This window comes from Xenorhabdus sp. SGI240, from assembly GCF_040081915.1.
In the GTDB taxonomy this organism is placed as follows: domain Bacteria; phylum Pseudomonadota; class Gammaproteobacteria; order Enterobacterales; family Enterobacteriaceae; genus Xenorhabdus; species Xenorhabdus bakwenae.
Genome location: NZ_JBEBMB010000039.1, coordinates 1 through 105,162, shown reverse-complemented (window position 1 = coordinate 105,162; position 105,162 = coordinate 1). Strand labels below are relative to the sequence as shown.

At 43.1% G+C, this 105,162-nt stretch carries 91 protein-coding genes, 2 pseudogenes and 1 riboswitch; of the genes and pseudogenes, 41 read left to right on the top strand and 52 right to left on the bottom strand.

Annotated elements, in window-relative coordinates; translation table 11 throughout:
- Nucleotides 1-523 precede the first annotated feature (523 nt).
- The 5 genes from serS to lrp all read right to left on the bottom strand — a co-directional run bounded on the left by serS (nt 524) and on the right by lrp (nt 7,956).
- On the bottom strand, nt 524-1,813 hold the full coding sequence (gene serS, locus ABLA76_RS10085) for a serine--tRNA ligase (protein ID WP_348987820.1): 1,290 nt from the start codon (nt 1,811-1,813) through the stop codon (nt 524-526).
- Between the two features lie 120 nt (nt 1,814-1,933).
- Nucleotides 1,934-3,277, bottom strand: coding sequence for a replication-associated recombination protein A (locus ABLA76_RS10080; protein WP_348987819.1), 1,344 nt, complete (start codon nt 3,275-3,277; stop codon nt 1,934-1,936).
- Between the two features lie 7 nt (nt 3,278-3,284).
- Nucleotides 3,285-3,896, bottom strand: coding sequence for an outer membrane lipoprotein chaperone LolA (gene lolA / locus ABLA76_RS10075; RefSeq protein WP_348987818.1), 612 nt, complete (start codon nt 3,894-3,896; stop codon nt 3,285-3,287).
- Nucleotides 3,897-3,968: 72 nt separating this feature from the next.
- Nucleotides 3,969-7,328 (bottom strand): DNA translocase FtsK 4TM domain-containing protein, encoded by a 3,360-nt coding sequence (locus ABLA76_RS10070; RefSeq protein ID WP_348987817.1) that lies wholly within the window; start codon nt 7,326-7,328, stop codon nt 3,969-3,971.
- 133 nt (nt 7,329-7,461) lie between these two features.
- Nucleotides 7,462-7,956 carry a leucine-responsive transcriptional regulator Lrp gene (lrp, locus tag ABLA76_RS10065; protein ID WP_004256338.1) on the bottom strand — a complete coding sequence of 165 codons (495 nt, stop codon included), beginning with the start codon at nt 7,954-7,956 and terminating at the stop codon, nt 7,462-7,464.
- Nucleotides 7,957-8,806: 850 nt separating this feature from the next.
- Here lrp and trxB point away from each other — a divergent pair.
- From trxB to infA, 5 genes are all read left to right on the top strand, one after another.
- Complete coding sequence (gene trxB / locus ABLA76_RS10060) at nt 8,807-9,766, top strand: thioredoxin-disulfide reductase (protein ID WP_348987816.1); 960 nt, start codon at nt 8,807-8,809, stop codon at nt 9,764-9,766.
- Nucleotides 9,767-9,868: 102 nt separating this feature from the next.
- The gene (gene cydD / locus ABLA76_RS10055; RefSeq protein WP_348987815.1) at nt 9,869-11,638 is read left to right on the top strand and encodes a cysteine/glutathione ABC transporter permease/ATP-binding protein CydD; all 1,770 of its coding nucleotides are present in this window, start codon (nt 9,869-9,871) and stop codon (nt 11,636-11,638) included.
- 2 nt (nt 11,639-11,640) lie between these two features.
- On the top strand, nt 11,641-13,401 hold the full coding sequence (cydC, locus tag ABLA76_RS10050) for a cysteine/glutathione ABC transporter ATP-binding protein/permease CydC (protein WP_348987814.1): 1,761 nt from the start codon (nt 11,641-11,643) through the stop codon (nt 13,399-13,401).
- An 8-nt stretch (nt 13,402-13,409) separates the two neighbouring features.
- Nucleotides 13,410-14,099 (top strand): leucyl/phenylalanyl-tRNA--protein transferase, encoded by a 690-nt coding sequence (gene aat / locus ABLA76_RS10045; RefSeq protein WP_348987813.1) that lies wholly within the window; start codon nt 13,410-13,412, stop codon nt 14,097-14,099.
- 163 nt (nt 14,100-14,262) lie between these two features.
- Nucleotides 14,263-14,484, top strand: coding sequence for a translation initiation factor IF-1 (gene infA / locus ABLA76_RS10040; protein ID WP_047767507.1), 222 nt, complete (start codon nt 14,263-14,265; stop codon nt 14,482-14,484).
- 147 nt (nt 14,485-14,631) lie between these two features.
- Here infA and clpA read toward each other — a convergent pair whose 3' ends face one another.
- Both clpA and clpS read right to left on the bottom strand, forming a co-directional pair.
- Nucleotides 14,632-16,917, bottom strand: a complete 2,286-nt coding sequence (gene clpA / locus ABLA76_RS10035) for an ATP-dependent Clp protease ATP-binding subunit ClpA (RefSeq protein ID WP_348987812.1) — start codon at nt 16,915-16,917, stop codon at nt 14,632-14,634.
- A 32-nt stretch (nt 16,918-16,949) separates the two neighbouring features.
- The gene (gene clpS / locus ABLA76_RS10030; protein ID WP_047767503.1) at nt 16,950-17,270 is read right to left on the bottom strand and encodes an ATP-dependent Clp protease adapter ClpS; all 321 of its coding nucleotides are present in this window, start codon (nt 17,268-17,270) and stop codon (nt 16,950-16,952) included.
- Between the two features lie 325 nt (nt 17,271-17,595).
- Between clpS and cspD the strand changes: the two genes are divergently transcribed.
- Nucleotides 17,596-17,841, top strand: coding sequence for a cold shock-like protein CspD (gene cspD / locus ABLA76_RS10025; RefSeq protein WP_047767501.1), 246 nt, complete (start codon nt 17,596-17,598; stop codon nt 17,839-17,841).
- A gap of 46 nt (nt 17,842-17,887) precedes the next feature.
- Here the strand turns inward: cspD and macB are convergent, their stop codons facing one another.
- Nucleotides 17,888-19,843, bottom strand: coding sequence for a macrolide ABC transporter ATP-binding protein/permease MacB (gene macB / locus ABLA76_RS10020; protein WP_348987811.1), 1,956 nt, complete (start codon nt 19,841-19,843; stop codon nt 17,888-17,890).
- Between the two features lie 2 nt (nt 19,844-19,845).
- Nucleotides 19,846-20,991, bottom strand: a complete 1,146-nt coding sequence (gene macA / locus ABLA76_RS10015) for a macrolide transporter subunit MacA (protein WP_348987810.1) — start codon at nt 20,989-20,991, stop codon at nt 19,846-19,848.
- Between the two features lie 451 nt (nt 20,992-21,442).
- On the opposite strand from macA, the gene ABLA76_RS10010 reads away from it, so the two are divergent.
- The 5 genes from ABLA76_RS10010 to artM all read left to right on the top strand — a co-directional run bounded on the left by ABLA76_RS10010 (nt 21,443) and on the right by artM (nt 25,611).
- Nucleotides 21,443-22,345, top strand: coding sequence for a lysine exporter LysO family protein (locus tag ABLA76_RS10010; protein ID WP_348987809.1), 903 nt, complete (start codon nt 21,443-21,445; stop codon nt 22,343-22,345).
- Nucleotides 22,346-22,585: 240 nt separating this feature from the next.
- Nucleotides 22,586-23,314: an arginine ABC transporter ATP-binding protein ArtP gene (gene artP / locus ABLA76_RS10005; RefSeq protein ID WP_348987808.1), complete on the top strand. Its 729-nt coding sequence runs from the start codon at nt 22,586-22,588 to the stop codon at nt 23,312-23,314.
- Nucleotides 23,315-23,471: 157 nt separating this feature from the next.
- A complete protein-coding gene (artJ, locus tag ABLA76_RS10000) occupies nt 23,472-24,215 on the top strand; it encodes an arginine ABC transporter substrate-binding protein (RefSeq protein ID WP_348987807.1) in 744 nt (247 codons plus the stop codon).
- An 11-nt stretch (nt 24,216-24,226) separates the two neighbouring features.
- A complete protein-coding gene (artQ, locus tag ABLA76_RS09995) occupies nt 24,227-24,943 on the top strand; it encodes an arginine ABC transporter permease ArtQ (RefSeq protein ID WP_348987806.1) in 717 nt (238 codons plus the stop codon).
- Nucleotides 24,943-25,611, top strand: a complete 669-nt coding sequence (gene artM / locus ABLA76_RS09990) for an arginine ABC transporter permease ArtM (protein WP_285811687.1) — start codon at nt 24,943-24,945, stop codon at nt 25,609-25,611. Before artQ ends, artM begins: the two co-directional genes overlap by 1 nt.
- 188 nt (nt 25,612-25,799) lie before the next feature.
- Here the strand turns inward: artM and rlmC are convergent, their stop codons facing one another.
- From rlmC to ABLA76_RS09970, 4 genes are all read right to left on the bottom strand, one after another.
- Nucleotides 25,800-26,933 carry a 23S rRNA (uracil(747)-C(5))-methyltransferase RlmC gene (gene rlmC / locus ABLA76_RS09985; protein WP_348987805.1) on the bottom strand — a complete coding sequence of 378 codons (1,134 nt, stop codon included), beginning with the start codon at nt 26,931-26,933 and terminating at the stop codon, nt 25,800-25,802.
- Between the two features lie 25 nt (nt 26,934-26,958).
- Nucleotides 26,959-27,480 (bottom strand): YbjN domain-containing protein, encoded by a 522-nt coding sequence (locus tag ABLA76_RS09980; protein WP_047767485.1) that lies wholly within the window; start codon nt 27,478-27,480, stop codon nt 26,959-26,961.
- Nucleotides 27,481-27,563: 83 nt separating this feature from the next.
- Nucleotides 27,564-27,875, bottom strand: coding sequence for a YbjC family protein (locus ABLA76_RS09975; RefSeq protein WP_348987804.1), 312 nt, complete (start codon nt 27,873-27,875; stop codon nt 27,564-27,566).
- Nucleotides 27,872-28,060, bottom strand: coding sequence for a hypothetical protein (locus ABLA76_RS09970; protein ID WP_285811201.1), 189 nt, complete (start codon nt 28,058-28,060; stop codon nt 27,872-27,874). The genes ABLA76_RS09975 and ABLA76_RS09970 overlap by 4 nt, the downstream gene beginning before the upstream one ends.
- Nucleotides 28,061-28,084: 24 nt before the next feature.
- Between ABLA76_RS09970 and ABLA76_RS09965 the strand changes: the two genes are divergently transcribed.
- The 6 genes from ABLA76_RS09965 to ABLA76_RS09940 all read left to right on the top strand — a co-directional run bounded on the left by ABLA76_RS09965 (nt 28,085) and on the right by ABLA76_RS09940 (nt 31,426).
- Nucleotides 28,085-28,348 carry a GrxA family glutaredoxin gene (locus ABLA76_RS09965; protein ID WP_047767481.1) on the top strand — a complete coding sequence of 88 codons (264 nt, stop codon included), beginning with the start codon at nt 28,085-28,087 and terminating at the stop codon, nt 28,346-28,348.
- Nucleotides 28,349-28,823: 475 nt separating this feature from the next.
- Nucleotides 28,824-29,432, top strand: a complete 609-nt coding sequence (ybjG, locus tag ABLA76_RS09960) for an undecaprenyl-diphosphate phosphatase (protein WP_047767596.1) — start codon at nt 28,824-28,826, stop codon at nt 29,430-29,432.
- 154 nt (nt 29,433-29,586) lie between these two features.
- Nucleotides 29,587-29,868 carry a transposase family protein gene (locus tag ABLA76_RS09955; RefSeq protein ID WP_348987823.1) on the top strand — a complete coding sequence of 94 codons (282 nt, stop codon included), beginning with the start codon at nt 29,587-29,589 and terminating at the stop codon, nt 29,866-29,868.
- The gene (locus ABLA76_RS09950; protein WP_348987803.1) at nt 29,844-30,074 is read left to right on the top strand and encodes a hypothetical protein; all 231 of its coding nucleotides are present in this window, start codon (nt 29,844-29,846) and stop codon (nt 30,072-30,074) included. The genes ABLA76_RS09955 and ABLA76_RS09950 overlap by 25 nt, the downstream gene beginning before the upstream one ends.
- 321 nt (nt 30,075-30,395) lie before the next feature.
- On the top strand, nt 30,396-30,971 hold the full coding sequence (locus ABLA76_RS09945; RefSeq protein WP_348987802.1) for a hypothetical protein: 576 nt from the start codon (nt 30,396-30,398) through the stop codon (nt 30,969-30,971).
- Between the two features lie 2 nt (nt 30,972-30,973).
- Complete coding sequence (locus ABLA76_RS09940) at nt 30,974-31,426, top strand: tail fiber assembly protein (protein WP_348987801.1); 453 nt, start codon at nt 30,974-30,976, stop codon at nt 31,424-31,426.
- A gap of 26 nt (nt 31,427-31,452) precedes the next feature.
- Here ABLA76_RS09940 and ABLA76_RS09935 read toward each other — a convergent pair.
- Both ABLA76_RS09935 and ABLA76_RS09930 read right to left on the bottom strand, forming a co-directional pair.
- Nucleotides 31,453-31,519: pseudogene (locus ABLA76_RS09935) on the bottom strand (tail fiber assembly protein); the annotation flags it as partial.
- A 180-nt stretch (nt 31,520-31,699) separates the two neighbouring features.
- Nucleotides 31,700-32,086, bottom strand: a complete 387-nt coding sequence (locus ABLA76_RS09930) for a LecA/PA-IL family lectin (protein WP_047767473.1) — start codon at nt 32,084-32,086, stop codon at nt 31,700-31,702.
- Between the two features lie 690 nt (nt 32,087-32,776).
- Here ABLA76_RS09930 and ABLA76_RS09925 point away from each other — a divergent pair.
- Nucleotides 32,777-32,887: pseudogene (locus ABLA76_RS09925) on the top strand (hypothetical protein); the annotation flags it as partial.
- Between the two features lie 414 nt (nt 32,888-33,301).
- Here the strand turns inward: ABLA76_RS09925 and ABLA76_RS09920 are convergent.
- On the bottom strand, nt 33,302-33,673 hold the full coding sequence (locus ABLA76_RS09920; RefSeq protein WP_348987800.1) for a hypothetical protein: 372 nt from the start codon (nt 33,671-33,673) through the stop codon (nt 33,302-33,304).
- A 396-nt stretch (nt 33,674-34,069) separates the two neighbouring features.
- On the opposite strand from ABLA76_RS09920, the gene ABLA76_RS09915 reads away from it, so the two are divergent.
- Both ABLA76_RS09915 and arsC read left to right on the top strand, forming a co-directional pair.
- Nucleotides 34,070-35,533 carry a M48 family metallopeptidase gene (locus ABLA76_RS09915; protein WP_348987799.1) on the top strand — a complete coding sequence of 488 codons (1,464 nt, stop codon included), beginning with the start codon at nt 34,070-34,072 and terminating at the stop codon, nt 35,531-35,533.
- Between the two features lie 10 nt (nt 35,534-35,543).
- Entirely contained in the window at nt 35,544-35,915 is a 372-nt protein-coding gene (gene arsC, locus ABLA76_RS09910; RefSeq protein WP_285810304.1) for an arsenate reductase (glutaredoxin), read from the top strand.
- 82 nt (nt 35,916-35,997) lie between these two features.
- Here the strand turns inward: arsC and hda are convergent, their stop codons facing one another.
- The 3 genes from hda to upp all read right to left on the bottom strand — a co-directional run bounded on the left by hda (nt 35,998) and on the right by upp (nt 39,346).
- Nucleotides 35,998-36,705, bottom strand: a complete 708-nt coding sequence (gene hda, locus ABLA76_RS09905; RefSeq protein WP_047767461.1) for a DnaA inactivator Hda — start codon at nt 36,703-36,705, stop codon at nt 35,998-36,000.
- A 628-nt stretch (nt 36,706-37,333) separates the two neighbouring features.
- Nucleotides 37,334-38,644: a uracil permease gene (uraA, locus tag ABLA76_RS09900; RefSeq protein ID WP_348987798.1), complete on the bottom strand. Its 1,311-nt coding sequence runs from the start codon at nt 38,642-38,644 to the stop codon at nt 37,334-37,336.
- A gap of 75 nt (nt 38,645-38,719) precedes the next feature.
- Nucleotides 38,720-39,346, bottom strand: a complete 627-nt coding sequence (upp, locus tag ABLA76_RS09895; RefSeq protein ID WP_047767457.1) for a uracil phosphoribosyltransferase — start codon at nt 39,344-39,346, stop codon at nt 38,720-38,722.
- A gap of 224 nt (nt 39,347-39,570) precedes the next feature.
- On the opposite strand from upp, the gene purM reads away from it, so the two are divergent.
- From purM to baeR, 12 genes are all read left to right on the top strand, one after another.
- Nucleotides 39,571-40,614, top strand: a complete 1,044-nt coding sequence (gene purM / locus ABLA76_RS09890) for a phosphoribosylformylglycinamidine cyclo-ligase (RefSeq protein ID WP_348987797.1) — start codon at nt 39,571-39,573, stop codon at nt 40,612-40,614.
- Between the two features lie 114 nt (nt 40,615-40,728).
- The gene (gene purN, locus ABLA76_RS09885) at nt 40,729-41,367 is read left to right on the top strand and encodes a phosphoribosylglycinamide formyltransferase (RefSeq protein ID WP_348987796.1); all 639 of its coding nucleotides are present in this window, start codon (nt 40,729-40,731) and stop codon (nt 41,365-41,367) included.
- A gap of 189 nt (nt 41,368-41,556) precedes the next feature.
- Nucleotides 41,557-42,135 (top strand): spermidine N1-acetyltransferase, encoded by a 579-nt coding sequence (gene speG, locus ABLA76_RS09880; RefSeq protein WP_348987795.1) that lies wholly within the window; start codon nt 41,557-41,559, stop codon nt 42,133-42,135.
- Between the two features lie 38 nt (nt 42,136-42,173).
- Nucleotides 42,174-44,243, top strand: a complete 2,070-nt coding sequence (gene ppk1, locus ABLA76_RS09875; RefSeq protein ID WP_047767449.1) for a polyphosphate kinase 1 — start codon at nt 42,174-42,176, stop codon at nt 44,241-44,243.
- Nucleotides 44,244-44,246: 3 nt separating this feature from the next.
- Nucleotides 44,247-45,779 carry an exopolyphosphatase gene (ppx, locus tag ABLA76_RS09870; RefSeq protein WP_348987794.1) on the top strand — a complete coding sequence of 511 codons (1,533 nt, stop codon included), beginning with the start codon at nt 44,247-44,249 and terminating at the stop codon, nt 45,777-45,779.
- Between the two features lie 12 nt (nt 45,780-45,791).
- The gene (locus ABLA76_RS09865; RefSeq protein WP_348987793.1) at nt 45,792-45,962 is read left to right on the top strand and encodes a YfgG family protein; all 171 of its coding nucleotides are present in this window, start codon (nt 45,792-45,794) and stop codon (nt 45,960-45,962) included.
- 70 nt (nt 45,963-46,032) lie between these two features.
- The gene (gene mgtE / locus ABLA76_RS09860; protein ID WP_348987792.1) at nt 46,033-47,496 is read left to right on the top strand and encodes a magnesium transporter; all 1,464 of its coding nucleotides are present in this window, start codon (nt 46,033-46,035) and stop codon (nt 47,494-47,496) included.
- A gap of 340 nt (nt 47,497-47,836) precedes the next feature.
- Complete coding sequence (locus tag ABLA76_RS09855) at nt 47,837-49,066, top strand: MdtA/MuxA family multidrug efflux RND transporter periplasmic adaptor subunit (RefSeq protein WP_348987791.1); 1,230 nt, start codon at nt 47,837-47,839, stop codon at nt 49,064-49,066.
- Complete coding sequence (locus tag ABLA76_RS09850; RefSeq protein WP_348987790.1) at nt 49,066-52,227, top strand: MdtB/MuxB family multidrug efflux RND transporter permease subunit; 3,162 nt, start codon at nt 49,066-49,068, stop codon at nt 52,225-52,227. The genes ABLA76_RS09855 and ABLA76_RS09850 overlap by 1 nt, the downstream gene beginning before the upstream one ends.
- Complete coding sequence (gene mdtC / locus ABLA76_RS09845) at nt 52,224-55,322, top strand: multidrug efflux RND transporter permease subunit MdtC (RefSeq protein ID WP_348987789.1); 3,099 nt, start codon at nt 52,224-52,226, stop codon at nt 55,320-55,322. Before ABLA76_RS09850 ends, mdtC begins: the two co-directional genes overlap by 4 nt.
- An 18-nt stretch (nt 55,323-55,340) precedes the next feature.
- The gene (gene baeS / locus ABLA76_RS09840; RefSeq protein WP_348987822.1) at nt 55,341-56,729 is read left to right on the top strand and encodes a two-component system sensor histidine kinase BaeS; all 1,389 of its coding nucleotides are present in this window, start codon (nt 55,341-55,343) and stop codon (nt 56,727-56,729) included.
- Nucleotides 56,726-57,436, top strand: coding sequence for a two-component system response regulator BaeR (gene baeR / locus ABLA76_RS09835; protein WP_047767436.1), 711 nt, complete (start codon nt 56,726-56,728; stop codon nt 57,434-57,436). The genes baeS and baeR overlap by 4 nt, the downstream gene beginning before the upstream one ends.
- 55 nt (nt 57,437-57,491) lie before the next feature.
- On the opposite strand, the gene ABLA76_RS09830 is transcribed toward baeR, so the two are convergent.
- Complete coding sequence (locus tag ABLA76_RS09830; RefSeq protein WP_348987788.1) at nt 57,492-58,670, bottom strand: MFS transporter; 1,179 nt, start codon at nt 58,668-58,670, stop codon at nt 57,492-57,494.
- 243 nt (nt 58,671-58,913) lie between these two features.
- Here ABLA76_RS09830 and ABLA76_RS09825 point away from each other — a divergent pair, with 243 nt between their 5' ends.
- The 3 genes from ABLA76_RS09825 (at nt 58,914) to fbaB (ending at nt 62,378) form a co-directional block, all read left to right on the top strand.
- Entirely contained in the window at nt 58,914-59,258 is a 345-nt protein-coding gene (locus tag ABLA76_RS09825) for a YegP family protein (RefSeq protein WP_047767431.1), read from the top strand.
- A gap of 177 nt (nt 59,259-59,435) precedes the next feature.
- The gene (yegQ, locus tag ABLA76_RS09820) at nt 59,436-60,800 is read left to right on the top strand and encodes a tRNA 5-hydroxyuridine modification protein YegQ (protein ID WP_348987787.1); all 1,365 of its coding nucleotides are present in this window, start codon (nt 59,436-59,438) and stop codon (nt 60,798-60,800) included.
- Nucleotides 60,801-61,328: 528 nt separating this feature from the next.
- Nucleotides 61,329-62,378, top strand: coding sequence for a class I fructose-bisphosphate aldolase (fbaB, locus tag ABLA76_RS09815; protein WP_348987786.1), 1,050 nt, complete (start codon nt 61,329-61,331; stop codon nt 62,376-62,378).
- Nucleotides 62,379-62,435: 57 nt separating this feature from the next.
- On the opposite strand, the gene thiD is transcribed toward fbaB, so the two are convergent.
- The 4 genes from thiD to ABLA76_RS09795 form a co-directional block, all read right to left on the bottom strand.
- A complete protein-coding gene (gene thiD / locus ABLA76_RS09810; protein ID WP_348987785.1) occupies nt 62,436-63,233 on the bottom strand; it encodes a bifunctional hydroxymethylpyrimidine kinase/phosphomethylpyrimidine kinase in 798 nt (265 codons plus the stop codon).
- Between the two features lie 44 nt (nt 63,234-63,277).
- Nucleotides 63,278-63,370, bottom strand: a riboswitch (TPP riboswitch).
- A 122-nt stretch (nt 63,371-63,492) separates the two neighbouring features.
- A complete protein-coding gene (locus ABLA76_RS09805; protein WP_047767423.1) occupies nt 63,493-63,702 on the bottom strand; it encodes a cold-shock protein in 210 nt (69 codons plus the stop codon).
- 793 nt (nt 63,703-64,495) lie between these two features.
- On the bottom strand, nt 64,496-65,860 hold the full coding sequence (locus tag ABLA76_RS09800; RefSeq protein ID WP_047767421.1) for an amino acid permease: 1,365 nt from the start codon (nt 65,858-65,860) through the stop codon (nt 64,496-64,498).
- Nucleotides 65,861-66,177: 317 nt separating this feature from the next.
- The gene (locus ABLA76_RS09795) at nt 66,178-66,333 is read right to left on the bottom strand and encodes a PhoP/PhoQ regulator MgrB (protein ID WP_348987784.1); all 156 of its coding nucleotides are present in this window, start codon (nt 66,331-66,333) and stop codon (nt 66,178-66,180) included.
- Nucleotides 66,334-66,517: 184 nt separating this feature from the next.
- Between ABLA76_RS09795 and ABLA76_RS09790 the strand changes: the two genes are divergently transcribed.
- Complete coding sequence (locus ABLA76_RS09790; RefSeq protein ID WP_047767592.1) at nt 66,518-66,904, top strand: helix-turn-helix domain-containing protein; 387 nt, start codon at nt 66,518-66,520, stop codon at nt 66,902-66,904.
- A 216-nt stretch (nt 66,905-67,120) separates the two neighbouring features.
- On the opposite strand, the gene ABLA76_RS09785 is transcribed toward ABLA76_RS09790, so the two are convergent.
- Both ABLA76_RS09785 and ABLA76_RS09780 read right to left on the bottom strand, forming a co-directional pair.
- A complete protein-coding gene (locus tag ABLA76_RS09785) occupies nt 67,121-67,951 on the bottom strand; it encodes an N-acetylmuramoyl-L-alanine amidase (protein WP_348987821.1) in 831 nt (276 codons plus the stop codon).
- 211 nt (nt 67,952-68,162) lie between these two features.
- A complete protein-coding gene (locus ABLA76_RS09780; RefSeq protein WP_285810291.1) occupies nt 68,163-69,617 on the bottom strand; it encodes a sodium:alanine symporter family protein in 1,455 nt (484 codons plus the stop codon).
- A 1,295-nt stretch (nt 69,618-70,912) separates the two neighbouring features.
- Between ABLA76_RS09780 and ABLA76_RS09775 the strand changes: the two genes are divergently transcribed.
- Nucleotides 70,913-72,034: a cupin domain-containing protein gene (locus ABLA76_RS09775; RefSeq protein ID WP_348987783.1), complete on the top strand. Its 1,122-nt coding sequence runs from the start codon at nt 70,913-70,915 to the stop codon at nt 72,032-72,034.
- 54 nt (nt 72,035-72,088) lie between these two features.
- On the opposite strand, the gene pepT is transcribed toward ABLA76_RS09775, so the two are convergent.
- The 5 genes from pepT to lolC form a co-directional block, all read right to left on the bottom strand.
- Entirely contained in the window at nt 72,089-73,327 is a 1,239-nt protein-coding gene (gene pepT / locus ABLA76_RS09770) for a peptidase T (RefSeq protein ID WP_348987782.1), read from the bottom strand.
- A gap of 65 nt (nt 73,328-73,392) precedes the next feature.
- The gene (gene cobB, locus ABLA76_RS09765; RefSeq protein WP_348987781.1) at nt 73,393-74,223 is read right to left on the bottom strand and encodes a Sir2 family NAD+-dependent deacetylase; all 831 of its coding nucleotides are present in this window, start codon (nt 74,221-74,223) and stop codon (nt 73,393-73,395) included.
- A gap of 106 nt (nt 74,224-74,329) precedes the next feature.
- Nucleotides 74,330-75,577: a lipoprotein-releasing ABC transporter permease subunit LolE gene (lolE, locus tag ABLA76_RS09760; protein ID WP_348987780.1), complete on the bottom strand. Its 1,248-nt coding sequence runs from the start codon at nt 75,575-75,577 to the stop codon at nt 74,330-74,332.
- The gene (gene lolD, locus ABLA76_RS09755) at nt 75,571-76,281 is read right to left on the bottom strand and encodes a lipoprotein-releasing ABC transporter ATP-binding protein LolD (protein WP_348987779.1); all 711 of its coding nucleotides are present in this window, start codon (nt 76,279-76,281) and stop codon (nt 75,571-75,573) included. Before lolD ends, lolE begins: the two co-directional genes overlap by 7 nt.
- A complete protein-coding gene (gene lolC / locus ABLA76_RS09750) occupies nt 76,274-77,476 on the bottom strand; it encodes a lipoprotein-releasing ABC transporter permease subunit LolC (RefSeq protein ID WP_348987778.1) in 1,203 nt (400 codons plus the stop codon). The genes lolD and lolC overlap by 8 nt, the downstream gene beginning before the upstream one ends.
- Nucleotides 77,477-77,673: 197 nt before the next feature.
- Here lolC and mfd point away from each other — a divergent pair, with 197 nt between their 5' ends.
- Entirely contained in the window at nt 77,674-81,120 is a 3,447-nt protein-coding gene (gene mfd / locus ABLA76_RS09745) for a transcription-repair coupling factor (RefSeq protein WP_348987777.1), read from the top strand.
- Nucleotides 81,121-81,256: 136 nt separating this feature from the next.
- Here the strand turns inward: mfd and umoD are convergent, their stop codons facing one another.
- From umoD to yceD, 19 genes are all read right to left on the bottom strand, one after another.
- On the bottom strand, nt 81,257-81,739 hold the full coding sequence (gene umoD / locus ABLA76_RS09740) for a UmoD family flagellar biogenesis regulator (RefSeq protein ID WP_348987776.1): 483 nt from the start codon (nt 81,737-81,739) through the stop codon (nt 81,257-81,259).
- 813 nt (nt 81,740-82,552) lie between these two features.
- Nucleotides 82,553-83,857, bottom strand: coding sequence for an NAD(P)/FAD-dependent oxidoreductase (locus tag ABLA76_RS09735; RefSeq protein WP_348987775.1), 1,305 nt, complete (start codon nt 83,855-83,857; stop codon nt 82,553-82,555).
- 201 nt (nt 83,858-84,058) lie between these two features.
- A complete protein-coding gene (nagZ, locus tag ABLA76_RS09730; protein WP_348987774.1) occupies nt 84,059-85,069 on the bottom strand; it encodes a beta-N-acetylhexosaminidase in 1,011 nt (336 codons plus the stop codon).
- 39 nt (nt 85,070-85,108) lie between these two features.
- Nucleotides 85,109-85,981: a phosphotransferase gene (locus ABLA76_RS09725; protein WP_348987773.1), complete on the bottom strand. Its 873-nt coding sequence runs from the start codon at nt 85,979-85,981 to the stop codon at nt 85,109-85,111.
- A complete protein-coding gene (gene lpoB / locus ABLA76_RS09720) occupies nt 85,968-86,537 on the bottom strand; it encodes a penicillin-binding protein activator LpoB (protein ID WP_348987772.1) in 570 nt (189 codons plus the stop codon). Before lpoB ends, ABLA76_RS09725 begins: the two co-directional genes overlap by 14 nt.
- Nucleotides 86,538-86,693: 156 nt before the next feature.
- On the bottom strand, nt 86,694-87,044 hold the full coding sequence (hinT, locus tag ABLA76_RS09715; protein WP_348987771.1) for a purine nucleoside phosphoramidase: 351 nt from the start codon (nt 87,042-87,044) through the stop codon (nt 86,694-86,696).
- 52 nt (nt 87,045-87,096) lie between these two features.
- Nucleotides 87,097-87,882: a metal-dependent hydrolase gene (locus ABLA76_RS09710; protein WP_348987770.1), complete on the bottom strand. Its 786-nt coding sequence runs from the start codon at nt 87,880-87,882 to the stop codon at nt 87,097-87,099.
- 22 nt (nt 87,883-87,904) lie between these two features.
- Entirely contained in the window at nt 87,905-88,921 is a 1,017-nt protein-coding gene (gene holB / locus ABLA76_RS09705; RefSeq protein WP_348987769.1) for a DNA polymerase III subunit delta', read from the bottom strand.
- Entirely contained in the window at nt 88,914-89,546 is a 633-nt protein-coding gene (gene tmk / locus ABLA76_RS09700; protein WP_047767380.1) for a dTMP kinase, read from the bottom strand. The genes holB and tmk overlap by 8 nt, the downstream gene beginning before the upstream one ends.
- On the bottom strand, nt 89,543-90,568 hold the full coding sequence (mltG, locus tag ABLA76_RS09695) for an endolytic transglycosylase MltG (protein ID WP_348987768.1): 1,026 nt from the start codon (nt 90,566-90,568) through the stop codon (nt 89,543-89,545). Before mltG ends, tmk begins: the two co-directional genes overlap by 4 nt.
- A 39-nt stretch (nt 90,569-90,607) precedes the next feature.
- Nucleotides 90,608-91,435 (bottom strand): aminodeoxychorismate lyase, encoded by an 828-nt coding sequence (gene pabC, locus ABLA76_RS09690; RefSeq protein WP_348987767.1) that lies wholly within the window; start codon nt 91,433-91,435, stop codon nt 90,608-90,610.
- 68 nt (nt 91,436-91,503) lie between these two features.
- Complete coding sequence (gene fabF, locus ABLA76_RS09685; RefSeq protein ID WP_348987766.1) at nt 91,504-92,745, bottom strand: beta-ketoacyl-ACP synthase II; 1,242 nt, start codon at nt 92,743-92,745, stop codon at nt 91,504-91,506.
- 74 nt (nt 92,746-92,819) lie between these two features.
- Nucleotides 92,820-93,056, bottom strand: a complete 237-nt coding sequence (gene acpP / locus ABLA76_RS09680; protein ID WP_012989255.1) for an acyl carrier protein — start codon at nt 93,054-93,056, stop codon at nt 92,820-92,822.
- Between the two features lie 151 nt (nt 93,057-93,207).
- Nucleotides 93,208-93,942: a 3-oxoacyl-ACP reductase FabG gene (gene fabG, locus ABLA76_RS09675; RefSeq protein WP_047767589.1), complete on the bottom strand. Its 735-nt coding sequence runs from the start codon at nt 93,940-93,942 to the stop codon at nt 93,208-93,210.
- An 11-nt stretch (nt 93,943-93,953) separates the two neighbouring features.
- Complete coding sequence (fabD, locus tag ABLA76_RS09670; protein ID WP_348987765.1) at nt 93,954-94,883, bottom strand: ACP S-malonyltransferase; 930 nt, start codon at nt 94,881-94,883, stop codon at nt 93,954-93,956.
- Between the two features lie 18 nt (nt 94,884-94,901).
- Nucleotides 94,902-95,855, bottom strand: coding sequence for a beta-ketoacyl-ACP synthase III (locus ABLA76_RS09665; protein WP_348987764.1), 954 nt, complete (start codon nt 95,853-95,855; stop codon nt 94,902-94,904).
- Nucleotides 95,856-95,862: 7 nt separating this feature from the next.
- Nucleotides 95,863-96,915 carry a phosphate acyltransferase PlsX gene (gene plsX / locus ABLA76_RS09660; protein ID WP_348987763.1) on the bottom strand — a complete coding sequence of 351 codons (1,053 nt, stop codon included), beginning with the start codon at nt 96,913-96,915 and terminating at the stop codon, nt 95,863-95,865.
- A gap of 29 nt (nt 96,916-96,944) precedes the next feature.
- Nucleotides 96,945-97,115 (bottom strand): 50S ribosomal protein L32, encoded by a 171-nt coding sequence (gene rpmF / locus ABLA76_RS09655; RefSeq protein WP_004240653.1) that lies wholly within the window; start codon nt 97,113-97,115, stop codon nt 96,945-96,947.
- A gap of 12 nt (nt 97,116-97,127) precedes the next feature.
- The gene (yceD, locus tag ABLA76_RS09650; protein ID WP_348987762.1) at nt 97,128-97,652 is read right to left on the bottom strand and encodes a 23S rRNA accumulation protein YceD; all 525 of its coding nucleotides are present in this window, start codon (nt 97,650-97,652) and stop codon (nt 97,128-97,130) included.
- Between the two features lie 145 nt (nt 97,653-97,797).
- Here yceD and ABLA76_RS09645 point away from each other — a divergent pair, with 145 nt between their 5' ends.
- Complete coding sequence (locus ABLA76_RS09645; protein ID WP_348987761.1) at nt 97,798-98,391, top strand: nucleoside triphosphate pyrophosphatase; 594 nt, start codon at nt 97,798-97,800, stop codon at nt 98,389-98,391.
- Here ABLA76_RS09645 and rluC read toward each other — a convergent pair.
- Nucleotides 98,385-99,341: a 23S rRNA pseudouridine(955/2504/2580) synthase RluC gene (rluC, locus tag ABLA76_RS09640; protein WP_285810245.1), complete on the bottom strand. Its 957-nt coding sequence runs from the start codon at nt 99,339-99,341 to the stop codon at nt 98,385-98,387. The genes ABLA76_RS09645 and rluC overlap by 7 nt on opposite strands.
- Before the next feature lie 555 nt (nt 99,342-99,896).
- Between rluC and rne the strand changes: the two genes are divergently transcribed.
- On the top strand, nt 99,897-103,142 hold the full coding sequence (gene rne / locus ABLA76_RS09635) for a ribonuclease E (RefSeq protein WP_348987760.1): 3,246 nt from the start codon (nt 99,897-99,899) through the stop codon (nt 103,140-103,142).
- A gap of 168 nt (nt 103,143-103,310) precedes the next feature.
- The gene (locus ABLA76_RS09630; protein ID WP_348987759.1) at nt 103,311-103,943 is read left to right on the top strand and encodes an SDR family oxidoreductase; all 633 of its coding nucleotides are present in this window, start codon (nt 103,311-103,313) and stop codon (nt 103,941-103,943) included.
- Between the two features lie 64 nt (nt 103,944-104,007).
- Here ABLA76_RS09630 and tmaR read toward each other — a convergent pair whose 3' ends face one another.
- A complete protein-coding gene (gene tmaR, locus ABLA76_RS09625; protein WP_074018717.1) occupies nt 104,008-104,328 on the bottom strand; it encodes a PTS system regulator TmaR in 321 nt (106 codons plus the stop codon).
- Nucleotides 104,329-105,162 lie beyond the last annotated feature (834 nt).

Below are 105,162 nucleotides of genomic sequence, written 5' to 3'. Positions count from 1 at the left end.
TTAGGTGGACTGATTGCTTACTGCCTTAAATTGAAGAAACCATCACTGAAAGTTTTCTACTTAGAAGAAGATGTTCCAATGATGGCTTAAGCAGAATTCGGGTTAATTTAAGTCTTTTCATTCCTGATTTTGGTTTTCTCCTGTTTAATTTATTGGATCCGTTATTCTCTGCTGGAATTATTGCCATTTGTGAAACGCAAAGAATGACTGGTAAATTTAAGTCCGGGAGGTTATTCATTGCCTTCACGATAAATGTAGTGCTTTATTGGCAATCGGTATCATTGTTTGTGGAATAAAAATATTAGGAATATCTTATTTCTGTTCTGATAATTTTTACGCTCCCTCTGTTCTTAAGAATCCTATTCACAGTTCCATTGAGCCTGGCAACATCTTATATCTCCTGTCTCAGTGTTTTTTATAAAAAAGAAACTCAGAAAGATGATGTAACTGTGACAAGTTAGCTTATGATAGTACTCGTAAAAAAGCGCCATATTCGGCGCTTTTTTATTAAGAATAGATGATATTAACCAATATATTCCAATCCATTCATATAAGGACGCAATACTTCTGGGATTTCAATGCGGCCATCTGCTTGCTGATAGTTTTCCATCACAGCAACCAGGGTACGTCCTACCGCAAGACCAGAACCATTCAATGTATGTACCAACTGAGTTTTCTTGTCATCTTTACCACGGAAACGCGCTTGCATACGGCGAGCCTGAAAATCCCACATATTAGAACAAGAGGAAATTTCACGGTAAGTATTTTGCGCTGGTAGCCAAACTTCCAAATCGTAAGTTTTTCTTGCGCTTGCCCCCATGTCACCCGTGCACAGCAACATTTTACGGTAAGGAAGATTCAGTAACTGTAATACTTTCTCAGCGTGCCCTGTTAATTCTTCCAGGGCTTCCATGGATTTTTCTGGATGAACAATTTGAACCAACTCAACTTTATCAAACTGGTGCATACGAATAAGGCCACGGGTATCACGGCCATAAGAACCGGCTTCAGAACGGAAGCAAGGTGTATGCGCCGTCATCTTCAATGGCAATACGCTTTCATCCAAAATTTCATCACGAACTAAGTTAGTGACCGGGACTTCCGCTGTTGGAATCAAAGCATAATGACTGCCAGATTCTTCTTCCAATGGTCTGGTATGGAACAGATCTTCACCAAATTTAGGTAACTGACCTGTACCATATAAAGAATCATGGTTAACCAGATAAGGAACGTAAGTTTCCAGATAACCATGCTGCTCTGTATGCAGATCCAGCATGAACTGGGCGATGGCACGGTGCAGACGAGCGATCTGCCCTTTCATTACAACGAAACGTGAACCCGTCAATTTAACCGCAGCCGCAAAATCAAGGCCGCCAGTCAGTTCACCCAATGAAACATGGTCTTTGATTTCAAAGTCATATTGGCGTGCTTCACCCCAACGGTTAATTTCCAGGTTATCACTGTCATCTTTTCCGTCAGGAGAAGAATCATCAGGAATATTCGGCATGCTTAATGCGATATTACGGATTTCAGCCTGCAACGTTTCCAGTTCAGCTTTTGCTGAATCCAATTTTTCTCCCAATTGATTCACTTCGTGACGCAGTGGTTCAATATCTTCACCACGGGCTTTAGCTGCACCAATAGCCTTCGATCGGGAATTACGTTCTGCTTGCAGGGTTTCAGTTTCAACTTGTAAAACTTTGCGGCGCTCTTCTAGTTTGCGCAGCATCTCCACATCAAGGGTATATCCCCTGCGAGCCAGTTTTTCGGCGACTGCGTCTAGCTCATTACGCAGTATATTTGGATCGAGCATGCTAGTCCTGTGCTTGTTGTTATTGAAAAATGGTTATTGAAGAATCGTCAAAAATCAAAAACTACAGCTTTTCGCTGTAATTTGGCATTGTTGGATATAAACCTTACCGTAACAGGAAAATTAACGATAGCGTTTTATTGGGCTATTTTGATCCTGTTCCATTAACCAGTTTAACTTTTCACCTATCTTACCCTCCAGCCCTCTGGCAGTCGGATAATAATAACGTGTTTGTGGCATTTCTGGCGGAAAATAGACTTCACCGGCGGCATACGCATTCGCTTCATCATGGGCGTAGCGATACTCTTCACCAAATCCAATTTCCTTCATCAGCTTAGTCGGGGCATTACGTAAATGGGCAGGAACGTCATAATCCGGTTTGTTTTGCGCATCCGCCATAGCTGCCTTGAATGCGGTATAAACAGCATTACTTTTCGGTGCACAAGCAAGATAAACAATTGCCTGTGCGATTGCCCTTTCTCCTTCAGCCGCTCCTACACGCGTAAAACAATCCCATGCAGCAATAGCGATCTGCATTCCGCGTGGATCAGCATTACCCACATCTTCAGAAGCAATTGCCAGTAACCGACGGGCAACATAAAGGGGATCACCGCCTGCGGTAATAATTCGGGCGTACCAGTAAAGCGCGGCATCAGGTGCTGAACCACGGATTGATTTATGCAAAGCAGAAATTAAATCGTAATATCGATCACCTTTATTATCAAACCTGGCACTTCTTTCCCCGCTCACTTCTTTCAGTAATTCCGGCGTCAAAACCCGTTGCGCTTGCGCATTGCTTTCTGCCATGTCTGACATCATTTCCAGCAAATTCAGTGAGCGGCGTGCATCTCCTGCCACAAGCTCTGCTATCATCTGGCGAGTATTATCTGGTAATACGATATTTTGCCCGCCAATGCCATGCTCTGTATCATTAATGGCCTGAATAAGTACCTGTTCAATTTCTGCCTTCGAAAGTGATTTCAGTAAATAGACACGGGTCCGTGACAACAAAGCTGAATTTAATTCGAAGGAGGGATTTTCGGTAGTTGCACCAATAAATGTGATTGTACCGTCTTCAATATGTGGTAAAAACGCATCCTGCTGACTTTTATTAAATCGATGAACTTCATCAACAAATAAGATGGTTCTACGCCCTGAATTACGATTTTGTCGTGCTCTTTCTATGGCTTCACGAATTTCTTTTATGCCAGAAGTGACTGCTGAAATACGCTCAATATCAGCTTGCGCGTAATATCCAATAATTTCAGCCAGTGTTGTTTTTCCTGTTCCGGGCGGTCCCCATAAAATCATGGAATGAAGATGACCGGCTCGGATTGCTCGCGGCAAAGGTTTTCCTTCCGCCAGTAAGTGTTGCTGACCGATATATTGATCTAATGTGACTGGCCGCATTCTTGCGGCCAGTGGCTGAAATTCATTTTGTGAAAAATCGAGAGAAAGATTGTCCACTTAAACCTCACTGGCGTTGATCATCCAGCGTGACACCTTCCGGTACGGTAAATTTGAATTTCTCCGTATCCACGTTTACATTTTGCTGCCCTTTCAACTGGTAAGCACTCTTTTGCCCATCCTGTTCAACAGCAGTAAATTTTCGGATTGTTCCTTCTGGTGTCACAGTAATTGAAAAATGTTTTAAATTGCCATTGGCACGATGAGGCGTCAGCTCAAAGCTATTACCGTTTTGCATAACCTTGTACTGTTTCCAGTCGGCAGGATCATTGCGGGCAATCAGCATAAATGGCGTGTTTCCCGTTACTTCTTTTAACCAATTCGCCGTCACCTGTTCAACAAAAGGATTATAAAACCACAGCGTCTTACCATCAGAAACCAAAACACTCTCATCAGGTGATGTCATATGCCAGTTAAACAAATTAGGGCGTTTGATCCAAAGTTCTCCCTCTCCTTTTTGGACCGTTGAACCATCATTGCTAGTCACTGTTTGAGTAAAACTGGCATGAAAACTATTCACCTTTCCCAAACGCCCTTGCAAATTCTGTGTCGCATCAGCCCAAGCAGAACCTATGCTCACCCCCATCATCAGGCAACCAATCAACATCAGTTTTTTCATGTGTGAGATACCTTCAATTCGTTTTATTATCAGCTATCAATTGCCGATACTGTTTACATTTCACAGCGATAATTAATGTTCATGGGGCGGAGGTGCCAAAACTTCACGATTGCCATTATGCCCAGGTGCACTCACTATCTGTTGTGCTTCCATTTGTTCGACAATCCGGGCTGCCCGGTTATATCCAATCCGGAATTGACGTTGCACGCCCGAAATAGAGACACGACGTTTTTCGACCACAAATTCAACCGCTTGATCAAACAGGGGATCTAGCTCTTCATCGCTATCAAATCCCATACTGCCTTCACCATCTTCTCCCCCTTTGACAATACTGTCTATATATTGAGGGCGGCCACGAGCTTTCCAGTCATTCACAACTTCATGCACTTCTTGATCGCGCACGAATGCACCATGAACACGTACAGGAATGGAAGAGTTTGGTGCCAAATAAAGCATATCCCCCATACCAAGCAATGATTCTGCACCACCTTGATCAAGAATGGTACGGGAATCTATTTTACTGGATACTGTAAATGCAATACGTGTCGGAATATTTGCCTTAATCAGTCCGGTGATAATATCAACAGAAGGGCGCTGAGTTGCCAATACTAAGTGGATACCTGCTGCCCGTGCTTTCTGAGCCAAGCGTGCAATTAATTCTTCCACCTTTTTCCCGACTGTCATCATTAAGTCGGCAAATTCATCAACCATAACAACAATATAAGGCTCTTTTTTCAGCATAGGATGCGTTGTATCCATACTGTCACCGGGTTTCCAGAACGGATCAGGGATCGGTCGCCCCATATTTTCGGCTTGCTTGATCTTGTCGTTATAGCCCGCAATATTGCGCACCCCCAAAGCTGACATCAGCTTATAACGTCGCTCCATTTCATTTACACACCAACGCAATGCATTGGCTGCATCTTTCATATCGGTGACAACTTCAGTCAATAAATGTGGAATGCCCTCGTAAACCGATAACTCAAGCATTTTCGGGTCAATCATAATAAAGCGAACATCCTCTGGTTTCGCTTTATACAGAATGCTGAGGATCATCGCATTGACCCCTACCGATTTCCCCGAACCCGTCGTTCCTGCTACCAATAAGTGAGGCATCTTACCCAAGTCAGCCACAACCGGCTGCCCTGCAATGTCTTTTCCTAAGACGATGGTTAACGGTGAAGGGTTATCACGGAATTTCTCACAGTCCAAAACTTCCCGCAGATAAACTGTTTGGCGTTTTTTATTGGGTAATTCCAAACCAACATAAGGTCGTCCCGGAATAACTTCCACGATACGGACGGCTACCGCTGAAAGCGAACGCGCGAGGTCGCGTGATAAGTTAGAAATACGCGAAGCTTTCACCCCAGGAGCTAAATCCAATTCAAATCGTGTGATAACAGGCCCTGGAGAGAATCCAACAACATCCGCTTTAACGCGATAATCATTCAAACGCGCTTCAATTAAACGAGAGGTTTGCTCAAGCGCAAACATATCAACCGGTTCTTCTTCCGCTGGCGGTTCTGCCAAAAGATCCAAAGAAGGCATCGGCGTCGTTGGCTTTGGTAATGGCTGATCATTGCGCATCAAAAATGGATGGAACAGGCTATCTTGCTGCGGTTGCTGCGGTTGCTGCGGTTGCTGCGGTTGCTGCGGTTGCTGCGGTTGCTGCGGTTGCTGCGGTTGCTGCGGTTGCTGCGGTTGCTGCGGTTGCTGCGGTTGCTGCGGTTGCTGCGGTTGCTGCGCAAAAATATGCTGATTTCTCGATTCGTGAGAATCAAGCGCCGTCGCTATATTTTTTTCCTGAACTTGTTGATTCAGTGGCTCTGTTGGCATAAGTACAGATTCAGTAGGCGCAGGTTGATTTACTTGGTAACGTTCACGTTGCTGTTGCTTAAATGCTATCCGCAACGCTTCTTCCTGTGCTTTTTGTACGTCTATCGGCTGTTCGTTTACTATTTGTTCGCCTATGATCTGGCTATTTGCGCTATTTTTCGTACACTCATCAGCTGCCGTTGGTTGCTTATGTATCAGCGTACTTGCTTCACGAGACGCTGACTCTCTGTTTCCTTCCTCAAAATCAACACCATAGCGCTCACGTTGCTGATAGAGGAATTGCTGACGCAACATGTCTTGCTGTTGGGCATCCATTCGCTGTTCATTAGCTTCTGCAACCAACTCATTCAGCCTCTCCTCTTCTTTCCGTTGCATGTGTTCTGCCAAGCGGTGAGAAGGCACTTTTATACCATACAATTCGCGACGGGTTGGGATCCTAACAGGATTAGGGCGTGGCATTTCAGGCCCAATACCTTGTTTAATCTGTGGATTCTTTACCACAACAGCAGAACTCGCAATATCCGCTGCCGTATTTTTCAAATGAACATGATCATTTGCAGGAAGAGTAAATGTCTCTGTTACATCATCTTGTGAATGCGTATTTGTGTCAGCAGAACTGTTTGTGGATAGATTTGAAATCGCCTGAGACGAGTCATCGGATTGTGAATTGGTATCTGATTGGTCATCATCCGGTAATTCAAAAGAATAGCGAACAGGTTCCTGTTCCTGAAATTGATCCAATGCTGGAGAGGTTGGAGAAGCGGCTGCAGGCTGTAACGCTGAATCTGTATTAGCTAATTCGGTTAATGTTGGAGCTGTCAATAATACATCATCTTCATCTGCGTCTGGCATTTCAGTAGCAACCGCAGATTTAACTATTTCTGGTTTATCTGCATGCTCTGCGGGTTTTTGTTCACTGGCTGAAAGTTCAGAACCTAACGTATTCTCTAAATTGTTTTCGTCATATTCAACATTATTGCGGCCACGATTGACGACAAAACTCAGTGAATCCAGAATAACTGCACCAATTTTTTCTGCAATCGTGAGCCATGACCACCCTGTAAACAATGTGAATCCAACGATCCAAATACCAAGCAGGGCCAATGTTGCCCCCAGGGTGCTAAACCAAGGCAGAATCGCATTGCTGAATAAATTACCAATGACTCCGCCAGCAGCAAAGTCATTTAAATCATCAATATTGAGGGCAGCCAAACCACATGACGTCAGTATCAGGGCTAAAGCACCAATAACGCGTAATGCAAGTGTGAAGAAATCAATGTACTCTTGCCTATCTTTCTGACGGAAAGCATTCCAGCAACCTAACAACATAAAGGGCGGGACTGCATAGGCAAGAATACCAAATGCCGAGAATAGCGTGTCAGATAACCAGGCACCAACACTGCCTCCCCAATTGTGGACGGGTTCATGCCATGACGTCTGTGACCAACTGGGATCAGATGGATTGAAGCTGATAAGCGCTACCATCAAGTACACAGCACAGATAGCAATAACCAACAAAACGGCTTCCAGAAGCCGGCGGCCACTACTTATCTTCTTTAATTTAACACGTTTGTCTTCTGTATATTCCTGGTTCAAGAAAGGCTCTCCAGGTTTTTTCTGTTGATTAAACGGAACAACGCTGAGGGTAGCTCAGCGTTGAAACTGTATGCATAAACAGGAGTGTACCTAAATTTTTCCTGTTTTGCATCTGTACATTTTAGATGAAAGTTTAACGAGTCTTAATCACTAAACGATTACTCTGCTTCACCTCTTCCATTACAACATAAGTACGGGTGTCATTAACACCAGGAAGACGTAACAGAGTTTCTCCGAGCAATTTACGATATGCAGACATATCTGGCACGCGTGTTTTCAGCAAATAGTCAAAATCACCAGAAACTAAATGACATTCTTGGATTTCTTCTAGTTTCTGAACAGCGGTATTAAATTGTTCAAATACATCTGCTGCACCCCGGTTCAGCGTAATTTCAACAAATACCAGCAATGATGCATCCAAATAATGAGGATTCAGCAAAGCCGTATAGCCAGAGATAAAGCCCTGACGCTCTAAACGACGCACACGTTCCAAGCAAGGTGTGGGTGACAAACCAACTCTCTTGGATAACTCCACGTTAGAAATACGACCATCTTTTTGCAACTCGTTAAGGATATTACGATCTATACGATCAAGATCTTTTCCTGGACGCTTCTTATTATCTATCATCTTATTGCTCTCTCTTTAATATTCCTACACCTAAAACATTTTCCCTATCTCTTTCAATCGGTTGAGCTGGAAAAGATGTCTTCAAAGGTTAACGCTCAATCTGCAACCAAGGTTTAAGAACTACTACAACTCTAGAAACAATCTCCCAGAATACGATTCCCCAGACCATAATCTCCCAGAATTCGATTAATTATCCCTTTTGCCTTCCAAGTTGCTGCTATGTTAGCTGTGCTCACTCACCCCAATCACTCAGTTACTCATATATCAGCCACTCATCACTCATATTAGTTTCTATGCGCTTGAGGGTTTGTTCCCTTGCCGCCGCACGACAACTTGGATCCATTAGGAATACGACACGATTTACCAGAACATTGCCTCTCAGAAACATCATTTCCCAGAACACTATTTCTTAAGATACCAGCTCCCAAAACACTAAGTTTTTCAGAAACAACTTAACGGCAATTTTTATATTCTATGAGAAAATCACCCATCCTAGTTTGTCTATTTTATAGAAACAATTGATTAGCAGGAGAGATAATTATCTCTTACACAGATGTTTTCGCAAATGCACAGCCGATTGTCAAAGTAAATGAACAAAAATCAGAACAACCTGCCAAATAAATTTTCAGTAAATCGTTTCGATAGCTTGTTTTATGTCTCATATGTATAAATGACGTTCAATTCAGAAAGTTAAACAATCGTCTCTTACAATACGATTACATCATAGTTACTATCTATCGGTAAAATCGTTAATAACATGAATATTTTATCTGATAATTGCTTTTTTTAACTTATTATTTCTCCTACAATCCCCAAATCTGCAATATGCGATAATGGAAATGAGGTATTCATGAGCACAGCCAAACACAGTAAACTTATCATTCTTGGCTCAGGTCCTGCTGGCTATACCGCTGCTGTGTATGCAGCCCGCGCTAATCTAAATCCCGTCCTCATTACCGGGGTTGAAAAGGGCGGCCAATTGACCACCACGACTGAGGTTGAGAACTGGCCCGGAGATCCTGAAGGGCTGACTGGCCCTGGCTTGATGGAGCGCATGTTCCAACACGCCGAAAAATTTCAAACAGAAATCATTTCTGACCATATTCAGAAAGTTGATTTCTCAAACAGACCATTCCGCTTATTTGGTGATGATCAGGAATATACCTGTGATGCTTTAATCATCGCTACAGGAGCATCAGCCCGTTATCTCGGATTGCCTTCCGAGGAGGCTTTCAAAGGTCGTGGTGTATCTGCCTGTGCAACATGTGATGGATTTTTCTATCGCAAACAAAAGGTTGCTGTAGTCGGTGGAGGCAATACTGCCGTTGAAGAAGCACTGTATTTGGCAAACATTGCCTCTGAAGTACATTTGATTCACCGTCGTGATACTTTCCGTTCAGAGAAAATCCTGATTGACCGTATGATGGAAAAAGTGAAGAACGGCAACATTATTCTGCATACTGATCGTGCGTTGGATGAAGTTCTGGGTGACGATATGGGGGTTACTGGCATCCGTATCCGCGACACGAAAAGTGATAATACCGAAGAACTGGATGTTACCGGCGTTTTCATCGCCATCGGCCATAGTCCAAACACGGGCATCTTTGATGGCCAGCTGGAACTGGAAAACGGCTATATCAAAGTCCAATCTGGCTTGCATGGTAATGCCACCCAGACTTCTATTCCTGGTATCTTTGCCGCTGGAGATGTGATGGATCATGTGTATCGCCAAGCTATCACCTCAGCAGGCACGGGCTGTATGGCTGCACTGGATGCTGAACGTTTCCTTGACGGGCTGGCAACTAAATAATCTATCTTTCCCAAAGCGCTATTCCGGTAGCGCTTTTTAACAGGTAACATACAGCTTGTTTTGATATTCCGTATCATCACCCGCTAATCAGAAATTTTTCTTATGGACAAAACAAGACAATCTGAACTGGTTCGATGGCTGAAACAGCAAACTGCGCCTGCCCGTCGGTGGCTTCGTTTATCAATGTTCCTTGGCTTAATCAATGGATTGCTGATTATTTCCCAGGCCTGGCTCTTAGCGACAATCCTGCAAGCCCTGATTATGGATAATGTTCCCCGTGAAAACCTTATCGACCAATTCCTAATGTTGGCTGCTACTTTTGCATTACGAGCGATTGTCAACGCTGTTCGGGAGCGTGTCGGATTTATTTGTGGCAAAGTTGTACGCCAACAAATTCGCAATATGGTACTGGATAAACTTGAACAACTAGGTCCAATGTGGGTTAAGGGGAAACCCGCCGGAAGTTGGGCAACCATTATCCTGGAACAGATAGAAGACATGCAGGATTTCTACTCTCGCTATCTGCCTCAAATTGCTCTTGCTACGATGATCCCTATCTTAATCCTGATTACTGTATTTCCAATTAATTGGGCCGCAGGATTAATTTTATTTGTAACCGCGCCATTGATTCCGCTATTTATGGCATTGGTGGGTTTAGGCGCCGCAGATGCTAATCGGCGCAATTTTGTTGCTCTCAGCCGATTAAGCGGTAATTTTCTCGATCGTTTACGGGGTTTGGAAACGTTGCGCCTGTTCCATCGAGGGGCAGCGGAAGTTGAACAAATCACGGAATCAACAGAAAGTTTTCGCCGCAGAACGATGGAAGTTCTGCGCATGGCATTTTTATCTTCCGCGGTTTTAGAATTTTTTGCCGCAATTTCTATTGCCGTTGTTGCTGTTTATTTTGGTTTTTCCTATTTGGGGGAATTGCACTTTGGTAGCTATGGCATAGGTGTTACGTTGTTTGCAGGTTTCCTCGCGTTAATCCTCGCACCCGAGTTTTTTCAACCACTGCGCGATTTAGGTACGTTTTATCACGCCAAAGCCCAGGCAATAGGGGCGGCAGAATCTCTCTTCACCTTACTTAGCAGCGATGGAGAACAGGTCGCAAGTAGTGGCGAGCAAACACTATCAGATAAAGAACCCGTTACCATTGAGGCCTGCGGACTGGAAATTATGTCCCACGATGGACATTGTCTTGCTGGTCCTTTGAATTTTACCATTGATAAGCGCCAACGGATTGCTCTGGTTGGAAAAAGTGGTGCGGGAAAAAGTTCATTAATCAATGTATTGCTGGGATTTTTACCTTATCATGGTTCCTTGAAAATCAATGGCATTGAGTTGCGTGAACTCAGCCTCACCAAATGGCGTGAACGCTTAAGTTGGGTTGGGCAAAACCCACACCTGCCAGAACAGACACTGCTCGATAATATTCGCCTTAGTCAATATGACGCAACACAAGAGCAAATCAATAATGTGATGGAACAGGCTTATGTCAATGAGTTTATTAACGACCTTCCAGATGGTATTAATACGGTAATAGGTGACAATGCTGCTCGTCTGTCTGTCGGACAAGCCCAGCGTATTGCGCTAGCGCGAGCGTTGTTAAATCCTTGCCAATTATTGCTATTGGATGAACCCGCCGCCAGCCTTGATGCCCATAGCGAACAGCGTGTGATGATGGCCTTAAATCAGGCCTCGCATCAACAAACCACATTACTGGTTACTCACTTGCTAGAAGAAACGCGGGCATATGACCAGATTTGGGTAATGGAAAATGGATTGCTTATAGAACAAGGTGATTATCAAACTTTAAGCCGGTCTCAGGGTGTATTTTCTCGTTTGTTATCTCACCGTAGTGTGGAGCTTTAATCATGCGTGTATTACTTCCATTTCTCGCGCTCTATCGCCGCCATTGGTTTCTCATCAGTTTAGGTATGCTATTGGCGATTGTGACGCTGCTAGCCAGTATTGGATTGCTAACACTCTCGGGCTGGTTCCTTGCCGGCACAGCCCTGGCTGGGTTCGCTGGGTTATATACGTTTAACTATATGCTGCCTGCCGCCGGTGTTCGCGGTGCTGCCATTTTTCGTACTGCGGGTCGTTATGGTGAGCGGCTTGTCAGCCATGATGTAACATTCCGGGTATTAGCTCATTTACGTGTTTTCGCGTTTCAAAAAATACTGCCTCTTTCTCCTGGAGGCATTGCTCGTTTTCGTCAAGGTGAATTGCTAAATAGGCTTGTTGCTGATGTCGAAACACTGGACCATTTGTATCTGCGGGTTATTTCCCCTGTTCTCGCTGCCTTCATCGTCATTCTCGTTCTGACATTCGGCCTGAGCTTCCTTGATTTCACCCTCGCCTATACTATTGGCGGTATTATGTTAGGGTTGCTGCTGGTATTACCTTACGTGTTTTACCATGCAGGAAAACCTTATGGCAGAAACATGACTCAACAACGCGGTCAATATCGTACATTACTGACCAGCGCTTTGCAGGGGCAAGCTGAATTAAGTGTGTTTGGTGCCCTCAAACGCTTTCGTCAATCCATGACAGAGATTGAAAATGATTGGTTGAAAAGCCAGCAAAAACAAGCCGGTTTGACCGGCCTTTCACAAGCTATCATGATTTTTTCCACCGGTATGACAGTGACGCTGATACTGTGGCTAGCGGCGGCAGGTGTGGGAGAAAATAGTCAGACGGGCGCATTAATCGCACTGTTTACATTTTGCACCCTTGCTGCGTTCGAAGCACTTGGCCCAGTCACCGTGGCATTCCAGCACATGGGGCAAGTCATTGCATCCGCGACTCGTGTTTCTCAGTTGATGAATCAAAAACCGGAAGTCACCTTTCCTTCTCATGGACCGCAAGCAAATAGCGATCTCAGCCTTGAAATAAAAAATGTTGATTTCACCTACCCGGGCCAGCCACAGTCAGTATTGAAAAATATCTCTCTATCCCTGACATCCGGCGAACATCTTGCTTTACTGGGAAAGACAGGGTGCGGAAAATCCACGCTTTTGCAATTATTGACGCGGGCCTGGGATGTCAATAGCGGTGAGATTCAACTCAATCTGCACCCGATCGCCCACTATGATGAGTCAACATTGCGTTCAATGATGTCTATCGTTCCCCAGCGGATACATGTTTTTAGCCATACTTTGCGTGAAAATCTCTTATTGGCAAAACCAGGTGCTGATGACGCTGAATTAACAACCGTACTGCAACAAGTAGGTTTAGGATACTTGTTAGACACTGATAAAAAGCTAAACTGTTGGATGGGAGAAGGTGGACGTCAGCTTTCCGGTGGAGAACAACGGCGCCTGGGTATTGCCAGAGCATTGTTGCACAATGCCCCTTTAATGCTGCTGGATGAGCCAACTGAAGGGCTTGATGCCGATACAGAACAGCAAATTCTGGCGCTGCTACACCGTAGTTGCCAGCACAAAACCTTGATTATCGTTACCCATCGACTCACAGGCTTACAATTCATGGATCGAATCTGCGTTATGGATGAAGGACGCATTATCGAGCAAGGTAAGCATAATGCGCTGCTGGCTCAACAAGGGCGTTACTATCAATTTTATCAGCGGCAACAATTTTATCAGCTACAGAGCTATCCTGAGCAAAGGTGATTCAACTGATGTCGATAGCTCAACTGGGTAACTCATATGAATTCCCCCATCCCACTAATGCGCTGGTTGAACCTAATGGTTTATTGGCATTTGGCGGAGATCTAAGTGCAGAACGTTTACGAGTAGCGTATCATGGGGGGATTTTTCCGTGGTATTCGCCTGATGAGCCGCCTTTATGGTGGTCTCCCGATCCCAGGGCCGTGTTAATTCCAGGAGAATTGCATACTGGCCGAACACTACGTCGATTTATTCACAAACATACTTACCAAATTACGGTAAACTATGCTTTTGATGAAGTGATATATCATTGCGCTCAACGACAAGAAGGCACCTGGATTGGGTCAGATGTTCAAAAAGGTTATCAAACCTTACATAAAGAAGGATTAGCTCATTCAATTGAAGTCTGGCATGACCATCAACTTGTGGGTGGTTTATACGGCGTTTGTGTCGGTACACTATTTTGTGGTGAATCGATGTTTAGTAAAATGGAGAATGCTTCCAAGTGTGCTTTTGTTGCATTCTATCACCATTTTTTACGTCATGGCGGCCAACTATTTGATTGTCAGGTGTTAAATCACCATACAGAATCATTGGGCGCTAAAAATATTCCGAGAGAAAAGTTTCTCCAGTATCTTTATCAATTAAGAAAGCAGTCATTGCAATCAGGCTGCTGGTCTGTACAAAAGCTGGATTTATAATCATCTCTTAGAAAGAGATGCTGTTCATGGTGGGAATGTCACTAGCCATCATAGTATCGTAGGTAAAATGATGGCTTAAAATACGACATTCCTTTACATAGTGATGGTTTTTCGGCATTATCTTGCCGGTTAAAAACTATGGTTGTTACATTTAGAGGATTAGATGGCCAAAGAAGACACTAATTTTGAAATGCAAGGTACTGTTTTAGAAACACTGCCAAATACTGTGTTTCGCGTTGAATTAGACAACGGACACATTGTCACTGCTCATATCTCAGGAAAAATGCGCAAGAACTATATCCGCATCCTGACAGGAGACAAGGTTACAGTTGAGCTAACTACATATGATCCGGAAAAAGGACGCATTACTTTCCGTAGCCGCTGATTAAGATATCCTAGCACCACAGGTGATCGTATTTTTCAAAATTCACCTGTGGTGTAGCTGCTAATTTTTACTTTTTATCACCAGTCAGTTACCCGTTTCTATCACTGATACTATTTGTGCTTATTCCGTTTATATCGATATAGCATGTTACAATACAGCATCTTCTGATCTCTTTTTATTCGATTTTTGGGCACGCTTAAAATCGTATACCAATATCTGTTTAGCTTTATCAAGTTTAATCTTGACTGAGCCGCCACGCACCAAAGAGCCAAATAGTAACTCATTCGCCAGTGGTTTTTTGAGATTGTCCTGAATGACACGGGCCATAGGTCGTGCTCCCATCGCCTTATCATAACCTTTGTCACATAACCATTGGCGGGCTGCTGCACTGACTTCCAAAGAGACGCCTTTTTCATCCAATTGGGCTTGTAACTCGACAATAAATTTATCAACAACTTGCTGAATAACTTCAGGAGAGAGCGCATCAAACCAAATGATGCTATCAAGACGATTGCGGAATTCAGGTGTGAAAATCCGTTTTATCTCTTCCATACCATCCGGGCTATTATCCTGTTCAGTGAATCCAATGGATTTACGCTGTATTTCACGTACCCCTGCATTGGTTGTCATCACCAAAATAACGTTGCGGAAATCCGCCTTGCGGCCATTATTGTCAGTCAATGTACCATTGTCCATCACCTGTAACAGCAGGTTAAAGACATCAGGGTGGGCTTTTTCAATCTCATCCAGTAACAAAACAGAATGAGGATGCTTGATGATTGCATCGGTCAATAATCCTCCCTGATCATAACCAACATAACCCGGAGGAGCACCGATTAAACGACTGACAGTATGACGTTCCATATACTCTGACATATCAAATCGCAATAACTTGACATTCAAAACCTTGGCAAGTTGAACTGTGACTTCTGTTTTCCCCACTCCTGTTGGCCCTGCAAACAAGAAAGATCCTACTGGCTTATGATCTTGCCCCAATCCAGCACGGCTCATCCTAATGGCTTCCGTCAAAGCAGTAATCGCTTTTTCTTGACCAAAGACCAACATTTTCAAACGCTCATCCAGTGTCTTCAATACATCTTTATCACTGGCTGACACCGTTTTTTCTGGAATACGGGCTATACGGGCAACAACAGTCTCAATATCGGCAACATTGATCGTCTTCTTACGGCGGCTAGCTGGCACTAATCTGGTCCTTGCACCAGCCTCATCAATAACATCAATGGCTTTATCCGGTAAATGACGATCGGTAATATACTTCACAGATAACTCGACTGCTGCCCGGATGGCCTTCGCTGTATAACGAACATCATGATGTACTTCATATTTAGCACGCAGCCCATTGATAATTTGTACCGTTTCTTCAGAAGAAGGTTCAAGAATGTCAATTTTTTGAAATCGTCGAGCCAAGGCCCGATCTTTTTCAAAAATATTGCTGAATTCGTGGTACGTCGTTGAACCAATTACCCGTATACGCCCACTGGACAACAGCGGTTTAATGAGATTAGCTGCGTCCACCTGCCCACCCGATGCGGCACCTGCGCCAATAATAGTATGGATTTCGTCGATAAAGAGAATGCTTTTACTGTCCTGTTCCAATGTTTTTAACAAAGACTTGAAGCGCTTCTCAAAATCACCGCGATACTTTGTTCCCGCCAACAATGAGCCAATATCAAGAGAATAGATGGTACAATCCAGCATCACTTCGGGAACATTCTTTTGCACAATACACCATGCAAGCCCCTCAGCAATGGCCGTCTTACCCACACCCGATTCGCCAACAAGCAGAGGATTATTTTTGCGGCGACGACAGAGTACCTGAATAGTTCTCTCCAATTCACTCTGACGGCCGACAAGCGGATCAATTTGTCCTTTCTGTGCCAATTGATTCAGATTAGTCGTGAAATTTTCCAACCTATCTTCACTAATTACCGGCTCTTCCTGAACTGGATTGATACTGTGGTGAACATCATTATCTGATTCATCTTTGCGCGTTCCATGAGAGATAAAGTTCACAATATCCAAACGACTGACGTCGTACTTACGTAGTAAATAAGCAGCCTGGGATTCCTGTTCACTAAAAATAGCAACTAAGACGTTCGCCCCAGAAACCTCCGAGCGCCCCGAAGATTGAACATGAAATACCGCACGTTGCAAAACACGCTGAAAACTTAATGTAGGTTGTGTATCCCTGTCATCGTTTTCAGATAACAAGGGGGTGGTTTGTGCAATAAAACTTTCTAATTCTTGGCGTAACATCGCCAAATCGACTTTACAAGCCTCCAGAGCTTCTCGCGCTGATGTGTTACTTAACAACGCCAGCAACAGGTGCTCTACAGTCATAAATTCATGTCTGTTATCCCTTGCTTTGGCAAAAGCAATATTGAGACTAAGCTCCAGTTCTTGATTGAGCATAAGCACCTCCTCCTAAATTTCAATAAGCCAGATCAGACCTTTTCCAGCGTGCAAAGTAATGGATGCTCGTGCTCCTTAGCATACATGTTCACTTGCGCAGCTTTAGTTTCTGCGACCTCTGCCGTATAAATTCCGCAAACTGCTTTCCCTTTGTAATGGACATCCAGCATTAGTTGCGTTGCTCGTTCAACATCATAAGAAAAGAACTTTTGCAATACGTCAACCACAAACTCCATAGGGGTATAATCGTCATTGTTAAGAATAACCTTATACATTGATGGTGGTTGTAGTTTTTGTTTTACATCATCCTCAATAAATTCTTCAACTTTCAAATCGTTATAAAACTCAGTCATTATTCTTCCGCTGGGTATTAACTGTCCGCTGGATTTTAGTACGAACTCATTCATTCTACTGCTATATATTTTATCACTTCATAAAGCACTCTGCTTACCCCTTCCTTGATTAGCAGAGCTAGATTTTGCCTAAAAATCGGATACCGTTATCTATATCAAACTTTAGCCATTTGAGACAACCTGACGTTGTTTATATGCTTGACGACGTAATGAATTTCACTACAGTATATTTTATGAACACCGCTTTCTGTCTGGGCGTTTGTTCATATTTTAAAATTTTTAGTGACTCCTAAATCCGAAATCGTGATACGAGGGATAGAGAAGTATGGAAACAGGTACTGTTAAATGGTTCAATAATGCAAAGGGCTTTGGATTTATTTGCCCGGCCAGCGGTGGCGAGGATATATTTGCCCACTATTCAACCATTCAGATGGATGGTTATAGGACGCTGAAAGCGGGGCAAAAAGTGAACTTTAGCGTTCATCAAGGCCCCAAAGGTAACCATGCCAGCCTTATTGTACCTCTGGAAAATGGTTCAAAATCAAAAAATAGTGACCCGATAAATTCGTAATTTCCACGCCACAAATAGACAATAAGCTTATTTGTGGCGTGCTATTTTATTCCCTTGCCAGTGCTTCTATAGGATCGAGGTGAGCTGCATTTTTTGCCGGCAGGAAACCAAAGATTATCCCTATTGCCGTTGAACAACCAAATGCAATGATAAATGCAGTGAAGTTATAAACGAAATCCCAGTTCGGTAACATCAATTGCACCATAAAAGAAATGCTGTATGACAGAATAATCCCCAGTATCCCCCCTATTAAACAAACCAAAACAGCTTCAATAAGGAATTGCTGCATAATGTCACTGGTTCTGGCCCCTACTGCCATACGAATACCAATTTCCCTTGTACGCTCGGTAACTGATACCAACATGATATTCATGACACCAATTCCCCCGACAACTAAGGATATTACCGCAACTAACGTTAAAAATATTTGCATCGTCCGTGTTGTTTGATCCATTATTTTAATGGTCTTATTCACGTTATAAGTGTGAAAGTCTTTTTTACCATGACGGAATATCAGCAATTGATTAATTTTTTCTTCTGCTTCATTGGACGCATAGCCATCTTTCAACCTGACAGCAATCGAATTCAAGTAATTTTGATTCATTAAACGGCTATTCATCGTACTGTAAGGCACCCAAACTTGTAATGTATTACTGCTATAAAGACTTTGCCCATTAGCAATGACACCAATCACTGTCAAGGGCATATTTATTAACAGTAACTCTTTGCCTACCACATTACCCTGGTAAGGAAAGAACTTCTTACGTGTATTATCATCAATGATAACCACTTGAGACTGACGCTCAATCATGTCTGAAGTAAAAGGAATGCCTTGAGAAAATTTCATTGCATATACCTGAAAAAAATCACTTCCTACCCCCGATATTTGTGCTTTAGCATCCATATTGCCTTGACGCAAACGCCCGCCATTCATAAATTCGGGAGAAACAGCCTGAACATAGGGCTGAGATTTTATTGCCGGAATATCAGTAAGTTTCAGTGCCTGCATATCCAAAGCGTTATCACTGCCAAAATCTTTTCCTGGATAAATTGATATAGAGTTAGTTGCAATAGATTTAATATGTGATAACACCATCGATTTTGCCGCATCACCAATCACTACGATCGTTACAACAGAGGCAATGCCTATTATGATCCCAAGCATTGTCAGCAGAGTCCGTAGCTTATTCACATTCATGGCACGCCATGCCATCAATAAAGCTTCATTAAAACGTCCCCAGATTTGTTGCACCGAAGAGGTTTTTACATTGACCGTTTTTGTCTCTACAGAAGAAGGGAGAGGTAATTTTGGGTGTTCAGAAGAGCGTACCTCACTCATGATACGCCCGTCTTTAATTTCAATCACCCTTTGTACCTGTGCAGCAATATTAGGATCGTGCGTAACAATAACAACCGTATGTCCTCGTTGACAGAGTTTCTTCAAGATATCCATCATTTCCTGGCCGGAAGTACTATCTAATGCTCCGGTCGGTTCGTCAGCAAGGATGACCTGACCGCCATTCATAAGTGCTCTGGCAATACTGACCCGTTGTTGCTGTCCACCTGAAAGCTGGCTTGGTCGATAATCAATCCGATTTTCCAATCCAAGGCTTTTTAGCAATTCAATAGCCCGCTCACGACGTTGTATTTTGGAAACACCGGAATAAATAGCCGGAATTTCAACATTTTGATCGGCGGTTAAATGAGCCAATAAATGGTAGCGTTGAAAAATGAACCCAAAATATTCCCTGCGTAACTCAGCCAATTGATCACTATCCAAATCAGCAATATTTCTTCCCGCGACCCAATATTCTCCACTGCTAGGTTTATCCAAGCAGCCAAGTATATTCATTAAAGTAGACTTACCTGAACCAGAAGCGCCGACAATAGCCACCATTTCTCCGGCCTGTATAGATAACGAAATATTATCCAGCACAGTGAGTTGCCCTTCTCCAGCGGGATAATTACGACTAACGCCTTTTAGTTCCAGTAATGTATCCATTATTACTCCTCTACACTACTATCACTGAGACTGGTGATCACACGTTCGTTTTCCTTCAAGCCAGAGAGCACCTGAACATTCACGTTATCAAAGGCTCCTATTGTGATTTTACGTTTTTCTGCTTTGCCATTATGCAAAACACTCACTTCATATTGCGTAGAAAGTACATGCTGAGTTGAGGACGTATATTGGTGAGAAGCTATTTCCAAAGCTGAAATTGGGATCATCAATACATTATGCAAAGTTTGAAGCGCTATTTTTACTTGCGCAGTCATCTGCAAACGCAGAATATGTTCCGGATTAGGTACTTCAAAGCGGGCATAGTAGAAAATAGCGTTATTCTCAACTCGTGGTGTTGGCAAGGTATCTTTCAGGACGCTGTGAAATAGCCTTCCTGGTGCCCCTAAGATGGTAAATGAGACTTTCTGTCCAGGCGCTAAATTGATGACATCAGCCTCCGATACTTCTGCATTAACAATCATAGTATCAAGATTTGCGAGGGTCAGGATGGTCGGTGCTTGCTGTGCAGCAATCACGGTTTGTCCCTGAAATGTTTTGATATCTGTCACAATGCCCGCGATTGGGGCAGTAATTCTGGTATATTGCAAATTCGTTTTTGCCGTATCAAGTTTGGCCTTATTTTGCTTAATTTGCGCCGCTAAGTCGTCAATTCTTGCGGCCTTAAACTGCATATCTGTTATGCTGGAGTCCAATTCTTGCCGGGAAATTAAATGTAATTTAAACAAATGATTCAGGCGATTTACTTTGAGTTGTGCAAGTTTTAGTTCAGCCTGTGCGCCACGGAGATTAGCCTCCAGTGATTTTGCTGTTTCCTGAATTTCAGCCACAGTGTTTTTTGCTGTTTGTGGATCAATCAATGCCAATAATTGGCCTTGCTTAACCTTATCTCCCAATTTCACATAAAGCTCTTTCAACTGGCCACTAACCTGAGCCCCTACGTCAACTTTACTGACCGCATCCAATTTACCCACCGCTAAGACACTTCTTTCGAAATCTCCCTTTATCACTGCACTCGTCTGATATGTAATAGGCTTCGGCGGATAGAAGAAATAGAACCACACAGAAGCAATAGCTATGAGAACAAACCCAGCTCTGACCCAGCGATATTTGGCAAAAAGAAGTTTCATCAATAAATACCTACCATTAAAAGTATGTCATCTCATTTAATGACTTCATTTGAACTTTACTGTATAAACCATAAACAAACCCTATCAACGGGATATTTCTGATAAGAAAAATTTCTAATATCTCTTCTTTAAAAAAACCAACGTCAATAGCCAAAATAACGTTCAATTGACTTTCCCTCTCACCAGCCAAACAACCCTGGAAAATATCTCCTTTAAAGGTAATGAAATAGTCTCAACACCCTGTTCTATTGCGTCATTCCATATCGGATTAACTTAGTTTTATTTATAACATCCATTCTGTCAGAGATTAAAAATGCATTGAATTTCAGTATGTTTCCCTTTATCCTAGTTGTTATTTTGGTGTGAATTTTTTGTTTCTGTCTGTCTGTTTTCTGGTTTTCGTGATTAAGATTAGGTAAAAGACGTTTTTTATTGGATAAGGATGAGGATCATGTATTCAGGATTAATAATTATTCTCCTGCCTTTGGCTCTGGGCTACCTTATTCATCTGAATGATAAATCGATGCTAACCTTCGTGCATAAGCTACTCAATGTCATGGTCTATATCATCCTCATTCTGATGGGTATCAGTCTTGCTATGCTGGAAAATCTGAGCAGTCATTTACTTTCTATTTTGCTGTATGCAACAACATTTTTTCTGTGCACCTTTATAATTAATATGCTGGCTCTCTTCCTCTTGGATAAACGAGATCCGTGGATTATTAATGCACATAAACAGGAAAAACCCCCTTCCAGATTACATATGGCGCTGGATTCCGTCAAATTATGTGGTGCATTAGTCTTGGGGTTTCTTATTGGATTAACAGACTGGTCAGGGTTTCATTTTTCTAGCCTAGCCAGCGAAATTGCCCTGATTTTTTTACTATTCCTAGTTGGAATTCAACTGCGCAATAACGGTATGAGCCTAAAGCACACCCTGCTGAATCGCCGTGGTACGATTATTGCCATCGTGGTTGCCATAAGTTCTCTGCTGGGTGGCGTATTGGCTGCATTTTTGTTGGAATTACCAACCAAAACCGGTCTTGCCATTGCATCAGGATACGGTTGGTATTCCCTTTCCGGCATTTTAATTTCCGACGCTTACGGGCCTGTGCTTGGTAGCACCGCATTTTTCAATGACTTAGCTCGTGAATTGGCGTCCATCATGCTTATTCCCATGTTAATAAATCGCTATCGTTCAACCGCATTAGGTTTAACCGGAGCAGCTTCAATTGACTTTACCTTACCAATCTTACAACGCTGTGGTGGTGTAAATATCGTGCCCGCCGCTATCGTTCATGGTTTTATATTGAGTCTACTGACGCCTTTGTTCATCGCATTGTTTACTCAATAAAGGGTTTACCCAATAAAAAACAATCTTGGCTTAGTGCGAAAACTGAATAAAAAAATTTTTGATATAAAAATCAGACTAATCAGCCAATAAAAAAAGCAAAAAAAGATCTAAAAAATGCAGGCAATTTGATTAGTTAACTTACTAATTCGATTAAAATAACAATTTTATGCCGATGTTATTGCATAGTTATGCTCGCGGTATTAATATCGCATCAATCAATTAACTATTCATATTTTTCGCATGAGCATTCAATTAAAAAACATCAATTGTTTCTATGGCTCACAGCAGGCTCTGTTCGATATCGATTTTGTATGTACATCGGGAGAAACTGTCGTGTTACTAGGCCCAAGTGGAGCTGGAAAGAGTTCTTTGCTGCGTGTCTTAAATTTACTGGAGCTGCCTCGTTCCGGATTACTCAATGTGGCAACGCACCAATTTGATTTCAAACAACAACCAAACCACAAAGAAATTCTCGCATTGCGCCAAAAAGTTGGCATGGTTTTCCAACAATACAATTTGTGGCCACACTTGACCGTGATGGATAATTTGATTGAAGCACCTTGCCGAGTATTGAAGCAATCTAAACAACATGTACGGGAAAAAGCGGCCAAACTCCTTTCCCGGCTTCGTTTGGGCGAATTCGCCAACCGTTTTCCACTGCACCTTTCCGGTGGGCAACAACAACGGGTTGCCATTGCACGTGCCTTAATGATGGAACCTCAGGTTCTATTGTTTGATGAACCCACTGCTGCACTCGATCCTGAAATCACGTCTCAAGTTATTGACATTATTAAAGAGCTGGCAGAAACCGGGATCACTCAGGTTATAGTGACTCATGAAGTGGAATTTGCTCGCAAAACAGCAAGCCAAGTTGTATATATGGAACAAGGACACATTCTCGAAAAAGGAGATGTCACTCATTTTATGCATCCTCAAACAGAAGCCTTTGCTCACTATTTATCACACTGAAATACCATACTGGATCTATAAACTCGATAGATTTCAAGCTACGGCTTCCCTGTAAGGTAGCAGATTGAAAGATGAAGTAGATATATCGATAATCGATTATAAAACAAACATCAAAGCAGTTATCAACCATTAAGTTCATAAACAACAGGATATTGCTATGAAGAAATTATTGTTTGCAGCCTTATTGAGTGTAGTGACCTTGTCAGCAACCGCAACCGCAACAGAAAAAGCAACACTCCGTTTTGCGACGGAAGCGACCTACCCTCCATTTGAATTTATTGATGCAAATAATCAGATTCAAGGATTCGACGTCGATTTGGCGAATGCCATATGTACAAAGCTCAACGCAGAATGTACATTCACCAATCAGGCTTTCGATAGTCTCATTCCCAGCTTAAAATTCCGCCGTGTTGATATTTTGATGGCGGGTATCGACATCACACCGGATCGGAAAAAACAAGTTGATTTCACCCAAACCTACTATGATAACTCTGCCATTTTCGTTGCTATCAAAGGGAAGTTTGCTCAAGTTGCCGATCTCAAAGGTAAACAAGTCGGTATCCAGAACGGGACTACACACCAGAAGTATTTGATGGAACAGCATAAGGAGCTGAAAACCGTACCTTATGACAGCTACCAAAATGCCATTCTTGATTTAAAAAATGGCCGTATTGATGCGTTATTTGGTGATACTGCTGTCGTCAATGAATGGCTAAAAAAGAATCAAGAATTAAGCACAGTTGGCGATAAGGTGACAGACAAAAACTACTTTGGTATCGGTTTAGGCATTGCAGTTCGCAAAGGTAATACTGAGTTGCTGGACAAACTGAACAAAGCATTAACGGAAGTTAAACAAGACGGTACTTACGATACCCTCTACAAAAAATGGTTTAAACAATAAACTCAATCCTAATGAATGAACTTCTCTCTTTAATCCAGGCCGCCGGTGTCACCGTCGGCCTTGCCATTTCCTCGCTTATCGTCGGTTTAGTTCTGGCAATGTTTTTTGCTGCATGGGAATCCATTCGCTGGAAATCTATTGCTTTTTTAGGCTCCTGCTGGGTTACCGTGATCAGGGGATTGCCTGAAATTTTAGTTGTTCTCTTCATCTATTTTGGCAGTTCTCAACTTCTCATTACGCTGTCGGACGGTTTTGATATCAATCTCATTGTTTGGCACTTTAGAATACAGATGGAAATTGACAACTTTGATGTCAGCCCTTTTCTGTGCGGTGTTATTGCCCTGTCTCTGCTCTATTCTGCTTATGCTTCACAAACACTGCGCGGAGCATTAAAAGCAGTTCCAATAGGGCAATGGGAAGCGGGCCAGGCTCTGGGATTAAGCCAAAGCCACATCTTTTTTCGCCTGATTATGCCTCAAATGTGGCGTCATGCCCTGCCAGGGCTTGGTAATCAATGGCTGGTTTTATTAAAAGATACGGCCCTGGTTTCATTAATCAGCGTTAATGATCTGATGTTACAAACAAAAAGCATCGCTACCCGAACTCAGGAGCCGTTCACATGGTATATGATTGTTGCTGTGATCTATCTGATAATCACCCTGATCAGCCAATTTATTCTCAAACAGCTTGAAATACGCGCCACCCATTTTGAACGGAGTGCTTCATGATGTTTGAATATATCAAGGAAATTTTACCCGGCTTGCAAACCAGCCTCAGTTTGACTTTCTCTGCATTGCTGGCTGCATTCATACTATCCATTGTCTTGACCATGATCCTGACAATGAAACTGCCTGTACTTTCTCAGTTGGTAAGAAGCTATATCACACTATTTACCGGAACCCCGCTCCTCGTTCAGTTCTTCTTAATTTACTATGGGCCAGGGCAATTTCCATCGCTCAAAGAATATCCGTGGTTCTGGCAACTTATGTCAGAGCCGTGGCTATGTGCAATGGTTACACTTACATTGAATAGTGCAGCTTACTCAACCCAGCTATTTTACGGAGCTGTCAAAGCAATTCCTGCCGGACAATGGCAATCTTGCCAGGCCCTCGGTATGTCCAAAGTGCATTCTATGCGCATCTTGTTGCCTTATGCTTTTAAGCGAGCACTTTCTTCCTATTCCAATGAAGTCGTGCTGATTTTCAAGAGCACTTCACTAGCCAGTACCATCACCTTATTAGACATCATGGGATATAGCCAGCTTCAATTTGGGCGTAGTTATGATGCAACAATATTTATTGCCGCAGGTATTATTTACCTCTGCATAAATGGTCTTCTGACACTGCTGATGCGTATAATTGAACAGCGAGCCTTATCATTCGAACATCGCAATTAATCAGCATTCATCCTTAATTATCTGATTTTCCCTTTCCTGCCGTGATAACTTATTATTATCACTGAGTAATCAAGATATACCAATCCAACTTCAAGATGCGTGTTATATTTCCCCGCGCAGCGGGGAAATATAAAGCCTCGCGTCGTCTTGCGGATTGCAACTTGAAGTTTATCGAGTATATAAGGTTGTTAGTTTACATTAAGAACTAACAGTGCCAATGCTTCATAATGTTCGGTATGAGGAAACATATCGAATAACTGTACTTTTTCTATTCGATATTGTTTAAGCAAAGTGATATCTTTTGCCATCGTCTGAGCATTACAGCTCGAATAGAGAACAAATTTAGGTGCCATCCGGCTAAGGTATTCGCATAGCTCTTTACCAATACCTCTTCTAGGAGGGTTTACCAGTACTAACTCAGGTATTTGTGATTTATCAAGGGCAAACTGAGTGGAATCCAATGCCTGAAAATCCACCTGCTCCAATCCCAGGCTTTTGGCAGAACTTTTCGCACAATTAATGGCTTCAGCACTGATCTCAATCCCTGTCAATCGGGTCTTTTTATCTGCACAATGCAGGCCAAAACCGCCAGCACCGCAAAACAGATCCCACATACTGTTGATGTTTAATTCCCTAACCCAACACCCCGCTGTTGCATACAGCTCTGAAGCAATATCTGGATTTGTCTGGAAAAAACTACGCGGGCGGATGTACAGCGGAATACCATTAAAAGTTTCCTGTAACATCTTACGTTCGGTAAAAATGATTTCCTTCTCACCTTCCAGAATTGCCATATGGGTTGGCTGAATATTAGCGGAAATCACAGTTGCTTGTGGCAATTGTTCCTTCAGCCAAGGCAAAGCCTGCTCTAATTGAGCCAGCTTTGTTTCCGAACGCAAGACAAAGCGCAGCATTATTTCGCCATTAGCACGACTTTCCGTCAGAAGAATATATTTTAATTCCCCTTTCCGGCGTTCAACGTTGTACGGAACCAAACCCGCTTTGGCGATAAATGTTTTTATGACTGCAAATACCGTCTGAAAGTATTTTGGATACAACGGACAGTCACAAAGATCCACCGTTCTGCCATCACGATGCAGCATACCAAGCAATGGACGCTCAACACTGCCACTGACTACCATCTTGGCTTTATTACGGAACTCACTTGTTTTGCTACTTACGGGTGGCAACCAATGTATTCCTGACCCTTCCTGTAAAAGTTGCTTTAAATGTTGTTGTTTATCAGATAATTGCTGTAAATAGGACTTATCGAGCCACTGGCAAGAGTGACAATGCCCCGCGGTATACTGCGCACATTGCATCGTAAAAAACCATATCAAAAAAATATTAGTGCAAAGTAAATGTTGATGTTTTCGTTGAAATTAAGGATTCTTCAGCTTCTTCAATTTCCTCAACTTCCATCTCACTTTCCATATCATTATTGACATAGAGAAGGTTATTGCTGTGAATTTCAAAAATCACATTCGCAATTTGTTCTTCACCCTGCTGCATAAAATTGGAGAATTGTCTGAAAGTCATTCCAGCAGCAATAGGGAAAGCCTGACACACAATCAACTTAGGCAAGTTTTCATCCTGAACATCGATAAATGCCTTCACAGTAAGAGAGCAAGCATTAATCTGACTCAAATTAGCAACCAATGGAATTATCGCAGTTGGCCTGACTTCGGCCAAAGCAGAAAGCAATACTACATCACCCAACAGATCGATCTTGGCATCAAACAAGCCGTCAATATTCTGCATATGAGGCAAATGCAAGACTGTGCCTGAATCATTCTCAAAATAAGAGATCTTGAGCTGTTCAAGCCACGTGCACAAAATTGACAAATCGGGAATAACCATAGAATCCATCGAATTAACCTCATATGACCGAGAAGTTACACATGCTACCTAAGGGAACGTCCCAGCAAGCAGCCGTATGTACAATAATTAATCTATTTTGTTTTTTCATCATCAGTGACAATCTGATGGTTTTTATCTGCTTTCTTATAATCAATTCCTAAAAAGGAAAGATTATAGACTGCACGCCAGATAATATGGATAGCTGCTGGTATCAAGCAACCGATACCCAATAAAATCATAGCAATGTGTGCTTCTGTCGTCATTAGTAAAGGTGATAAAAATATACTATCAGTTATTGACAAGTAAGCCAGAACCAACAGCCCCACGCCCAATATTTCCAATAAAATAACTAACTTAGGCATATCAGCCAATGAGCGCATCTCTTTTGATGGGTTCACTTTCATTCTTTAACCTGTTGCAGCCTAAAAATAGAATTTCTGTTACTTAATAAATCTCTGTCACCGGGTAAGTCTATCATACCTGAATCCCACTTATTGGCAGGACTAATTACAACAAAAGGCAATTCCTGCTTTTTTTTATTAATACATACAGGCATAGTAACTCTAGATGACATTCTATGAATGTTCATGATCATTACCACTAAGGAGTTTGTATGTACACTGTCATTTTTGGCCGCCCTGGTTGTCCTTACTGCGTTCGCGCCAAAGAACTCGCTGAAAAACTAAAAAAAGTGCGCGACGACTTTGATTATCGCTATGTCGATATCTGGGCTGAAAACATCACCAAAAACGACTTATCAAAAACGGTGGGCAAACCTGTTGAGACGGTTCCCCAGATCTTCATTGACGAGAAACACATCGGTGGCTGTACAGATTTTGAAGCTTATGCTAAAGACAATCTGGAACTGTACCAATAATCGAACCCAATAATTAGTTATAAAACCAGCCGTCAAAAAAAACCGCTATCCAGCCAGAAACCGTCCCTCTACTGGATAGCGGGTGCCTTAACCATATTGCCCTTCGAAAAAACTCCACCTTTTTGAAAAGATTTTGCGATTTTTTTCTCAAGGATGAGAACTTTCACATCATAATGCAGTCTTAATTATTGCCACTGCTTTTCTTTGATGTCCCCATATTGAGGAGCCCGATAGTCATCCACTTTGGTTAAAGACTATCGGGTTTTTTGTTAGTCACGAGTGACTTGCAAGATAGCGGTTATCTTCCATTATTATTACAATCCCTATATTATTTACTCATGCAACATCAACAAACATTAAATAAAATTACAAATCAATATAATTCGCTTTTTTATGTGAAATTATTATTGTTAACAATGAGTTAATAAAATAAAATCACTCTGTGTATGTAAATATCTCGCTTGTGAGGCTGACTTTGCTAGAACAACTTAACCACATTTTGTTTACTTTTATCAATGCAACCCCAGATTCACCACCAGCAATGATCTCGCTTGCTATCTTTATAGCGAAATATTGCGTATTTATTTACCCTATCACATTGGTCATTTGCTGGCTTTGGGGAAAAGAAAGCGCCATCACATCTCAACGCATCGTTGTCAGTAAATATTGCATTGCTTTTGCCTTTGGCATGGCAACCTCCTATATCATCGGGGTAACCGTTCCACATGCCCGGCCATTTGTCGAAGGTGTTGGCTATCATTTTCTCTACCATGCTCCGACAGAATCTTTTCCCAGTAACCACGGCATAGCAGTCTTTACTTTTGCTCTGGCATTTATATTTTGGCACCGCGTTTGGTCAGGTTTATCTCTGATGGTCATCGCCTGTGCCATTGCCTGGTCTCGTGTCTATGTGGGCGTTCACTGGCCAATCGATATGATTGGGGCATTTTTAGTCAGCCTGTTGGGGTGTGCTTTTGCCCAAATATTTTGGGGCCAATACGGAGCGCATTTACAAAGCAAACTTACCCGACTCTACCAATTTTGCTGCGCATTTTTTATCAAAAAAGGGTGGGTAAAAAATTAATCAAATGTAAATATGCACTGGTCATATATCCAGGGCAAACGGGTCTAAATTGACCAACGGGATTAACTGAGTGCATGCGGTACATAGAAATAGGATTGATAGCTGTTTGTGATTTATAATCAGCATCCTGTCAATGATAACCGTAGAAACTGCCATGCAAGCAACTACCCTCAGCAAGGCCTTTGGGCACCTCACTGATCCGCGTGTTAGCCGAACGAAACAGTATGCCCTCATCGATATTCTGACCATCTCGATTTGTGCCGTGATCTGTGGTTGTGAAGGCTTCAATGCGATTGAAGAGTACGGTAAATCCAAAGAAGATTGGTTTCGGATACTGGCACCGCCGACAGAGGATATCATAGAGGGTCTCTGGCGGTTAATGCAGTCCTGTTTGACAACCTCAATAAATCAATGGACACACCACAGGGCCAATTAGTTACTACTCTGACAGCCATCATCACCGATGAGCGAAACTTTTTTATCAACCTCCTGAACAGTTTCGATCCCCGGTACGCTGACGGCATGATGCAGGATGCATTAGGCTATATCTATTTTCTCCAGCGTCACCGGGCGACAAAATCTGTTACTGAGGTCACGATTAACGGACTGGCAAACACGGTTATTCCTGCCGGATTTCTGTAGCGCGGCGGCCAATTTTGCACTATTTAGCGGTATATTCTGCACTATTCTAAGTGAAAATTACCGCCCCATAATGCACAGTGCAGAATAAAACGCCTGATTAAAATTACGATGTTTTTATCAAAACACGCGGTATATTTAGATTGTTTTTTACCCATTAACGCCGATGTTCCTCCAAACTCACATTTTGCACATTTATTGAACTGAAAATTTGTTTAATTTCAACCCGTTCAATAGTCAATTACCCGTTTCTACTGCCCAAATCAACCCAGTGCGTAATTCTAGAAAACCTCGGTTTATCGGATACGGTGGATCTGGCGAAAAATGCCCTCAACAAAAACGATGGCGGTGAGTTGCTATCACCGGTTAAATTTTCAGGGTTCAGAAAAAATACGGGGTCAATCGTCATTTCGACACAATCGGATGGTAATGACATTGGCGATGCACAGACACAACTCGGTTACAACACTGGCAGTGATTCAGCACCCAGATTCAGTCATTATTTGCGTGGCAGCGGTGTTACGCACATTGATACCATCGGTGGATGCGATGTACGTGAGGGGTTACGCGACGGGAAATGTCCCCAGCATGGCGTATTTTCTGGCGAGTTTAGGCTATAACGGCTGCCAGCAATTCCCATCGCAGGATGGGGCGGGTAACCTGATTGTTCAATGGGGTGCGTTTGGGGAATTTAAATCTGGTGAGGGTGTGCAGGTACAATTTACCCGCCCATTCCCGCGGTATTGTGTATTTGCGGTACCGGTTGCCGTTGTACCGTATAGCACAAACACAACCACAGTTGAACCCGTCTACCTCGCGGAAAAAACGAATACACACGCCACGTTTAGGAAAGGCGGCACTGAGACACTGAATGGTATTTACATTGCGTTAGGATATTAATGATGAGCAAAACCTATATTTATTGCGCTAACAACGAAAAATGCGACCCTCCGTGTCCGGGGTTCTGGCCTGTGGATGAACGTCACCACTATCCCGACACGTTCCCGGATACTGGTGTAGAGGTTGACGAGGCGGTCAAACAACGATTTGAGGGGCAATGGCCCAGTGGAAAACGGCTGGGCTGCGATGAACACGGCTACCCTGCATGGATTGATATCCCACCGCCACCTCCTCCGACGCCAGAGGAATTGCAGCAGCAGGCTGAATCTCAAAAATCCTCATTGCGACAACAGGCAGATATCGCTATCGTCCCGCTCCAATACGCGGTCGATCTCCAGATGGAAACAGATAGCGAACGGGCGGCGCTGACAGAGTGGAAGCGATACTGTGTTTTATTGAACCGCGTCGACTGTTCGACAGCACCTGACATCGATTGGCCTAAAGCGCCAGAGTAACAATCAGGGGCACGCAGCCCCTATATTCATTTCGGCTGTTCCGGCCATTGGATATCGGGGACGGTAGCGCAATCTACCCGATTGAGCAGTACCCGATATTTGCGTCATGCGTCTAATGACCCTCCTGATGCCGAAAACCCTGCGACATTCCCGAAGGTTGTCGCTTAGATGTCCGCGTCCAGATGCCAGAGGATTCGGTGTGGAATGCGGGGCAGGGGAAAGTTGAAGCGTAAAATAAACCCGCAGAAATTGCGGGTTGAGTAATTTCGCTATCTATCTATTGATTTCTTCAAGGGAACTTAAAATCTCGGAAGATTCCACTATGATATCAACTGAAAATTCACCTGAATTATCACCATATGCATCCGAACTATCGTCAAATAGAAGTATCAATTCACCATCTATGGGGACTCTTCTGCGTAGTACGCCATTTCCTATTTTGTAGGTTTTGTTGGCGATTTTAGCAATTAAAGATAGGCTGGGTTTTGCAGGTTGGTAAACTGGCATGGTACCTTCAGGTGCTGCCCAGTTAATATTACCGTAGCCGTATTTTATCCAGCCTCTGGCAACAACAGATATTACATCTCCTGCTTTAAGCAAAAGCCCTGTAGGTTGACCTTGCTCAGCATTAGCAGGAACAACTCCAGACCAATCATACATAGTATTACCTCCAATTATGTTTTTATAACGTTATGAAGGCGGTGGGAGACTTCTCCGCCTGTGAACATCAATAAAATCGGTTCATTAATACTGGAGAGTGCGACTTGATTTAGGATGGCACGGAATGGCTGATAGGGAATTAATAAAATCTATTTCCCTATGGTTGATAAAGCTTGGTATGACAAAGTGAAATCAGAAAGTGACGTAAAGAGGATAATTATTCCCTTTTAACTCATTGATTATTGCATTCATCCTCAGTTTGGCCTGTCACTCAGCGAAACTTTCCGTTAATGGGATTTAAAAGCCCATTAAGGTGATAATTCATGGAGAGGTACCCTCAAAATAGCGATTTTAAACAAGGGATTAAGTCGTTTTGTCCAGCCCCTTGCGCACAAGTAACATTCTGAAAAAGAAGGAATATATCCTTTTTGTCCAGTGCCTTTATTAGAGGGCTTGGATTCAAGTCCTCCTGTGTGGTGATTCCCCGATTTTAAATCAGGAAATTTTAGCAATGTGTTTTTTGGGATTTTTAGCGATTTAATGTGGATTTGGTTAGATTTTTGTTTCTGCAAAACTTTTATTAATATTATATAAAACAATAAGTTATTTAAGTGATTTTATATATATAAAACCGATGTTGCAGACCTTAAATACTCAATATATACAGTTAGTTACGATATGCATCGTATCCTGTTGTTGCGCCACATGGGATGGTTCGAGGCTGCCGACTTAATCGTTAAAGGTGTTGAAGGTTCTATTGCTGCCAAGACCGTAACTTACGATTTTTAGCGTCTAATGTAAGGCGCTAACATGCTGAAATGTAGCGAATTATGCGATGAAATTATCTCACATATGTAATTAATTGCTTAACTGAATAGATGACGGGAGCTTAATGATTCCCGTTGTTTTTGACTATTAAATAATGAAAAGGGACAACGCAGTGATAGGCTATACTGATTTATAAATCATCTGATTATGGTGTGCTTATGTGGTTTAGTCCTTTTATTGTTTTTAATATTCGGTATAGCATTGCCATTAATAAGCTGAAATTAAATTCCTTTCGGATGATTTAATTTAAATAAATTCATCCCCGATAAAGAGTCATCCGTTGATGCTGTATTTTTTCACAGTCATGTTTCTATCCGGCCCGGCTCTATTGACAATAAGGCTAATAAAAAATAGAGCGACAACATAAGTAAATCGCTCTACAGGAGTCTATTTTGTACTGCCGGATAAAGCATGTTTTGTTTGTACTTTACATGCTTCAACAGATTTATCCAGTGATTCGTCAAAATGACGCGTGCTTGGAAAGGCTTGTTTATTTTTTCTGACTTCTGTGACCGTTTGTTTGATGGATGTCATAAATTCATCCTTGTTGCTCTGAATCTCTTTAAGATCAAATCCCTTGCTAGTTAATTCATTGAACGCCTTTTGCGCTATCGTGTCGGGTGAGTCATGGGTTTTAAATGCTTCGACAGAGGCTTTCCCGAACAAGTTACAATAAGTTTCTGCGGTCTTATCTACATTAGCATGTGCCGCATATGAGAAGAATGGGGTAAGGAAAATGGGCAATAAAAGACGTTTCATAATTTCCTCTTGATCGACTATACCACGATAGTAGTAATAACTTTAACAGGAACGACAACATTAACAATAGTACATAACTCAACGTTTGTGCCGGATCTCAGCGGATAAAACAGTTACTATTGCACCATTAACCAGTGAACGTTGAGGCAGGATGTCGCTTATATCCACGTCTAAGAGTACGCTTGACCCATTCACATAACCCTCTTTGTCATCCCACATCCAAGCTACCGCCAGCACTTTGCGTAGAGGAAGAGAGGGGCTTATTTCATTATTTTTCACTAAAATTTATTATAATTAATGGTTTTAAGGTACTCTTTTATCATAAAAGTATTCATGAAATTGATAGCTAAAACGGAGCACACTATTTTATGAGAATCACTTTATGAGAATCACTTTATGAGAAAAACATCCAGAAAATCTTTGATAACTCTTTTTATCAGCCTGTTGTTATCGGGGAATTCTCCTGTATTCTCTGCACCGGCTGAAGATTCACTACCTGATATCGGCACCACAGCAGGAGCCACCCTCAGCATTAATCAGGAAATGGCTATAGGGGATTTTTATATACGCTCGATAAGGGGCCAGGCCCCGCTGATTTATGATCCGTTGCTGACTCAATACATTAATCAATTAGGCCAAAGGCTAGCCAATCATGCCGATGCAGTCAAAACCCCTTTTCATTTCTATCTGTTAGATAACCCTAATATTAATGCCCTTGCACTTTTCGGTGGTAATGTTGTTCTTTATTCAGGCCTGTTTCGCTATAGCAACAATGAAAGTGAACTGGCATCTATCATGGCCCATGAGATTTCCCACATTACCCAACGACACTTAGCACGATCAATGGAAGAACAAAAACGTACCAGCCCTCTGGCATGGGCCGGCACATTGGGTTCTATCCTACTGATGATAGCCAACCCACAAGCAGGCATGGCTGCACTCAGCGGCACACTGGCAGGCGTCCAACAAGGCATGATCAGTTTTACCCAATCGAATGAGCAAGAAGCTGATCGTATCGGAATGCAAACGCTCAGTCGAACAGGATTTGATCCACACGGTATGCCTGATTTTATGCAAATACTGGTAGATCAGTCTCGCTATAGCTCCAGGCTACCTGAAATGCTCTATACTCACCCACTCCCTGCCAGCCGTTTGGCCGATGCCCGTAATCGGGCAAATCAATATCCAGCGAAAGCGGTGCCAGAATCTCAGGATTTTCTGCTCGCCCGTATCCGTATTTTAACCCTGTATTCAACTGATCAACGTCCCTATATTGATCAATGGCTAAAGAAATATCGTCAGGGAACGGACAAAGAACAGCTTGCGGCGGCCTATGGACAAGCTATTTTGCTTTCTGAAGATAAAAAGTATGCTGAAGCCAGAGTCATACTCTCTCCATTGCTAGATAAACAGCCAGATAACATTTGGTTTATTGATACAATGACGGATATTGACATCGGGCAAAAACAGTATGCTAATGCTATCAATCGCTTACAGGATGCACTTAAGAAACAGAAAAATCATCGGGTATTGCAAATTAACCTCGCCAATGCCTATTTGATGGATAAAAAGTATTTTCTGGCATCACAACTTCTGTTTCGTTATACCTTTAATTACCCTGACGACCTTAATGGCTGGATACTGTTAAGAAAGACAGCCGGAGAGCAAGGGAAAAACAATGATGAACTCGCCGCCTACGCGGAAGTTATGGCATTGCAAGGTAATTTTAGCGCCGCGATAGAACAATTAAGCAAAGCCAGTGCATTGGCAAAACTGGGCAGTTATGAACAAGAACGATATGATGCCCGTATTGATCAATTACGCCAACAACAACAAAGTTATGAACGATATAAAAAATGAAGGGTTTTATATGCAACATGTTGACGCACGAAAAGTCACTTTTTACCACAATCCCCGTTGCTCAAAGAGCCGTGAAACTCTTAAGCTGATTGAAGAGCGGGGTATTACGCCGGAAATCATTCACTATCTTGATACCCCTCCGACAGCAGGACAACTTGCCGTACTATTAAAACAATTGGGGTTCAAAGATGCCCGCCAATTGATGCGTACTAAGGAAGATCTCTACCAGGCATTAAACCTTGGCGATACTACCTTATCCCAAGACGTATTGCTTCAGGCGATGGCTGAAAACCCTAAACTGATTGAACGCCCGATTGTTGTTGTCGGTGATAACGCTCGTTTGGGGCGTCCCCCTGAACAAGTTAAAGAAATTCTATGGTAAATATTTTTCAGTAAAAAAGTGATAGAGAACCTATTTCTATCACTTTTTTATCTTGATCTCATTCCTTTACTGCTTTACTGACTCAAAGCTCAAGGATATCTTTTACAAACGGGATCGTTAGTTTACGTTGCGCCACAATGGAAGCACGGTCAAGTTCATCTAACGTCCTGAACAACGTTTGCATTTCCCTATCGAGTCGTTTCAACACAAAACGCCCTACATCTTCCGGCAATTCAAAACCCCGTAATTTGGCTCGTAATTGCAATGCCTGGATTTTCTCATCATCTGACAGAGGTTGTAATTTATAAATTTGCCCCCAATCGAGACGAGATGCCAAATCCGGTAGTGTCAGGTTAATTTGCCGAGGAGGACGATCACCGGTGATCAAAAGACAAGTCCGGCCAATTTCTACAATGCGGTTGTAAAGATTGAAAATCGCCATCTCCCATGCCTGATCACCAGCAATACACTCAATATTATCGATGCACACTAATGATAAATGTTCCATACCATCAAGGACTTCAGGGACAAAATAGGCGCGTTTATCCAATGGTACATACCCTACAGCTTCTCCCTGTTGGGACAATTCTGCACAGGCTGCGTGAAGCAAATGGCTCTTACCCCCGCCATCGCGGGACCAGAAATAGATATAACTACCGTGTGACTGACTAATGGCCAATTTTATTGCAGCTAATAAGGAAGTATTCTCACCTGCAAAGAAACTGGCAAAAGTTTCATCATCGGGCAAATATAATGGTAGTGAAAGCTGCGACGGTGTATTCAGAAGCACCTCAAACAGAATGGATAACGAACAGTGCTAAGTCTACCACAAAAAGTCTCTATAAATGAAACGAATGCTTTGGTGAAAGCAGGAGATTATCATCAAAGCACACGCCTCCATAAAATGAGCAAATTACGACCAGCAATAATCAATATTACCAATCGTAAAAATTAAAAGTAAAAATACGCTGTAATGCCAGAAAATTTAACTTATCCATCCTAAATTAAAGGGAAGTTAGATTTGATTTTAAATGCCCCTGAAAAATTGAAAATTTTGGGGTAATAAAAATGGTCTCTAAGAATATATACCGATCCAATTTCAGGATGTGTGTTATATTCCCCCTTTGGCATTCATGATCTTAGCGTTCTTTTCTTTAATGGCAGGTGAAGCAAATTTTAAGTTTTTTTATAGCGATAATAATTTTAATACCTCTTGCTATATTTATAACTTATTTTAAGTCAGCTTATGAGTCGTTTATATTTATAAAAAAATATAAACGACTCTAATAAATGTTTGCCCCAGATAGAGCATTCAAGACATCACCGTCAGCCCGGTTTTCTACTGGAAATTGCCGCCGATCTTATTGCTTATACATTCCAATCTAAAAAACCTTTCCAATTCCTTTCATTGACGTATTTTATTCTACTACTTCACTCTTCTTATCATTTCTGATTGATTCCACAGAAGAGTTAATATACGGCTCTTCTGGGCAGATAAAGTTGAGCAGTTTAAAAAACAGGCTTAAACCAATCCCCACAACCGTTGCAAGCGCCATACCTTTTAATTCTACCGCACCGATCTGAATTTTCGCTCCGCTGACACCAATAATCAAAATAATGGAAGTCAGGATCAGGTTTTGTGCCTTACTGTAATCCACCTTCGCATCAATCAAAACTCGAATACCTGATGCACCAATGACACCATACAATAACAGGGAAACACCGCCCATTACAGGAACTGGGATCATCTGGATCGCGGCCGACAATTTACCGACACAAGAAAGCAATATTGCCATTATCGCAGCACCACCAATCACCCATGTACTGTACACACGGGTCAGCGCCATAACACCAATATTTTCACCATAAGTCGTGTTAGGTGTTGAACCAAAGAAACCCGAAATTATCGTTGAAAAACCATTGGCAAACATTGAACGATGCAGACCGGGATTTTTAAATAAATCTTTCTGCACAATATTGGCTGTTACCACTAAATGCCCGACGTGCTCAGCAATAACCACCAGCGCCGCAGGTAAAATTGTCATCATGGCAAACCATTCAAAACGCGGCGTATAGAACGTCGGTAATGCAAACCACGGCGCTTCACGGACTGGCGTTAAATCTACAACGCCCATAAAAAATGACAGCGCATACCCGACTAAAACACCCGTCAGAATCGGAATAATCGCCATAAAACCACGGAATATCACCGATCCCAAGATGGTCACCCCCAACGTCACCATAGATATGGTCAGGTTGGTCAGATTCATTTCAGTGCCTGCCGCTGGACGCAATCCCGCCATATCAGCAGCAACACCTGCCAATTCCAGGCCGATCACGGCAACAATCGCTCCCATCGCGGCCGGTGGAAACATTGCATTGATCCATCCCCTTCCTACAACTTTGACAATCAGGGCCACCAGACAAAACAGCAAACCACAGACAATAAATCCCCCCAATGCCAATTCATATCCCAGAGGCAGTAATAACAATACAGGAGAAATAAAAGCAAAACTGGAACCTAGGTAAGCCGGAATTCTTCCTTTACAAATTAACAAATACAGCAATGTTCCAATGCCATTGAATAACAAAATTGTCGCGGGATTTACTTTAAACAAAATGGGAACCAAAACGGTTGCACCAAACATGGCAAACAGATGCTGCAAACTTAAAGGAATAGTCTGTGCCAAAGGCGGTCTTTCTTCTACGCCAATAGTCCGACGGGTCATTATTGATATCCTCTTATATCTTATATCACCTTGCCAGAAACCCAAAAAAGCCGACTTATTAGCCGGCTATCAATGTTATTTGGTGCCAAATATTTTATCCCCCGCATCCCCTAAACCCGGGACGATGTAGCCATCTTCATTGAGATAGTTATCAATTGAAGCGGTATACAGTTCAACATCAGGGTGAGCCTTCTCCAGTGCTGCAATCCCTTCCGGCGCAGCAACCAAAACTAATACCTTAATGGCAGAGCATCCCGCTTTTTTCAACAAATCAATGGTAGCGATCATGGAGCCACCGGTTGCCAACATCGGATCAACCACTAATGCCATGCGTTCATTAATATCGGAGACTAATTTCTGAAAATAAGGCACGGGTTCAAGGGTTTCTTCATCACGATATACACCAACAACACTGATTCGTGCACTAGGGATATTTTCCAGTACACCATCCATCATACCCAAGCCCGCACGCAGGATAGGGACTACCGTAATTTTTTTTCCTTTAATCTGATCTATCTCTACCGGACCACACCATCCGTCAATGGTCACTTTCTCGACTGCCAAATCAGCAGTTGCTTCATATGTCAGAAGACTCCCCACCTCTGAAGCCAATTCACGAAAGCGTTTGGTGCTGATATCATGATCTCGCATCAGGCCAAGTTTATGTTTAACTAGCGGGTGTTTAACCTCAACGATTTTCATGGGTTTCTCCTAATAGCCGGCAGATAAAAAAATCGCGGGATTATAACTCCTTTTCAGTATCAAACCACTACCAATCTATTAATTTTTATCACTAACGCGTTATTTTCTTCGGTCCCAATCTAACAGGAAACCGATATAAAGCTATCGCAAACGTTTGCTTAGGCTGTTAGAATTGTCGCCGTTCTGTTTTATTTATAAAAATGCAATCGCCTGGGAGCTACGCAGTGACCAACAAAACCTCTCTTAGCTATAAAGATGCTGGTGTCGATATTGATGCCGGTAATGTCTTAGTCAATCGTATCAAAGGTGTCGTAAAACAGACCCGTCGCCCCGAAGTGATGGGAGGATTAGGTGGTTTCGGTGCATTATGTGCCCTGCCACAGAAATATCGAGAACCGGTGTTAGTTTCCGGTACAGATGGCGTGGGGACTAAACTGCGTCTGGCCATGGACTTGAAACGCCATGACACAATCGGAATTGATTTGGTCGCTATGTGTGTCAATGATCTGGTTGTACAAGGTGCCGAACCTCTTTTCTTCCTTGATTATTATGCTACCGGCAAACTGAATGTCGATACAGCCGCCAGTGTCATCACGGGCATAGCAGAAGGCTGCAAACAAGCTGGCTGTGCATTGGTCGGTGGTGAAACGGCAGAAATGCCCGGCATGTATCACGGTGAAGATTATGATGTCGCGGGTTTTTGCGTTGGTGTTGTTGAAAAATCGGCAATTATTGACGGCAGTCAGGTTCAAACCGGTGATGCCCTGATTGCACTTGCATCCAGCGGGCCGCACTCCAATGGTTATTCTTTAATCCGTAAAATTCTCGAGGTAAGTCAGGCAGATCCAGAGGCTACCGAACTTGAAGGGAAACCACTCGCCGATCACTTACTTGCCCCAACCCAAATTTACGTCAAATCCATTCTGGCGCTGATTGAAAAAGTGGATGTTCATGCGATTGCACATCTGACCGGCGGCGGCTTCTGGGAAAATATTCCACGTGTTCTGCCAGAAAATAGGCAGGCCAGAATTAAAGCTGACAGTTGGCAATGGCCGGCGATTTTTACCTGGTTACAGCAAGCCGGTAATGTCAGCGAGCATGAAATGTACCGCACATTTAACTGCGGAGTCGGTATGATAATCGCACTTCCTCAGTCTCAGGCAGAACAAGCGATTTCGTATCTGACTGCGTCAGGCGAAAATGCATGGCAAATTGGAACAATTGCTGAAATTAATGCCGGTGAGCAACCTGTCGTTATTACAAAATAAGCTATTACAAAATAAATAGCTTGTCTGATTGATTTCAAGTTACAGCCAATAAAGCTGTAGCTTGAAAAAATGAAGCGCATATTAATCAATGAATTTCTTCAGTGAAAACCCGTTATGAAAAAAATTGTCGTTTTAGTCTCCGGCAATGGCAGCAATCTTCAATCCATCATTGACGCCTGCCGGCAAAACCGAATTAATGGATATATTGCTGCGGTTTTCAGTAATAATGCTGATGCCTATGGCCTGCAACGTGCTGAACAAGCAGATATCCCTGCCCACTTTATCAACCCGAAAACTTATGCGGATCGTACAAGTTATGATATCGCCCTACTCAGCGCTATTGATCAATACGCTCCCGATTTAGTGGTCTTAGCCGGTTATATGAAAATCTTATCGCCCGAATTTGTCCAGCACTACTATGGGCGTCTGCTCAATATTCATCCTTCCCTCTTGCCTAAATATCCCGGCCTGCATACCCATCGGAAGGCCATTGAAAATGGGGATAAAGAACATGGTACGTCCGTCCATTTTGTTACTGAAAAATTGGATGGTGGCCCTATTATTTTACAAGCTAAAGTACCGATTTTTGCGGGAGATAAAGAAGCCGAAATCATCGGCCGTGTACAAACTCAGGAACACCATATTTATCCTTTGGTCATCGGCTGGTTTTTAGAGCAACGTTTGGTTATGGAAGGCAATAACGCCATTATGGATGGCAAGATCCTGCCTCCACAGGGTTACGCATCAGAATAATTAACCTGCTGACTTCAACTTACGGCTCTGTGTTAGCGGATTTTGTTATAATATTTTTTAAGTGCTATATTCCAGTAAGACTTTGCTGTAAGTTGCTATTTTGGATTGATTTATCTGGCAATAATTATTTATTCAATATCAAATATATTTATACCCTATCGATTTCACTACAAAACACTGAGGTATCCAATGTCCAGTGGTTCGGAAAATCCATCGGTAAATTTACGTCCTCTTGAACGAGAAGATCTTCCTTTTGTTCATCAACTCGATAATAACGCCAGTATTATGCGCTACTGGTTTGAAGAGCCTTATGAAGCCTTTGTTGAATTATGCGACCTCTATGACAAGCATATACATGACCAACGTGAGCGCCGTTTTATTATCGAAAGCCTGAATTCCAAAGTCGGTTTGGTGGAGCTGGTCGAGATTGATTATGTCCACCGTCGTGCGGAATTTCAGATTATCATCGCTCCGGCTTATCAAGGACAAGGTTACGCCGCGGTAGCCGTCAAACTTGCGATGGAATACGCTTTTGCTGTCTTAAATCTTTACAAACTGTATCTGGTTGTTGATAAAGAGAATACGAAAGCAATTCATATCTACAATAAATTGGGATTCCATACTGAAGGTGAATTAATCGATGAGTTTTTTGTAAACGGCTCTTATCATACCGCTATCAGGATGTGTACTTTCCAGCACCACTATTTCGCCAGGAAAACCCGTGAAACCCAAATCAGCAACATCGACTCATTAAACGCCAACCATTAAACTAAGTGGAAAACCCCATGGAGTTGAAAGGAGTAGTAATGTCCCACGATCGTCTTTATAACGAGAAAGAACTCAGTTGGCTCTCTTTCAACGAACGTGTACTTCAGGAAGCGGCTGACAAAAGTAACCCGCTGATTGAAAGAATGAGGTTTTTAGGGATCTACTCCAACAACTTAGATGAGTTTTATAAAGTACGCTTTGCTGATGTAAAGCGGCGTATTCTTATCAGTGAAGAGCGGGGTTCAGCCACCGCTGCCCGCCAATTGTTGAAAAAGATTCAGACTAAAGTTGCCAAAATCGATCAAGAGTTCGATGCTCTCTATAACGATTTACTGCTGGAAATGGCACGTAACCAGATTTTCTTGATCAATGAACGGCAGATATCCCCGAATCAACAGATCTGGATGCGGCAATATTTTCGCCAGCATTTGCGGCCACATATCACGCCAATCGTCATCAACCCAGAAACTAATTTGGTTGAATTTCTCAAGGATGATTACACCTATTTGGCGGTTGAAATTATCCAAGGACAAGAAACGCAATATGCTTTGCTGGAAATTCCATCGGATAAAGTCCCGCGTTTCGTCAACTTGCCTCCAGAGATGCCAAAAAAACGCAAGTCAATGATATTACTTGATAATATCCTGCGTTACACACTGGATGAAATTTTCAAAGGATTTTTCGATTACGATACCTTAAACGTCTATTCGATGAAAATGACCCGTGATTCCGAATATGATCTGGCAACAGAGATGGAATCCAGCCTGCTGGAACTGATGTCTTCTACACTGAAACAGAGACTGACGGCGGAGCCTGTACGGTTTGTTTATCAGCGTGATATGCCTGATGAAATGGTGGAACTACTGCGGAGCAAGCTGGGATTATCCAATGATGACTCGGTGATTGCAGGTGGCCGTTATCATAACTTTAAAGATTTCATCAAATTTCCCAATGAAGGCAACCGGAATCTCCAGAATAAACCCACGCCACGACTGCGCCATACCTGGTTCGACCATTTCCGCAACGGATTCGACGCTATCCGTGAAAGAGATGTTCTGCTTTATTATCCTTATCACACATTCGAACATGTGTTGGAATTGCTACGTCAGGCTTCTTTCGATCCCAGTGTGCTCTCGATTAAGATTAATATCTACCGCGTCGCAAAAGACTCTCGCATTATTGACTCCATGATCCACGCCGCATACAACGGCAAGAAAGTGACTGTCGTGGTAGAGTTACAGGCACGTTTTGACGAAGAAGCCAATATTCATTGGGCAAAACGCCTCACTGAAGCAGGTGTACATGTTATCTTCTCCGCCCTTGGCCTGAAAATTCACGCAAAACTCTTCATCATTTCGCGTCTGGAAGGGGAAGAAATTATCCGTTATGCCCATATTGGTACAGGAAATTTCAACGAAAAAACAGCGCGGCTCTATACCGATTATTCTCTGCTGACCGCCAACCCTGAAGTTACCAATGAAGTTCGCCGAGTATTTAACTTTATTGAAAACCCTTATCGGCCCGTCACATTTGATAATTTAATGGTATCGCCGCAAAATTCGCGGGCTATGCTCAATCAACTGATTACCCAGGAAATCGAAAATGCACGAGCCGGTGAATTGGCTGGCATCACGCTGAAAATTAATAATCTGGTAGATAAGGAATTGGTGGATCGCCTGTATGATGCCTCGGAAGCGGGCGTCAAGATCCGCATTCTGGTGCGAGGAATGTGCTCTTTGGTTCCCAATCAACCTGGCTTTAGTGAAAACATTCAAGTCACCAGTATTGTGGATCGTTTTCTGGAACATGATCGCGTTTATGTTTTCATCAACAAAGGCAATGAAAAAGTTTTCCTTTCTTCGGCTGATTGGATGACCCGTAACATTGACTATCGCATTGAAGTGGCCGTTTGTCTGCTCGACCCCAGGCTAAAACAACAAGTTATGGATATTCTTGAACTACAATTCAGTGATACCGTCAAGGCACGATATATTGATAAGGAATTGAGCAATCGCTATGTTCCGCGGGGAAATAAGCGTAAAATCCGTGCGCAGCTTGCTGTTTATGATTATTTGAAAAACCTTGAACAACCGGAATCAAGAGCCTGATCTATGCCGTTGAAACACGACACCCCAATGCCCAAACCGCAAGAAATTGCCACTATTGATTTGGGCTCCAATAGCTTTCACATGGTCATCGCCCGTATCGTCAACGGTGCATTACAGGTTATCGGGCGTTTAAAGAAACGGGTTTATCTTGCCGATGGGCTAAACAGTAAAAATGAGTTAAGCGCAGATGCCATAAACCGTGGCCTGAAATGCCTCGCCCTGTTTGCTGAACGGTTGCAGGGTTTTCCCGCAAGTAATGTCTGTTTGGTGGGAACGCATAGTTTACGTGAAGCGACCAACGTACAAGAATTTCTGCAACAGGCAAAAGAAGTCATCCCCTATTCCATTGAAATTATCTCTGGTCATGAAGAAGCTCGCCTGATTTTCATGGGCGTTGAGCATACACAACCGGAAAAAGGCCGGAAATTGGTGATTGATATTGGCGGTGGCTCAACGGAATTGGTCATTGGTGAAGACTTTGAACCACTGTTGATTGAAAGCCGCCGTATGGGTTGCGTCAGTTTTTCTCGCCAGTTCTTTCCGGACGGTATCATTAATGAGCATAATTTTCGCAAGGCACGACTCCAGGCGGCACAAAAATTGGAAAATCTCGTCTGGCAATTTCGGACAAAAGGCTGGGATTTTGCTTTAGGTGCATCGGGAACGATCAAGGCAATACACGAACTGTTGGTCGAGCTGGGTGAAAAAGATGGACTGATTACCCCAGAGCGCCTAAACATGCTGGTGAAACGTGTCCTGAAATACAAAAATTTCAATACGCTGGAATTGCCGGGATTATCTAATGACCGTAAACAAACGTTTGTTCCCGGGTTATCAATCTTGTGCGGTATTTTTGATGCTTTGCATATTCAAGAATTACGTTTGTCTCATGGTGCATTGCGGGAAGGTGTGCTGTATGAAATGGAAGATCGTTTCCGCCATCAGGATATTCGTCAACGAACGGCCAAGAGTCTTGCCGAGCACTATAATATCGATCGAGAACAAGCAGCACGCGTTTGGAATACCGCCAAAAATCTTTATGACCAATGGTCAGAACAACATCCCAAACGCGTACATCCACAACTGGAATCTATTCTGCTGTGGGCAGCCATGCTGCATGAAGTCGGTTTAAGCATCAATCTGAGTGGTCTGCAACGGCATTCAGCTTACATCCTGCAAAATACCGATCTACCGGGGTTTACCCAAGAGCAGCAATCGTTGCTGGCAACACTGGTCCGTTATCATCGCAAAGCGGTTAAAGTCCATGAACATCCCCGCTTCTATCTGTTTAAGAAAAAACAGTATCTTCCCATGCTTAAGATATTGCGATTGGCAACCTTGTTGAATAACCAACGCCAGGCGACTACAACACCGGATACACTAAGGCTAAAAACTGATCATCATCATTGGACGCTCTACTTACCTAAAAACTATCTAAAACAAAATGCGCTTGTGTTGCTCGATTTGGAGCAAGAGCAAAGCTACTGGGATGATGTGGCTGGCTGGCACTTACACATTGCAGAGGAATCAACTTAACGATATTGCGTTATGAAAAAGAAAACTGTTCAAATTATAAAATTGGTTCTGTTTATCAGCTTCTTTATTTTCTTTGGACGCTTTATCTATTCATTTATGGCAGCATTAGAGCATCATCAGCAAACTCAGCAGCAATTGGTGACGCCCTTACGTGGTTCAACAACAGAATATCATACCCAATAGCTGTTAAATTTATGGCGATATTATTGCAATCGCCGGTTGTTAGCCCTATTTTCTGCCTTAAAGGTTTACTATGTCACAACCAACCTTTACACCTGATAACTCAACTGTTGCCAGCCAGCACTCCCAAAAACTGGCACATATTCGTCAGCGGCTGCTTTCTCTATTCAACCACGATAAGCTCTTTGTCGATACATTATTAGGACAGGCTGATGAACATTCAGCAATCAGTGACAAAAAGTTATTGGAAAAAATAGAGGAAGTCAGTGCACTGCTAACCAGCCTGCATACCGCCGATATTGCCGATATTTTGGAAGCCTTACCTTATGATGAACGTCTCGCTTTATGGCGCTTGATCGACAATAACCAGCGCGGTGAAGTTCTGGTAGAAGCCTCCATTCCCGTTTGGGATAACCTAATCAAGGATATGACTGACGTTGAGCTGTTACGTGCCATCGGTAAACTGCACGTCGATGAACAAGCCTATATTGCAGAACATCTTCCCCGTGATACCACCCGACGCTTGCTGACTTATTTAGAACCGGGCCAACGCAATCGTATCCGAGAAGTCTTGCAGTACCACAAAGACAGTATCGGCCAAATGATGGATTTCGAGTTCGTGACAGTACGAAGCAATGTTACACTCGGCACCGTGCAGCGCTTTTTACGTTCCCGAGACGCCATTCCTGAAACAACAGATAAGATCTTTGTTATTGACCGCAAAAATCGTCTACAGGGAGAGCTGCCACTCACAACTTTGCTGACCAACGTACCGGATAAATTAGTTTCCGAAGTCATGAATACGGATACCGTTACTTTCTTACCGGAGCAAAAAGGTGAAGATGCCGCCAGTGCATTTGAACGTTATGATCTGATTTCTGCCGCCGTGGTAGACAACAACGGGCGTCTGATGGGACGCCTGACTGTTGAAGATATTGTTGATACCTTGAGTGAAGAAACTGATACCAATATTCGCCGCATGGGAGGCTTAAGCCGCGAAGAAGATGTTTTTGCGCCGGTTGGTCAGGCTGTCAAAACCCGCTGGACATGGCTTGCCATCAATTTGTGTACCGCTTTTGTGGCATCAAGGGTTATCGGGCTTTTTGAGCATACCATTTCCCAGCTCGTTGCACTTGCGACCTTAATGCCCATCGTGGCAGGTATCGGCGGCAATACCGGTAACCAAACTATCACCATGATCGTCCGTGCACTTGCGCTCCATCAAATCCAGACAGGGGGGTTTTCTTACCTGCTATTAAGGGAATTTGGCGTTGCCTTTATCAACGGCATCATCTGGGGTGGGCTGATGGGCGTGATTACTTATCTGCTCTATGGTGATCTTGCTATGGGAGGCGTCATGACAATGGCCATGATATTAAACCTGCTGATGGCCGCGCTGATGGGAGTTTTGATCCCATTTATTATGATGAAACTGGGAAGAGATCCCGCCATCGGCTCCAGTGTCATGATTACTGCCATTACCGATACAGGCGGTTTCTTTATTTTTTTAGGATTAGCAACATTATTTTTGGTTTAATTAAGTTTGCATAAACGCCGATAATTGCATCGGCGTTTTTTAATTATTAATACACTCTGTCGTCCCAAACACTGTATACCAATCCAACTTCAAGATGCGTGTTATATTTCCCTGCGCAGCGGGGAAATATAAGGCCTCGCCCGCGCCCTATTTGGATACCCCATCACAAATACCATGAAAAATCACTACCAGAAACATTATCTTTTTGACACAACCTCCACATTTTCTTCATTATTGACGAATTCCTGTTGGTTACACTAATAATATATTCTTGCATCTGATTTAGCATAAGATGCCGCATGATTGGTTACCGCCATAACACTAAGAGAATGTCGAGCAAATGAATAATAAAAGCCGTTCCTATTTTTTCCAACTCACTGCAGTGCTAGCCGTGATCGTCGGGGCTGTTTTCTTTGCGTGGAAATACTTCAACGTACCTTCATCAGCAGGTGACTCTCAGAATGCAGAATCAAAACCTAACCCCGCTCAACCACCAGTGCAAGTAGCGACGGCTGAAATCAAATCGATACCCCATTACTTAGGAGGATTAGGAACGGTTCTGGCGGCCAATACCGTCACTGTCACCAGCCAGGCGGAAGGTCAGTTAATCGCCCTGCATTTTAATGAGGGTCAATACGTCAAAAAAGGGGATTTGCTGGCAGAAATCGATCCCCGTTCTTTTCAAGTCAAACTTGCAAGAGCACAGGGACAATATGCCAAAGATCAAGCAACACTCGCTAACACTAAACAGGATTTGCTCCGTTTTCAGCAATTAGCGAAAAATAAACTTATCTCTCAGCAAGATCTGGATAAACAAATTTCTTTGGTTCGCCAGAACGAAGCCAGCTTACAGGCCGACCAGGCAGATATTGACGAAGCCAAACTGCAATTGACATATAGCCGTATTACAGCCCCGATTTCCGGTCGCGTCGGATTAAAACGCATTGATACCGGCAACTACGTATCCGGTGGCGGAGCAACGCCAATCGTCGTTATTACGCAAGTCGATCCTATTGATATCGTGTTCTCCCTGCCTGAAAACGATATTGATGCGGTGTTAAAGGCGCAAAAAAATCACAAAAATGTGGCTGTCATTGCGTGGGATCGCAATAATCAGCAGCCGTTGGCACAAGGAAAACTCATCAGTATCGATAATCAGATTGATGTTACTACTGGCACGATCAAGATGAAGGCTCAATTCAATAATCAAGATAATGTGTTGTTTCCTAATCAATTCGTCAATATTCAGATGAAAGTCAATACGTTGAATGATGTCGTCGTGATCCCTACGGCTGGATTACAAATGGGAAATAGCGGTCATTTCGTCTGGAAAGTGGATAAAGAGAACAAGGTTAGTAAACATAAGGTCGTTGCAGGTCTGCAAGATAGTCAATTAGCGGTCATCAATAGCGGGCTGTCAGCAGGTGAGCATGTCGTCACGGATGGCATTGACAACCTGACCGAAGGTGCCAGGGTTGAGATTGTCAACCCTTTGACAATCGAAGCACTTGATGCAGATAAAAATAAGAAAAATCCAGAGCAATCAAACGGTAAGACGGGGAACTCCTGATGCAATCTGATTCTCCAATGACCGGCGGAGGGCCATCCCGCCTGTTTATCCTGCGCCCTGTTGCCACGACACTGTTTATGATTGCGATCTTGCTGGCCGGGCTAATGGGTTACCGGATGCTGCCAGTTTCTGCATTGCCGCAAGTGGATTATCCAACTATTCAGGTGGTGACACTGTATCCTGGTGCCAATCCAGATGTGATGACATCCGCTGTCACTGCACCGCTGGAACGCCAATTTGGTCAGATGTCCGGCTTAAAACAAATGTCATCCAGAAGTTCCGGTGGAGCGTCTGTTATCACGTTGGTATTCCAGCTCTCACTGCCCTTGGATGTGGCAGAACAAGACGTACAGGCGGCGATCAATTCAGCCAGTAATCTGTTGCCCGATGATCTGCCGTATCCCCCCATTTACAGCAAAGTTAATCCGGCTGATCCGCCTATATTGACGCTGGCCGTAACCTCTGATGCCCTGCCGATGAGTCAGGTACAAGATATGGTAGAAACGCGCATATCCCAGCGTATTTCCCAAGTCAGTGGTGTCGGTTTGGTGACCTTAGCGGGCGGGCAACGTCCCGCTGTGCGCGTGAAATTGAACGCGCAGGCTTTGGCTGTCCAAGGATTAGACAGCGACGTTATCCGTTCTGCCATCATGAAAGCCAATGTGAATTCGGCAAAAGGCAGTTTTGACGGACCCACTCGCTCCATCACCATATCCTCCAACGATCAAATGAAATCTATCGATGATTACCGCAATTTAATCGTGGCTTATAAAAATAATGCGCCGATTCGCTTGCGTGATGTCGCCACCATTGAACAGGGGGTGGAGAATAACAAATTGGGCGCCTGGGCAAATGAAAAACCTGCCATCGTTATCAATGTTCAGCGCCAGCCTGGAGCCAATGTTATTGAGACTACGGATAATATCCGCGTCATGTTGCCGGAATTGATCAACAGCCTGCCCAAATCAGTCAATGTGGAAATGCTGACAGATCGTACCGTCTCAATCCGTCATTCAGTCAACGATGTTCAATTTGAACTGTTGCTGGCGATAGCGCTGGTCGTCATGGTGATCTATCTGTTTTTGCGCAATGTCACCGCAACCTTGATCCCCAGTATTGCCGTACCGCTTTCACTGGTAGGGACATTTGCCGTAATGTATTTTTGCGGCTTCTCTGTCAATAACCTCACTTTAATGGCATTAACCATCGCAACCGGCTTTGTGGTGGACGATGCTATTGTGGTAATAGAAAATATTTCCCGTTACATTGAACAGGGAGAAAAACCGCTGGCGGCCGCCCTAAAAGGGGCGGGAGAAATCGGCTTTACGATTATCTCCCTGACTTTCTCATTAATCGCCGTTTTGATCCCCTTGCTGTTTATGGGGGATATCGTCGGTCGGCTATTCAGGGAATTCGCCATCACCCTTGCTGTCGCTATTTTAATTTCTGCCGTTGTCTCATTGACGCTAACGCCGATGATGTGTGCAAGGATGCTGAAACCCGAAGCTAATATTAAACACAATCGCTTCGAACAGGCGTGCGAACGCTTCTTTGAACTCATGATTGCGGTATATGCAGTCTTCCTGAAACGGGTGTTGAATCATCCCTGGATTACACTGGGTGTTGCATTCGGTACGTTGGCTCTGACCGCCCTGCTCTATATCATGATCCCCAAAGGATTCTTTCCCTTGCAAGATAACGGACTGATTCAGGGCACACTGGAAGCACCACAATCTATTTCATTCAATGCAATGGCAGATAAGCAACGACACGTTACGGCTCTGTTATTAAAAGATCCGGCTGTGGACAATGTCACCACCTTTATTGGTGTCGATGGTAGCAATCCAACATTGAATAATGCCCGTCTTCAAATCACGTTGAAACCACTCAGAGAGCGTGACGATAGGATTGACGAGGTGATCCCACGCCTGCAAGCGCGAATTGCTAAAGTCCCCGACGTCAAGTTATACCTGCAACCAACCCAGGATTTGACCATTGATACTCAGATCTCGCGCACGCAATACCAATTTACGTTGCAAGCTGCTTCGCTTGATGAACTCGCTGTCTGGGTGCCCAAATTGCAACATGCCCTGAAACAACGGCCAGAATTGATAGATACCGGTAACAATTGGCAGAATCAGGGGCTAGTGGCTTACCTTGATGTGAATAGGGATATGGCCAGTCGCTTTGGGATCTCTATGGCCGCCGTAGATAATGCGTTGTATAACGCTTTCGGCCAACGCTTGATTTCGACTATTTACACGCAATCAAATCAATATCGCGTTATCCTTGAGCAAGATACGAAGAATTCATCGGGGCTGGAAGCGATAAACAATCTTTATCTGACCGGTACTGATGGAAAAATGGTCCCTCTTAAAACTATTGCCACTGTCGAACAGCGGCTGGGGAACTTGTCTATCGACCATCTGCAACAATTTCCCGCTGTCATTTTTTCATTCAACGTAGCGAAAGATTCGTCCCTTGAACAAGCTGTTAATGCCGTCAAAGAGGCAGAACAAGCGATCCAAATGCCAAAAGACATCATTACCCAATTTCAGGGAGCAACGTTGGCGTTCCAGGACGCGCTCAGTAATACCCTCTGGCTGATTTTGGCTGCTGTCGTCGCCATGTATATTGTGCTCGGTATCTTGTACGAAAGCTTTATTCACCCTGTCACAATCTTATCAACCTTGCCTACCGCCGGGGTGGGTGCATTGTTGGCTCTGATGGCTGGCGGGTATGAGCTAGATATTATCGCCATCATTGGGATCATTCTCTTAATTGGTATTGTCAAGAAAAATGCCATCATGATGATCGATTTTGCCCTGGCCGCAGAGCGGGAAAAAGGAATGACGCCTTATGAAGCCATTTACCAAGCCTGCCTGTTACGTTTCAGGCCGATATTGATGACGACAATGGCAGCACTGCTGGGCGCATTGCCCCTGATGTTGAGCACCGGTATTGGTGCAGAGCTGCGCCGGCCGCTAGGGGTCAGTATGGTGGGAGGTCTGATTATGAGCCAAATCCTAACTTTGTTCACAACTCCCGTGATTTATCTGCTGTTTGATCAATTAGCACACTACCGTCGAAATAAAAACAATAAGAAAGATAAACAAATCAGGCCAGATAAATCCTCAGTTAATCATCAGGAGCCGCTGTGAAATTCTTCGCCCTATTCACCCAGCGGCCAGTTGCCACAACATTACTGAGTTTAGCCATTACCCTGTGTGGTGCGCTCAGTTTTGTCCTGCTGCCTGTATCGCCGCTGCCACAGGTTGATTTTCCCGTGATAACTGTTCAGGCTTCCATGCCCGGTGCGTCACCAGAAACGATGGCCTCTTCCGTAACGACGCCTCTGGAACGCGCATTAGGCAGGATCGCGGGGGTAAAAGAGATGTCTTCTGCCAGCTCATTGGGAACGTCTTATATTTACCTGGAATTTGATCTCAGTCGGGATATCAATGGTGCAGCACGGGATGTTCAGGCTGCCATCAATGCCGCCCAAAGCTTGTTACCTTCCGGTATGCCAAGAAAACCAAGCTATCATAAAGCGAATCTGTCCAGCGCTCCAATCATGATTTTAACCCTCACTTCAGACAATTATAGTGAGGGGCAATTGTATGATCTTGCTTCCACCCGATTGGCCCAGAAAATTTCTCAGATAGAAGGCGTCAGCAAAGTCAGCGTTGGCGGTAGTTCATTACCGGCTATACGGGTTGAACTCAACCCAAATGCCCTCTTCAATCAAGGTGTTTCTCTTAACGATGTCAGTAATGCCATCAATAATGCTAATGTCCGATTGCCGACAGGTCATGTTGATTCCGATAACCAAATTTGGCAGCTACGCACCAATGATGAATTGAAAACACCTGACAGTTACCGTTCACTTATCGTTCATTATCATGATGGGGCACCTGTCAGGTTGCAGGACGTTGCCAGTGTGAAGAATTCGGTCGAGGATACCCGCGCCGCCGGCATGTCTGGAAATAAGTCGGCCATTGTTCTTATTATCCGCCGTGAAGCCAGTGCAAATATTATCTCAACCGTGCAGCGTATTCGTGCTCAACTCCCTGCCCTGCAAGCCTCCTTGCCTGCCAATATTCAGTTAAACGTTGCCCAGGATCGTTCTCCGACCATCCATGCTTCTCTGCAAGAAGTAGAACGTGCATTAGCCATTGCCGTCGCCCTGGTGATCCTGGTCGTGTTCCTGTTTTTACGTTCTGGTCGGGCTACGCTGATTCCGGCAATTGCCGTTCCGGTATCGCTGATTGGTACTTTTACGGCCATGTATTTATGTGGTTTCAGCTTAAACAATCTTTCGTTGATGGCATTAACCATTGCCACCGGATTTGTGGTTGATGATGCCATTGTGGTACTGGAGAATATTTCCCGCCATTTGAATGCGGGTTTAACGCCCATGCAGGCAGCCCTTAAGGGAACCAGAGAAGTCGGGTTCACTGTGCTGGCTATGAGCTTGTCACTTATTGCGGTATTTATTCCCCTTATCTTGATCGATGAATTACTCGGCAGATTGTTCCGGGATTTTGCTGTCACACTGGCAACCGCCATCGGGATTTCGCTGTTAATTTCACTGACCTTAACCCCGATGATGTGTGCACATCTGCTCAAATCCACCCCTGAAAATGCCCAGAAGCAGGCACGGGGATTCGGTAAGGTATTGTTGAGAATTCAGCAGGGCTATGCCCATTCACTGAAATGGATACTCAATCATACTCGTTGGGTATTGTTGGCATTGGTCGGCATTATTGGCCTGAATATCTGGCTCTATATCAGCATTCCGAAAACGTTTTTCCCGCAACAAGATACGGGGAAAATGTTAGGGTTTGTGGTCGCTGATCAAAATATTTCATTTCAGGCTATGCGAAAAAAAGTGGAACGCTTTATGCAAGTCGTCAATGATGATCCAACTGTGGATAATGTCGTGGGTTTCACCGGTGGTGACAGCATCAATACGGGCTTTATGTTTGTTTCGCTAAAGCCATTAAAAGAGCGTAGCGAAAGTATCCAACATGTTATCACCCGCTTAAGAAGTAAACTGACCAATGAAGCGGGAGCACGTCTATATCTGGTTCCTGTTCAGGATCTGAGCAGTGGAGGACGAGGCGGTAAATCGACTTATCAGTTTAATTTGCTGTCGGATGATTTTGACGAACTGCGTAAATGGAGTCCTGTCATCAAGAAAGCATTGGAAAAATTGCCTCAATTGGTGGATGTAAACGCCGATGAAGACGAAGAGGCAAAAGGGGCTGAAATAGCGATTACCTATGATCGTGATGTGATGGCCCGTTTAGGCATCAATGTTGCTGAGGCAAATAATTTACTCAACAACGCTTTTGGGCAAAGACAGGTTTCCACGATTTATGCCCCTTTGAATCAATATAAAGTGGTCATGGAAGTTGCACCGCAATATAACCAAGATCCCAGTGCATTGGAGAAAATGTTTGTCATTAATAGCAAAGGAGAACGCATTCCCCTCTCCTACTTTGCCCAATGGCGTCCTGCCAATGCACCATTGGATGTTTATCACCAGGAACTTTCCGCTTCTTCTACCATTGCCTTTGATGTGGCACCCGGCTATACGCTATCTGATGCAATCAGTGCAATAGAAAGAACCATAACAGAACTGGGCGTTCCTTCAGCAGTACGTAGCTCTTTTGCAGGCACCGCACAGGATTTTCAAGAGAGTGAACGTTCCCAGTTATTAGTGATTCTGGCCGCCATCGTCACTGTTTATCTGGTACTTGGTGTACTCTATGAGAGTTATATTCATCCTCTGACCATCCTTTCTACCCTGCCTTCTGCGGGTGTAGGGGCTTTACTGGCTTTGGAACTGTTCAATACGCCCTTTAGCCTAATCGCCATGATTGGCATTATGCTGTTGGTTGGTATTGTCAAGAAAAATGCCATTATCATGGTGGATTTTGCCCTTGAAGCTCAACGAAACGACAAACTCAGTGCCCGGGAAGCGATTTTTCAAGCTAGTTTATTGCGATTCCGTCCGATCATGATGACGACGCTTTCGGCCTTGTTTGGCGCTTTACCTTTAGTACTGAGCAATGGGGATGGTGCAGAATTACGTTTCCCACTGGGGATCACGATTGTTGGTGGCCTGATGGTGAGCCAGCTTCTCACTTTGTATACCACTCCGGTTGTATATCTGTTTTTTGACCGATTGCGTGAAAAATGGCGCCTTCGCAAAGCCATATCATCTCAGATAGTTGACTCAAGTCGTTGAACCAGAATGAAACTCAGGATGAAAATGGGTATCAGCAGTAAATTGTTTCTGGCAATTTTTGCCACTTGTATGCTGGTATTGATCACAATGCACTGGGGCATTTACCTCAGCTTTCAGCACGGTTTTATGGGCTATATTAAACAAAATAGCCAAAATCGGACGAATATGCTGGCACAAGCATTGACAGAACAATACCAGCAATATGGTAACTGGCATTTTCTGACCCAGAATGATCGCGCGATATTCCAGATTATCCGTACGATTGAACAGAGTGACAATCCCTATCAAAAAACCAAACATCATGGTTGGCGTCCCCAATTTTGGGTTGTGGATACTCACATGAATCGTTTGGTTGGGCATTCTAATGACATTCCAGCGGAAAGTTATCGTGAGCCAGTTACCTATAAAAATAATATTGTTGGTTGGGTAATTGTCAGTGCATCAGACAAAATTACCCGTCAGGCTGATATTAGCTTTGCCCACCAGCAACAATTCACCAGTTGGACTATTGTCGGTTTTTCTACTTTATTGGCATTAATCGCCACTTTTCTTCTCTCACGTGGCCTGTTAAGACCGGTTAAGCGGCTAGTGGAAGGTACACATAAACTCGCGGCAGGCGATTTCAGTATTCGTGTCGTTCCATCCAGTAAAGATGAAATCGGTAAATTGGCAATGGATTTTAACCAACTTGCCAGCACGCTGGAAAAAAATGAACAGATGCGCCGTGATTATATGGCCGATATCTCCCATGAACTGCGCACTCCACTTTCTGTTTTGCGTGGTGAACTGGAAGCCTTACAAGATGGTTTACGGAAACCCACACAGGAAACACTCCATTCCTTGCTCGCGGAAGTGACTACCTTAACAAAACTGGTAGACGATCTGCATTTATTATCCCTTTCTGATCGTGGTTCGCTAGCTTATAAAAAAGAGTCTGTTAATGTCAGTGAATTACTGCAAATCTCCGTAGCGAATTATCATGGCCGTTTTGCGGATAAGCAAATCATGTTGGTATTGAATTTAAAAGACAACATAACACTGCTTGCTGATCCAAATCGGCTAACACAGTTATTTAATAATTTGCTGGAAAACAGCCTGCGTTACACCAATGAGCATGGAAAGGTAATTATTTGTGGATATTCAAATCAGCAAAAATGGATATTGGATATGCAGGACAGTGCGCCTGGATTGACGGCGGAACAATGCCAGCAGGTTTTTGAACGTTTTTATCGTTGCGAATCCTCCCGTAACCGCGCAAGCGGAGGTTCAGGGCTTGGGCTGGCGATTTGCTATAATATTGTTGAAGCCCATGATGGAATAATTCGCGTGGAAAGCTCACCTTTAGGCGGTATTAAAATTCACGTAGAATTACCGTTGATGAAATCGTCTGAACTTGAAACACAATGAGTACTACACATCTTACACAATATACTGTTCTCATCGTTGAAGATGAACCAAAGTTAGGGCAACTGCTGGTTGATTACCTACAATCCGCAGATTACCACACCCAATGGCTCAAACGTGGTGATGAAGTTATCGCTCATGTGCAAAAATTCCATCCCCATATTATCTTGCTTGATCTTATGTTGCCTGGTCTTGATGGATTGTCGGTCTGTCGGGAACTGCGTAAATTTTCAGATATTCCGATTGTCATGATGACGGCAAAAACGGAAGAAATTGACCGACTGCTCGGCTTAGAAATCGGGGCTGACGATTATATCTGTAAACCTTATAGCCCGCGGGAATTGGTAGCCAGAGTAAAGACAATCTTACGCCGTTGTTACCGTCCGAAAGAGATCATCAGTGAGCAAGGTGCGCTGGCCATTGATGAAAAACACTTTCAGGCACGTTATTTTGAACAGGTGCTTGAATTAACGCCGGTTGAATTCCGTCTGCTCAAAATTATGTCCAGCCAGCCAGGGCGGGTTTTTTCCCGTGATCAGCTATTAAATAACCTTTATAACGATCATCGCATTGTCAATGACCGTACTATTGATAGCCACATTAAAAACTTGCGCCGGAAACTGGAGCAACTGGATGGGGATAAATCTTTTATCCGCTCCATTTATGGATTAGGTTATCGTTGGGAAGCTGAAATCTGTCGTTTGATGTGAAGCACAGTAACCGGCATTAACCATACCAGTTACTGCTGCAACGCTCATTAGCTGCTTATGATTGCCTTTTTTCAACATTCAGCGTTCTTTTACGATCAAGCAAACCTGAAATGATAGCTAATAACAATGCCATTAAAGCTAATAACCCCCCGGCCAGATTAAGGGAGGTATAGCCATAATGAGATGCGATAATTACACCACCCAACCATGCCCCAACTGCATTACCCAAATTAAAGAATCCAATATTAACAGAGGAAACAAGATTAGGTGCGCCAGCCTCCTGAGCTTTATCCATCACCAGACGCTGGATTGGCGATACGGTGGCAAAGCCCGATGCTGCCATTAAAAACAGGCTCAAACAAGCAATGAACGGGTTGTCACCATAAAGCCAGAAAATAAATAAAATTAAGGACTGTAATCCTAGTGTCCAATACAGCAATGGCATCATCGCCTTATCTGCAAGTTTTCCACCCACAATATTGCCAAAGAAAAAACCTAACCCCAACACCAGCAAGATCCCTGTTATTGCGCTTTCAGAGAGTCCTGCAACATGGGTCATCAATGGCGCGATATAAGTCACTGTCGTAAAAAAGGCGGCAGGGCCTAAGACGGTGATCCCCATAGCCAAAAGAACATGGATATTGGTGAATGCCTGCAATTCTTTTTTAATACTGGCAGGCGCTTTTTGATCGAATTTAGGTAAAAACTTTAAAATCCCAGCTAATGCGATAATGCCAATAATCGTAATTATTGCAAAAGTAACGCGCCAGGAAATCGCTTTTCCTATCCATGTTCCAAACGGTATTCCAACCAAATTAGCCAGTGTCATTCCACTAAACATAAAGGCGATCGCAGTGGTTTTTTTATTGTCTGGCACTAATTCAGCAGCAATAATCGCACCAATTCCCATAAAAGCGCCGTGGGTTAAGGAAGCCACAATCCGGCCAATAATTGCCAGATAAAATGTCGGGGAAAAGGTGGTCAGTGCATTTCCGATAATAAATAATATCATTAACATGGAAAGCATCTTTTTCCTTTCTATACCTCCCCCCAATATGATTAGAACAGGCGCGCCAACAAATACACCAAGCGCATAACTGGTTACCATATACCCCGCAGTTGGTATTGAAATACTAAATTCGGTTGCGATTTCAGGAAGTAAACCCGCGACAATGAATTCGGTTGTCGCGATCCCAAATGTCGCTATGGCTAAAGCCCAAATAGCTACAGGCATGGAAAACTCCTAATAAGAGGCTGTATTAATCGAGTTATATTGCAACGGTGTGTCGTTATCTCTGCGAGAGACTGTAATATATTCGTACAACCGCCAATTGGGAAGCAGTTCAACCAAGACAAAATAGTGATCATGCTCTATAAAATAGTGAGACAGGGGATGAATTTTTCTCATCAAATCTCTTGGCTGTACGAAATTCAGGCTAAACTTAAGCTGATAATTACCCAATCAGGAGGATTTCTTATGGCTACTGGGCATTATGATCTTAAGAAAGCAAAGAACGGGCAATTTTATTTCAATCTGGTGGCTGCAAACGGTGACATTATTCTGAGCAGTGAAATGTATACCACCAAGGCTGCTGCCAATAAAGGCATTCACTCTGTGCAAGTTAATTCTCCCGATAAAACTCGCCATGAAGTGAAAAAAAACAAATCAGGCAAACCTTATTTTGTCCTGAAAGCCCGAAACCATCAAATTATTGCTATCAGTGAAACTCACACCAATGACGCAAGCATGAAGAAATCTATGCAGTCGGTCATGAAAATCGGTCCAACAGAAAGCATTCGTGACCTGACCAAACAAAATTAACCGGCACAATCAATGACTCGCGCCGTATCTGCGGCGCACTATCTTTATTTTCCATAATATATTTGTGCTAATGATAAAATAAGCGTTAAAATCCCCCTCCTTTAAACCTTACCCTTAGTAATGATATCAAGACCGGGTAAGAGCTGACTTGAACTCAGACCGAGAACGTTAAAAAATATGTTTACTCCAGAATTACTCTCTCCTGCCGGCTCTTTGAAAAACATGCGGTACGCATTCGCTTATGGCGCAGATGCCATTTATGCCGGACAACCTCGCTATAGTTTGCGTGTCCGTAATAATGCATTTAATCATGAGACATTGGCACAAGGCATTAAGGAGGCGCATGAATTAGGTAAGCGTTTTTATGTCGTTGTCAATATCGCACCACATAACGCAAAGTTGAAAACTTTTATTCGTGACTTAAAACCCGTCGTAGAAATGGGACCTGATGCTTTGATTATGTCTGACCCGGGCTTAATTATGATGGTGCGCGAGACATTTCCTGAAATAGACATTCATCTTTCGGTTCAAGCCAATGCCGTTAACTGGGCTACGGTCAAATTCTGGAAACAAATGGGGCTGACGCGAGTTATCCTTTCCCGTGAACTCTCGCTGGAAGAAATTGCTGAAATCCGCCAACAAGTGCCTGATATGGAGCTTGAGATTTTTGTGCACGGCGCACTTTGCATGGCTTATTCCGGCCGTTGCCTGTTATCGGGCTATATCAACAAGCGCGATCCCAATCAGGGCACTTGCACTAATGCCTGTCGCTGGGAATACAATGTGCAGGAAGGCAAGGAAGATAGTGTGGGTAACATTGTCCATAGGCACGATCCTATTCCAGTTAAAAACATGGAACCAACGCTCGGCCAAGGTGCACCAACGGATAAAGTCTTCATGATAGAAGAAGCCAAACGTCCTGGCGAATATATGTCAGCATTTGAAGATGAACATGGCACTTATATCATGAATTCCAAAGACTTACGCGCCCTTGAGCATGTGGAAAGATTAACCAACATGGGGGTTCACTCACTGAAAATCGAAGGCCGTACCAAATCTTTTTATTATTGTGCCCGCACCGCCCAAGTATATCGCCGTGCCATAGATGATGCTGCGGCTGGAAAACCCTTCGATCCAACATTGATGACCACATTAGAAGGTTTGGCGCACCGTGGCTATACAGAAGGTTTCCTGCGCCGTCATACTCATGATGCCTACCAAACTTACGAATACGGATATTCCGTATCAGACACTCAACAATTCGTTGGTGAATTTACTGGCAATCGCGTCAACGGACTGGCAGAAGTTGCCGTGAAGAATAAATTTCTTGTCGGGGATCATCTGGAACTCATGACTCCATCGGGTAATATTAACTTCACGTTAGAATCCATGACAAATAAAAAAGGCCAGGCTGTGGAAATTGCGCCGGGTGATGGGCATCTCGTTTATCTTCCTATTCCTGAAGAAATTAAGCTGAATTATGCTTTACTTGTGCGAAACTTAAAAGGTGGTAATACCAGAGCACCTCATCCATATGAGTGACAAGTGAAATAATCCGAAATAGGATTTTAAAGAAATTGATCTATTTTTTTAGAAATAGATCACATCAATGCTAATTTATTTCCCGTATTATTAGTTCTGAAAAATAAAAAACTAAAAAATTTTGACTGTAAGACTAGGAACCACCTCCTTGGCTAGCTCAATCTCCCTTGGGCTGGCCTTTTCTTTTATACAAACAAACAAAAATAAATTAATTCAATGAGTTAATAAAAATCCCTCACCTTAAAAAACATTAAATTAGTTAATGCTTCCAAATCCTGATTGGATGTTCATTACCCTTTTATGAGTAACCGTGTTTATAATAATCAAAAAAACACCTCTTGATAAATCATGTTGGAATTTATTCAGTTTAATGAAGGAAATTTTGAGAAAAAATAAATCCAATTTCTGAATAACTTCAATATTTGTCTTAACTGAAGCGATCCACTACGGCTTCCCTCTCCACTTGTCTTGTGATCAGCTCAAATATAAACAACAATCAGTAGCGCCTTTTGCAAACTGGAGTTAATCATGACTGATATCGTTAAGTTGTTAGGAAAAGACGCAGAGAGTTTATTGGAACATCAATGTAATACCATTCCACGTGACAATCTCTATCTTCCGGGTACAGATTTCGTTGATAGAGTCATGCTCGAAAATAACCGCCCCAATACTGTTCTTCGCTCCATGCAAACTTTATTGAATCATGGACGCCTGGCAGGTACGGGTTATCTCTCAATTTTGCCGGTAGATCAGGGGGTTGAACATTCCGCCAGCGCTTCTTTCGCTACCAATCCTCTCTATTTTGATCCTAAAAATATCGTTGAACTGGCGATTGAGGCAGGCTGTAATTGTGTTGCTTCAACTTACGGTGTTCTGGCGTCTGTTTCTCGCCGTTATGCCCATAAGATCCCGTTTCTGGTTAAGCTTAATCACAATGAAACGTTGACCTATCCCGCCCAATATGATCAAACTTTGTATGCCAGTGTCGAACAGGCATTTAACCTGGGTGCCGTTGCGGTAGGTGCAACAATCTATTATGGTTCTCCCGAGTCACGCCGCCAAATAGAAGAAATTTCAGCCGCCTTTGAACGCGCTCACGAACTCGGTATGGTCACTGTGTTATGGGCTTATCTGCGTAATTCTGCTTTCAAGAAAGATGGGGTTGATTACCACACCAGTGCCGATTTAACCGGCCAGGCGAATCATCTGGCCGCAACGATCGGCGCTGATATCGTTAAACAAAAAATGGCTGAAACTAATGGTGGTTATACTGCTATTGGGTTCGGGCACACGGATAAACGCGTCTATAGCAATTTGACCTCTGAACATCCGATTGATCTCGTTCGTTATCAAATTGCTAACTGTTATATGGGACGCGCTGGATTAATCAATTCAGGTGGTGCTTCTGGAAACAATGACTTAAGTGATTCTGTCCGCACTGCCGTTATCAATAAACGTGCCGGAGGAATGGGATTGATCCTTGGCCGCAAAGCGTTCAAGAAATCGATGACAGAGGGCGTTGAGTTAATCCGCTCCGTACAGGATGTTTATCTCGATAAGAAAATTACCATCGCCTAATCCATTAGATTCAGTACATTCAAAATGGGGATCTTTGCATCCCCATTATTCAAAAATTCACCACCATTGATGAAAATGGTGGACTGGCCCAATGCCATGACCAACCTGCAAACTATCCGCCTGCATCAGCGCCTTTTGTAAATATGTTTTGGCAACCGGCAACGTACTTTGCCAATCAGAGTACCGGGGGCGTAATGCAGCAAGTGCTGCGGATAAAGTACAACCCGTTCCATGAGTATGCCGTGTATTGACTCTGGGAGCGCTGAAACGCCACTCTCCTTCCGAGGTAAAAAGCCAATCCGGGCTTTCCTCATTATTTAAATGTCCACCTTTCAATAAAACGGTCTGGCATCCCATTGAACGTAATGCACGCCCCTGCCATAACATTTCATCTTCAGTATTGGCAATATCACATTTCAATATAGCTGCTGCTTCCGGTAAATTAGGGGTGATCAAAGAGACGATCGGCAGTAATTGCTCTACCATTGCGGAAACAGACTCTGGTGATAACAAAGGATCACCGCTTTTCGCTACCATAACAGTATCCAGTACAATGTAAGGAATAGGATAACGCTGCAACGACTCTGCTATTACAGCGATATTAGCCGCATTCGACAACATACCAATTTTGGCACTGTCGATCCTGACATCTGAAAGCACGGATTCTAACTGAGCAGCAACAAAGAGGGGATCAAGTTCATAAACGGATTGTACACCCAGTGTATTTTGCGCAACCAACGCAGTGATAACTGTCGTACCGTAGGCTCCAAGCGCAGAAAAGGTTTTTAAATCGGCCTGAATGCCGGCACCACCGCCGGGATCGGTTCCTGCGATAGTCAGTGAGTTAATTCTCATTATGGTGATTCCTGCCACCAGCTAAAGAAAAGCGGGTATCGGAATAAGAGATACCATGACTTCCCTACGCTGGCATTATCCAAATCAGGTAATACGGGTACTTCTCAGTTCAATAAAGAACGCCCCGAGTCAAAAAAAATCACTCTATTAGTATCCCAATAGAGTGATATTTGCAATAGGTTATCGCCAGATAATAAAACTAAACTAACGATAAATAGATTTAACCAGCAATCAGATAGCCGCTAAATTAAATTTATTACTATAAAGTTTTAACGTTTGCAGCAGCAGGACCTTTAGGACCATCCTGAATTTCAAACTCAACCTGTTGGCCTTCAGACAATGTTTTAAACCCATCTTTCGTAATAGCAGAAAAATGTACAAATACATCTTTGCTACCGTTAGATGGAGTAATAAAACCAAAACCTTTAGACTCGTTGAACCACTTCACAGTACCAGTGATTTTTGCCATTTCAAAAATTTCCTTTGAATCACTTTATTCGCCTATTGGCATCAAAATAAACAAACCAGTATTAGTTACTGTTATTTATTAACAGAACTGTACTTCGTTTACCCATGTGTTTTATCACATACTCTTTATATAATCGCAAGCCATTTTTTCAGGTACTGGAGACAACGCACATATTTAAAACTCTAAATTTACATTCCGATTTGAAATTACTCAATAACCTTTAAGTCGCATAACCCCATGAATAAACGTAAAAAGAAAAATTCACCCCAAATAATATCTTTAATAAGACTAATATATAATACTGTTTTACCTATCAGTTATGGTGTAGGCCAGAGAGTTATTGTTATACAAAATTCATTTTAGGTAGCTGTAAAAATTATGGTTAATCTCACTTATTATTTTTGAACGTACAATATAGCCGTTTTACATGTAATCAGCTTACTTTTTGTTTATCCTTTATTAAATATTGTTCAATTATAATATTTGTGGGATGACTTTTTACTATTCATCCATATGATCATCCTCATACGATTTATTGATTTCATGAAGTGCATTTCGCCGGAGTAGTTAGCGTTTAACATAAAACTACATTGTCAAAAAAAGAGTATAAACATTCTTATTCTGCATTATGGAGAAAATACAGAAATAATATTTTATTAAGAATAGAATTCACCAGAGAATGGTGTTTAGTTACATAAAATAACGGTAATGTATTATTTATTACTGACAATAACAATCAGCCGGGCATAATACCCGGCTGAAAAAACATGGCATGGATTAGCAACTAATCTGCTTATCTCTTGGCTTTCTTTGAGCGAACAATCAAATAACCAATCCATAAGACACCAATCCAAAACGGCATCAAGATGACTGAAATACGAATTGGTGGCATCGTTAGTATAATAACAAGAATGAATGCCAGGAATACTAAACACAGGTAGTTTCCAAATGGATACCACAGTGCCTGAAATTTCGTCTTGACACCTTCTTTATCTTTAGCTGAACGGAATTTCAAATGAGCACAACAAATCATAATCCAGTTAATGACCAGAGTTGTTACCACTAATGCCATTAACAACTCAAATGCCTTACCGGGCATAACATAGTTAATCAATACACCAATTGATGTTACCAGCGCGGATAAACCAATAGACAAGACAGGGACATTGCGTTTGTTAACTTTTGTGAGTGCATAAGGCGCATTGCCTTGTTTAGCCAAACCATACAGCATCCGGCTATTACAATACACACCACTGTTATAAACCGACAACGCCGCCGTTAGTACCACCACATTCAGCGCATTCGCTACCCAGAAATTATCCAGATCATGGAAAATCAAAACGAATGGGCTGCCGCCTTCTACCACCTTCTCCCACGGATACAACGACAGCAAAATAGCCAATGAACCGATATAGAACAGCAAGATGCGATAAACAACCTGGTTAGTAGCTTTTGGGATATTCTTCTCAGGATTTTCTGCTTCTGCTGCGGTAATGCCGACCATTTCCAGCCCGCCAAATGAAAACATGATCACAGCCAGCGCCATAATCAAGCCAGAAATCCCATTTGGCATAAAGCCGCCCTGCTGCCACAAGTTGGTGATACTTGCCTGTGGGCCACCATTACCGCTAATCAGCAAATAACTTCCAAAGATAATCATCCCGACGATGGCACTGACTTTAATGATAGAGAACCAAAATTCGGTTTCACCATATAACCGAACATTAATTAGATTGACGAGATTAATCAGTACAAAGAATATTGCCGCAGAAATCCATGTTGGAAAGTCCGGCCACCAATATTGGATATACATACCAACAGCCGTTAATTCTGCCATTCCAACCAAAATAAACATTGCCCAATAATTCCAGCCTGCCAGAAAACCGGCAAAATTCCCCCAATATTTATAAGCAAAGTGGCTAAATGACCCCGCGACGGGCTCTTCAACAACCATTTCGCCCAGTTGGCGCATAATTAAAAATGCGATAAACCCGCCGAGTGCATACCCAAGGAGCACTGAAGGCCCAGCCATTTTAATAGTTTGGGCAATACCTAAAAATAACCCCGTTCCTACTGCACCGCCGAGAGCAATAAGCTGAATATGTCTGTTCTTTAAACCACGCTTAAGCGTAGATTGTTGTTCTTGTTGTTCTGCCATCTAATCCTCTTTTTACGATGCTTAGAACCCGTCTCATTAGAAGTTGTTTTATTTGTTGTTTTGAACCGTTGTACCTGAATAGAGCCAGAAATTCTCCAACTCTTCTCAAATTCTTACATTGCGCAAAATTTGTTGAGTTCAAAATTTCTCAACATAGTTCCTTCAACATATTATATATGATTGAGTTATATACTAATTTAACGCAATATTGAGTTTGTTAATTCGTATCAAGTGGATATTAAAACACCATTTACAAAGAATGAGTACTGCGGAGGCATATTAACACACATGCAGGCAAAATAATGGTTGATTAAATGTCAAAAAGGTAAGTATCGGGTGATAGAACAAACACCTAATTCGAACACATCATTACCTTGCTCACAATGTACATCCAACGCTAACAAATACAAAAACAAACATATCAATATCAAGCATAGAGCTGAGAGGATTTTTTTAGTATTCAATGAGGTCACCTTAGGATTATTTCATTGTAGTTAACTTTATAATAAAATATTATAGAGAGTTATCATATGATAGAGTGATAATAGTGTATTAAAATTTTTAATCTAATCACTGTACCTCTATTAATGATGGGTTTTGTCATCTTGAAAAGAAGTTGTGTATACTTCCCCAACCTTCAACCAATTTAAAATTGTAATGGCACAAGATAACCACTTAGCACTTGTATGCGCACTGAGTAAATGGATAGAAAACCATCTTGGCCGTGTCATTCATCTTGAAGAGCTTGCTGCTTATTCTGGCTATTCACTTTGGCACATGCAGAAAATATTCAAGGAAGTTACCGGCATATCTCTTGGGAAGTACATCCGTCAACGACGCCTGGCTGGCGCTGTTTATCTGTTGAAAAATAGTTCTTTGCCTATTTTTGATATTGCCCTGGATTTCGGGTTTGGCTCTCAATCCCATTTTACCTATATGTTCCGTAAAGAGTACGGCATTACACCTTATGATTTTCGCCAAAGTACAGATATTGAACTTGGAGTTAAGCTTCCACTACATTTAACTGACAACTGCGGATCATAAAACCGGGTATCGTTAGCGGCCATTCATCATGGCCGCCATGCCTCGGCTTACTTATATCCACTACCTTCTCTTTCCAAAAAACATCATTCTGTTTCTATATACTCGATAAACTTCAAGTTGCCATCTGCAAGATGACGCGAAGCCTTATATTTCCCCACGCAGCGGGGATATATAACACGCATCCTGAAGTTGGATTGGTATATTAAGCATAAATCGTTATTGATATTTTTCTACCAGTGCCAGAGCTATCGCTTCCGTTTCTGCATCGGGAATGCCACTAATGTCTGACGGGCGAAAATGCATCTGAAATGCTTGAATCGTTTTATAAGTGACGCTATCCAAAATTCCCGTTTGAGGAATACGATAACCATAAAGGGCCAGTGCTTTCTGAACTGATATGACTGACGCCCGCATACCCGGTGCTCTACCCGCCAAATATTTATTCACTGTTGCATGATCGGGCCAGGCCCCAATCCCCTGTTCATAAAGTTCGCGCCACGGAAAAACAGGCCCAGGATCGTCTTTTCTCAGTGGGGCAATATCGCTATGACCCACAACATTCACAGCCTGGATCTTATGCCTGTGCATAATATCTTTTGCCAATCTGATAATTGCGTCAATTTGTGATGGGTGATATGAACACCATTCTTTTTTAATAAACGCTTGTTTAAAGCCGCAATTAACAATTTCTATACCAATAGAATAGCGGTTCAAGCTTTGGTATCCATTCCACTCACTCTTTCCCGCATGCCATGCCCTTTCCTTTTCTGAAACCAGTTGGAAAATAATCGGCTCTTTATCCTGATATCTCGGTTGCGAAGGAATAAGGTAATGAATACTAACGCGGCCTCCCGTTAATTCCCGTAAAGATCTTTTATCATCTAACGCGGTATAGTGAAGGACAAGAAACCTAATTGAGTCAATACGTTGCTTGGTCGAATAAGGATAGGAATAGTCAACAATATAACCATTTCTATCTTTTAGCTCAGGGGAATAAGAACAACCAATCAACAATGTGATAAATAGGCATATTATTAATCGTTTTATCATGATCGGTCAGCTATTTTACAGAAAAAGATAACATTGTAATGATTATATATTAGATGAGACAAAAAGAGATGTGGTGTTCTTTTACTTATCCGCATGTTTTTAAGAACAAATAAAAGCCAGCTATTCGCGGAACGAGCGAATAGCTGGCTAATAAAGTGACTTGATACGAGTCGTCTTGTGTTACTGATATCCTATGGACATTTCAGTATCAGCAATTACTCTTCTCACCGTTATGCGGTGCATCATGATCCCAAATACCTTTTTCAACTTGCTGTTGGATCTCTGGGTAACTATTAATATTGAATGTCGGTAATTTGCCTGATTTTCTCTGCTGGTTATAATCTTTCGCCAGTTTCATCGCGATACCTGACAACATGAGTATGGCAATCAAGTTAACAATAGCCATACACGCCATTGATAGGTTAGCCATATTCCAAACCAGAGGGACGTCTGCCAATGTACCAAACATCACCATACCCAACGCAGCCAATCGCAGGATAAATAAACCAGCAGTGTGGTTACGCTCCAGAAATATCATATTGCTTTCAGCATAAGCGTAATTGGCAATAATCGACGTAAAGGCAAAGAAGAAAATTGCAATCGCAACGAACATCGTTCCCCAATGTCCAACAGCGGATGATAATGCTCGCTGAGTTAATTCAATCCCACTGATCGCGGTAACGTTTTCGTTAAGAACACCAGAAGAGAGGATGATCATCGCCGTCGCACTACAGATAACGATAGTATCCATAAATACCCCCAACATCTGCACATAACCCTGAGAGGCCGGATGTGGTGGATAAGGAGAAGCTGATGCTGCCGCATTTGGTGCAGAACCCATCCCCGCTTCATTCGAGAATAATCCGCGTTGAACCCCCTGAAGCATTGCCTGGGAGATGCCATAGCCTAATGTCCCCGCTATCGCTTCCTGAATGCCAAAGGCACTCTTGATAACCAGTGCAAATACCGCTGGGATACGTTCAATGTTGTGACCAACAACCCAAAGTGCCAGGATAAAATAGGAAATTGCCATAAATGGTACAACCAATTCCGCGACCCGGGCGATAGAACGCAGTCCGCCGAAAATAATTACACCACTGGTAATGACTAATACGATACCGACATAAATTGGTTTGATATTAAAAGCAAAGGCAGCCGCTTCCGCAATTGAGTTTGCCTGAACAGCATTAAATACAAGACCAAACGCGATAATAAGGAAAAATGAAAATAGAATTCCCATCCATCGCTTCTTCAACCCTCTTTCCATGTAGTAAGCCGGGCCACCGCGATAATTTCCTTGATCGTCTTTCGTCTTGTACAACTGGGCAAGCGTGCTTTCCACAAAGGCAGTCGCCATACCAATAAATGCCACTACCCACATCCAAAAAATAGCCCCTGGTCCACCGGCAGTAATTGCAATAGCAACGCCGGCTAAGTTACCGGTTCCTACACGGGCAGCAAGGCTGGTACACAAGGCCTGAAAAGATGAAATACCCGAATCATCCGATTTATTACTATTTCTCAGAATTGAAAACATGTGGCCAAAGTGGCGAAGTTGTATAAAACCAGAACGCAGTGTGAAGTAAAGACCAACCCCAAGGAGAAGGTATATCAGTACATAGTCCCAAAGAATGTTGTTAATGAAGTTAATCAGATCCGTCAAGATATTTTCCCCTTACTAATTAGCAAACATTAGCTGACCATAGCGCCGTATTCGGCGAAATTTTATTGTGCTTCATTCCTTTTATAATTAACAAGTAACATAATTCTGTATACGAAAAACACAGAGATACTAGCCATTAAAGCGAAAAGAATGTAACACAATATTTATTTCAATGGGTAACTTTTAATGAAATTTTTACATTTACTTTAGCGTTATTGAACATTTGTTTTGATATCCATAAACGCTTCATTTCTTATTTCAAGCCACCTAATTATATTTTTAGCGCAAAAAACACGCAGTAATTTTCTTCCCATATATAAGCAAGAAACATAAATGAATTAACAATTGGACTTAAAATAAGAAACCAGTTGGCAACTAAAATACAACCTATCAAAACCAGCGTCAATCTAATACCTATTCCAATGCCCACAGCATATATACCCATCCAACTTCAGGATGCGTGTTATATTTCCCCGCTGCGCGGGGAAATATAAGGCCTCGCGTCGTCTTGCGGATGGCAACTTGAAGTTTATCGTGTATAGAGCCTATGTTAACTGGAAGTTATTGATGTCATGTCAAACAAAATATATAGAACAAATTTAGATAATCACGCACTGCTATATCATTAATGTAGTAATAACCAAATTCATTAAAAAAATTTGGGTAATTACAAAGTTTAATCTTTAAATTTCTAAAATTTCCGGAAACATATAGTGATATTTCACTTAAGATGAGATTATTAAATTTTAATACTGTGATAGTTGGAAAAAGTCACCATTGCATATTAAAATTTTCAGTTGTTATTTTTACAATAGGAAACAACAATAACAGGTTAGTAAGATGTTAATAATCCACTATCTGGCCATCAGATAATCTGCAAGTGAGGTTATAATTGATGTTAGAGCGAAAAAGAAAAAACCCCGAAGACAATATACTGCCCAAGAGAGTTTATAGAGGAAAATCGAAGTATGAATATCACCCTGCAACAGGGGGTTCAATCTCTATCTGCTGTTTGAGTTCACCAATGTCTGTTGTTTGGAAAGAATACAATAAGATTGTGGAAAAAATAGAAAAAGATAGCACATAGAGCCTAATATATGTCGAAGTTAATGAAAAACGGGAGCCATCACTCCCGTTGATACTAGCATCCAATAAATAACTATCCAGCCCACAGGCAACTTCCCACCAGCATGTCAGAACCAGCACAATCTCAAAATATTTCAACCAAATCTGATATCGTCATTGACTATTCGTTATAATAGCGCGAAATTCACCCCTCACTTCAGGATGTCACCATGGATTATCAGCTAAATCTGGACTGGCAGGCGTTTTTGCAAAACCATTGGCAAAAACGACCATTGCTGATTAAACAGGGTTTCCATCAGTTTATTGATCCCCTTTCCCCCGATGAGCTGGCGGGTCTGGCGATGGAAAATGAAATCGATAGCCGTTTGGTCAGTCAGAAAAATGGGCGCTGGGACGTTTCCCACGGACCATTTGAAACCTACGACCATTTAGGCGAAAAAAACTGGTCTTTGCTTGTACAAGCTGTTGACCATTGGCATCTCCCCTCTTCTGCACTGATGAAACCATTCCGTGTGCTGTCTGACTGGCGCATGGATGACTTGATGATCTCGTTCTCCGCACCCGGCGGTGGTGTTGGTCCCCATCTTGACCAATATGATGTTTTTATCATTCAAGGAAAAGGGCGCAGGCGCTGGCGGGTAGGTGAAAAAGTCTCCATGAAGCAGCATTGCCCTCATCCTGATTTGTTGCAGGTTGAACCCTTTGAGGCAATCATTGATGAAGAGATGTTACCGGGCGATATACTTTATATTCCACCGGGTTTCCCACACGAAGGCTATGCTATTGAGGATTCACTGAACTATTCAGTGGGATTCCGTGCCCCCAATGCCCGTGAATTATTCAGTGGATTTGCTGATTATATTCTGGCAAACGAGCTGGGAAGCCATCGCTACAGTGATCCTGGACTGACATTTCGTAATAACCCAGCCCAGATCCAGACAAACGAGTTGGACACACTGCGCTCAATGATGCGTGAATTGTTGGAACAACCAGAAACTTTCCAACATTGGTTTGGTGAATTTATCTCCCAATCGCGCCATGAATTAGATCTGGCACCGCCTGAACCTCCTTATGAAAGCGATGAGATTTATGATTTGCTAAAACAAGGCGAGGAATTAAATCGCTTGAGTGGCCTGCGCGTCCTGCGGGTTGGCGATCAATGTTTCGTCAATGGCGAATTGATGGATACTCCTCATCTCCATGCCGCCGATGCCATTTGCCAATATGACAAAGTCAACGCTGAACTGCTGGGTGACGCTATCGATGATGTCCGATTTGTCAGCCTGCTTACGGCTTTGGTCAATAGCGGTTATTGGTATTTTAATGATTAATCTAAACCAAGGGGCAAGATAAACTGCCCCTTAGTTTTTCTTAATGACGACGTATTATTCAGGCTGGACATAATAACTTACCGTCAATTCAATAATCCGCATAATCACGTTAACGGCCTGTTCCATACCTTCCAATGAAATAAATTCGTGCTTGCTGTGATAATTATAGCCACCAGTGAAAATATTCGGGCAAGGGAGACCACGATAAGATAACTCTGCGCCATCAGTTCCACCTCGGATCGGCTGGATTATCGGCTCAATATGACAATCTTGTATTGCTTGTTTAGCAATGGCAATAACATGGGGATATTTAAGCACCTCGCTATGCATGTTGTAATAGTCGTCATCAATTGCCAATTCAATATAGCAGTCTGGATGCAATCCTTTGCCTAGCTTTTCCGCAATAGCCATGAGTTTTTTTTTGCGCTTGGCAAAATTAGCCCTGTCAAAATCCCGAATGAGGTAATGCATCTCGGCACGTTCGACAGTGCCTTTCATGCTCTGCAAATGATAAAAACCTTCATAGCCATCCGTCTGCTCAGGCGTTTCTTCTGCCGGCAAAGCATGATGAATGCGCGTGGCTAATGTCAATGCGTTAACCATGACACCTTTAGCACTGCCCAGATGAGCCATATTGCCCACAATCTTGATTGCCACTGATGCGGCATTGAAATTTTCAAATTCCAATTCTCCTACTCCGCCTCCATCAACGGTATAGGCCCATTCTGCGCCGAAAGCCTCTATATCAAAATAGTGCGCCCCCCTGCCAATTTCTTCATCTGGCGTAAATGCTATCCGAATATCACCATGGGGAATATTTCCCTGTTTCAAGCGCACCAGTGCGGTAATGATTTCAGCGATCCCGGCTTTATCATCAGCACCCAACAGTGTCTTCCCATCAGTCGTAATTAATGTTTTTCCCAACAAGCTATGTAATACAGGGAACACGACTGGCGACAACACCTCATCTCCCATTCCTAATGCAATATCGCCGCCACGATAATTTTCCACAATCTGGGGATTAACACGCTTGCCAGAAAAATCCGGTGAGGTATCGAGGTGGGCAATAAAACCAATGACAGGTACAGGTGTTGCCACATTTGATGGCAATGTGGCCATAACACATCCCCGTTCATTGAGGGTGACATCGGCAAAACCAAGCTGGATCAGCTCCTCGTATAATGCCTGGGCAAGAACCAATTGACCGTCACTACTGGGAATGGTTTTAGCGGATGGTTTTGATTGAGTATTAAATGCAATATATTTTAAAAAACGCGCTAATAGTCTATCCATCTTCTCCTCCCTAATTCATGTGAATTCATTATGAAACAGATGGATAGCGTAGACATTGCGTCAAGTCAGCTTTTATCTGCCTTCATCTGCTGAATTAAGGATTGAACATATTGCGTAACTATTTTACTGGCAGGCCCATAATGTTTTTCATCAAACAAATTCTCGACCTGGCTAGGTTCAAGATTCAACTCAACAGTGTGCGCCCCGGACAATTTAGCTTCATGCACAAAACCCGCAGCCGGGTAAACGTGGCCTGATGTTCCGATAGCAATAAACAGATCGGCATTAGCCAGGGCAGAATAAATCTGTTCCATCCCCAATGGCATTTCTCCAAACCATACGACATGAGGGCGCAATGGAGACGGAAACTGGCAACAATGGCAGCGATCTTCCATAGTGAGATCAGTCGTCCATTCAACTACCTGCCCTGATTGACAACACCGAACTTTCCGTAATTCACCGTGCATATGCAGAACCCGACGGCTTCCCGCCCGTTCATGCAGATCATCAATATTCTGTGTCACCAATAAAAAATGGTCACCAAACTCACGTTCGAGTTCTGCCAAAGCATAATGTGCCGCATTAGGCCGGATGTCAGGTTGCTGTAGCTGCTTTCGGCGCGCATTGTAAAAGGCCTGAACCAGATCAGGATCACGCTGGAAACCTTCCGGAGTCGCAACATCCTCGACACGATGTTCTTCCCACAGGCCATCAGGAGAGCGAAATGTCTGAATGCCTGACTCAGCAGAAATGCCGGCTCCTGTCAGAACCACCACATACGGTTTTTCTATTTTATTTGCCAATCGGATATCCCTGTAAAAGTTTTGTCTATATGACCGCTGACGCCGTAATCGCCTGACTCGGTAAAATTTACTGTGCCGATGAAGAACCCGCATAGATTATTTCCTTAATGTGTTTTTAGTATGTTCTTTCAGCCGATCCATTTTACCGATTCAGCGAGATACGATAGCGTGCTTAGATACGCGTTGATACCCCGATATACTATTGTCCACTCAAAATTCGCGCTGGATCAAGTTTACTGGCCCGACGAGCAGGATACCAACTCGCCAACAAGCTTAATACTAATGCCGTTAACAAAACATAAAACACATCCATAAGATGCAATTCTGACGGCAGAAAATCGATAAAATAGATATCTCCTGAAAGGAGTTGATGCCCAAGCAGCGTTTCCAGTGCTTTAATGATAGTCGTCAAATTTAATGATGTGAAAACCCCGACAACAACACCGGTTATGCTACCTATCATGCCTGTTAGTAATCCATACCATAAAAAAATTGCCCTGATATGGCTATCCCTGGCACCCAGCGTGCGTAGGATGGCGATGTCGCTGCTTTTATCCTTCACAGCCATAATCAGTGTTGAAATGATATTAAAGCAAGCTACACCAATAACCAGAATCATTGCCAAATACATAATGCTACGCACCATCTGGATATCGTTGTACATATAACCATAATCTTTTATCCACGTGCTGATATAGACATATTTCCCCGTGGCGTTACCTGCATCCCACACACGCTGTTCTGCGGCAAAAACATTATCTGCTTTAATGGCAATGCCTGTTATTGCATGACCGTAATCCAGATAGCGCTGGGCATCAGGCAAAGGAACAAGGGCTAAACTGTGATCTAACACGCCGCTTAACTGGAAAATACCCGCAACTTGTAAACGGATACGTTTAGGCTGCAAAAGTTTCAGGCTTGCATCATTATTGGGGATCATGACAGTCACCCAATCACCTTGTTTCACGCGCAGTGCATGAGCCACTCCCTGCCCTAAAATCACCTGATTTTTTCCTGCCCTGAATGTTTTCCATGCCCCATTACGCACAAACTGGGGTAAAGTACTCACATTCATCTCGGTATCCAGAGAGACGCCACGTACCTGTATAGCATGAAGTTTTTCACCGCGTTCCATCAGGCCAGTAAACTCAATATAGGGAGAGGCTCCGGCAATCCCTGACGTTTCTCTTACCCGCTTAAGGGCGGTTTCCCAATCCTGAAAAGGCGGCTCCACCGCATAAATTTGTCCATGGGGCACGACGGAAAGTATCCGGTTTTTCAGCTCTCGTTCAAAACCGTTCATGGCACTCAGGCCAATAATCAGCACCGCGACACCCAGCATGATACCCAGCGTCGAAATGACAGAGATCAAGGAAATCATTCCTGAACGACGTCGGTCCCGACTGAACCGTAATGCGGTAAATAATGCAAGAGGCAGATTTACCATGACCTCTCCCCCGCCGTCAGGGTTAATTCATCCTGTAAATACCCATCACGCATTTCTACCTGACGAGCCAGTTGATTAGCTAATGTCAGATCGTGAGTGACAATGAGAAACGCAGTGCCTTGCTGTTGGTTCAATTCTTGCAGGAGCTGAAACACACTGTCTGCATTTTGTTGGTCAAGGTTACCCGTTGGTTCATCCGCCAACACTAATGACGGTTCATTTACCAGTGCCCGCGCAATGGCAACACGTTGGCGCTCTCCCCCTGACAGCTCAGATGGCCGGTGATGTGCCCGATTTTCCAACCCAACCGCCGCCAGCATATCCCGCGCTTTTTGTTGAGAACGGCGTTTTTGCCCACCAATCAGGAGCGGCATCGCAACATTTTCCAGTGCAGTAAAATCAGGCAATAAATGGTGAAACTGATAAATAAAACCAATTTCACTGTTACGTAATTTTGCCCGCGCAGACGAAGACATTTGGTTGAGTGATTGCCCTTTGAACCGAACTTCACCAGTCGTAGGTGAATCCAAACCACCAAGCAAGTGCAAAAGGGTACTTTTACCAGAGCCAGAACTCCCGACAATGGCCATTATTTCACCCTGTTGCAGGGAAAAAGTGACATTCTTTAATACTTCTGTCGAAATTTTTCCTTCCTGATATTTTTTGCACAGTTGGTGACACAGTAATAAAGGGTGATTACTCATAACGTAAAGCCTCAGCAGGTTGGGTGGCAGCCGCGCGCCAGGAAGGGTACAGCGTCGAGATTAAGGAGATCAGCATGGCACTGATGGCGATCAGTATCACTTGCGTAGTGTCAATCGCAACAGGTAACTGAATGCCCTCAGCCAGCAGGCCGATAATCGGCATGAGGTTATTTAACTGACTGGAAAGCAATATTCCCAATCCCGTTCCCAATACAGCACCAATAATGCCGGCTCCCGCTCCCTGGATCATAAAAATGGCCATCACCTGACGGCGGGTCAGCCCTTGCGTCTGCAAGATAGCGATTTCACCCTGTTTTTCCATCACCAATAGAGAAAGAGAGGTAATAATGTTAAAAGCCGCGACAGCAATGATCAGGCTCAGTAATAACCCCATCATATTTTTCTCCATGCGAACCGCCTGAAAGAATTCCCCTTTGCGTTCGCGCCAATCTTTCCATATCAACCCATTTGGCAAGGTTTGCTGGCTTAACTCATCTACTGATAATGGCTCATTGAGGAACAAACGCCAGCCGGTAATATGACCAATGGGATAACGCAACAATCTGGCCGCATCCTGTTGATTAACTAACATTTCCGTACCATCGGCTTCACTGTTGGCGAAAAATGTACCCGCTACCGTGAATAAACGCTGGCTGGGAATTCTGCCCATTGGTGTTAACTGGCTGGCACTCGGCACGATAATACGGATTTGATCACCCCGTTTTACCCCTAATTTGGCCGCCAATTTTTCGCCCATAATGACAGAATAACGTCCGGGTTGGAGCTGGTTTCGATCAACATTAACAAGATGTTCTGCCAATGGCGCATATTCGTCCTGATTAATGCCTAACATGACACCAACACCCACATTGTGGAGACTCTGTAGCACCACATCCCCTTGTACGATAGAGGTCATGCGATTAACCCCCTTTAATTCCGCAAGCTGGCTATTCGGATGTTCAACCGGGTTGATAGAGCCTTTTTCCGATGTAATGATAGCCTGCGGCATAAAGCCCAGGATGCTGCTTTCTAATGAACGCTCAAAACCGTTCATGACTGACAATACTGTAATCAAGGCCGCTACGCCTAACGTAATGCCAATCGCTGACAACCATGAAACAAAACGGCCAAATTTATCGACCGCCCGCCCGCGCATATAGCGCAATCCTATAAATAATGAGACAGATTGAAACATGAAATCTGTTACGCCCCTGTTGCCAAAGCAAAGTGTTCGAGGATAATAAAGGGTAGCAATACTTTATGGAACCACCCGTATCCCGGTTCTGTGGTTTTTTTTACTTTCTCTCAACCTGCCAGCGTATTTATTGTAAGGCTACTGGGTTAAAAATGTGTTGGGAATGGACTGAATCTTAGGGAACACATCAAACGCTTATGTCAGCAAAATATCGTTATCAACTTCCTGAAAGCCGCGGCGATACCCGCTGCTTGGGCCATTTGACAGGTGCAGCCTGTGCCGTTGAATGCGCCGAAATCATTGAACGTCACCCAGGGCCAATACTACTGGTGACCAAAGATATGCAAAATGCCCTACGATTGCGTGATGAAATTCAACAGTTCACCGACGCACCAATAAATACGATGTCAGATTGGGAAACTTTGCCCTACGATAGTTTTTCTCCTCACCAAGAAATTATCTCCAATCGCCTGTCTACGCTTTATCACCTCCCCTTTATGACGAAAGGGGCATTGATCCTTCCCGTCAACACGTTGATGCAACGTGTCTGCCCCCACGATTATCTCAAAGGTCATGCATTGGTCATGCACAAGGGGCAACGACTTTCACGTGATAAACTGCGGGCAGAACTGGAACAAGCGGGTTATCGCAGTGTTGAACAGGTACTTGAACATGGCGAATTTGCTACACGTGGTGCCTTGTTTGATCTGTTCCCTATGGGGAGTGAATATCCTTATCGTATTGATTTTTTTGATGATGAGATAGATAGCCTACGCACTTTTGATGTGGATAGCCAACGCACACTGGCCGAAGTGGAAAAGATCAATTTATTGCCAGCCCATGAATTCCCAACCGATCAAAATGCGATTGAGCGGTTTCGCAGCCAATGGCGCGAACAGTTCGAAGTCCGTCGTGATGCTGAACATATTTATCAGCAAGTCAGTAAAAAAGTGCTACCTGCTGGCATCGAATATTGGCAGCCGTTGTTCTTTGAACATCCCTTAGCTGCCATCTTTGAATATCTGCCCGACAATACCCTATTGATTACCCAGAATTTGGTCAGTGCTGCGGAACGTTTCTGGCAAGATACGCAACAACGCTTTGAAAGCCGCAAAGTTGATCCTATGCGTCCGTTACTCGCTCCCGAACAGCTCTGGTTGCCTGTCAATACACTATTCTCAGGATTGAAAAATTGGCCTCGTATTGAAGTTGATAATGAACCTCTTCCCCAAAAGGCCAGAAATACCAACTTAGCCTATCATCCTCTGCCTGATTTATCGGTTGCAGCACAGCAAAAAGAGCCATTGGATAAATTACGCCGTTTTATGGCTCAATTCAGTGGCAAGATCGTGTTTTCAGTGGAAAGTGAAGGACGCCGGGAATCCATACAAGAATTATTATCCCGCATCAAAATCAAACCGAAAAAAATAGACCAGCTAACCGATGCCAATACTTCTGGCTATTATTTGATGGTTGGTGCCGCAGAGCAAGGTTTTGTTGATGAAGATAACAATCTCGCTCTGATTTGTGAAAGTGACATGCTTGGCGAACGTGTCAGCCGTCGTCGCCAGGATAATCGGCGCACAATTAATACCGATACATTGATCCGTAATCTCGCTGAATTACGGCATGGGCAACCGGTTGTTCATCTTGAACATGGCGTTGGGCGCTATCAGGGGCTTATAACATTAGAAGCGGGTGGCATTAAGGCAGAGTATCTTATCCTGACTTATGCCGGAAAAGATAAATTGTATGTGCCTATTTCTTCCCTTCATCTCATCAGTCGCTATGCGGGTGGTGCTGAAGAAAGCGCTCCCTTGCATAAATTGGGCGGGGAGGCATGGAACAAGGCGCGTCAGAAAGCGGCTGAAAAGGTGCGTGATGTTGCTGCCGAACTCCTGGATGTTTACGCACAACGGGCCGTCAAACCGGGTTTTGCTTTCCACAATGATCGCGAACAGTACCAACTGTTCTGCCAAAGTTTTCCATTTGACACAACACCAGATCAAGAACAGGCCATCAATGCCGTACTTGATGATATGTGCGAACCTATTGCTATGGATAGGCTGGTATGTGGTGATGTCGGGTTTGGCAAAACAGAAGTGGCAATGCGTGCCGCGTTCTTGTCCGTCATCAATAATAAGCAAGTCGCCGTTCTTGTGCCAACCACCTTATTGGCACAGCAGCATTATGATAACTTCCGCGATCGCTTTGCCAATTGGCCTGTGCACATTGAAGTGATGTCACGCTTTCGGAGTGCAAAAGAGCAACAGCAAGTCATTGATATGGCAGCGGAGGGCAAAGTAGATATCATTATTGGTACTCATAAACTACTGCAAAGTGATCTGTGCTGGAAAGATCTCGGTTTGTTGATCGTTGATGAGGAGCATCGTTTCGGCGTTCGCCATAAAGAGCGTATCAAAGCGATTCGGGCAGATGTTGATATCCTGACACTCACCGCCACCCCGATCCCCCGTACGCTTAATATGGCAATGAGTGGCATACGCGATCTCTCCATTATTGCCACTCCCCCTGCCCGTCGGCTGGCAGTCAAAACCTTTGTCCGTGAATATGATAGCCTGGTGATACGTGAATCTATCCTGCGTGAAATTTTGCGCGGCGGGCAGGTTTACTATTTATATAATGATGTTGAAAATATCGAAAAGGCAAAAACCCGGCTGGAAGAGTTGGTTCCCGAAGCCAGAATTGTTGTGGGACATGGGCAAATGCGTGAGCGTGATCTGGAACGCGTTATGACGGATTTCCATCGTCAACGTTTTAATGTTCTGGTATGTACCACTATCATCGAAACGGGTATCGATATTCCCAGTGCTAATACCATTATCATTGAACGTGCCGATCATTTTGGCCTGGCCCAATTACACCAATTACGCGGGCGTGTCGGGCGCTCCCATCATCAGGCCTATGCTTATTTGCTGACACCACATCCAAAAGCCATGACCCGCGATGCACAAAAACGGCTTGAAGCCATTGCATCTCTCGAAGATCTGGGGGCGGGTTTTGCATTGGCTACCCACGATTTGGAAATTAGGGGAGCTGGCGAATTGTTGGGTGAAGACCAAAGCGGGCAGATGACCAGCATCGGCTTTACCCTCTATATGGAATTATTGGAAAGTGCCGTTGATGCCCTTAAAAATGGGCGGGAGCCTTCGCTTGAAGATCTCACCAACAACCAGACTGAGATAGAATTGCGTATGCCTGTGCTTTTACCTGATGACTATATTCCAGATGTCAGCATACGCTTATCTTTCTATAAGCGGATTGCCAGCGCACAAAATAATCTCGAATTGGATGAGCTGAAAGTCGAACTCATTGACCGATTTGGTATTCTACCCGATTCAGGACGCCAACTGCTGCACTCTGCTTCTATTCGCCTGACCGCTCAACAACTCGGTATCAAACGCATTGAAGCACATGAAAAAGGAGGTTTTATTGAATTTGGTAGTAATAATAAAGTCGACCCGAATTATTTAATTAGTTTGTTACAAGCGCAGCCCAATATTTACCGATTGGATGGTCCCTATAAATTGAAATTTATGACTGAATTAACCGAGCGGGCTACTCGTTTATCGTTTATCCAGCAATTATTAGAAAATTTCGATCTACACAAAAGTGATGCCTAATCAAGCCACTTGATCGCGATAAAAAAGTAATGTCACGGTTGCACTATTTTGCCCAGTTCACAAATTTACAACTTAATGTGAACTAAGCGCGAAAAAGTGCAATCCTTTTTATTTTCAGCTAAGAAGTCAAAGAAATTCATTGTTGTGAATACGATTTCAGGATCAATTGTCCTTTCTCATTTAAAGGGATAGAGTCATTGGGTTTGTACTCTATCCTGACTTTTCCTGGTTGCTCACCAATCACATAATTTACGTCATAGGCAACAACACGTGGTTTCTTAAAATAAATTTCTATACAGTTTTTTAACGCCGAGTGTGTTAAAGCAGGATATTTTCTATTAATTTTCAAGTGGTTAATAAGATTTAAAATACGATACTCATATTTAATCAAATGGTTATGCGTAATCCCTTTTACTGTAACAGGAATGGGAAATACTGCAATATGACAATAGGATTGACGAAAAACAACCGTTGATTTGATAGGTTCCGAAGATAATACATGCGCAACACTGGGGCGTGGAGATTCAAAATAGAACGTTGCAGCTATACCAATGATGGCAATAGCAATAATAGTCATTATAGCACTCATTACATACTGTCTTATCGTTAGCTTAACCACATAGCACCTTGATATATTAATAGTTTTCCACACAATTTGATTAAAAGAATATTTCGCAACTATTTTTAAATAAACTAAAAGTGCGCTACGTTCATTATTGAGAAAAATCCTATTCCATTAAGTCAGTAAAATCATTAGTCACTTATCCATGTGGTCATGTATTATGGTAAATAATTTCAGTATTGACTTTACGAAAAAAACAACTTCCATACCTATTTCATTAAGAGTTAGTACATAAATATTTATGTGATATTCTCTCTTCATATCACATAAAAAGTTGCCACATAAAAAGTACAGACAACACAAAAAATAGATGATATACCCCCTAACGACCTGATCTTACAGACTGTAGTAAAATGGTGATACCAAGGTAACCTAACTAAAACAGGCTTTATTATAACGATTAATTAAATCTGCTGATAAATTATTTGATTATCTATTAGGTAGGTATGCATAACTAAGTCAATTAAATCTATCTTGTATAACATATCAATATAATTATGGCGCATTATTTTAAAAAATTATCACATATAATAATGAATTAATTAAAATGAGAGCTAAATTTGATTCAAATACAGTTTCATTCATTATATACTCGATAAACTTCAAGTTGCAATCCGCAAGCCAACGCGAGGCCTTATATTTCCCCGCTATGCGGGGAAATATAACATGCATCTTGAAGTTGGCTTGGTATAGTAAATAACCAGATTAACTTTAGAGAAGAATAATTATGGTATGTATAATAATAAATATAATGAACAGGTAAATGACCCATCTCAATGAATTACGTCAAGATGAGCCATTTTGGGCTAATTAATGCAACTTCAGGCGTGGACGAATAACGCGGTTAATTCCTCCAACCAGCATCATCAACCCTGTTTTAATATATCCATGCAAAGCGACCTGATGCATACGATACAAAGAGATATAAACCACACGGGCAATGCGGCCTTCAATCATCATTGAACCACGCATCAAGTTCCCCATTAGGCTACCAACAGTACTGAACTTGGATAATGAAACCAATGAACCATGATCTTTGTAAACATACTCTTTCAATGGTTTTTCATTCAACAGTGCCAGAATATTGGCATAACAACGGCTTGCCATCTGGTGAGCAGACTGCGCACGAGGCGGAACAAAACCCCCCTCTTTTTTCGGACATGATGCGCAATCCCCAATGGCAAAAATATGATCATCCCGTGTGGTTTGCAAAGTTGGTTTTACAACCAATTGGTTGATACGGTTTGTTTCCAATCCACCGATATCTTTCATAAAGTCAGGAGCTTTAATTCCCGCAGCCCAAACCATCAAGGAAGCTTTGATCTGCTCACCCTCTTTGGTATTCAACCCATGCTCATCAGCACTGGTCACCATTGTCTTGGTTAAGACCTTAACACCCAATTTAGTCAGCTCTTGATGGGCTGCACTGGAAATGCGTGTCGGCAACGCAGGCAAGATACGCTCCCCTGCCTCAACCAACGTCACGTTAAGGGCATCTGAATTCAGGCTTTCAAAGCCATAACTGTGAAGTTGCTTAACCGCATTATAGAGTTCTGCGGAAAGCTCTACGCCCGTCGCGCCACCACCAACAATCGCAATATTCACTTTTTCTTCTGCACGGTGATTTGCAGAATATTTCAGGAACAGGTTCAACATTTCATTGTGGAAACGGTGTGCCTGTTGCGGGTTATCAAGGAAAATACAATTTTCCTTCACACCAGCCGTACCAAAATCGTTAGATTGGCTGCCCAATGCCATGACAAGAATGTCGTAAGCCAGTTCACGTTCTGGTATCAACAAATCACCATCTTCATTACTGATCCCAGCCAGAGTAATTTTTTTCCCTTCACGATTGATATTCGTGAGTGTACCTAGCTGGAAATTAAAATAATGGTTGCTTGCATGAGCTAAATAACTCAATGCATCAACACCATCATCAAGAGACCCTGTTGCAACTTCATGCAATAGTGGTTTCCATAAATGGCTATTATTGCGATCCACCAAAGTAATTTCGGCTTTTTTCTTACGCCCTAATTTGTGTCCCAAACGCGTTGCCAGCTCTAAACCACCAGCGCCCCCACCAATGATGACAATTCTTGTCTTTGGCGTTGTCATGAATACCCCACTGAAAATACAACATAATGTTATGTAAGGCGCTCAGTTCGTCTCTTTGAGTAAAAAACCTTGAATAACGTCCTTAAATAACTTCAAGCTAAACAAATTTCATAGTGCAAATATCACCAGAATATCATGGCAGGTCAGTTGGTCATACCAAAAACAGTCACAACTAAATTCTTTTGATTAATTAGACATCAATCACAAAAATTGTTCACACAAACCCTGTAACGTCTGGTTAGCTTTTTGCCAACGCGCAGATTTTTGTAACTCTTCCAAACTAAATTGTTTGCCTTGATGATATAACTGTTTGACTTTAGGTGATTCAATTATCGGCAGGTTATCCAGCACACTGACCGCACCCTCTCGATTGTTACACACTAAAATCATGTCACAACCGGCATCTAATGAGGCTTTAGCCCGTTCAGCATAACTGCCCATCACGGCGGCACCTTCCATCGACAAATCATCGGAAAAAATAACGCCGTTAAATCCTAATTGCTCACGAAGTATGGTTTTCAACCAATAAGGTGAACCACTTGCAGGTCGGTGATCTATCTGAGGATAAATAACGTGAGCAGGCATAATTGCATCCAGCAGATGACGTTGGATAAAATCGCGGAAAATCACCATATCATGGCAACTAATGGCATTCATAGGACGGTTATCCCTTGGTGTTTCCTTATGGGAATCTGCCGTCACGGCGCCATGTCCCGGAAAATGTTTCCCCGTCGATTTCATGCCCGCAGAATGCATTCCTTGGATAAATTTTTCCGCCATTACCATCGCAGGTTCAAGCTCTTCATGGAATGAACGTTCACCAATTGCTGTACATTTATGTCCTAAGTCCAATACTGGCGCAAAGCTGATATCGATATCCATTGCGATCATTTCTGATGCCATTAACCAACCAGACTCTTTTGCCAGATGTGCTCCTATAAGCATGTCATGTACACAAGCAAAAGATTGGGCCGCAGGTAAACGCGTAAACCCCTCATGAAAACGCTGAACCCGTCCTCCTTCCTGATCAACAGCAACCACCAAACGGTGGCGGGAAGCTGCGCGGATTTGGCGAACCAATTCACGTAATTGTTCTGTATCATGAAAATTGCGGGTAAACAAAATTAAGCCACCCACTAATGGATGTTGTAAAATTTCGCGCTCTTCATTATCCAATTCATAGCCAACAACATCTAACATTACTGGCCCCATAGCCTTCCTCACTTCTCTTTATATTGGTTATTAGATTCATTACGACAATTCAAAAGTCTGGCGTAAGGGATATGCCAGCGATAAAAATTGTTGTTCTCTTGTCTGCTGCCAGCGCACTTCATACCACATTAACATCATATAACTGACCCACGGCTCCCATCGCTTAATGTGTTGCTGCAATAAGTGGATATCTGAATATCCTGATGCCTGAGTACAATAATAATCTAAAAAAGTCTTTTGCTTCACCTCATTCCACTGATTTCCCTTGAATAATACAGCCAGTGAAAAGCCGATATCGACATCCGCAGCATATTCCCAATCAATCAATTTTAACCCTTTTTCAGTCATTAATAGATTATCAGGGTGAATATCCATATGAGCCGGAGCTATTTTTAATGCGGTGGGTACTCTACTTGCCATAAAAAATTTGTGCAGACGTAACCAACGGGGCGACAAGCGTCTTCTGTCAATCTGCTGCCACTGGAATGCAATTTGTTCTTTTAATTGAAAGGGGTAACCCAATGGAGAATGGTTATGAAGAATAGCAAGCGTTTGAGCCAATGGTTGCTGTAAAGTTGGCTGGCCCAGTGTATCGGGTTTTACTTTTGTTCCAGTAAGCCACTCAAGCAACAGCCAGGTTCCGTGCATAGCCACGACTTTAGGCGCAATACCGGTGGAAGATAATCGCCGCAAGATCTGATTTTCTCGTTGACGATCCACGCCGAGCATTTCACTATGCGGTGTTTGCCCGCGTCCAACCATCTGATGCACTTCATTTGTAGCTGTATTAGCAATAGAGTAACTTCCCTGTGTCAGACCCGTTAATGGCCTAATTTCCCAAGAGTCGGCGGGAATATCAGGCCATAACTGACACAACACCCTGAGCAAAACGTTGCCATTAGTTAACGTCACCGCGGCCTGACCAGAGTATTTCGCCAGTTTTCACCAGCATTAACTGCATCTCCAGGTCACGCTGACCATGATTATTGGAGACAACAGAATAGAGAACATAATCGGCATTTAAATAACGTGCCAATCCAATGGATTTACTGCGCAATCCCAGGCTATCTTCTGATGACAACCCCAGCGCCTGTCTGGCTAAATGGACCTGGGATTTCGATACAACCTGAAAAGTGTGTTTATTGCTGATGACATTCGCAATCGTATCTGTGGCTTTCAGGGTTCGCAATGAACCATTCGTGTTGTTCTTAACAGAATCAACCAACAGTAATTTTCCCGCTTCCACACCGTTAGCATTAACCATCTGATCAACTAACGGCTGAACAATGCGAACCCAATTAATAGATTGGATTTTAGGCGGCTGGGGAACTTTTTCTGACGGTCCTACCGACGACTCCGGTTTTTTCTCTGGCTCCACCGGTGTAACAGGAGCAGGCGGCTGTGTTTCTGGAGCGACACAACTCGCCAGCAACATTGCTGATAACATAACAAAGAGAATTCTTTTCATTCATCTACTCCAGTTACATCACTACTTTGTACCGATATATACTCGATAAACTTCAAGTTGCAATCCGCAGAACGACGCAAGGCCCTATATTTCCCCGCTGAGTGGGGAAATATAACACGCATCTTGAAGTTGAATTGGTATACATAAATTAGGTTATTATTTTGCTAATAGCGGTCCCAATGGACGGCCACCGACTAAATGCATGTGGATATGGAAAACTTCCTGCCCAGAATGGCGATTACAGTTCATGATCAGGCGATAGCCATCTTCTGCAATGCCTTCCTCTTTTGCTATTTTCGCTGCTACGGTAAACAGACGTCCTAAGACCATTTCATGATCGGCAGTGACATCATTAACCGTTGGGATCAATACATTAGGTACGATCAAAACATGGGTTGGTGCCTGAGGGGAAATGTCACGAAATGCCGTGACCAAATCATCCTGATAAATAATATCAGAAGGAATTTCTCGACGGATGATTTTACTGAAAATAGTTTCTTCTGCCATTTTACTTCTCCTGTTTGTTATAAGGCCTAAAACACCGTGTGACACAGCTGACTTAGTTTTCTTTAATATCGATATGAAACAGTTCACAAAAATTTCTGGTCGTCACCGCCGCCAATTCTTCAACACTGACACCTTTCAATACTGCCATATATTCAGCAACATCACGTACATAAGCAGGCTGATTTTGCTTACCCCGATGAGGAACCGGTGCCAGATAAGGTGAATCAGTTTCCACCAGAATGCGATTCAGTGGCACAAATCTTGCTGCTTCACGGATCTGCTCGGCATTACGGAAAGTGACAATACCAGAAAAAGAGATATAAAAACCCAAATCCAACAGCGCCCTTGCCGTTTCTTTATCTTCTGTGAAACAGTGCAACACACCACCACAATCCCGGACTTTTTCTTCCCGTAAAACCATCAATGTATCGTCTCTTGCGTCACGGGTATGCACAATCACTGGCTTATTTAATACCCGGCCAATGCGAATATGTTCACGAAATGAAGTTCTCTGGCGTTCAGCATTTTCTTGCTGATAATAATAATCCAGGCCGGTTTCCCCCATTGCAACGACTTCTTCATCCGCAGCCAATCGGGCAAGCTCTTCGAAATCGTAACCTTCATCCAGATTCAATGGGTGGATACCACAGGAATACGCGACATTTTCCCGCTTACCAATCAATGCCTTCATTTGCCGGAAACCCGGCAACGTGGTTGCCACTGCCAGCATATACTTCACATCCCGTTCGGCCGCTTTCGCCACAACATCATCTACACTTTGGTGCAGCGTTTCATAATCAAGGCAATCGAGATGACAATGTGAATCAACTAAAAACATAATAGGCTCGTATCTGACTAAGTTACTGTGCGGGACAAAATTGCCTTTCCCAATTGAGTAATTGTTCCGTTAACAACAATTCCCGATTGACTCCCACCACCGATAATAATTGATGACGACAATGTACCCAGTCATCAACTGTATTTAATAATGTTTCCACACTTTGGCGAGAAGCAAGATAATGAATCAAAACCTGCTGATCTTGGTTGATACAGTAATTCTGCGCCTGCTGCCGCCATTTTACTGCATCGGATAATAAGCTGATCAGCCAATGCAAAGATTGCTGCACATCATCACGATTCAGTAATGGTAAAAGTGTCAGGGTATCACATTTATGTAATGCCTGTTCAATCGCCTGGCAAAGTGAATTCCTCTGCTGCCATTTTTCAGTTTGGAGTAGTTGCTCCGCAGCCAATGGCGCTCCCTGAGAAAGTTTCAATGCTGTTTGTGCATCCAACGAAGATATCGCTGGTAGCTGTTTTTGCAGCCAATAAAGCCCCGCCGAGGCTTCAGGAGCTGGCACAAAATAGTAAAAACAGCGGCTGCGTAGTGTTGCCAGCAAATTTACAGGGCTTTGACATTGCAACAAAAAGTAGGTGTTTTGTGGCGGTTCTTCCAACGTTTTCAATAAGGCGTTAGAAGCAGCATCAGTCAGGGATTCTGCGGATGTGATCCAGGCAATTTTGGCTCCCCCTTGCTGAGAATATTCATAGAGCTTCTCACTGAGCCGACGTACTGCGTCTACTCCAATGACATTTTTTCCCTTCTCAGGAGCAAGAACATGCCAGTCAGAATGTGTTGCCGCCAACATCAAATGACAGCCGTGGCATTTGCCACAGCTTTTAATGCCCTGTTTATTCTGACACATTAACCAGCGACTCAAACCATACAATAATACATCATCCCCCATTCCTGCATGAGCATGAAGCAAAATAGCATGATGTCCACGCCCCTGTTGGTGGAATTCAACTAACTGACGGTATGCATGATTGAGCCACGGATACCAGTTCTTGTCTGAATTGCCTGTGCTTTTAGTCAAGGTTCTTTAACCAATCAAGTAAGGTATGACGAATATCATCCTGCACTTTTTCCAATGGCTGGGTTGCATCAATCTTTTTGATACTGTCATCTTTCGCCATAAGTTCGAGATATTTTGTACGCGTGCGGTGGAAAAAGTCTAAGGACTCCTTTTCAATCCGATCCAATTCACCGCGCTCAAGCGCACGTTGTAAGCCCACTTCGGGTGGTACATCAAGATAAAGGGTTAAATCTGGAGAGAAATCGCCCAATGCAGCACTGCGTAGTGACGCCATCAAGTGTTGATCGATGCCTCGGCCTCCCCCCTGATAAGCCTGGGATGAGAGATCATGGCGATCACCAATGACCCACGTTCCCTTTACCAAAGCTGGCTTGATAATATTTTCTACCAATTGAACTCTGGCAGCATATAGCATTAATAGTTCTGCTTTATCTGTCAGTGATTCTCCTTCAACCCCTTGTTTAATCAGCTCACGTAATTTTTCTGCTAACGGTGTCCCGCCAGGTTCACGGGTAAGCGCCAAATCAGAAATACCTTGCTGCTTCAAGGTTTCAACCACTGTTTGGATTGCCGTTGTTTTTCCAGCACCCTCAAGCCCTTCAATTACAATAAATTTGCTACTCATTTATCCTGCTTTAACCTTTGGCGATAAAGACTTACTGCCTTATTATGTGCTACCAGATTGGTGGTGAATGTGTGCCCCCCATCGCCATTCGCCACAAAATATAAATATTCCGTGACAGCAGGATGTGCTGCGGCCTTAGTTGAAGCCAGACCTGGCATGGCAATAGGGGTTGGTGGCAACCCATCAATCATATACGTATTGTATGGTGTAAATGTGTTGAGATTACTGCGAAAAATCGTACCCGTATATTTATCTCCCAATCCATAAATCACGGTTGGATCAGTTTGCAGTTTCATCTTTAACCGTAGACGATTCACGAATACAGAGGCAACTTTGGTTCGTTCAGATTCAATTGCCGTCTCTTTTTCAATAATAGAGGCCATGATCAACATTTCATAGGCACTTTTATATGGCAGGTTTTTTTCCCTGTTTTCCCATTCCTGCCCGACGACGGTTTTCATTTTGTTATGGGCGCGTTTAAGTAACGCCAAGTCACTCGTGCCTGCTGTATACAAATAGGTATCAGGATAAAACCAACCTTCCAGTGACTCGCCTTCTTTCATGCCTAAAGTATCAAGCAGCTCATTCGGCGTCTTATTTTCTATTTCATGCTTTAAGTATGGCGCATTCTGCAATATTTTTGACCAATCAGATAAACGGCTGCCTTCAACAAAGCGAATGGTAAACTGAGTTTCTTTGCCACTAGCAAACAGTTGCAGGACAGACTTCAAAGACATCCCTTTTTGCAAACGGTAAGTTCCAGCCTTGAACTTTGCCAGCTCTGGTTTAAAGCGAAACAGCCATGGCAATAATTGACTCTCTTCAATCAATTTATACTGGGTCAGTAAGGCTTGCAGTCCAGTGCGTCCAGTTCCCACCGGCACAGTAAATATAAGCTCCTGGCTAAGATTAATCCCTTGATCAGCAAAGTTCTCTATTTTCTTCATAAAAGAAAAAAATACGATCACCGCGATCGCAATAAATAATCCGGGCAGAATGAAAATGGGCTTTTTTAGTTTCATTCGGTAATCACTTTATTTGTGCTTCTGAATACTAATTCGCTAAGGTTTTAAACATTCAGGTAATAAATATTCATGCAACTCTCTTGATTGATATTTCCATGCAGGTTGATTTTTATGCGCTTGAATTTGACTTACTGGCAGTACTGGCATTAAGGAATTACAGATAATCACTTCGTCTGCATAAGCCAGCGCTTCGGGATAGCGCATAATACATGATAAGCGATAATCACTTTTCGCCAACAATTCGATGATCTTTTGTCGCATAATCCCCTCTACCCCACACTGGCTGAGATCAGGTGTATAAACATTTTTGCCTTTTCGCCAGAAGATATTGGCAGTAGCGCATTCAACCAATAAGCCATCACTATCAAGTACCAGAGCTTCATCTGCTCCTGATTGTTCAATAAACCGTTTGATCAAAACCTGCTCCAAACGATTTAAGTGCTTAATGCCAGCCAGATAGGGATTAATTCCCATTGGAATCGGGCTAAGAGTCAATGACACACCTTTTTGACGCTGAGTTATATATCGTTCAGGATATGAACTCAAAGACAAGATCTGGGTAGGCGTAGTCGTGTCAGCAAAACTATAGCCACGGCCTCCCGTGCCTCTGGAAAGAATGATTTTCAACACACCGGAATCACACCCTTTCACTACCTGTTTAATATGGCTCTCAAGTTGGAACCAATCCAGTGCTGGCATAAAGAGTTTTTCAACACCTTTCTGCAACCGTTTTATATGCAAAGGTAGCAAAACCGGTATCCCTTGCTCAACCTTTATTGTGGTAAAACAGCCGTCACCAAACTGCACCGCACGATCATTGACAGGTATATGATCGCACTGATTACCATTAATCCAATACGTCATGTTAACTTCTTATTTTTGATAAAAAAGCCCCAACATTTGTCGGGGCTTTTCATAAGCACAAAGTGATTTTAGATCTTGCGGAAAATCAATGACCCGTTGGTGCCACCGAAACCAAAAGAGTTACACAATGCGTATTCCATTCCTTCAACGTTACGCGCTGCGCCCGGAACTAAATCCAAACGACAGTTCTCATCCTGATTCTCCAGGTTAATAGTTGGAGGAACAATCTGATCACACAGAGAAAGAACAGTGAAAATAGATTCAATCGCGCCTGCGGCACCCAACAAGTGGCCTGTCATTGATTTGGTAGAACTCACTAATACTTTAGTGCCTTCACCAAAAACAGCCTCCACTGCACGAGCTTCTGCAAGATCACCCACTTGCGTAGATGTACCATGGGCATTGATGTAACTCACCTGCTCTGGTGAAATTCCCGCATCATTCAGGGCATTTTGCATTGCTAAAGCAGCACCTGCGCCATCTTCAGGAGGCGATGTCATATGATAAGCATCGCTGCTCATGCCAAAACCAACAACTTCAGCATAGATTTTGGCACCACGTTTTTTGGCATGCTCATACTCTTCAAGCACAACGACACCTGCACCATCACCCAGCACAAAGCCATCACGATCTTTATCCCAAGGGCGGCTTGCCCTTTGAGGATCATCATTACGGGTTGACAATGCACGTGCAGCACCAAATCCAGCAACTCCAAACTCAGTACTCGCTTTTTCTGCACCGCCCGCCAGCATAATGTCAGCATCATTATAGGCAATGATGCGAGCCGCATGGCCAATATTATGTACGCCAGAAGTACAAGCAGTTGCAATGGAAATGCTCGGACCACGGAGGCCATACAGAATGCTCAAATGGCCCGCCACCATATTAATGATGGTTGAAGGTACAAAGAATGGGCTAACCTTACGAGGCCCTGACGATAGCAGTGTGCTGTGATTTTCTTCGATCAGCCCTAACCCACCAATACCAGAACCAATGGCCGCACCAAAGCGGCCAGCATTGGCTTCTGTTACTTCGATTCCTGCATCGTCAATAGCTTGCTTGCCAGCAGCAATACCATACTGAATGAAGAGATCCATTTTCCGTGCTTCTTTGCGCGAAATATTGAAATCTTCATGATTAAAATTCTTCACCAAACCTGCAAACTTAGTTGCATGGTTACAGGTATCAAAATGTTCGATAAGGCCGATACCACTCTGTCCGGCACAAACAGCATTCCAGGAAGACTCTACTGTATTGCCGACAGGAGATAACATGCCTAGTCCGGTCACGACTACTCGACGCTTAGACACGGTTATCCTCCAAGGAGGGAAAAAAATTAGGACGAAAAACATAGGCGGTCGAACGACCGCCTAGGTATGTGTGCTTATTTACCTGCGTTTTCAACGTAGTCAATAGCAGCCTGAACTGTAGTGATTTTTTCAGCTTCTTCGTCTGGGATCTCGATATCGAACTCTTCTTCCAGAGCCATTACCAGTTCAACTGTGTCAAGAGAATCAGCGCCCAAGTCATCAACAAATGAAGCTGTGTTCACAACTTCTTCCTCTTTAACACCCAGTTGTTCAACGATGATTTTCTTAACGCGTTCGTCGATAGTGCTCATACTATTAAATTTCCTATCAAAACTCGCTTTTGCGATGGTTTTCGTAGTTTATAAAATACAGGAAAAGATGCAACCAAATCCCGGCTGGTCGAACCACAATCTGCTTTTTTTGTACAAAAAACACATCAAAAACAGTGGGTTCGCTCATTTTTTAGATCATGTACATGCCACCATTGACATGTAATGTTTCACCCGTGATGTAAGCGGCCTCGTCAGAAGCAAGAAACGCTACAGCACTGGCAATTTCCTTTGCATCACCAAGACGATTAGCAGGTATTCCAGCAGCAATGCCTGCACGTTGTTCGTCTGTCAACGCTCTGGTCATATCAGTTTCGATAAAACCAGGTGCAACAACGTTAACCGTGATGCCACGGGAAGCGACTTCACGAGCCAATGATTTACTGAAACCAATAACTCCTGCTTTCGCTGCCGCGTAATTCGCCTGTCCCGCATTTCCCATTGTTCCAACAACAGAGCCAATAGAAATAATACGTCCATAACGTTTTTTCATCATAGAGCGCATTACTGCTTTTGACAGACGAAAAATCGAAGAAAGATTAGTGTCAATAATATCTTGCCACTCATCATCTTTCATGCGCATCAACAAGTTATCACGAGTGATGCCTGCATTATTAACTAAAATGTCTATTTCACCAAATTCAGCACGAATATTCGAGAGTGCATTTTCAATGGATTCTGAATCTGTGACATCCAGTACAAAACCTTTACCTTTATCACCAAGAAAGGCACTGATTGCTTCAGCGCCCTTCTCACTGGTTGCGGTACCAATAACACATGCACCACGTTCAACCAATAATTCTGCAATCGCGCGACCTATGCCACGGCTCGCGCCAGTGACCAGCGCAATTTTTCCATCAAAGCCCATTTTTTCCCCAGTCATTTGTTCAGAGCAACTGTGAGTGATGATACATCATTTACTGCTACAGCACTTAAAGTATCAACAATACGTTTCGTTAACCCAGTGAGTACCTTACCTGGCCCAATTTCTAACAATTGTTCAACCCCTAGCCCTGCAATATATTCAACTGATTCTGTCCAACGTACAGGATTATACAACTGACAAACCAACGCGTCCCGAATAGCATCAGCAGATTTTTCTACTTTTACATCGACGTTATTCACGACAGGGAATTGCGGCTGGTTAAACTCAACGTCTTGCAATGCAGCCGCCAGTTGTTCAGCAGCAGATTTCATCAATGCACAATGCGAAGGCACACTAACGGATAGCGGCAATGCCCGTTTTGCGCCTGCGGCCTTACATGCCGCTCCCGCACGCTCTACAGCCTCTTTTTCACCTGCGATAACCACCTGCCCAGGTGAATTAAAATTAACCGGTGAAACAATCTGACCTTGTGCTGACGCTTCACATGCCTTTGCAATGGATTCATTATCTAAACCGATAATGGCATACATTGCTCCCTGCCCTTCTGGTACAGCTTCCTGCATCAACTTCCCACGCAATTCAACAAGTTTAATGGCTTGCTGGAAATCAATCACGCCCGCACAGACCAGTGCAGAATATTCGCCAAGGCTATGGCCTGCCATTATGGACGGTGCCTTACCGCCTTTCTCCTGCCATACACGCCAAATCGCCACTGAAGCTGCCAGCAATGCAGGTTGAGTTTTCCAGGTTTTATTCAGTTCTTCTATCGGTCCTTGCTGAACCAACGTCCATAAATCATATCCCAAAACCGCAGAAGCCTCTGCGAACGTTTGCTCAACCAGTGGAAATTCTGCGGCTAAATCAGCCAACATCCCCAGAGATTGAGAACCTTGACCGGGAAACACCATTGCAAAATCAGACATGTTTATTTTCCTGTTAAATTAAAAAAGTACCAGCGCTGAGCCCCAGGTAAAGCCACCGCCAAATGCTTCAAGTAAAACAAGTTGGCCGCGTTGGATCCTTCCATCACGTACCGCTTCATCGAATGCCGTCGGAATAGATGCTGCCGAGGTGTTGCCATGACGATCTAAAGTGATGACCACTTTATCCATTGTCATATCTAATTTCTTGGCAGTTGCCGCAATAATACGCAAATTAGCCTGGTGAGGTACTAACCAATCAAGCTGAGAGTGAGGCACGTTGTTGGCTTCCAATGTTTCATCAACAATATTCGCTAATTCACGAACCGCCACTTTAAAGACTTCATTGCCGGCCATAGTCACATATTCTGGAGTATCACACTCCACCCGGCTTTGATGCGGCAATGACAGTAAGTCACCATAACGGCCATCAGCATGAAGATGAGTGGACAAAATGCCGGGTTCCTCTGAAGCCCCGACAACCATTGCTCCTGCTGCATCGCCGAAAAGAATAACTGTGCTGCGATCTTTAGGATCGACGACCCTTGAAATAATGTCAGAGCCAATCACCAATGCATGTTTAGCCGCACCTGTTTTAATAAATTTATCGACAACACTTAACGCGTAAGTAAAGCCGGCACACGCTGCTGCAACATCAAAAGCCGCAACGCCTGGAATGCCCAACAACTGCTGAATTTGGCAAGCTGCACTTGGGAAAGCATGAGTTGAACTTGTTGTGGCAACAACGATTAAGTCAATTTGTGTTTTATCGATGCCCGCCATTTCAATGGCTTTTTCAGCCGCTTTGAAACCCAAAATGGAAACATTTTCATCTTCAGCCGCAATACGACGCTCACGAATGCCCGTCCGAGTGACAATCCACTCGTCAGACGTATCTACCATTTTTTCTAAATCTGCGTTAGTACGCACCTGCGCAGGCAAATAACTGCCCGTACCTAAGATCTTTGTATACATGTTATGTTTATTCACTCTTGGGTAATACTGCATCCAGTCGGGCAGCGATTCTGTCTGGAACCTGCTTCTCTATAGCTTGAATGGCTTGATCAATTGCAGCCTTAAAAGCACGTTCATTGGCAGCACCGTGGCTTTTTATAACGATACCACGTAATCCTAATAACGTTGCTCCGTTATACTGGTCAGGGTTTAGATGGCCGAACCGTTTGGTTATCTGTCTCAGTAACCATCTTTTCACTATCTTCATCTTGAAGAGCTTCATCAACCAAGATGATTTTTTCTGCTGACCATCCGGTGACTTTACCAGAGATAAGATCACTCTGATCGCACCTTCCATCGTTTTCAGCGTAACATTACCTGCGAAGCCGTCACATACGAGTACATCCGTTTTTCCGGTCAGTAACTCATTTCCTTCCACATACCCGATGTAATTAATCGTTGGGATATTACGCAAGGTTATAGCAGCTTCGCGGATATTATCTAGCCCTTTGGATTCTTCTTCCCCGATATTGAGTAATGCAACACGTGGGTTATCTACACCAGCAACATACTCCGCCATTACGACGCCCATAATCGCAAACTGGACTAACATGCTACTATTACAATTAATATTAGCGCCTAAATCTAATACAACTGTCTTCCGTTGTTTCAAATTAGGTATCACTGTCATCAATGCAGGCCGCTCAATACCTTCAATGGATTTCAGCATCAATTTAGCCAGTCCCATCAAAGCCCCTGTATTCCCCGCACTGACACAGGCCTGTGCCTCGCCCGACTTCACTAAGTCTAGTGCTATACGCATTGAAGTACCGTGACTGGAACGAATGGCCTGAGATAGCCTTGCATCGTTGGAAACGACATGTTCCGCAGGGACAATTTGCAAACGGCTAAGCAGCTCGGCATTTTGATTTGCAAGCAAAGGAAAGATGGTTTCGGGATTGCCGACCAACAATAGCTTCAGTTGTGAATTAGATGCCAGTGCCTGCAATGCAGCAGGCACTGTAACGCGAGGACCAAAGTCCCCACCCATAGCATCTAACGCTAAGGTTAGATTAGCCAAGATATCAACTTGCTAATGATTAGCTGAAATTACTTGTTGATTACCTTGCGGCCACGGTAGTAGCCATCAGCAGTCACGTGATGACGCAGGTGAGTTTCACCAGAAGTTTTGTCTACAGAGACAAGTGTTGCAGACAGTGCGTCATGAGAACGACGCATACCACGCTTAGAACGAGTTGGTTTATTCTGTTGTACGGCCATTGACCTTACTCCTTAAGTACTTTTCTTTAAACTGGCTAATACGGCAAACGGGTTTGGTTTTTCTGCTTCAGGAGGCAGCGTACCAAACACCATGTCCGCGTCGGACACTTCACAGTGTTCAGAATCATGTACCGGAACCACCGGCAGAGACAGAATTATTTCATCTTCAATCATTGCCAGCAAATCTATTTCGCCAAATTCGTTAACGTTTATTGGCTCATACTCTTCCGGTAATGCCTCAGCCTGTTCATCATTGACGACCGGGCTAAAACAATACGTTGTGTGAACATGATGACTGAAGTTACTGCTACAACGTTGACAGGTAAGCGTAACATCCACTTCGGAATGCCCTTTTACAACTGCCAGACGCTGATTATCAATTTCAAATGATAATGAGTTATCTACATCACCATCCACACTGACCACAGTTTCTGCAAGACGAGAAACTTGCTCAGCAGAGTAACTACCATGGTAATCCAATCTTTTCTGGGCTGCTCGAAGTGCATCAATGGTCAGGGGTAATTTTACCTTTTGCATAAGGCGCGCATATTATCTTTGTAATGAGACATAGTCAAAGAAAAAGGCCACACATCTACGCCTTTCCGTCAAATATTCGCTTATTAAGCGGCGTATAGTTTAAAATGCCTGCAAATATTTCTCTACGTATTTTATGGAAAAAAAGATGCTTCCGATTGTTTTATCGTCAACTTCCGAATATCGCCGCCGATTGCTAGAAAAGCTGGGATTACCTTTTACCTGTGCTGCTCCCAATATTGATGAAAGCCCGCTGGAAAACGAAAGTCCAAAACAGTTGGTAACGCGGCTGTCACAGGCAAAAGCTCACGCATTACAGCGGGAGTATTCTAGCCACCTCATTATAGCGTCAGATCAAGTTTGTGTTTTGGATGACAGGATCACCGGCAAACCCCATAATTTTGAGAATGCTTTCTTACAATTGGAAAAAGCCAGTGGAAAATGTGTCACTTTTTATACTGGCATTACCTTATTCAATAGCAAAACAGAAGTGGTTGATACTCGTTGTGAGCTATTCCATGTCTATTTCAGAGATCTGACAGAAACAGAAATTACTTATTATCTCAACAAAGAAAAACCCTTCAATTGTGCGGGCAGTTTCAAAAGCGAAGGCTTAGGAATTACATTATTCGAAAAACTTGACGGCAAAGATCCAAACACACTTATCGGCTTACCATTAATAACGTTGACAGAAATGCTTATCCGTCAGGGGATAAACCCACTGACGGTATGCTATCAATGATGATTATGCCGCAATATTCTTAAACATTTCCGCAACCTATCATCCATTGGGGCTTCGAAACGCAGCGTTTCCCCTGTGGATGGATGGGTGAACTTTAATGCGTTGGCATGTAAGAACAATCGGTTAAGTCCTGTTTCTGCAAGTTGGGCATCAAATGTTCTGTCACCATAGCGATCATCAAACGCAATCGGATGACCGGCATGTAAAGAGTGCACTCGGATCTGGTGAGTTCGCCCTGTCACTGGGCTTGCCCGCACCAATGTTGCAAATGCATATCGTTCTTCAACTTTAAACCGTGTTTCAGACGGTTTGCCTTCTTTACTGACTTTAACCACCCTTTCTCCACTTTGCAGGGTGTTTTTCAATAAAGGGGCTTCTACAACTTTACAATGGGATTGCCATTGCCCACGCACTAGCGCCAAATAGTCTTTCTGCATCTGTTTCAAGCGTAATTGTTCATGCAATGCCCGCAATGCAGAACGTTTTTTCGCAATCAACAAAATACCCGATGTATCGCGGTCAAGCCGATGCACCAGTTCAAGAAAGCGGGCTTCAGGACGCAAAGCCCGCAATCCTTCTATCACGCCAAAACTCAGGCCACTGCCCCCATGTACTGCGGTTCCTGAGGGTTTGTTGATGACTAAAATATGGTCATCTTCATACAAGATACATTCCGCCAAAGCAGCAACCTTAGCCAGCTTGACAGATATCGGTGTTTCTTGTTTTTCTGCGACTCTAACCGGCGGGATCCTGATGACATCACCTGCTGTCAATTTATATTCAGGCTTAATTCTTCCTTTGTTGACTCGAACTTCACCTTTACGCAAGATCCGATAGATCATGCTCTTAGGTACGCCTTTTAAACGGGCCAACAAAAAGTTATCAATTCGCTGACCGGCATATTCGTCATCAATCGTGACAAACTGTACAATTTGATTATCTGTTTTCATGGGTGAGATTCTAATAATCCAACAAACAGAGCGCCACTCATTTTTAACTATGTCTAAATAACAGCCATTTTTCCTACTTCATTGTTTCAGGTGACTTAGGATAAAGACTAAATATTAACAACTTATCACTATTTCCTAATAAAAAACCTGTAAAGCGACAAAGTCACCTTGCTATCACCCCAATAGCAATGGAATAATGCTTTCTGGCCACGGTTTACTAAACTATGAATGGCAAGATTGAAATTGTTTGTTATCTGTTTGATCGAGCAAAAACGCAGCAATGGCATAAGACGTAATGTTCGATCAAATAATTTATGGGCTGCGGGTGGCAGCTTACTGGATTGGGTAAAATCTGTACCTATTTATTACAGTGCCCCAATAAAGAGTACTGTGTTCAAATGAAATTCAGACTCGCCGACAAATAGGCGCCTCTATACAAACGATAGCCGTGAGGCTGACGGTTTTGTAAAAGACACGAGGCCATCGGTAACTAGTAGCTCGCCTCTTTTTTACTCGCAGCTCTATATTCATGTAAAAAATAATGAGTAAGTTAGAATGAAAAGAATGTTAATCAACGCAACCCAGCAGGAAGAGTTGCGTGTTGCCCTTGTTGATGGGCAACGTCTTTATGATTTGGATATTGAAAGCCCTGGACACGAGCAGAAAAAGGCAAATATATATAAAGGGAAAATTACTCGAATTGAACCTAGCCTGGAAGCTGCTTTTGTTGATTACGGCGCGGAGCGTCATGGTTTCCTACCCATAAAAGAAATTGCTCGCGAATATTTCCCAAGTAATTATCACTCTCATGGTCGCCCTAATATTAAGGATATCCTTAAAGAAGGCCAGGAAGTCATCGTCCAGGTTGATAAAGAAGAACGAGGCAACAAAGGGGCAGCTTTAACAACCTTTATTAGTCTGGCTGGCAGCTATTTAGTCCTGATGCCAAATAACCCAAGAGCAGGCGGAATTTCTCGCCGCATTGAGGGTGATGATCGCATCGAATTAAAAGAAGCGCTTTCTTCTCTTGAAGTTCCAGAAGGCATGGGGCTTATCGTTCGTACCGCAGGTGTCGGCAAATCAGCTGAAGCTTTGCAGGGAGATTTAAACTTCCGCCTGAAACATTGGGAAGCTATCAAAAAAGCTGCCGACAGCCACACCGCGCCCTTCCTGATCCACCAGGAAAGTAATGTGATCGTACGCGCATTCCGTGACTATCTGCGCCCAGATATTGGGGAAATCTTGATCGACAACCCTAAAATCCTTGATTTGGCACGCCAACACATCACTGCCCTGGGACGCCCGGATTTTGCCAGTAAAATCAAACTGTACAGTGGTGAAGTCCCCCTGTTCAGCCATTATCAAATAGAATCGCAAATCGAATCGGCCTTCCAGCGTGAAGTTCGGTTACCTTCCGGCGGCTCTGTCGTCATTGATACGACTGAAGCTTTAACGGCTATCGATATCAACTCATCCCGTTCAACTCGTGGTGGTGATATTGAAGAAACGGCATTTAATACCAACCTAGAAGCTGCTGATGAAATTGCACGCCAATTGCGTCTGCGTGACCTCGGTGGCCTGATTGTTATTGATTTCATTGACATGACTCCCGTGCGTCATCAACGTGAAGTTGAAAATCGGTTACGTGACTCTGTAAGACAAGATCGCGCCCGTATTCAAATCGGCCGGATTTCCCGCTTTGGCTTACTGGAGATGTCACGCCAGCGTTTAAGCCCATCCTTGGGTGAATCCAGTCACCATGTCTGCCCGCGTTGTAGCGGCACCGGCACTATTCGTGATAATGAATCACTGTCCCTGTCAATTCTGCGTTTAATCGAAGAAGAAGCACTAAAAGAAAACACACATCAGGTTCATGCCATTGTTCCTGTGCAGATCGCCTCTTACTTACTGAATGAGAAACGTCAGGCAGTCAGCGCCATTGAGCACCGCCAAGGTGATGTTGGTGTTGTCATTGTTCCAAATGATCAAATGCAAACACCACATTTCTCTGTCTTACGGGTACGTAAAGGCGAAGAAATTTCAACGTTGAGCTATTTGCTTCCACAACTGCATGAAGCGGAAATGATAAATGCTCAGGACGATATTCAGCATGAACGCAAACGTCCAGAGCAACCAGCCATTTCAACTTTTGATCTGCCAGAAGAAGCCGCACCGACAACAACAAAAGTAAAAACAAAAGAGAAAAAAGTCGTCACCAATAACCAAAAACAGACAGAAAAACCAGGTTTGTTTAGCCGATTCTTGAGTGCCCTGAAAAAAATGTTCAGTGGTGGTGAAGAAGAAAAACAAACCCAAGAAAGGGACAAAAAATCGGCGGGCAATGATAATCGTCGCTCATCAGAGCGTCGCAACCCACGCCGTCAGAATCAGCGGCGCGAAAGTGAAGCACGTAATAACCGTGAACGTGATGAACAGCGCAAGAGCCGTAATGCCCAGCCGAACAATGTCCAGGATAGCACTGAGCTGGATAACGAAGCTCGTGAAGCACAGCAGCAGCAACGCCGTGAACAACGTGCTGAACGTCAACGTCGCCGTCAAGAAGAAAAACGGCAGCAGCAACTGGAAGCTAAAGCTCAACAGACCATCAATCGACCTGACATTGTCGAAGAAGACGTTGAAGAGCGTCAGCCAGTCATGCCTCGCCGTCAGCGCCGTCAGCTTGAGCAAAAAGTTCGTATCACTGACGAATTGAGACAAGAAACTAATATTGTAGTCTTACCCGCTGTAATGCCTGAATCTGTGTCTGTATCAGAAAACGCTCACAAAGAGACAAAAACGTCTGTACCAGCCGTTATTGATACTCATGTTGAAGCAGCTAACCAACCTGAAATGCCACAAAATACAGATTCACAAAACGCTGCATTACAAGCTGTTATTTCACAAAATAATGAGCAGCAAGACAACACAATGCCGCGTCGTTCCCGCCGTTCCCCGCGTCACTTGCGTGTCAGCGGTCAGCGTCGCCGCCGCTACCGTGATGAACGCAATCTGACTCAATCGCCAGTACCATTGAGAATGGCTGTTGTATCGCCAGAACTGGCATCAGGCAAAGTGTGGGTTCGTTATCCGGTTACTCCTGTAACCATGACTGAACCTGAAATCCCTGCTTCTGTTAATGTGATTAGCGAACCGTTTGAAGAAAAAACAATACCTGTACAACAGGAAAAAGTTATTCTGATGCCATCAATCACAGAATCAGCACCAACGACAACAGTGCCTCACGCCGAAATAGCAGAACAACAAGACAGCATTACTCATGATGATAATGTGAAATTTGTTGTTGATAGCGTTTCCATCGTGACACCAGCAGAGCCAGAATTAGAAAAGCCTGACGCTTCAGAATCAGCTAATGTGGAACCTGTCATCAATCATGATGAAAAACATTGGTCAGAAATTTTAGCAGATGAAGAATCACATATTCTAGTATCACTCGATGCTGAAAAAATGTGCCACACGGCAGAGTCCATCATTAGGACGTCGGTTGTTGAACAGGAACATCATGAAGAACAGCCAACTGTTGCAACGGAAATGTGCCCTAAGGCAGAAGAAGTTAAAACGGAAGAGAAAACAGTTGTTAAGTCTTCGATTATCGTGGAAAAAAATCATCACGCTTACTCCCCAATGACGAAGGCTCCAGCACCAGATATGATGACTAAGCCTGTGCTTATCACTGAATGGCAACGCCCTGCTTATCCATTCAAAGGTAAAGGCGGTGCTGGCGGGCATTCTGCAACAAGTATTGCAACTTCTGCTATGTCTAAACCACCGCTATTCGAATAATCGGATACTGTGATTTGAATTAAATGGCTCCCCTGGATTGGGAGCCATTTTTTTACCTTACCCACAACAAAAACGAATTACCTTCATTCCTTTCAATCAACTATTCCAATAAACTTAAATGGTTATCATTTAAAATAGTTAGTTAATTTTATGGAGAGCTTCCCATCAATGAAACCTTGGTTAATTTTTGGTGCCGGAAAAGGTGTTGGACGCCATTTGGTCACCATTGCCCTACAACAAAACCGTCCTGTCACAGCCTTAATTCGTAATCCACAACAAGCTGCGGAACTCAGTGCATCAGGAGTTAACGTAATCCACGGTGACGCTTGTGACAGAAAAAGTATAGAAAAAGCAATTGCACAGGCAGGAGAAAATCCTATTGTCTTCTCAACGATTGGCGGAGGAAATTCGGATCATCATGGGAACATGGCAATCATAGATGCATTGGAACAAGCTCAAATTACCCGTATGTTATTAGTGACATCCATTGGATGCGGTGAAAGTTGGAAGACATTATCAGCACGGGCCAAATCATTATTCGGGCAATCTGTCAGACACAAGTCACTGGCTGAAAGTTACCTACAAACCAGCACACTGAATTTTACCATCATTCGTCCCGGTGGTCTTACCGATCAACCTGGTACTGGACATTGCAAACGTTATCAAGTGGAAGTTCATGGCATGGTAAACCGAGAAGATGTAGCCGAACAATTAGCACAAATGGCCGAAGATGAACGAACTTACTATCAAACCTATGCTTTAATTGATCCTGAACTCAAACCTTATTGGAACTCAAACTAAAAAAACAACCACGCCATAAGGCGTGGTTAAGTACTAAACAATCATCTTTTCAAACAGCTAAAACTTACTTAACTCCACCATCCATTGCCTTAAGTTTTTTGGATAACTCACGGCGTTCTTTAGATAGTTCGGCATTTTTGATGATATATTCATCAACGCGTTCTTCATAATCACTGCGCATATGAGCAATAATTCCTTGAATATCTTCAATCGACATACCTGGCTTTATATAGTCACTCAGGTTATCAAGCAAGAGTACACGTTTTTGGTTATCTCGGATCTTTTTCTCATTGTCTACAATTTCGCGCTGTAATTTATTTTTGCGCCGAAATATACGCACAAACTCCAGTACATTTTGGAATGTTGGTTTATTTGTGTTGTCCATTTTTCACACCTTTTTAATCAGACCGATAATTTCTTATGCTAACTACACAATACAATTTCAAGTGGCGCATAGACAAGTCAGTTTCGACAATTTATTGATACAAACTCCCTTTCAGATACATTTCTTAATCAAATTTCTTTTCCCATCTATCTTGAACAATAACCGCCACTGCCACGGTCAGTCTGAGTTTGGGATAGCCATACGAACTGCTTCGCTCAAATCTTATTATGGTTTACCATCTATAACACGTCATTTAACGTCATCAAGAATGATCGTTTTTGGTGTGCAAACTAGCGACAGAATGAGATAAATGTGACACTAATGGAAATGTAATTCATTGATTAGTCGTAATTAAATTGGCGATAACGGAGAATACACAACCTTGAATACCAGTAAAGAAAACCAAAGTTTCTACTTTCATGACTATGAGAGCTAACTGGTAATTTACTGTATTTAAACATAATTTAATTAAAAATTAATTTTTTATGTACTCAGTTTTGTACTCAAATATTAATTTCGATTACATTTGATGTAATGGCTCTGGATTAATTGGCGAGATAACTAGGCAATTTCAACCCGCAAAAATTGCGGGTTTATTTTACTCTGTCGCCCCCTGCCCCACATTCCACACCGAATCTGCAAAATATCAGTCGTTCCATAGTCAATAACCGTTCAAATTTCCCCCACCCATTCCAATATCCCTGTAAACTCACATTTTGCACATTTATTGAACTGAAAATTTGTTTAATTTCAACCCGTTCAATAGTCAATTACCCGTTTCTACTGCCCAAATCAACCCAGTGCGTAATTCTAGAAAACCTCGGTTTATCGGAT

Excerpts from the sequence above, each read along its gene's own strand:
- serS (WP_348987820.1), bottom strand. The coding sequence starts at position 1,813 with ATGCTCGATCCAAATATACTGCGTAATGAGCTAGACGCAGTCGCCGAA.
- lolA (WP_348987818.1), bottom strand. The coding sequence starts at position 3,896 with ATGAAAAAACTGATGTTGATTGGTTGCCTGATGATGGGGGTGAGCATA.
- lrp (WP_004256338.1), bottom strand. The coding sequence starts at position 7,956 with ATGATAGATAATAAGAAGCGTCCAGGAAAAGATCTTGATCGTATAGAT.
- trxB (WP_348987816.1), top strand. The coding sequence starts at position 8,807 with ATGAGCACAGCCAAACACAGTAAACTTATCATTCTTGGCTCAGGTCCT.
- cydD (WP_348987815.1), top strand. The coding sequence starts at position 9,869 with ATGGACAAAACAAGACAATCTGAACTGGTTCGATGGCTGAAACAGCAA.
- cydC (WP_348987814.1), top strand. The coding sequence starts at position 11,641 with ATGCGTGTATTACTTCCATTTCTCGCGCTCTATCGCCGCCATTGGTTT.
- aat (WP_348987813.1), top strand. The coding sequence starts at position 13,410 with ATGTCGATAGCTCAACTGGGTAACTCATATGAATTCCCCCATCCCACT.
- infA (WP_047767507.1), top strand. The coding sequence starts at position 14,263 with ATGGCCAAAGAAGACACTAATTTTGAAATGCAAGGTACTGTTTTAGAA.
- clpA (WP_348987812.1), bottom strand. The coding sequence starts at position 16,917 with ATGCTCAATCAAGAACTGGAGCTTAGTCTCAATATTGCTTTTGCCAAA.
- clpS (WP_047767503.1), bottom strand. The coding sequence starts at position 17,270 with ATGACTGAGTTTTATAACGATTTGAAAGTTGAAGAATTTATTGAGGAT.
- cspD (WP_047767501.1), top strand. The coding sequence starts at position 17,596 with ATGGAAACAGGTACTGTTAAATGGTTCAATAATGCAAAGGGCTTTGGA.
- macB (WP_348987811.1), bottom strand. The coding sequence starts at position 19,843 with ATGGATACATTACTGGAACTAAAAGGCGTTAGTCGTAATTATCCCGCT.
- macA (WP_348987810.1), bottom strand. The coding sequence starts at position 20,991 with ATGAAACTTCTTTTTGCCAAATATCGCTGGGTCAGAGCTGGGTTTGTT.
- ABLA76_RS10010 (WP_348987809.1), top strand. The coding sequence starts at position 21,443 with ATGTATTCAGGATTAATAATTATTCTCCTGCCTTTGGCTCTGGGCTAC.
- artP (WP_348987808.1), top strand. The coding sequence starts at position 22,586 with ATGAGCATTCAATTAAAAAACATCAATTGTTTCTATGGCTCACAGCAG.
- artJ (WP_348987807.1), top strand. The coding sequence starts at position 23,472 with ATGAAGAAATTATTGTTTGCAGCCTTATTGAGTGTAGTGACCTTGTCA.
- artQ (WP_348987806.1), top strand. The coding sequence starts at position 24,227 with ATGAATGAACTTCTCTCTTTAATCCAGGCCGCCGGTGTCACCGTCGGC.
- artM (WP_285811687.1), top strand. The coding sequence starts at position 24,943 with ATGTTTGAATATATCAAGGAAATTTTACCCGGCTTGCAAACCAGCCTC.
- rlmC (WP_348987805.1), bottom strand. The coding sequence starts at position 26,933 with ATGCAATGTGCGCAGTATACCGCGGGGCATTGTCACTCTTGCCAGTGG.
- ABLA76_RS09980 (WP_047767485.1), bottom strand. The coding sequence starts at position 27,480 with ATGGATTCTATGGTTATTCCCGATTTGTCAATTTTGTGCACGTGGCTT.
- ABLA76_RS09975 (WP_348987804.1), bottom strand. The coding sequence starts at position 27,875 with ATGAAAGTGAACCCATCAAAAGAGATGCGCTCATTGGCTGATATGCCT.
- ABLA76_RS09970 (WP_285811201.1), bottom strand. The coding sequence starts at position 28,060 with ATGAACATTCATAGAATGTCATCTAGAGTTACTATGCCTGTATGTATT.
- ABLA76_RS09965 (WP_047767481.1), top strand. The coding sequence starts at position 28,085 with ATGTACACTGTCATTTTTGGCCGCCCTGGTTGTCCTTACTGCGTTCGC.
- ABLA76_RS09955 (WP_348987823.1), top strand. The coding sequence starts at position 29,587 with ATGCAAGCAACTACCCTCAGCAAGGCCTTTGGGCACCTCACTGATCCG.
- ABLA76_RS09950 (WP_348987803.1), top strand. The coding sequence starts at position 29,844 with ATGGACACACCACAGGGCCAATTAGTTACTACTCTGACAGCCATCATC.
- ABLA76_RS09945 (WP_348987802.1), top strand. The coding sequence starts at position 30,396 with ATGCCCTCAACAAAAACGATGGCGGTGAGTTGCTATCACCGGTTAAAT.
- ABLA76_RS09940 (WP_348987801.1), top strand. The coding sequence starts at position 30,974 with ATGAGCAAAACCTATATTTATTGCGCTAACAACGAAAAATGCGACCCT.
- ABLA76_RS09930 (WP_047767473.1), bottom strand. The coding sequence starts at position 32,086 with ATGTATGATTGGTCTGGAGTTGTTCCTGCTAATGCTGAGCAAGGTCAA.
- ABLA76_RS09920 (WP_348987800.1), bottom strand. The coding sequence starts at position 33,673 with ATGAAACGTCTTTTATTGCCCATTTTCCTTACCCCATTCTTCTCATAT.
- ABLA76_RS09915 (WP_348987799.1), top strand. The coding sequence starts at position 34,070 with ATGAGAAAAACATCCAGAAAATCTTTGATAACTCTTTTTATCAGCCTG.
- arsC (WP_285810304.1), top strand. The coding sequence starts at position 35,544 with ATGCAACATGTTGACGCACGAAAAGTCACTTTTTACCACAATCCCCGT.
- uraA (WP_348987798.1), bottom strand. The coding sequence starts at position 38,644 with ATGACCCGTCGGACTATTGGCGTAGAAGAAAGACCGCCTTTGGCACAG.
- upp (WP_047767457.1), bottom strand. The coding sequence starts at position 39,346 with ATGAAAATCGTTGAGGTTAAACACCCGCTAGTTAAACATAAACTTGGC.
- purN (WP_348987796.1), top strand. The coding sequence starts at position 40,729 with ATGAAAAAAATTGTCGTTTTAGTCTCCGGCAATGGCAGCAATCTTCAA.
- speG (WP_348987795.1), top strand. The coding sequence starts at position 41,557 with ATGTCCAGTGGTTCGGAAAATCCATCGGTAAATTTACGTCCTCTTGAA.
- ppk1 (WP_047767449.1), top strand. The coding sequence starts at position 42,174 with ATGTCCCACGATCGTCTTTATAACGAGAAAGAACTCAGTTGGCTCTCT.
- ppx (WP_348987794.1), top strand. The coding sequence starts at position 44,247 with ATGCCGTTGAAACACGACACCCCAATGCCCAAACCGCAAGAAATTGCC.
- ABLA76_RS09865 (WP_348987793.1), top strand. The coding sequence starts at position 45,792 with ATGAAAAAGAAAACTGTTCAAATTATAAAATTGGTTCTGTTTATCAGC.
- mgtE (WP_348987792.1), top strand. The coding sequence starts at position 46,033 with ATGTCACAACCAACCTTTACACCTGATAACTCAACTGTTGCCAGCCAG.
- ABLA76_RS09855 (WP_348987791.1), top strand. The coding sequence starts at position 47,837 with ATGAATAATAAAAGCCGTTCCTATTTTTTCCAACTCACTGCAGTGCTA.
- ABLA76_RS09850 (WP_348987790.1), top strand. The coding sequence starts at position 49,066 with ATGCAATCTGATTCTCCAATGACCGGCGGAGGGCCATCCCGCCTGTTT.
- baeS (WP_348987822.1), top strand. The coding sequence starts at position 55,341 with ATGAAAATGGGTATCAGCAGTAAATTGTTTCTGGCAATTTTTGCCACT.
- baeR (WP_047767436.1), top strand. The coding sequence starts at position 56,726 with ATGAGTACTACACATCTTACACAATATACTGTTCTCATCGTTGAAGAT.
- ABLA76_RS09830 (WP_348987788.1), bottom strand. The coding sequence starts at position 58,670 with ATGCCTGTAGCTATTTGGGCTTTAGCCATAGCGACATTTGGGATCGCG.
- ABLA76_RS09825 (WP_047767431.1), top strand. The coding sequence starts at position 58,914 with ATGGCTACTGGGCATTATGATCTTAAGAAAGCAAAGAACGGGCAATTT.
- yegQ (WP_348987787.1), top strand. The coding sequence starts at position 59,436 with ATGTTTACTCCAGAATTACTCTCTCCTGCCGGCTCTTTGAAAAACATG.
- fbaB (WP_348987786.1), top strand. The coding sequence starts at position 61,329 with ATGACTGATATCGTTAAGTTGTTAGGAAAAGACGCAGAGAGTTTATTG.
- thiD (WP_348987785.1), bottom strand. The coding sequence starts at position 63,233 with ATGAGAATTAACTCACTGACTATCGCAGGAACCGATCCCGGCGGTGGT.
- ABLA76_RS09805 (WP_047767423.1), bottom strand. The coding sequence starts at position 63,702 with ATGGCAAAAATCACTGGTACTGTGAAGTGGTTCAACGAGTCTAAAGGT.
- ABLA76_RS09800 (WP_047767421.1), bottom strand. The coding sequence starts at position 65,860 with ATGGCAGAACAACAAGAACAACAATCTACGCTTAAGCGTGGTTTAAAG.
- ABLA76_RS09790 (WP_047767592.1), top strand. The coding sequence starts at position 66,518 with ATGGCACAAGATAACCACTTAGCACTTGTATGCGCACTGAGTAAATGG.
- ABLA76_RS09775 (WP_348987783.1), top strand. The coding sequence starts at position 70,913 with ATGGATTATCAGCTAAATCTGGACTGGCAGGCGTTTTTGCAAAACCAT.
- pepT (WP_348987782.1), bottom strand. The coding sequence starts at position 73,327 with ATGGATAGACTATTAGCGCGTTTTTTAAAATATATTGCATTTAATACT.
- cobB (WP_348987781.1), bottom strand. The coding sequence starts at position 74,223 with ATGCGGGTTCTTCATCGGCACAGTAAATTTTACCGAGTCAGGCGATTA.
- lolE (WP_348987780.1), bottom strand. The coding sequence starts at position 75,577 with ATGGTAAATCTGCCTCTTGCATTATTTACCGCATTACGGTTCAGTCGG.
- lolD (WP_348987779.1), bottom strand. The coding sequence starts at position 76,281 with ATGAGTAATCACCCTTTATTACTGTGTCACCAACTGTGCAAAAAATAT.
- lolC (WP_348987778.1), bottom strand. The coding sequence starts at position 77,476 with ATGTTTCAATCTGTCTCATTATTTATAGGATTGCGCTATATGCGCGGG.
- mfd (WP_348987777.1), top strand. The coding sequence starts at position 77,674 with ATGTCAGCAAAATATCGTTATCAACTTCCTGAAAGCCGCGGCGATACC.
- ABLA76_RS09735 (WP_348987775.1), bottom strand. The coding sequence starts at position 83,857 with ATGACAACGCCAAAGACAAGAATTGTCATCATTGGTGGGGGCGCTGGT.
- nagZ (WP_348987774.1), bottom strand. The coding sequence starts at position 85,069 with ATGGGGCCAGTAATGTTAGATGTTGTTGGCTATGAATTGGATAATGAA.
- lpoB (WP_348987772.1), bottom strand. The coding sequence starts at position 86,537 with ATGAAAAGAATTCTCTTTGTTATGTTATCAGCAATGTTGCTGGCGAGT.
- hinT (WP_348987771.1), bottom strand. The coding sequence starts at position 87,044 with ATGGCAGAAGAAACTATTTTCAGTAAAATCATCCGTCGAGAAATTCCT.
- ABLA76_RS09710 (WP_348987770.1), bottom strand. The coding sequence starts at position 87,882 with ATGTTTTTAGTTGATTCACATTGTCATCTCGATTGCCTTGATTATGAA.
- tmk (WP_047767380.1), bottom strand. The coding sequence starts at position 89,546 with ATGAGTAGCAAATTTATTGTAATTGAAGGGCTTGAGGGTGCTGGAAAA.
- mltG (WP_348987768.1), bottom strand. The coding sequence starts at position 90,568 with ATGAAACTAAAAAAGCCCATTTTCATTCTGCCCGGATTATTTATTGCG.
- pabC (WP_348987767.1), bottom strand. The coding sequence starts at position 91,435 with ATGACGTATTGGATTAATGGTAATCAGTGCGATCATATACCTGTCAAT.
- acpP (WP_012989255.1), bottom strand. The coding sequence starts at position 93,056 with ATGAGCACTATCGACGAACGCGTTAAGAAAATCATCGTTGAACAACTG.
- fabG (WP_047767589.1), bottom strand. The coding sequence starts at position 93,942 with ATGGGCTTTGATGGAAAAATTGCGCTGGTCACTGGCGCGAGCCGTGGC.
- fabD (WP_348987765.1), bottom strand. The coding sequence starts at position 94,883 with ATGTCTGATTTTGCAATGGTGTTTCCCGGTCAAGGTTCTCAATCTCTG.
- ABLA76_RS09665 (WP_348987764.1), bottom strand. The coding sequence starts at position 95,855 with ATGTATACAAAGATCTTAGGTACGGGCAGTTATTTGCCTGCGCAGGTG.
- rpmF (WP_004240653.1), bottom strand. The coding sequence starts at position 97,115 with ATGGCCGTACAACAGAATAAACCAACTCGTTCTAAGCGTGGTATGCGT.
- yceD (WP_348987762.1), bottom strand. The coding sequence starts at position 97,652 with ATGCAAAAGGTAAAATTACCCCTGACCATTGATGCACTTCGAGCAGCC.
- ABLA76_RS09645 (WP_348987761.1), top strand. The coding sequence starts at position 97,798 with ATGCTTCCGATTGTTTTATCGTCAACTTCCGAATATCGCCGCCGATTG.
- rluC (WP_285810245.1), bottom strand. The coding sequence starts at position 99,341 with ATGAAAACAGATAATCAAATTGTACAGTTTGTCACGATTGATGACGAA.
- rne (WP_348987760.1), top strand. The coding sequence starts at position 99,897 with ATGAAAAGAATGTTAATCAACGCAACCCAGCAGGAAGAGTTGCGTGTT.
- ABLA76_RS09630 (WP_348987759.1), top strand. The coding sequence starts at position 103,311 with ATGAAACCTTGGTTAATTTTTGGTGCCGGAAAAGGTGTTGGACGCCAT.
- tmaR (WP_074018717.1), bottom strand. The coding sequence starts at position 104,328 with ATGGACAACACAAATAAACCAACATTCCAAAATGTACTGGAGTTTGTG.